Origin of the sequence: Streptomyces sp. BA2 (assembly GCF_009769735.1) — a bacterium.
In the GTDB taxonomy this organism is placed as follows: domain Bacteria; phylum Actinomycetota; class Actinomycetes; order Streptomycetales; family Streptomycetaceae; genus Streptomyces.
Genome location: NZ_WSRO01000002.1, coordinates 5,726,996 through 5,842,040, shown reverse-complemented (window position 1 = coordinate 5,842,040; position 115,045 = coordinate 5,726,996). Strand labels below are relative to the sequence as shown.

Here is a 115,045-nt window from a genome sequence, read left to right as displayed (position 1 = left end):
GGGGGGTCAGTTCGTAGGTGACCGTGGGGGGCCAGCCGGGTGTCCTGGTACGCAGGACGACACCCGCGGCGACCAGCTGGGCGAGCCGCTCTGTGAGCACCTTGTCCGACAACTCCGGCAGCGTGGCGGCCAGTTCGCTGTACGCGTAGGAGTCGACCCGAAGGAGTTCGCGGACGATCAAGGTGGTCCAGCGGCCGCGCAGGGCGGCGAGGGCGATCTCCACGGGGCAGCCGGGCGCGGGTGCGGTGACGCGGGCCCTGGGGTCGTCCGGAAGCCCCTGGCTTACCGTTCGGTGAGTCACGAAGCCGCCTCCTAGTGTTGCCGACAGGACCACCCCAGGAGGGTTACACATGGCGACGACAGCTCTTCCCACTCGTGCCGAGGACGTCCCTGCGGCCTTCGCCGAGCGGTTCAACAGCGGCGATCCGCAGGCGGTGCACGAGCTGTACGAGGAACGTGCCGCCTTCGTGCCGGAGTCGGGGGACGCGGTGCACGGGCTCGCGGAGATCGCGAAGGAGAACGGCCCGTTCCTCGCGATAGGCCTGCCCATCTCCGTACGCCCCCGCCATGTGCACGTCTCCGGGGAGATCGCCCTGCTCGTCGTCGACTGGGAGATCGAGGGCGTCGTCCGGTCCACGGCCACGGACGTGGCACGCCGCGGCGCCGACGGGTACTGGCGATACGTGATCGACAGCCCTTTCGGCGCCGCGGCGGCTGCCTAGACAGCGCGTGGTGCGGCTAACTCACTTGCCGTAGAACGCGTTGTAGATCGACAGCGTCGACTTGTTCCCCTTCTTGTCCGTGATCTTGGCGTGGAAGGAGACCCCCTTGCCCGCGGCCGGGTTCTTGACCTTGATCTTGCCGCCGCTGACGGTGGCCTTCTTCCAGGTCTGGCCGTAGTCGTACGACACGTACGCGGCAAGGGACTTGAGGTTCGCGCCCGCGGCCGCGCCCTGCACCGTCACCGGCACGGACTGGGTCTCGCCGGCCTTGGCCCTGCTGCTCAGGTCGACCGCAGCGGCGAACCGCGCCGTGGAGACCGGCAGCTTCGCGTTGTCGGCCTTCTTGGAGCGGAACGTCCAGCTCGCGTCGATGCGCGTGGAGGCGGACGCCACCTTGACGCTGCGCTTCACGGACGTGGAGAGCTTGTACTCGGCCTCCGCCGCGGGGACCTTGAACGTCGCGCCGCCGGCCAGCGGGTCCTCGTTCTCACCGATCTTCGTGTCGCCCTTGTGGAGGGTCGTCTTCACCGAGGAGTAGAGCGAGGAGCCCACGTGCGTCTTGCCGTCGGCGAACAGCGGCAGGGAGCCGCTGATCTCGTTGCCCCGGCGTGAGACGCCGAACTCGCCGCCGACGCGCGGCCCGAAGACGGCCGTGTTGAACGTCTTCTCGTAGCTCTTGCCCGGCGCGAACTTCTGCGCCGCGCCCAGCGAGTAGGCCGCGTCGAGGATCGGCCAGCCGTCCGGGTCGACCCCGGCCTGCTGCTCGAAGTCCATGCTCCACTTCACGTCGTCGGCCGTGGACAGATACACCGTCCGGGTGCCGGGAAGAGGCTGCGGGACGCTGATCGAGGAGCCGCCCGAGCTGCCGGGCAGGTAGCCCAGGGCGCTGATCGTGCCCTTCTTGCCCTTGGCCGAGGCGCCCATTCCCACCTTCACGGTGGCCAGTTCGGAGGCCTTGAAGTGCTTGGTGTAGCCGGTCGCGACCTGCTTCACCTTGCCTCCGAGCACGGTGTCGTACTCGGCGTCGTCACCCTTGGTCCAGTGCCCGTCCCACTGCTGGTGCAGCGAGCCGTCGGTGACCTGCGGGCCCAGGTGCGAGGTCCGGAAGTCGGTGTACGAGTCGAGCCACCAGCCGAAGGAGTAGCTGCCGCGGGCCGTGTCGACCGTGTAGTCGGGCGACGCGAAGAACGACTTGGCGTCCGCCGACGGGACCGTGATGTCGACCGGCTTGCCCTTGCGGGCGTCCAGCGTCACCGTCGTGTCCTTGGTGACGCTCAGCTTCGGCTGGGCGATCCAGTCGGCGCCCTTGGTGAAGTCCCTCGGGTCGGCGTACATGCCGGTGTTCAGCAGGTAACCGCCCTTGGGGACACGGATCTTGACCGTGCCGGAGGCGTCGAACGGGTTGTAGGACTTGTCGGTGGCGAGCCCGGAGACACCCTCCAGGTCGCTGTCGTAGTACTTCGGGGCCTGTCCGTCGCGCCCGACGTGCTTCAGCGTCAGCTCGTACGACTCGACCTCGCGCTCGACCGCGGCGGCCGTGCGCACGGACTGCCCGCCGCCGCTCGCCACGACGTACGCGGAGTACGCGCCGTCGACCGTTCCGCCGAGCTTCGTGTCGATGGTCAGATCGACCGCCGCGGTACCGCCCGCGGGGACCTTCACCGTCTTCGCGCCGAGCTTGAAGAAGCCCGCGGGAGCCGGGGCGCCCTTGGGGTTCGTGCCCGTCACCGTCAGGTCGAGGGTGACGTCCTCCTTGCCGAGGTTCTTGTACGTCACCTTCTTCGTGGCCGGTTTGTCGTCGGTGTGCGGCCACTGCTGCGTTTCGAAGGAGAGGGACACCGGCTCGGCGATCACCGACTGCTTGATGGCCTTGTCGACGGCGATACGGCCCGAACCCTGCTGGAACGGCGTGTACTTGCCGCCCTTGGTGGACGCGGTAAGGGCGCCCTTGAGCTCGGCGTACTTCCACTCCGGGTGCTGCTGCTTCAGCAGAGCGGCGGCGCCCGCCACGTGCGGGGTCGCCATCGACGTGCCGGAGATCGTCAGATAGCCCTCGGGCTCCTGTCCGACCTCCTGGTCGATGACGCTGCCGTCGGCCGCGGCCGCGGTGATGTCCACGCCGGGGGCCGTCACGTCGGGCTTGATGGCGCCGTCGCCGACGCGCGGGCCCTGGCTGGAGAAGTCGGCGAGCTTGTCGTTGTCGTCGACCGCGCCGACCGTGAGGGCCGCGTCCGCGCTGCCCGGGGAGCCGACGCTGCCGGGCTCTCCGTCGTTGCCCGCCGCGATCGCGAAGAGGATGCCCTTGTCCGCGGAGAGCTTGTTCACCTCGGCTTCGAGCGGGTCGACCCCGGGGGTGTCGCCGCCGCCCAGGCTCAGGTTCACGATGTCGGCGCCCTGCTCGGCCGCCCACTCCATGCCCGCGATGATCCCGGAGTCGTCGCCGTAGCCGGTGTCGTCCAGGACCTTGCCGTTCAGGAGCTTGGCGCCGGGCGCCACGCCCTTGAACTTGCCGCCCGACTTCGCGCCGGTGCCGGCCGCGATGGAGGCGACGTGGGTGCCGTGGCCGTAGCGGTCCTTGGCGTCCGCCGCCTTCGTGAAGTTCTTCTCGCCGACGACCTGGTCCTTCAGGTCGGCGTGCGTGGCGTCGACGCCGGTGTCCAGGACGGCGACCTTGACGCCCTTGCCGTCGAAGCCGGCGGCCCACGCCTTGTCGGCGCCGATCTGCTTGACGCTCTTGTCGAGGCTCGCCTTGCGGACGCCGTCCAGCCATACGCGGCTGACGCCGGACGCCGTGGCGTCGCCCTTCTCCGCGATCAGCGCGGACCACAGGTCGGTGGCGTCCCGCTTCGGGGTCGTGATGGCGTCGGCGTTGAGGGACTTCAGGGTCCTGCGGACCGTGGTGTCACCCGCCGCGCGCACATCGGCCTTGGCCCCGGCGGCGGCCCCCTTGTAGCCGACGATCAGCTTGAGGCCCTTCTGCTGGGCCCTGCGGTTGTCCTTCTTGCTCAGCTCGGTGATGTCGAAGAGCCGCTGGTCGAGCTTGCCGGCGGCTATCAGGCGCTGCGCGTCGGCCGGGATCGCGAGCGTGTGGCCGCCGACGCGCTTGGTCAGTACGGGTATCCGCTCCCGTCCCTCGGCCCGCTCGAAGGCGGTGACGCGGCCCTTGGAGTCGGCGGTGACGCGGTCGCCGGTGATGAGGGTGATGCGGTGCGTGGTCTGTTCGGCGCTCTTGAGGCCCGCCGCCTGCGCGGCCGCCGGGAGTGCGTCGGGCGACTGCTTCGCGGCCGACGCCGGGCTGGTCATGCCCGCGGCGAGGGCCACGGCCGCCGCTGTGGCGATCGTGGCCCCGTAGGCTCTCTTCACTTTTCTGCGCAAGTCTCCCCCTGGAGTCAAAGGGGCTCCCGCCCCTGGACGAGGAAGTATTGCCCAGAGTCGAACATCTGCTCAATAGCGCGCCAGAAGTGACGAGTTGGGATAGCGGGTCACTGGGGTGTCCGCTCGGTGACCTTGATCTGTCCACGCTTGATCGTCGCGAGCCGCGGCGCCTTCCGTGCGATCGCGCTGTCGTGCGTGACCATCACGAACGTCAGGCCGTGCTCCTTCCAGAGCCCTTCGAGCAGCTCCATGATCTCGTCGCGCATGGACTCGTCGAGGTTGCCGGTCGGCTCATCGGCGAGCAGCACCTTCGGCCGCTTGACCAGGGCGCGGGCGATGGCCACGCGCTGCTGCTGGCCGCCGGAGAGTTCGGCGGGCAGATGGCTGCGGCGTTCGCCGAGGCCCACGGACTCCAGGGCGTCGGCGGCACGTTCGCGGCGGTCCGCGGCGCCGAGGCCCAGCGGGACGAGCGCCGTCTCGACGTTCTCCTGGGCGCTGAGCGTGGGGATCAGGTTGAAGGACTGGAAGACGAAGCCGATGGACTCGGCGCGCACCTTGGTGAGACGCGCCTCGGGCAGCGCGGCCAGGTCGACGCCGTCGAGCTCGACGCTGCCGGACGTCGGCCGGTCGAGCCCGCCGAGCATCTGCAGGAGCGTGGACTTGCCGCCGCCCGTCGGCCCCTGGATGACGAGCCGGTCGCCGTCGCCGATGGCCAGGTCGACCCCGGCCAGCGCGTCGACGGTCGCCTTGCCCCTGCGGTACTGCTTGGTGACGCCCTTGAGCTGATACATGCTGTGACTCCTGCGTTACGTAAGGGGGTTGGCGGCACGGTCAGGGTCGCTCGGGCCGCCTACTCGACGCGGCGCAGGGCGTCCGCGGGCCGCAGCCGCGAGGCACGCCAGCCGCCGAAGGCGCCCGCGATGAGACCACCGGCCACGGCGAGGCCGACGGCGAGCGCGATGGTGGTGGTGCTGACCGGCGCGGTCAGCGAGATGTCCAGGGCCTTCGACGCCGAATCGCTCAGCGCGCCACCGGGGCCCCCTCCCATGGCGCCGGGGCCGCCGCCCGACTGCCCTCCGGCCGAGCCGAGTTCCGCCGTCAGGGTGGGGCTGATCGCCGTCACCGCATACGCGCCGCCGAGGCCGACCGCGATGCCGAGCACTCCGCCCACGAGGCCGTTGACGACCGCCTCGCCGACGACCTGCCGGGTGACACGGCCGCTCTTCCAGCCGAGCGCCTTCAGGGTGCCGAACTCCCGTACGCGACGGCTGACCGCGGACGACGTCAGGAGTCCCGCGACCAGGAAGGCCGCGACGAGCACGGCGATGGACAGCCACTTGCCGACGCTGGACGCGAGGTCGGAGGCGGTGGAGAGCGAGCCCGAGACGGTGTCGGCGAGGTCGGCCGACGTGGTCACGGTCGTCCCGGAGACGTTCTTCTGGATGGCGCTCTTGACCGCGCCGATCTGCTGCGAGTCCGCGGCCTTGACGTACACCGTCGTGATCTTGTTCTTCGCGTCGGCGAGGGTCTGCGCACGCTTGAGCGGGAGGTAGAGATTGGCCGCGGCGTCCCCGCTTTCGGGCGTCGCGATGCCGACGACCTCGATCTTCGTGCCGGAGATCGTGACGGTGTCGCCGACGGAGAGCTTCTTCTCCTTGGCGTACGAGGCGTCCGCGACGGCCACCTTGGCGTCGGACTCCGACCCCGTGAACGTACGCCCCTCGCTGATCCTGGAGGACGTCAGCGGGCCCAGGTCGAGCTTGCCGACGTCCGTGCCGTAGACGCTGTAGGAGTCGACGTCGAAGTCGGCGCCGCCGCCGCGCACCTTCCCGTTCTGCTGATCGCTGCCCCCGGGCGGCTGAGCCTTGCCGTCCGTGCCCGGTGCCTTCTCGAACTCACCGCGCTCGAACTGGCCGTTGACCTTCATGACTTGCAGGCTCAGCCCGCCGACGGCGTCCGCGACGCCGCTCTGTCCGTCGACCTTCGCGACGGTGGACGAGGAGAGCGTCTGGAAGCCCTGCACCATGACGCGGTCGCTGCTCTGCTCCTTGCCGCCCTCGTCGGCGTCCTTGGCGTCGAACTTGAAGCGTGGGCGTCCGGTCGATCCGCTCCCCTCCTTGGGCGGCGTCGCCGCCTTGGTGACGGTCATGTCGGTGCCGAGCCCGTAGAGGGACTCCAGGACCTTGCCCTGCGCCTGCTTCATGCCGGACGACACGGAGCTGACGACGATGACCAGCGCGATGCCCAGCGCGAGTCCGGATGCCACGACGAGGGCCGCTTTTCTGCGGCGGCGCAGCTCGCGCCGCAGGTAGGTGAAGAACATGTGCGTGAAGCTAGGTACGCACCGTGATGAATGGATAAGGGCGGCATAAGAGATGCATGAGAAGCCTCAACGACGGCGGCCCGCACCCCTGTTGAGGGGTGCGGGCCGCTGCCTGCGTCTGTTCGGGCTGTCCTAGACGGCCGAACCGGCCTTCCACTGCGCCCAGTCCATGACCCAGCCGTTGAAGCCGTTGTCGGGCTGGACCGTCTTGTCGCCGGTGTTCCTGACGTCCACGACGTCACCGACCATCGAGTTGTCGTAGAACCAGGCACCCGGGGTGCTCTTGTCGCCCGCACCCTTGGCGTCTTCCAGGCCGACACAGCCGTGGCTGGTGTTGGCGCCGCCGAAGATGGACTTCGCGCCCCAGTAGTTGCCGTGGATGAACGTGCCCGAGTTCGACAGGCGCATGGCGTGCGGCACGTCCTTGATGTCGTACTCGCCCTTGCCGTCGTCGTCGGTGAAGCCGACGGTCGCGCCGTTCATGCGGGTCTCCTTGAACATCTCGGAGACCACCATCTGACCTTCGTACGTCTTGTTCTCCGGGGAGCCCGCGGAGATCGGGATGGTCTTGATGACCTTGCCGTCCCGCATGACCTTCATCTGCTTGGTCTTGGCGTCGACGATCGAGACCTGGTTACGGCCGATCTTGAACTGGACCGTCTTCTCCTGGACGCCGGTGACGCCGTCCGCGCCCTCGACGCCGTCCAGGGCCAGCTTCAGGGTGACCGTGGAGTTGCCCTGCCAGTACTTCTCGGGGCGGAAGTCCAGGCGGTTGTTGCCGAACCAGTGGCCGACGACTTCCTGGCCGCTGCTCGACGACACCTTGATGTGGGACTGGACGTCCTTCTTGTTCGTGATCGCCTTGTCGAAGTTGATCGACACCGGCATGCCCACGCCGACCGTGGAGCCGTCCTCGGGCGTGAAGTTCCCGATGAAGCTGTTGGCCTTCGAGACCGTCGTGAACTTCGAGTTCTCGTGCGCCTTGCGGCCGTCGGAGTCCTTGGCGGTGGCGGAGATCTTGTAAGTGGTCGCCCGCTCCAGCTGGCCGCTCGGCTTCCAGCTCTTCTTGTCCGCAGCTATCTGTCCCTCGACCGCGGTACCGGTCTCGGTCGTCATCTTGACGTCCGTGAGCGAACCCTTGCTCACCGTGACCTTGGCCGCGCTGTTGATGCTCGCGTTGTCGGAGCCGTCCTTCGGCGCGATCTTGATATCGGCGTCGGAAGACTTCTTGGCAGCCGCTTCGTCGACCTGGTTCTGTGACTCCTTGCCGCCGCCGGCACTGCTGTCGCCGTCGTCGCTGCTACAGGCCGAGAGCACCAGGACGCCGCCGACCAGGGCGGACACGGCCGCAAGACCCTTGCGCCGTCCGCGCCGCCGCCTACTGTCCGTCATCACACGCTTCTCCATCGTTGCCGAAATCCCCAACACGCCAAGAACGGCGGGAGTCCCCGTAATCCCGCATAACGTCCTGCCCGGTTCGTCCCGTTCCACTTCCGCGGAAGATGTGGGGAACACCACGTCATGCGGTGCGCCGGTGACAGCCGTGCACCACTGAGACGACGGAACCCCGGGCGGCGGTTGCCGTCCGGGGCTACGGGTTCCGTTTTTTCCGTCCGGTAGACGTAGAACCTCTCGTCTACCGTCTACAGCCCCCGGCCACCAGCGCCGTCCCGGGCCACATCCTCGTCGGCCTCGTCGTCGTCATCATCCTCGTCCGGGTCCCAGTCCGGCGAATCGGGGTCGTAGTCGATCTGCTCGCTGCTCCAGGAGGCCTGCGAGAGCTCCACTCCCGGCAACTTGCTGACCAGGTCGAACGGGTCCACCAGATAGGCGAGCGCCTCCGCGTCGTCCTCCTTGACGGCCGTCTCGGCGTGCAGCCGCTCCTCGGCGGGCATGTGCTCGTCCTCCGCGATCCGGCGCAGGGCGGACGATGCCAGCTCGCCGGAATCGTCGACCTCCACCACCAATTCGACCCGGAGGCGTACAAAACGTGATGTCTCAGATGTGCTCATGAGTCGGAGCGTACGACCCATGACCCCCGCGGCTTTCCCGCGACCCGCGCCTTTCATTACCATCGCCCCACACGGCCAATTCGCCAGCGCCACAAGGGGGATCCGATTCCGTGTCCGCACGTCGATCGCTGCTCACCGCCACTGCCGCAGGGGCCCTCCTCGGCGCCCTGTGGTTCGTTCCCTCCGCGAATGCGACGGCGACGTATCGATCCCCGGAGGCACCTGACGCCCCCCGGGTCGTCCACACCGAACAGCGCCGCGCCACGCTGAACTCGGAGAACACCGCCGCCGCCACGGACGACCGCCTCGCCGACACCGGCGCCGGCGCCGACACGACCCCGTACCTGATCGGCGGGACGGCGTTCCTGGGCCTCGGGGCGGGCTTCGTGGCGTATTCGGTACGACGCGAACGACAGGGCCCGGCTTACTGAGGGGCGCGAGGGGCGCTCACATCGATCGGGTGACCCTGGCGCGTCGGACAGCACGGCCGGGCGGGCTGACGGCTAGTCATGCCGTTATGAGATTCGAGCCCCGGCACAGCAAGAGCGGCGCCCCGCGCGCCCGCCATCTCCGTCTCGTCGGCGCCGTGTGCGCCCTCGTGGCCTCAGCGGCACTGGTGACAGGCTGCGGCGACGACAACGGCAAGTCGTCCGCCGAAGCGACCTCGAAGGCGGCGAAGTCCGTTCCGAAGGAGGCGCCGACACAGAGCCCCACGGGCAGCGCGTCCCTCACGCAGGACCAGCAGGAGCGCAAGGCGCTGCTCGCCACCACCAAGGTCACCTACGACAAGGCCGCCACCACGGCGGTGGGGAAGGTCTCGGGCGGCAAGCTGACCGACCTCGACCTGAAGGGCGTGGACGACGACAGCGACGACACCGACGCTGACGACGCGAGCGGAAGCCCGAGCCCCAGCCCGAGCCCCAGCCCGAGCGGCAGCGCGGGCGCCCCGCAGTGGGTCGCCGAGGTCGCCGAGAAGGACGGCACCGTGCACAACGTCCGCATCGACGCGGTCTCGGGCAAGGTGATCAGCTCCGCCCCCGACAACGACCAGGACGCCGACGACAAGAAGGAGACGGCCGACTGGATCTCCCGCGCCAAGCAGACGCCGGAGCAGGCGGCCAAGACCGCGACGGCCAAGAAGAAGGGCACGGTCACGTCGATCGGCCTTGACGACGACGACAACAAGGCGCTCGTCTGGTCCGTCGACGTCGTCACCGACGACTGGAACAAGACCGACTTCGAGATCGACGCGGTCAAGGGCAACATCACCCGTGAGCACGTCGACCGCGACTGACGTGTCGACCGCGACTGACGTGCCTGTCGCGGCGAGAGGGGGCGCCGTCATCCGCTGACGGCGCCCCCTTCGGCGTACGGCCGACCGCCGCGGGCTAGGCCAGCGGACCCGTCACCGGCTCGACCGCGTCGAGCAGCGCGCCGGAACGCACGAACTCGTCCGCCGCCGCCAGGTCGGGGGCGAGGAAGCGGTCGGGGCCCGGGCCCTGGACGCCCGCCTTGCGGACCGCCTCGATGACCGCCCGGGTCGCCGGGGCCGGCGTGAGGCCCTCGCGGAGTTCGACCGCGCGCGTCGCCGCGTACAGCTCGATGGCGACGATGCGGGTGAGGTTGTCGACCGCCGTGCGCAGCTTGCGGGCCGCGGACCAGCCCATCGACACGTGGTCCTCCTGCATCGCGGAGGAGGGGATGGAGTCGGCGGACGCCGGGACGGCGAGCCGCTTCATCTCACTCACCAGGGCCGCCTGCGTGTACTGGGCGATCATCAGGCCGGAGTCCACGCCCGCGTCGTCCGCGAGGAACGGCGGCAGGCCGTGCGAGCGGTTCTTGTCGAGCAGCCGGTCCGTGCGGCGCTCCGCGATCGAGCCGAGATCGGCGGCGGCGATCGCGAGGAAGTCCAGGACGTACGCGACCGGCGCCCCGTGGAAGTTGCCGTTGGACTCGACGCGGCCGTCGGGCAGCACCACGGGGTTGTCGACGGCGGCGGCCAGCTCGCGCTCGGCGACCGTGCGCGCGTGGGCGAGGGTGTCGCGCCCGGCGCCCGCGACCTGCGGGGCGCACCGCACCGAGTACGCGTCCTGCACCCGCGGCGCGTCGTCCTGGTGATGGCCGGTCAGCCCTGAACCTTCGAGAACGGCGAGCATGTTGGCGGCGGAGGCCCCCTGGCCCGGGTGCGGCCGGATGGCGTGCAGCTCGGGGGCGAGGACCTTGGCGGTGCCGAGGAGCGCCTCGAGGGTGAGGGCCGCGGTGACGTCGGCGGACTTGTAGAGGGCGTCGAGGTCGGCGAGGGCCATCACCAGCATGCCGAGCATGCCGTCGGTGCCGTTCAGGAGGGCGAGCCCCTCCTTCTCCTTCAACTCGACCGGGGTGATGCCGTGCGCGGCGAGCAGCTCGCCCGCCGGCTTCAGCTCACCGTCCGGGCCCTCCGCGTCCCCCTCGCCCATGAGCGTGAGCGCGCAGTGGCTGAGCGGCGCGAGGTCGCCGGAGCAGCCGAGCGAGCCGTACTCGTGGACGACCGGCGTGATCCCCGCGTTGAGCACGTCGGCCATGGTCTGCGCGACCTCGGGCCGTACGCCGGTACGCCCCGAGCAGACCGTCTTCAGCCGCAGGAACATCAGCGCGCGCACGACCTCGCGCTCGACGCGCGGGCCCATCCCCGCCGCGTGCGAGCGGACGATGTTGCGCTGCAACTGGGCGCGGAGGTCCGGGCCGATGTGCCGGGTGGCGAGGGCGCCGAAGCCGGTCGATACGCCGTAGACGGGATCGGGCTTGGCGGCGAGGGCGTCGACGATCTCACGCGAGGCGGCGAGGGCGGCCACGGCTTCGGCCGAAAGATCGATGCGGGCATTGCCACGCGCAACGGCGACGACATCCGCAGCGGTTGTCCCGGACGTCCCCAGGACCACGGTGTGCATATCCATATTCAGCAGCGTACGGATTGAATCGCCAGGTGTCACGGGTGGATACACCCTGAGCCTCTTACCGGGCGCCGGGGGCCGACGTGCCAAGCCCCGTAAGGGGCGCGAGGAACGACGCGCCAAGCCCCGTAAGGGGCGCGGGGAACGACGCGCCAAGCCCCGTAAGGGGCGCGGGGAACTGCGCGACAAGCCCCCACCGGCCCGCAGGTGAACGACAAGCCCAGCCCCCGCCCCTCTCCCCACCCCGCAGTTCAACCCCGGGGCGGCCACCTGTCGCCCTCCGCAGGAGCCCCGCGCCCGCGGAACCGCCGCCGCTCCCCCGCAGGCTGCCGCGCCCCCTCCGAGTCCGCGAGCCGCACCACGGGGTCATCCGCCCCCTCGCGCCCCGCAACCACCGGCTTCGGCGCGCGCGCAGCCTTCGCGCGGTACTGAGCCGCGTCCGCGAGGCGGAACAGGCGGCGGGCCGAGCGGACCTCGCCGATCGGGTCCTCCGTGGAGGCGACCCCGCACGCGACCCCGTCCCCCACATCCAACTCGGCAGCGCGCACGCAGAGTTCGTCCGCGACCCGCACCACCTCGTCGGCGGAGGGACCCACCGAGAGCAGGCAGAACTCATCCCCGCCGAGCCGCGCGGCCAGGGTCCCCGGCAGCATCGCCCCGCACAGGGAGAGCACCGAGCCGAAGCGTTCGAGGAGGCGGTCACCGACCGCGTGACCCTGGGTGTCGTTGACCCATTTCAAACCGTTCACGTCGCACACGACCAGACTCACCACCGTCCCCTCCGCACGGTGCCGCTCCACCGCCTCCTCAAGGCGGAGGTCGACCGCGCGCCGGTTGGCCAGGCCCGTCAGCGCGTCGGTGAAGGCGAGGCGGCGCGCCTCCTCCAGGCGTTCGGTCTGCGCGATGCCCGCCGCGACGACCGAGGCGAGCACCGTCGCGAAGTCCGCGTCCGCGCGCCCGAAGGGCGGCGCCCCCACCGGCCGCGCCACGTACAGCTCGCCCCACGCCCGCCCGTGCAGCACGATCGGCGCGACCACGCAGCAACCGCGGCCACGCCTGCGCAGGGCCGCGACGCGCTGATGGCAGTAACCGGGAGCCGTGGCCTCCGCGGGCCCCCGCGCCGTCTCGACCCACGCGTGCGGCTCACCGCCGCCCGCCCAGCGCTCGTGCAGGAACTCGGTGATCTCCGGGAACTCGTTCACCGGATACGCCTCGCGCTCCGGGAACTCTTCCTCCCCCTCGGCCCGTTCGCCCACGTTCACGAGCACCCTCAGCCGCCCGAGGTCACGCTCCCAGACGGACAGGGCCGCGAAACTCCCGGACAGCGCGCGGCAAGCGCCGCGGGCAGCCGCCCTCCAGGACTCACGCGGAGTGTGCGCGGCGGCCATCCCCTGCGCCAGCACGACCACGGCCCGCAGCCGGACATCCTCTCCCATCTCCCTAGGCTAGGAGATTTACGACAATTTGGGCGTTTGGAACATTACGCAGCGTGTGGGCCGAGAGCTGGGCCGAGAGCTCCAGGAGACCCGCTCACTCCCCGGGCCACTGCGGCTTCCGCTTCTCGTTGAACGCCGCGACACCCTCCGCCCGGTCACCCGAGAAGGCCACCGAACGCCAGGCGGCATCCTCGACCTCAAGACCGGCACGCAGGTCGAGCCCGTGCCCGAGCCGCAGGGCACGCTTGGCGGCGCGCAGCCCGACGGGCGAGTTGGCGGCGATCCGCGCGGCGAGCGCCAGCGCCTCCGTACGGTCCTCACCCTCGCCCACCAGCTGGTCGACGAGCCCCAACTCCCGCGCCTCGCCCGCCTCAAGACGACGCGCGGTGAAGATCAGCTCGGCGGCCCGCGCCGCCCCCACCCGGCGCGGAAGCAGCTGCGTACCGCCGCCGCCCGGGATCACGCCGACCGACACTTCGGGGAGTCCGACCACGGCGGTCGGGTCGGCGACGATGAGATCGCAGGCGAGCGCGAGCTCGAACCCGCCGCCGAGCGCGAAGCCGTGCAGGGCCGCGACGGTCGGCATGGGCAGTTCGAGTACGCCGGTGTAGGCGGCCCGCGCGGTGGGCCGCTGCCGCACCAACTCGGCGTCGGAGAGCGAATTGCGCTCCTTCAGGTCGGCGCCGACGCAGAAGGCCCGCTCATGGGTGGAGGTGAGGACCACGACGCGGGCGTCACGGTCCTGAGCGAGGGCCTGGCAGGCGGAGCCGATGGAGCGGGCCATGTCCGTGGACACGGCGTTCATGGCCTTGGGCCGGTCGAGGACGAGCTCGGCGACGTAGTCGTGCCGCCTGACGCTGACGAATTCCCCGAACCGCTGCTCGCCACCCATGGCTTTCCTCCACGTCTGGTTAACGCCCGTTACCGCACTGTACGAGGATCATGTCACCGCTACGGAGTGCCGGGTGGGCGGGCGGGAAAATTCCGCCGCGAAGCGGCGGTTCAAGGGGCAGGCTCAGCTACGCCGGGCCAGCAGCCAGGGCTCGACGACGCCGAGGCCTCGCACAGGCCGCTGCCACATCGGCTGCAGCGCAAAGCGGTAGGAGGGCGGCTCCGAGCCCTCCTTCTCCGCGACCTCGGCGGCCTCAGCCGCCTCGGTCTCGGAGGCGGGCGCGTCCCCCGTCCGCGTCAGCTCCTCGGCGAGCGCGCCGTCCACCAGGACGGCGTCCCGAGGCGCTATCGACGTGAGGCGGCTCGCGAGGTTCACCGTCGTACCGAAGACGTCGCCCATCCGCGTCGTGACCGTGCCGAAGGCGATGCCGACGCGCAGCTCGGGCATCGTCTCGTCGTTGGCCATGGTCTCGATGAGCCGCAGGGCGATCTCCGCGGCCACGCCCGCGTCGTCGGCGGCGTACAGCACTTCGTCGCCGAGCGTCTTGATGAGCCGCCCGCCATGTGCGGCCACCAGGTCGGCGGCCGTGGTCTCGAAGGCCTCGACGAGTTCGCCGAGTTCCTCTTCCTCCATGCGCCGGGTGAGGCGCGTAAAGCCGACGAGGTCGGCGAACCCGACGGCGAGGCGCCGGTCGACCATCTCCTCGTCGTCCGCGGCCTGCACGACCCGTCCGGTGGCGGCGGCGAGCTGGCGCCGCCACACGTAGACGAGGAATTCCTCGAGCTCGGGAAGGAGAAGCTCTATCAGCGGATACGTGACTTCGGTCCGCGTCATGCCCGGCTCGGGCGGCTCCGTCAGACCCTCCAGGAAGGAGTCGATCTGCCATTCGGCCAGGCGGGCGGTGGTCTGCCCGGTCGACCTGGCCACCTGCACCGCCATCGCCTCGCTGAGCAGCCCCGCCTCGACGAGGCCCGCGAGGCGGCGCAGCGCGAGGACGTCGGCCTCGGTCAGGGCCTTGGCCTGGCCGATGTCGGGAAAGCCCATGGCCCGCCAGAAGCGGGAGGCCAGCTCCATGGATACGCCGGCGCTGCGGGCCGCCTGGAACGGGGTGTAACGGCGGTCCGCGCCGAGGATCAGCCCTTCGAGGCGCAGGGCGAGGGGGTCCTTCTCCGGATCTCCCGGCTTCTCGTCCCCGGAGTCCATCGAGTCGAACCCGTCCGTGGCGGCCCCTGCGGTACGTCCGGGCTCACCGTCGGGGCCGGGGGATGCACCCGTACCGGAGCCCGTGTCGTCGACGGTCACGCCTGCTGCCCTTCCGATCTGCCGCGGTCAGGTATCGACCGGCGCCAACTTTACGGCAGGTGTGCCGCAGCTCACGCCTTTCGCTGGCGGGGGCGCCTTGGACAGTGGGTCCCCGCGGCTGCGGGGACGAACACCTCTTCCCCACCCACCCGCCCGTTTGCCCCGCAGCTACGCCCCCCGCAAATGCACCACATCCCCCGCCCCCACCGGCTCCTGCACCCCATCCCCCGTGGCCAGCACCAAGCGGCCGTCCCCGTCCAGGGCCACCGCCTCCCCCGTGATCGACCGGTCGCCCGGCAGCTCTGCCCTGACCTTGCGGCCCAGCGTCGCGCAGCCCGCCGCGTACGTCTCCTGGAGGCGGGAGGCCACCGGGTCGCCCGCTGCCGCGCGCCAGTCCCCGTACCACTGCTCCAGGGAACGCAGCACCGCCCGCAGCACCGTGTCCCGGTCCGTCGAAGCGGCCCCGGCCAGCGCGAGCGAACCCGCCCCCGGCACCGGCAGTTCGTCCGCCCGCAGGGTCACGTTGATGCCGATGCCGACCACCACACCCCCGCCGTCCCCGGAACCCGCGCGCTCCGCGAGGATGCCCCCGGCCTTCCGCTCCTCGCCCCCCACCGTCACCAGCAGGTCGTTCGGCCACTTGAGCGCCGTGTCCACCCCGGCCGCCCGCGAGAGGCCCGTGGCGACGGCGACCCCGGTCAGCAGCGGAAGCCATCCCCACCGCTCCACCGGCACCGCGGGCCCCGGCTTCAGGAGCACCGAGAAGAAGAGGCCCGAGCGTGCCGGTGCCGACCAGCGGCGGTCGAGGCGGCCGCGCCCCGAGCTCTGTTCCTCGGCGACGAGGACCGCCCCCTCGGGCAGCTCGTCCGCGCGGGCGGCCAGATCCGTGTTGGTCGACCCCGTCGCGGGCACCACGTCCAAAGAGGTCCAGAGCCCCCCGTCCCGCACCAGCGCGCGCCGCAGCGACGCGGCGTTCAGGGGCGGCCTTTCGAGGTCGGACCAGCGGTTGCCCTCAGGGAGGTCGGAAGGGTCGTCTGAAGCATCTCGCGGCGTCATGCAAGCCACCTTAGGTGTGGTAAACGCCGCACTGCCGAACCGTATGCGCGCCGATACCCTACGAGTCAGTAGCAAGCGAGTCACCAGCAGCCGCAAGCCGCCCGTCGCCCCTTTGAGCAGGCAGGGAGCCGCATCCGTATGTCCGAGCCGGAAGAGCCCAACGTGCCCGTGCCCAGTACCGACATCCATACGACTGCGGGAAAGCTCGCCGATCTGCAGCGCCGCATCGAGGAGGCCAAGCACGCCGGTTCGGCTCGCGCGGTCGAGAAGCAGCACGCGAAGGGCAAGTTGACGGCGCGTGAGCGCATCGAACTGCTCCTGGACGAGAACTCCTTCGTCGAGTTCGACGAGTTCGCCCAGCACCGCTCGCACGACTTCGGCCTCGACGCCAACCGCCCGTACGGCGATGGTGTCGTGACCGGTTACGGAACCGTCGACGGCCGTCCCGTGGCCGTCTTCTCCCAGGACTTCACCGTCTTCGGCGGTGCGCTCGGCGAGGTCTTCGGCCAGAAGATCGTCAAGGTCATGGACTTCGCCCTGAAGACCGGCTGTCCGGTCGTCGGCATCAACGACTCCGGCGGCGCCCGCATCCAGGAGGGCGTCATGGCCCTCGGGATGTACGGGGAGATCTTCCGCAGGAACACGCACGCGTCCGGTGTGATCCCCCAGATCAGCCTGGTCGTCGGGCCCTGCGCGGGCGGCGCCGTCTACTCCCCGGCCATCACCGACTTCACCGTCATGGTCGACCAGACGTCGCACATGTTCATCACGGGACCCGACGTCATCAAGACGGTCACCGGCGAGGACGTCGGCTTCGAGGAGCTCGGCGGCGCCCGCACCCACAACAGCACCTCCGGCGTCGCGCACCACATGGCGGGCGACGAGAAGGACGCGATCGAGTACGTCAAGTCCCTTCTCTCCTACCTGCCTTCGAACAACCTCAGCGATCCCCCCGCCTTCCCCGAGGAGGCGGACCTGGAGTTCACGGACGAGGACCGCGAGCTCGACACGCTCATCCCGGACAGCGCGAACCAGCCGTACGACATGCACACGGTGATCGAACACGTCCTGGACGACGCCGAGTTCTTCGAGACGCAGCCGCTCTTCGCGCCGAACATCGTCACCGGCTTCGGCCGGATCGAGGGCCGCCCGGTCGGCATCGTCGCCAACCAGCCGACGCAGTTCGCCGGCTGCCTGAACATCGACGCCTCCGAGAAGGGCGCGCGCTTCGTCCGCACCTGCGACGCGTTCAACGTCCCGGTCATCACCTTCGTCGACGTCCCGGGCTTCCTGCCGGGCGTGGAGCAGGAGCACACGGGCATCATCCGCCGCGGCGCCAAGCTGATCTACGCGTACGCGGAGGCGACGGTCCCGCTGATCACCGTCATCACCCGCAAGGCGTTCGGCGGCGCGTACGACGTCATGGGCTCCAAGCACCTGGGCGCCGACCTCAACCTCGCCTGGCCGACCGCGCAGATCGCGGTGATGGGCGCGCAGGGCGCGGTCAACATCCTGCACCGCAAGACCATCGCCGCGGCCGAGGCCTCGGGCGACGTGGAGGCGACCCGCGCCCGCCTGATCCAGGAGTACGAGGACCGGCTGCTCAACCCGTACACGGCCGCCGAGCGCGGCTACATCGACGCCGTGATCATGCCGTCGGAGACCCGCTCCCATCTGGTGCGTGGCCTGCGTCAGCTGCGTACGAAGCGGGAATCCCTTCCCCCGAAGAAGCACGGCAACATCCCCCTCTAGGCCGTGCCGCAGTAAGGAGACCGTTCATGATCAAGGTCGTACGGGGCAACCCCACCCCGGAGGAGCTTGCCGCCGCGCTCGCGGTGGTCCAAGCGCGCGCCGCGGCGGTCGCGAACCAGCCGTCCGGCGCGCCCGCGGTGCTCGACGCCTGGGCGGACCCCGCGCGGGTGGCCCGCCACCGGCTCCCCGCACCGGGGCCGACGTCGTGGGGCCGCACCTACTGGCCCGGGTGAGCCGGGCCGCGCGGTTCGAGAATGAGTGAGACGGGCCGGGGCGCCTGAGTACGCGTACTCAGGCGCCCCGCCGTCACCGCGCGCAGTATCGGTCTCATGCTGTGGTCCGACCCGGAGAACAACCCGCCCAAGGACATGCGGGACATGCAGGCGAAGATGCGCCGTGCGGGACTCGTCCTCGCCCTGGCCATGGTCGTGGCGATGTTCGTCCTGGGCATCCACTGAGACCCGCACGGCGGCTCGCTAACCTGACGTCATGACTGATCAGCCACGCCGTCTCGTCCTCGCCTCCAAGTCCCCCGCCCGGCTCGGCCTCCTGCGCCAGGCCGGTCTCGCCCCCGAGGTGATCGTCAGCGGGGTCGACGAGGACGCGATCTCCGCACCGACCCCCGCCGAGCTCGCCCTCGCCCTGGCCGAGGCCAAGGCGTCGGTCGTCTCCGCGCGCCCGGACGTGAAGGGCGCCCTGGTCGTCGGCTGCGACTCGGTCCTGGAACTGGACGGTGAGGCGCTCGGCAAGCCCGCCGACGCCGAGGAGGCCACGGCACGCTGGAAGTCGATGCGCGGGCGCGCGGGCGTCCTGCAGACCGGCCACTGCGTGTACGACACCGTGGCGGGCCGCCACGTGTCCGCGGTCGCGTCGACCGTCGTCCGCTTCGGCGATCCCTCGGACGAGGAGATCGCCGCGTACGTGGCCAGCGGTGAACCGCTGCACGTGGCGGGCGCGTTCACGCTCGACGGCCGATCGGCCCCCTTCGTCGACTCGATCGAGGGCGACCACGGCAACGTCATCGGCCTCTCGCTGCCGCTGCTCCGCCGCCTCCTGTCCGAATTGGGCGTCGGCATCACGGAGTTGTGGGCGAAGTAGGCTCGCGCGGCAGTCTCGGGAGGGCTCAGGCCGGCTGGAAGGGCCCTGGAGGGCTTCAGGCGGGCTGTGGGGCGCCGTTCTCCGGCGCGCTGCCGCCCGCCGCCCCGTGGCCGGCTCGCGGCTCGTCGGCGACCTCGTCGGGCTTCTTGTCGTAGGCCACCAACGTCAGGACGATCAGGCCGAGCACGACCATCATGAAGGCGAAGGCGGCCCAGCCCACCAGGCCGACGGAGAACGCCCCGAGCAGCCCGTGCACCACGGCGGCACTGATCAGGAGCAGCCGGCCGAAGCGGCCCGGCGCGCGGTCGCGGATCGCCGAGCGCGCCATGATGACGCCGCACAGCACGAGGTAGAAGCCGAAGACGCCGCCCGCGATCCACGTCGACACGGACATGGCGTGCGGATCGAGGCCCGCGAGGGACATGTCCTGCTTGTTGACCACGAGCCCGAGGAACCAGTTGAGGAGCGCGATGCCGATCGCCTCCACCAGCAGCACGATCGCGCCCACCAAGGCCACCGGTCTACGCGCCACGGCGCCCACCCACTTCCGCTGTTACCGCTAGTACGTCCGAGACATCGCGAACGCTACTAACGGGTAAACCGAGGGACAAGGCTTCTGCCGAAGGCAAAGAATCATTGGGCCATTCGTAGGGACTCCACAAAGATTGCCCCCTTGCCGCAGCACGCTCTCACAGAGACCTTGACCACATCGGGACGTTAGTCTGCCGGTAAGGGACCCTGCGTACCGTGGTGCGACAAGGGATTTCGCGGACGGGCAGGCCCCGGATCACGCTCCGTGTGGGCAAGCTCACCATTGGGGACGGGTCGAAAGGTCGTGTCGGCAGTCCCTAAACTCGGCTTGTTTCAAGGAGGGAGCCATCGTGCGCAAGGTGCTCATCGCCAACCGTGGCGAAATCGCTGTCCGCGTTGCTCGGGCATGCCGGGATGCAGGGATCGCGAGCGTAGCCGTCTACGCAGATCCTGACCGGGACGCTCTGCATGTACGTGCGGCAGATGAGGCGTTCGCGCTGGGCGGTGACACTCCGGCCACCAGCTACCTGGACATTTCCAAGGTGCTGGCAGCGGCCAAGGACGCGGGGGCGGACGCGGTCCACCCCGGCTATGGCTTCCTTTCGGAGAACGCCGACTTCGCGCAGGCCGTCCTGGACGCGGGCCTGATCTGGATCGGCCCGCCGCCGCAAGCAATCCGTGACCTCGGTGACAAGGTCGCCGCCCGGCACATCGCGCAGCGCGCGGGTGCCCCGCTGGTGGCCGGTACGCCGGACCCCGTCAGCGGTTCCGACGAGGTCGTGGCCTTCGCCGAGGAGCACGGCCTGCCGATCGCGATCAAGGCCGCCTTCGGTGGCGGCGGGCGCGGTCTGAAGGTGGCCCGGACCCTCGAAGAGGTGCCCGAGCTGTACGACTCCGCGGTGCGCGAGGCCGTCGCGGCCTTCGGCCGCGGCGAGTGCTTCGTGGAGCGCTACCTCGACAAGCCGCGGCACGTGGAGACGCAGTGCCTGGCCGACAAGCACGGCAACGTGGTCGTCGTCTCCACCCGTGACTGCTCGCTCCAGCGCCGCCACCAGAAGCTGGTGGAGGAGGCGCCCGCGCCGTTCCTGAGCGAGGCCCAGAACGCCGAGCTGTACGCGGCGTCGAAGGCGATCCTGAAGGAAGCGGGCTACGAGGGCGCCGGCACCGTCGAGTTCCTCGTCGGCACCGACGGCACGATCTCCTTCCTGGAGGTCAACACCCGTCTGCAGGTGGAGCACCCGGTCACCGAAGAGATCACCGGCATCGACCTGGTCCGCGAGATGTTCCGCATCGCCGACGGCGAGGAACTGGGCTACGGCGACCCGGAGATGCGCGGCCACTCCTTCGAGTTCCGCATCAACGGCGAGGACCCGGGCCGCGGCTTCCTGCCGGCCCCGGGCACGGTGACCGTGTTCGCCCCGCCGTCGGGTCCGGGCGTGCGCCTGGACGCGGGCGTGGAGTCCGGCAGCGTCATCGGTCCCGCCTGGGACTCGCTCCTGGCCAAGCTGATCGTGTCCGGCGCGACGCGCCAGCAGGCGCTGCAGCGTGCCGCGCGTGCCCTTGAGGAGTTCACCGTGGAGGGCATGGCCACGGCCATCCCGTTCCACCGCGCGGTCGTCAAGGACCCGGCGTTCGCCCCCGAACTGACCGGCTCCACCGACCCGTTCACGGTCCACACCCGCTGGATCGAGACCGAGTTCGTCAACGAGATCCCCGCGTTCGCCGCGGCGGCCGACACCGAGACGGACGAGGAGCCCGGCCGCGAGACGGTCGTCGTCGAGGTCGGCGGCAAGCGCCTTGAGGTCTCGCTCCCCTCCTCGCTGGGCATGACCATCGCCCGCACCGCTGCCGCGGGCGGCGCCCGCCCCAAGCGGCGCGCGGCGAAGAAGTCGGGCCCGGCGGCTTCCGGTGACACCCTGGCGTCCCCCATGCAGGGCACGATCGTCAAGATCGCTGTCGAGGAGGGCCAGGAGGTCCAGGAGGGCGACCTGGTCGTCGTCCTGGAGGCCATGAAGATGGAACAGCCCCTGAACGCACACCGCACGGGCACCATCAAGGGCCTCACGGCGGAGGTGGGCGCGAGCCTGACCTCCGGTGCGGTTATTTGCGAGATCAAGGACTGACCCGCAGAGCAATTTCGCTGGCCGGGCTGGATGCTCCAGCCCGGCCAGCGAAATATTCAGCCCGTCCGGCGATTGAGGACGAACTCGGCGAAGCCGGTGATCGACGGTGCGCAGACCGGGCGGAGCCGATCAGGCATCCTTGAAGTACACCTACGTTCAGGGAGGACTCGGCAATGAGCACCGGCACGGAACAGCAGCCCGCACGGGCCATGCGTGCCGACGCGCGCCGTAACTACCTCCGGCTCCTCGCAGAGGCCCGCGCGGCCTTCGCAGAACACGGCACAGGCGCCTCGCTAGAGGACATCGCCCGCCACGCGAACGTAGGCATCGGCACCCTCTACCGCCACTTCCCCAACCGCCACGCCCTGATGAGCGCCGTCTTCGAAGAGGCGTTGAGCGACCTCCTGGACCGCTCCCGCGCGCTCCTTGAGGACACGCAGCCCTGCTCGGCCCTGGTGACCTGGCTCCGCGCCATCATCACTCATGCGGGTGAGTACCGCGGGCTCTCCCGCGCCCTCATGTCGGCGTCGCACGACGACAGTTCGGCACTCTCCCGATGCAGCAAGCCCATGCGTGAGGCGGGCACGGCCCTGCTCGTGCGGGCGCAGCAGGCCGGCGCCGTACGCCCCGGTGTCTCGATCGGCGACCTGATGCAGCTGACCAACGCGATCGCGCTGGCCGCCGAAGAGACCCCCGACGACCCCGAGTTGGCCGACCGCCTCCTGATGCTGACCCTGCGCGGCCTGAAGCCCGAAGGATCGGCACCCGACGGGTGCGGTGCCGACCGGACGGCCGGTTCAGCGGCGGCGTAGATCCGCCACCCGCGCGGCGCGCTCCCCGGGCTGCTGCTCCCCGAGCACCGCACTGCGCAACTGCGCCCCGGGGCCTGCCCCATGACCGCCGTGGTTACGGCGCTGCCCCGGCAGTGGCACGTCCCGGCGCGGCTGTCGCGCCGGGACGGAATCCACCCCTGGTGATCCGGAGTTGGAGCCCGCGCTCCCGCCAGCGACCGCGATCTGCACACCCTGGTCCGCCAGGGCCTGCAGCTCGGTGGCCGCGCGGTCGTCGTGCGTGGGCGGTTCGTCCGTGACCAGGCGGGTGATGACGTCCGTCGGCACCGTCTGGAACATCGTGTCGGTGCCGAGCTTGGTGTGGTCGGCGAGGACCACGACCTCGGCAGCCGCCTGGACGAGGGCACGGTCCACGCTCGCCGAGAGCATGTTGGACGTGGAGAGCCCGCGTTCGGCGGTCAGACCACTGCCCGACAGGAAGGCGCGCGAGACCCGCAGGCCTTGCAGGGACTGTTCGGCCCCGCTGCCCACGAGCGCGTAGTTGGACCCGCGCAGGGTGCCGCCGGTCATGACGACCTCGACGCGGTTGGCATGGGCCAGGGCCTGTGCCACCAAGAGGGAGTTGGTGACGACGGTCAGACCGGGCACCCGCGCGAGCCGTCGGGCCAGCTCCTGCGTGGTCGTACCCGCCCCGACGACGATGGCTTCGCCTTCTTCGACGAGTCCCGCCGCGAGATCGGCGATGGCCGTCTTCTCGGCGGTCGCGAGATGTGATTTCTGCGGAAAGCCGGACTCCCGCGTGAATCCGCCCGGCAATACCGCACCGCCATGTCTGCGGTCGAGGAGTCCTTCTGCCTCCAGCGCGCGCACGTCCCGCCGTACGGTCACTTCGGAGGTCTGGACGACGCGGGCGAGCTCCCGGAGCGATACAGCTCCGTTGGCCCGCACCATTTCGAGGATCAATTGGCGACGTTCTGCAGCGAACACGAAACTGACAGTAACCCCAACGACCGTCTGCTTTCAGCAGTTTGCGCCGAATTACAGAAGTTGTTCGCACGGTTGGGTGGGAAGTGGTATACGCGCCTACCCGCCCCGCTTATGCCGGGCGAATGGGCGACAACAGTCTGTGACCTGCGCAGAGTTGATACCCCGCGCGGGCCCCGATCAGTCGGCGTTCAGGCGGCGTTCAGCCCGCCTTCAACGGACGATCGGTCCGCGATCAGGCTTCGCCCGCCGACTTCCGCGTGTGGAGTTGACGCGCGACCTCGGCGATCGAGCCCGAAAGCGATGGATACACGGTGAACGCATTCGCGATCTGCTCGACCGTCAGATTGTTGTCGACCGCGATCGAGATGGGGTGGATCAGTTCCGAAGCGCGCGGCGCGACGACCACACCGCCCACCACGATGCCCGTACCGGGACGGCAGAAGATCTTGACGAAGCCGTCGCGAATGCCCTGCATCTTCGCGCGCGGGTTGCGAAGGAGCGGCAGCTTGACGACGCGGGCGTCGATCTTCCCGCTGTCGACGTCGGACTGGCTGTAGCCGACGGTCGCGATCTCGGGGTCGGTGAAGACGTTCGACGACACGGTCTTCAGGTTCAGCGGCGTCACCGCGTCGCCCAGGAAGTGGTACATCGCGATGCGACCCTGCATGGCGGCGACGGAGGCGAGCGCGAAGATCCCGGTCACGTCACCGGCGGCGTACACGCCCGGCGCGGACGTGCGCGACACCTTGTCGGTCCAGATGTGCCCGGAGTCCTTGAGCTTGACCCCGGCCTCCTCCAGGCCCATGCCGCTGCTGTTCGGGATGGCACCCACGGCCATCAGACAGTGCGTACCGGAGATGACGCGGCCGTCGTTGAGCGTGACCTCGACCCGGTCGCCCACGCGCTTGGCGGAGGCGGCGCGGGAGCGCGACATGACGTTCATGCCGCGGCGGCGGAAGACGTCCTCCAGGACGGCGGCGGCGTCCGGGTCCTCGCCGGGCAGCACGCGGTCGCGGCTCGACACGAGCGTGACGTTCGACCCGAGCGCCTGATAGGCGCCGGCGAACTCGGCACCGGTGACACCGGATCCGACCACGATGAGCTCCTCGGGGAGCTCGTCCAGGTCGTACACCTGGGTCCAGTTGAGGATCCGCTCGCCGTCGGGCAGCGCGTCGGGGACCTCGCGCGGGTGACCACCGGTGGCGATGAGGACGGCGTCAGCGACGAGCGTCTCTTCGCTCCCGTCGGCCGCGCGCACGACGACCTTGCGCGAGCCGTCGGTGTCCTGCTGGCCCTCCAGGCGGCCACGGCCGCGCAGCACGCGGGCGCCGGCGCGCGTGACGGACGCGGTGATGTCGTGGGACTGCGCGAGCGCGAGGCGCTTCACACGGCGGTTGACCTTGCCGAGGTCGACGCCGACGACGCGCGCGGGAGTGTCGATGTGCGGAGTGTCGTCCGCGACGATGATCCCGAGCTCTTCATAGGAGGAGTCGAAGCTGGTCATCACCTCAGCCGTGGCGATCAGAGTCTTCGACGGGACGCAGTCGGTGAGCACCGACGCCCCGCCAAGACCGTCGCAGTCGACGACGGTCACCTCCGCGCCGAGCTGGGCGGCAACGAGTGCCGCCTCGTATCCGCCGGGTCCGCCGCCAATGATCACGATCCGAGTCACGTACTCCATTGTCCCGCACGCTTCAAGGTGCTTCGCCCCGGGGGCTCCATCCGGGCCGTTCTCCCTACAAGAAGGGCACTTCCGTTACGGGAGGGACGCACGCGTCGCCTGCCGTACCCTCGACCCCATGTCGCTCTACGCCGCGTACGCCGGCAATCTGGATCCGCGGCTCATGTCACGCCGCGCCCCGCACTCGCCGCTGCGCCAGACCGGCTGGCTGAACGGCTGGCGGCTGACCTTCGGCGGGGAGCACATGGGGTGGGAGGGCGCGCTCGCCACGATCGTCGAGGCACCGCGCTCGCAGGTCTTCGTGACGTTGTACGACGTCGCCCCCATGGACGAGGACTCCCTGGACCGGTGGGAGGGCGTGGGGCTCGACGTCTACCGCAGGATGCGCGTGCGCGTGCACACCCTCGACGGCGAGGAACCCGCCTGGGTGTACGTACTCAATGGCTACGAGGGCGGCCTGCCGTCGGCGCGATATCTGGGGGAGCTTGCCGACGCGGCGGAGACCGCGGGGGCGCCCCACGACTACGTGATGGAGCTGCGGAAGCGGCCTTGCTAGGGCGGGCCTGCGCTGTCGGGCATCCGCCGCCGGGGCTCCGTGGGCCCTGTGCCTGGCCCTCAGGGCCTTTGACTGACGCCGCTCGCAGCTCCGTCGGGGCTCCGTCGGGGCTCCGCCGGGCCTCCGGCAAGGCTCTCGTCGGAAACGACAAGACAACGATCCGAATCCCGTGAGCATCGTCATCTACGCGCGTAGGGCGTGAGCGGCTACTCTCGTCCGCGTGAACGCTTCAGTTATTCCGGACGACATCCAGGGCGACCCCTACGCCGCCGCCGACGCCGCCGCCGCGCGCCTGCGTGAGCTGACGGGTGCCGAGACCCACGACGTAGCCCTTGTGATGGGCTCCGGCTGGGCGCCGGCGGTGGACGCGCTCGGCGTGCCCGACGCCGAGTTCCCCGTCACCGAGCTGCCCGGCTTCCCGCCGCCGGCGGTCGAGGGGCACGGCGGCCGCATCCGCTCCTTCCAGGTCGGTAACAAGCGCGCCCTCGTCTTCCTGGGCCGCACCCACTACTACGAGGGCCGTGGCGTCGCCTCCGTCGCGCACGGCGTGCGTACGGCGGTGGCCGCGGGCTGCAAGACGATCGTGCTGACGAACGGCTGCGGCGGCCTGCGCGAGGGCATGCGCCCCGGTCAGCCGGTCCTCATCAGTGACCACCTCAACCTGACGGCCACGTCGCCGATCGTCGGCGCGAACTTCGTGGACCTGACGGACCTGTACTCCCCGCGTCTGCGCACCCTCTGCAAGGAGATCGACCCCTCCCTCGAAGAGGGCGTCTACGCGCAGTTCCCCGGCCCGCACTACGAGACTCCGGCGGAGATCCGCATGGCGCGCACGATCGGTGCGGACCTGGTGGGCATGTCGACGGTCCTCGAGGCGATCGCCGCGCGCGAGGCGGGTGCGGAGGTGCTCGGCATCTCTCTGGTGACGAACCTCGCCGCGGGTATGACGGGGGAGCCGCTGAACCACGAGGAGGTTCTTCAGGCGGGCCGTGACAGCGCCACTCGCATGGGCGAGCTGCTGGGCCAGGTCCTGGGCCGTATCTGATTTCTGCTGGCGGGGTCGCCTTGTCTGGCGGGGCGCCTTGCTTGGCGGGGGCCTTGCCCGGCGGTTGCCTTGCCCGGCGGTTGCCTTGACCGGGGTGTCTCTGCTGGGTGGGCGCCCCCGGGCTGCGCCTTGGCGGCCTGCGGCGGCTGCTGCCGCAGGGCTTTCCCACCCACCCGCCCGATTGCCCGGCAGCACGGCCCGTTGCCGAACAGGCTCTCCCGCCCACCCACCCGATTACCCCGCAGCATGGGCCCTTGCCGCACAAGCTTTCCCGCCCACCCGCCCGATTGCCCCGTAGCGGTCGGTGAGCGCACACGCACCTGTTCGCCCCGGGGTGATCGGGTGGGTGGGCGGGAAAGATCCGCCGCGAAGCGGCGGGACAAGCCCCCACCGGGCGGCACCCGGTGGCGCAGCCGGTGCTGGGCAGGGATCAACCGCCGGGCCCCGCCGGGTAGACGTAACCCCCGCGGGCAAGAACGCACCGCAGGGCCACCGCCGCCCCACCGGGTAGGCATACCCGGGGCGGACCACAAAGCCTGCCGGGCCCGGGGCCCGGGCCCCGCAATCGAACTCCGCATACGAGAGGCTGACGTCACGTGCTGGACGACTCTGAACTCATCGCGCGGGCCCAGGCCTGGCTGGCCGAGGACCCGGACCCCGAGACCCGCGAGGAACTCGCGAAGCTCATCGACGCCACGGACACCGAAGAGCTGAGCGCCCGTTTCAGCGGCACCCTCCAGTTCGGCACCGCCGGCCTCCGCGGCGAACTCGGCGCGGGCCCCATGCGCATGAACCGCACCGTGGTCATCCGCGCGGCAGCGGGCCTCGCCGCGTACCTGAAGGCCGAGGGCCAGACCGACGGCCTCGTCGTCATCGGCTACGACGCCCGCCACAAGTCCGCGGACTTCGCGCGCGACACCGCCGCCGTCATGACCGGCGCCGGACTCAGGGCGGCGGTGCTCCCCCGCCCGCTCCCCACCCCCGTACTCGCCTTCGCCATAAGGCACCTCGGCGCCGTCGCGGGCGTGGAGGTGACGGCGAGCCACAACCCCCCGCGCGACAACGGCTACAAGGTCTACCTCGGCGACGGCTCCCAGATCGTCCCGCCCGCCGACGCGGAGATCGCGGCGCAGATCGACGCGGTGGCCACCCTCCATGACGTGCCCCGCCCGGAGTCCGGCTGGGAGACCCTCGCAGACGACGTCCTCAACGCCTACCTGGCCCGCACCGACGCCGTCCTGTCCCCCGGCTCCCCCCGCACCGCCCGCACCGTCTACACGGCGATGCACGGCGTCGGCAAGGACACCCTCCTCGCGGCGTTCGAGCGGGCGGGATTCCCCGCCCCCGTACTCGTCGCGGAACAGGCGGAGCCGGACCCGGACTTCCCGACCGTCGCGTTCCCCAACCCGGAGGAGCCGGGCGCGATGGACCTCTCCTTCGCGAAGGCCCACGAGGCGGACCCGGACCTGATCATCGCCAACGACCCGGACGCGGACCGCTGCGCGGCGGCGGTCAAGGACGGTCCGGACGGCCCGGGTGGCGCCGACTGGCGCATGCTCCGGGGCGATGAGGTCGGCGCGCTCCTCGCGGCCCATCTCGTGCGCCGGGGCGCCCGCGGCACGTTCGCCGAGTCGATCGTCTCCTCGTCCCTGCTCGGCCGGATCGCGGAGAAGGCGGGTCTGCCGTACGAGGAGACCCTCACCGGCTTCAAGTGGATCGCCCGCGTGGAGGGCCTGCGCTACGGCTACGAAGAGGCCCTCGGCTACTGCGTGGACCCCGAAGGCGTACGCGACAAGGACGGCATCACGGCGGCGCTCCTGCTGACGGAGCTGGCGTCCGAGCTGAAGGAAGAGGGGCGCACCCTCCTCGACCTCCTCGACGACCTCGCCGTGGAGCACGGCCTGCATGCCACCGACCAGTTGTCGGTCCGCGTCGAGGACCTCTCCCTGATCGCGGACGCGATGCGCCGCCTGCGCGAACAGCCGCCGACCGCGCTCGCGGGCCTGCCCGTCGCCAAGGCCGAGGACCTCACACAGGGCACGGACACGCTGCCGCCCACCGACGGCCTGCGCTACACGCTCGACGGCGCCCGCGTCATCGTGCGCCCGAGCGGCACGGAGCCGAAGCTGAAGTGCTACCTGGAGGTGGTGGTCCCGGTGGCGGCGAAGGCCGGCCTGCCCGCCGCCCGCACCGAGGCGACGGACCTCCTCGCGGCGGTCAAGCGCGACCTGGCCGCGGCCGCGGGCATCTAGCCACCGTCCGGCGGGACCTCCGAGGCGGGTGGCGCAGGGCCGCCACCCGTCCGAGTGGTTCGGTCGGCGCAGTTGCCGCAGCGATCCGTGCGCTGCCGGTCCCCCAGGAAGGGTGACCGGCAGCGCACGATCACGTTCCAGGAGCTGCCGCAGTGCCGTACGGACCGACCCCCGAGACCACCTCGCCCGCATCGCCTTCCGCCGCCACGCCCCGGGTCGTCGCCCCGTCCCGCCTCCCTCGCAGCACCCCGGGCCACGCGTCGGGCCGCGCCCGCGCCCTGCGGCACGCTTCTCCCGCGCTCCTCGCGTACGCCGCCGTACGCCTCTTCGGCGCCCTGGTCTTCTCCCTCTGGGCACGCAGGGAGCAGCGGGACGTCTGGCACCTGCTGGCGGAGTCGTGGGACTGCGACTGGTACCTGAAGATCGCCGACAAGGGCTACGCGCACACCCTGGGCACCCAGATCGACGCGAACAACCTCGCCTTCTTCCCGCTGCACCCCCTGCTCATCAGGGCGGGCACCGTGATCGTCCCGGAGCCGCGCGGTGCCGTGGGGCTCGCGATCGCCGTCACCTGCTCGTTCCTCGCGGCGTGGGGGATCTTCGCGGTGGGCGACCGCCTGTACGGACGCAGAACCGGCGTCCTGCTCGCCGCCCTCTGGGGCTCGCTGCCCATCGCGCTCGTGCAGTGGATGGGCTACACGGAGTCGCTCTTCACGGCACTCACCGCGTGGGCGCTGTACGCCGTGCTCACCGGCCGCTGGATCTGGGCGGGTTCGCTGGCCGCGCTCGCGGGCCTGACCCGCCCGACGGGTGTCGCGCTCGCGGCGGCGGTGTCCCTGACGGCGCTGCTCGCGCTGTGGCGCACGCGCCGCGCAGAGGGCGGCGACAGCCGCGTACGCACGCTCCTGGGCGCCCTGCTCGCCCCGCTCGGCTGGCTTTCGTACGTCGGCTGGGTGGGGTTCCGGCTCGGCCGCTGGGACGGCTATTTCGCCGTACAGAAGCTGTGGCGCAACGAGTGGGACGGCGGGGTGGCGACCCTGCGGACGATGTACGACCTGCTCGCGGTGCAACGGCCGCAGCTGTTCCTGACGATGGTGACCGCGACGCTGCTCGCGTCGGTGGCGCTGTTCGTCCTGTCGGTGGCTGACCGGCAGCCGCTTCCGCTGCTGGTCTTCACGGGCCTGCTGCTGCTGATCGTGCTCGGCAGCAAGGGGGTCTACTTCCCCCGGGCGCGCTTCCTGCTCCCCGGCTTCCCCCTGCTGCTGCCGCTCGCGGCGGCGCTGGCCCGCGCGCGGACGCATGTCGCCGTGACGGTGACGGTGGCCGCTGCCGTGACGTCGGCGGCGTTCGGGGGCCACATGCTGCTTGCGTGGATGGGCCCGCCGTAGGCCCGGCCCCTAGGCGACGGCCAGCACCACCGCGAGCAGCACCGCACCGGCGACGGCGGGCGCGAGGATCTCGTAAGCCCAGCGCACCACGGGCTCGCCCTGCGCGGACTCCGCTCCGGCCCGCTGCTCGGAGAGTTCGCGCAGGTCGTCCATGATCTGGTCGCCGGCGGCGCGTGGGGACGACGACTGACCGGGCCTCAGCGAAGCACGGAGACCCGGGCCGCCGACGCTCGGGTCACCAGCGGCCGCCCCCTGCGAACTCCTCCTCGCGGCCTTCTTGCGGCCGCGCAGGGAGACCGGGATGGCCCAGAGCTGGTACTTGGTGCCGGACTGGGTGAGGACTTCGTTCGAGTACCCGGAGCGCAGGGTCGCGACGGCGGCCCACGGCAGGGTGATCGTCCGGAAGGGATTGCGGATGCGCAGCCGGTCGTCGTTGGAGTACACGGCGGGGCGCACGGTGAAGGCGACGACGATCGGCACCGCCAGGAGCAGCCCGGCGAGCGCGAGCCACGGTGTGCGGCCCTCCCCGCGGATCATCGCGTCGATGCCGAGCCAGCCGCCGAGGGCGAGCAGCAGGACGCCTCCGGCGATACCGCCGGACGACCGGAAGGTCCGGTCCTTGTACTCGGGGTACTCGGGCTCCGCCACGGGAGGCTGGGGGTCGGTCATACCCCTGATTCTGCCTGAGGTCCGCCGCGGGGCGGCCGCGGGGACGCCCGCCCGACGGATTCCCCTGGGGCGACCCACCTCTGTACAGCCGCTACGCGCGTAGATATGCTCCCCTCGTGACCATGCCCACTGCACCCGCAACTGCATCCGCACACGCGCTCGCGGACGCCACAGCGTCGGACCGCACGCTGCGCCGCTTCCTCCACGGGCTGCCCGGCGTCGACACGGTCGGCCTGGAGGCGCGCGCCTCAGCGCTCGGCACCCGTTCGATCAAGAGCACGGCGAAGGCGTACGCCATCGATCTCGCCATCTCGATGATCGACCTGACGACGCTGGAGGGCGCCGACACCCCGGGCAAGGTCCGGGCGCTCGGCGCGAAGGCCGTGCACCCCGATCCGACCGACCGCGGCACGCCGAAGACCGCCGCGGTCTGCGTCTATCCGGACATGGTGGCCACCGCCAAGGAGGCCGTCGGCGACAGCGGGGTCAAGGTCGCCTCCGTCGCGACCGCCTTCCCCGCGGGCCGCGCCGCCATCGGCGTGAAGCTCGGTGACGTCCGCGAGGCCGTCACCGCGGGTGCCGACGAGATCGACATGGTCATCGACCGCGGCGCCTTCCTCGCCGGTGACTACATGACGGTGTTCGAGCAGATCCGCGCCGTGAAGGAAGCCTCCGGCGAGGCCCGGCTCAAGGTCATCTTCGAGACCGGCGAGCTGTCCACGTACGACAACATCCGGCGTGCCTCCTGGATCGGCATGCTCGCGGGCGCGGACTTCATCAAGACCTCGACCGGCAAGGTCGGCGTCAACGCCACCCCCGCGAACACCCTCCTGATGCTGGAAGCCGTACGCGACTTCCGCGAGCAGACCGGGGTACAGGTCGGGGTGAAGCCCGCGGGCGGCATCCGCACCTCCAAGGACGCGATCAAGTTCCTCGTCCTGGTGAACGAGACCGCGGGCGAGGACTGGCTGGACAACCACTGGTTCCGCTTCGGCGCCTCATCGCTCCTCAACGACCTGCTGATGCAGCGCCAGAAGCTGGCCACGGGCCGCTACTCCGGCCCCGACTACGTGACGGTGGACTGACCCATGACTTCCACACCTTCGGCCTCCAAGGCTTTCGAGTACGCCCCCGCGCCGGAGTCCCGCTCCGTCGTCGACATCGCGCCGTCGTACGGCCTTTTCATCGACGGCGAGTTCGTGGAGGCGGCGGACGGCAAGGTCTTCAAGACCGTCTCGCCCTCCACCGAAGAGGTCCTCTCCGAAGTCGCGCAGGCATCCTCCGAAGACGTCGACCGCGCGGTGAAGGCCGCCCGCAAGGCGTTCGAGAAGTGGTCGGCGCTGCCGGGCGCCGAGCGCGCCAAGTACCTCTTCCGTATCGCGCGGATCATCCAGGAGCGCAGCCGCGAACTGGCCGTCCTGGAGACCCTCGACAACGGAAAGCCCATCAAGGAGACGCGCGACGCCGACCTCCCCCTGGTCGCCGCGCACTTCTTCTACTACGCGGGCTGGGCCGACAAGCTCGACCACGCCGGGTACGGCGCGGACCCGAAGCCGCTCGGTGTCGCGGGCCAGGTCATCCCCTGGAACTTCCCGCTCCTGATGCTGGCGTGGAAGATCGCCCCGGCCCTCGCGACGGGCAACACGGTCGTCCTGAAGCCCGCCGAGACCACGCCCCTGAGCGCCCTGTTCTTCGCGGACATCTGCCGCCAGGCGGGCCTGCCCAAGGGCGTCGTCAACATCCTTCCCGGGTACGGCGACGCGGGCGCGGCCCTGACCGCACACCCGGACGTGAACAAGGTCGCCTTCACCGGCTCGACCGCCGTCGGCAAGGCCATCGCACGCCAGGTCGCGGGCACGGACAAGAAGGTCACGCTCGAACTGGGCGGCAAGGGCGCGAACATCGTCTTCGACGACGCCCCGATCGACCAGGCCGTCGAGGGCATCGTCACCGGCATCTTCTTCAACCAGGGCCAGGTCTGCTGCGCGGGCTCGCGCCTCCTCGTACAGGAGTCGGTCCAGGACGAGGTGCTCGACGCCCTCAAGCGGCGCCTGACCACCCTGCGCCTGGGCGACCCGCTGGACAAGAACACCGACATCGGCGCGATCAACTCCGCCGAGCAGCTCGCCCGGATCAAGGCCCTCACCGAGACGGGCGAGGCCGAGGGCGCCGAGCGCTGGTCCGCTCCGTGCGAACTCCCCTCCGCCGGCTACTGGTTCGCGCCGACGCTCTTCACGAACGTCACGCAGGCGCACACCGTCGCGCGCGACGAGATCTTCGGCCCGGTGCTCTCGGTGCTCACGTTCCGTACGCCGGAAGAGGCCGTCGCCAAGGCCAACAACACCCAGTACGGCCTCTCCGCCGGCATCTGGACGGAGAAGGGCTCCCGCATCCTCGCGGTCGCCGATCGCCTGCGCGCGGGCGTCATCTGGGCCAACACGTTCAACAAGTTCGACCCGACCTCGCCCTTCGGCGGCTACAAGGAATCGGGTTACGGCCGCGAGGGCGGCCGCCACGGCCTGGAGGCTTACCTCGATGTCTGAGCAGCGTTTGAGCGTCTTCAAGACCTACAAGCTGTACGTAGGGGGCAAGTTCCCCCGCAGCGAGAGCGGCCGGGTGTACGAGGTGTCCGACTCGAAGAACAAGTGGCTGGCCAACGCCCCGCTGTCGTCCCGCAAGGACGCGCGTGACGCGGTCGTGGCCGCGCGCAAGGCGCAGGGCGGCTGGGCGGGCAAGACGGCCTACCTGCGCGGCCAGATCCTCTACCGCGTCGCGGAGATGCTGGAGGGCCGCAAGGACCAGTTCGTCCGCGAGGTCGCCGAGGCCGAGGGCCTGTCCAAGTCGAAGGCCGCCGCCGTCGTGGACGCCGCGATCGACCGCTGGGTCTGGTACGCGGGCTGGACCGACAAGATCGCCCAGATCGTGGGCGGCGGCAACCCTGTCGCGGGCCCCTTCTTCAACCTCTCCTCGCCCGAGCCGACGGGCGTGGTGACGGTCGTCGCCCCGCAGAAGTCGTCGTTCCTCGGCCTGGTTTCCGTCATCGCTCCGGTGATCGCGACGGGCAACACAGCTGTGGTGATCGCGAGCGAGGACTCCCCGCTCCCGGCGCTCTCGCTGGGCGAGGTGCTCGCCACCTCCGACCTGCCGGGCGGCGTCGTGAACATCCTGTCCGGCCGTACGGCGGAGATCACCCCGTCGCTCGCCGCGCACCAGGACGTGAACGCGATCGACCTCGCGGGCGTCGAGGACGACGTACTGGCGAAGGAGCTCGAGGTCGCGGCGGCGGACAACCTCAAGCGCGTCGTCCGTCCACAGGCTGTGGACTGGTCGGCGGATCCGGGCACGCACCGCCTGACGGCCTTCCTGGAGACCAAGACGGTCTGGCACCCCACGGGTTCACTGGGCGCGTCCGGCTCCTCCTACTGACCCGAGCCATCTCCCCGCGGCGAAGCCCCGGCCCTCCTCCGTCCAGGAGGGCCGGGGCTTCGCCCTTTCACCGCTGCCGTCAGATGCCGAACCGCGCCGCGATCCCGTCGAGGACGCACTCCAGGCCCGTCTCGAACGCCCAGGTCGGATCGTCCTTGCGCCTCGCCCGCAGACCGTGGCGCCGGTACGTGGGGTAGCGGCCTGTCTCCATGAGGTACGTCATCTGCGGTGCGAGGCCCTTGCGGATCTCGGCGCCGGACGACCAGCCCTCGGCCTGGGTCCACTCCTGCAGGGCCACTTCGGACGAGGCAGCGCCGTGGGCGTAGGCGCTGACGGTGCGGAACGCCACCATCATCGTGTCCTCGTCGAGGCCGAGGCCGTCGAGCGCGGCCAACTGCCGCTCGGCGATGGCCAGCCGGCCCGGGGTGAGGACGAAGGTCGCCGTGGGCAGCTGGCCCATCCACGGGTGCCGCCGCATCGTCTCCCGGGTCAGCAGGGCGAAGGCCCGCAGCACCTCGCGCCAGCCGGTCAGCTCCTCGGGGATCGCGATCTCGGCCGCGAGCCGCTCGGCCATCAGTGCCCGCAGTTCGTCCTTGCCGGAGACGTGACGGTACGCGGCCATCGGCGCGACCCCCAGCTCCGTGGCGAGCCGGCGCATGGTGACGGCGGCGAGGCCCTCCGCGTCGGCGATCTCGACCGCGACGGCCCCGATCCGCTCCAGGGTCAGTGAGGCGCGGGGCGCGGCCGGCTGTTCCAGGCGCTCCCAGAGCGACTTGTCCGGCGCCGCCTTGCCGTCCCTCTTCTGACCAGCCACAGCCGGGCTCCTCTCCGTCGAGCGCTCAGCGTACAACGTATCCATCAGTAGACGCTGTACACACTGCCGTGTACGTTGTACGCACATCGATACGCCGTACACATTCACCACGCCCAGACCAGGGGGACACCCATGCCCAGCAGCACCGACCGGCCGCTACAGATCGCCGTGGTCATCGGCAGCACCCGCGAGGGCCGCTTCGCGCCCGTCGTCACGCAGTGGCTGACGGGACACCTCGACCGGCGCGACGACATGAAGGCCGATGTGGTCGACCTCGCCGAGACCCCGCTGCCCACAGTCCTGCCCGCCTTCGGGGAGCCGCCCGCACCCGGCGTCGAGGAGGCGCTCGCCCAGGTGTCACCGCGCCTGGAGGCCGCCGACGCGTTCGTCTTCGTCACGCCGGAGTACAACCACAGCTTCCCGGCCTCCCTGAAGAACGCCATCGACTGGCACAACACGCAGTGGCACGGCAAGCCGATCGCCTTCGTCTCCTACGGCGGCCTCTCCGGCGGCCTGCGCGCGGTCGAGCAACTCCGCGTGGTCATGGCCGAGTTGAACGCGACGACCATCCGCAACACGGTCAGCTTCCACAACGCCTGGGGCCGGTTCGGCGCGGACGGGACCGTCGACGACCCGGCCGTGAACAAGGCGGCCGACGCCCTGCTCGACCAGCTGGCCTGGTGGGCTCACGCGCTGCGGGACGCCAAGTCCGTTCGTCCGTACGCCGCCTGACGGCACATCAATCTCTGCTGGGGGGACCATGAGTCAACGTACGGAAGAGACGAGCACCCCGCTGCCTCCGGAGGCCGCGCAGGCGCCCCCCGAGGGCGGCCCGTCCAAGCTCGTCCTCTTCGGGCTGCTGCTCGGCCTGATGCTCGGACTGCTCGACGGCACGATCGTGGGCACCGCCCTGCCCACCATCGTCGGCGACCTCGGCGGCCTCGACCACCTCTCCTGGGTGGTGACCGCCTATCTGCTCACCGCGTCCGTCTCCACTCCCATCTGGGGCAAGCTCGGCGACCTGTACGGGCGCAAGGGCAGCTTCATCTGGTCGATCGTGGTGTTCCTCGCGGGCTCCGTGCTCTCCGGGCTCGCCCAGGACATGGGGCAGCTCATCGCCTTCCGCGCCGTGCAGGGCCTCGGCGCGGGCGGCCTGATGGTCGGCGCCATCTCGATCATCGGCGTCATGCTGCCGCCGTCACAGGCGGGCCGCTCGCAGTCGATGGTCGGCGCGATGATGCCCGTGGCGCTGGTCGGCGGACCGCTGCTCGGCGGCTTCCTCACCGACCAACTGGACTGGCGCTGGGTCTTCTACGTCAACGTCCCCATCGGCGGACTCGCCCTGCTCATCATCGGCCTGCGGCTGCGCCTGCGCACCGAGCGGGTCAGGGCCCGCATCGACTTCGCCGGCGCCGCCCTCCTCTCCACGGGCATCCTCGCCCTGACGCTCCTCGGCAGTTGGGGCGGGACGACGTACGGCTGGTCGTCGCCGCAGATCCTCGGACTCGGCGTGATCGGCGCCGGATCCCTGGTCTGGTTCGCGCGGGTCGAGCGGCGCGCGGCCGAACCGGTCATCCCGCCCCGGCTCTTCGCCGACCGCAACTTCACCCTCGCCCAGGTCCTCACCTTCCTGGTGGGCGCTGCCATGCTCGCGGCGTCCTCGTATCTGCCGCAGTACATGCAGTTCGTACGCGGAGCCTCGTCCACGGCCAGCGGCATGCTGCTGCTCCCGCTGATGGCAGGCATGTTCGGGGCGCAACTCCTGCTCGGCCGGATCACGTCCAAGGGCGGCGGCTACCGCGCCTACACCATCATCGGCGGCGCCTTGACGGCCGTCGGCGGCCTCGCGCTCCTCGCGGTCGGCGCGGACACCCCCACCGCCGTGACCTCCGCGCTGACGTTCGCGCTCGGCACGGGCATGGGCTTCCTGATCCAGAGCACCCTGCTCATCACCATCAACAGCGCGGAGCCGCGCGACATGGGCGCCGCCACCGGCACCACCACGCTCCTGCGCACGATCGGCGGCTCACTGGGCGTCTCCGTCATGGGCGCCGTCTATGCGAACCGCCTGACAGCGGGCGGTATGCCGGAGGGCGGCACCGCATGGACCCCCGAGGCGGTCGGGAAGATGCCGGCGGGAGTGCGGGAAACGGTGCGCACAGCTGTCACCGGCGGCATGCACGGCGTGGCCCTCGGCGCCGCGATTCTTGGCGCGGCGGCCTTCGCGGTGGCATGGCTGGTGCGGGAAGTCCCCCTGCGGCAGGGGTGACGGGGGGGGCGCCGCGTCAGCAGCCCTTAGCCGGGCAGCACACTCGTGGCCGGGCCGATCAGTGGCAGGTCCTCCAGCGCCGCGCCCTGAGTCAGCGGGGCCGTCACCGGCGCCGTCGAGATCGGCTTGAAGTCCGCGATCTGGGTGCCCAGGGCGTTGTCCAGCGGGTCGGCCCCCGTACCCGCGAGCGGGTTGAGCTTCAGCGCCTTGGCGGGCCCGAGCCCTCCGGCGGTGACCTCCTCCACCGCCCGGAGCATCCCCGCCCCGGCGGCCGGCAGATTCTCGGACGCCGGAGGCGTGGGGGCCGGGGCGGCGTTGGCCGTCGCCGCGCCGCCGATGCCGAGCGCCGTGCCCGCGACGCTGACCGTCAGACCCGCCCGCAGCAGGACGCGGGAGAGGTGCTTGGAGGCTGTTGCGTGCCGTGCCATGGGTTCCGCCCTTATCCGCTTGAGTAATCAGATGCGCACACAGCGTAGTTGAGGGGTGATGCGGGCACCAAAGCCCTACCCTTCGGGTCGCCTGGGCGGCTCAATGCAGCACACTGGTCTCTCGTGAGTTCCCATCCCCCGATACCCACCCGAGTCGTGCTGCTCGCCGGTCCCTCGGGCTCAGGCAAGTCGTCGTTCGCCGCCCGCTCCGGGCTGCCCGTCCTGTGCCTCGACGACTTCTACAAGGAGGGTCACGACCCGACACTGCCGCAGGTCCCCGGCAGCACGGACATCGACTGGGACTCTCCCGCATCCTGGGACGCGGATGTCGCCGTCGCCGCCATCGAGCAGCTGTGCCGCACGGGACGTACGCGCGTCCCCGTCTACGACATCGCCACCAGCTCGCGTACGGGCGAGTCCGCGATGGACATCGAGCGCACGCCCCTCTTCATCGCGGAGGGGATCTTCGCGGCGGACATCGTGGAGCGGTGCCGGGAGATCGGCGTGCTCGCCGACGCGCTCTGTCTCCGGGGGCGGCCGTCCACCACTTTCCGGCGGCGGCTCCTGCGGGATCTGCGCGAGGGGCGCAAGTCCGTGGCGTTCCTGCTGCGGCGCGGGTGGCGGCTGATGCGGGCCGAGCGCGCGATCGTCGCCCGGCAGACCGCGCTCGGCGCTCACCCCTGCGGGAAGGACGAGGCCCTGGGGCGGCTCGCGGCCGCTGCCGCGGGCCGGTGCGCCAAGGCTCGCGCCGAGGCCGCGTAACTCCGCGCGCCTACAAGCACCCGTACACACCCGTACACAGCAGAAGGACCGGAAAGACCCCCCGGCCTTCCGGTCCCGCTACTTGTTTCCCCCGTGGATCCCCCGTGATCCCCGTTTTCCCCCGTGTCCCCCCTGCTACCGCCGCCTCCCCCCGGGAGCGGCGGCCCCCCATGATCCCTAGGCGACCAACTCGCCGAAGGACTCCTCCTGGTCACGGCCGAAGCTGAGGACCTCGTCCTCGCGCAGCCGGCGCAGGGAGCGCCAGATGCTGGACTTCACCGTGCCCACGCTGATGTCGAGGATGTCCGCGATCTCGGGGTCCGTGCGGCCCTCGTAGTAACGCAGGACCAGCATCGTCCGCTGCAGTTCGGGGAGGCGGGCCAGGGCCTGCCAGAGAACCGCGCGGAGTTCGGTGCCACGCATCGCGTCCGTGTCGCCCGCCGTCTCCGGCAGCTCCTCGGTCGGGTATTCGTTGAGCTTGCGGCGCCGCCAGGCGCTGATGTGCAGGTTGGTCATGGTGCGGCGGAGGTATCCGCCGACCGCGGCCTTGTCGCTGATCCTGTCCCAGGCCCGGTACGTCGAGAAGAGGGCGCTCTGGAGCAGGTCCTCCGCCTCGAAACGGTCACCGGTCAGGTGGTAGGCGGTTGCGTACAGGGAGGCACGACGCTCCTGGACGTAGGCGGTGAACTCCGCCTCCGACGCTGTGGTGCGCTCCCCCGTGTCCTCCCTGTACGCGGCTCCCCCGTGAGCCCCCCCATCGTCTCCGCGGGTTTCCCCCCGGAACGCGTCAACCACCGTCATGTACGCGGTGTGCTGACGCCCGGTGCCGCGAGCGCACCCCCGCCCGCTCACGGCACCGGACTTCTCGTGCCTCTCGGCAGGCCGGATCACGTCGTGGAGACGCGTGATTACTGCGCTTGAGCTGGTGCTGTGCAGTGTGTTCATCTCGCGCCCCCCGTCGGTGGAGTCCGGCTTTTTCCGTGTGACCAGAACTCTGCCGGACCCACTTCATGACGGTGTCCGTCGACTGTCACAGGCCTGCAACAGCGCATCTACTTGTAGGGGGAGCGTGTGGATGGGGGTCCCTCCCAGCTCTTTAAGAGCCTGGGGGAGCTCCAACAGTCGAACTGTGCCCGCGCCATGGGACAGAATGACGTCCGTGCCTTCCCTGTTGCTGATCGAGGACGACGACGCCATCCGTACGGCCCTTGAGCTTTCGCTCACCCGCCAAGGGCATCGGGTGGCTACTGCTGCCACCGGCGAGGACGGCCTGAAGCTGCTCAGTGAGCAGCGGCCGGACCTGATCGTGCTGGATGTGATGCTGCCGGGCATCGACGGATTCGAGGTGTGCCGTCGCATCCGGCGCACCGACCAGTTGCCGATCATCCTGCTGACCGCGCGCAGCGATGACATCGACGTGGTCGTCGGGCTCGAGTCCGGTGCCGACGACTATGTCGTGAAACCCGTGCAGGGACGGGTGCTCGACGCCCGTATCCGTGCGGTCCTCCGCCGCGGTGAGAGGGAGGCCAATGACGCGGCGACGTTCGGTTCGCTCGTCATCGACCGCGCCGCGATGACCGTCACGAAGAACGGCGAGGACCTGCAGCTCACGCCGACCGAGCTGCGGCTGCTCCTCGAACTGAGCCGCAGGCCCGGACAGGCGCTGTCGCGGCAGCAGTTGCTGCGTCTGGTGTGGGAGCACGACTACCTCGGTGACTCCCGGCTCGTCGACGCGTGTGTGCAGCGCCTGCGCGCGAAGGTGGAGGACGTCCCGTCCTCGCCGACACTGATCCGTACGGTGCGTGGGGTCGGCTACCGGCTGGACACTCCTCAGTGACCAAACCGCAGGACAAGCTCCGCGGTTGGGCCGCGGCGCGCAAGGCGATACTGGCGGGGCTTCGCTTCACGAGCCTCAGGCTCCGGCTTGTCGTGGTGTTCGGTCTGGTGGCGCTCACCGCCGCCGTGACGGCTTCCGGAATCGCGTACTGGCTGAACCGTGAGGCGGTCCTGACGCGCGCGCAGGACGCGGCCCTGAAGGACTTCCAGCAGGAGATGCAGACCCGCGCCGGGGCGCTGCCGCCCAATCCGACCCAGGACGAACTGCAGCAGGCCGCCGGGACGATGGCCAACAGCAGCCAGCGCTACAGCGTGCTCCTGATCGGGAAGGACGCCGACGGTGACACGATCGTCGGCTACTCCGACCTGGACGCCTTCACGCTCGCCGACGTGCCCAAGTCGCTGCGCAAGACGGTGAACAAGGAGCAGCCGCTCACCTCCAGCAACAAGAGCCCGTATCACCTGTACTGGCAGCGGACCGTCGACGGCGGCACCCCGTATCTCGTGGGCGGTGCCAAGGTCATCGGCGGCGGGCCGACCGGTTACATGCTCAAGTCCCTTGAGCCGGAGGCGAAGGACCTGAGTTCCCTCGGCTGGTCGCTCGCGATCGCCACGGGGCTCGCACTCATCGGTTCCGCGTTGCTCGCGCAGGCCGCGGCGACGACCGTGCTCAAACCGGTCCACCGGCTCGGCGTTGCCGCGCGGCGGCTCGGCGAGGGCAAGCTGGATACGCGCCTTCGCGTGTCGGGTACGGACGAACTGGCCGATCTGTCACGGACGTTCAACCGGACCGCGGAGAGCCTGGAGAAGAAGGTCGACGACATGAGCGCCCGTGACGAGGCGTCGCGGCGCTTCGTCGCCGACATGTCGCACGAGCTGCGTACGCCGCTGACCGCGATCACCGCGGTGACGGAGGTCCTGGAGGAGGAGCTCGACGCGGAGACCGGCAGCGTCGATCCGATGATCGAGCCCGCCGTACGTCTGGTGGTCAGCGAGACCCGCCGGCTCAACGACCTGGTGGAGAACCTGATGGAGGTCACCCGCTTCGACGCGGGTACGGCGAGGCTCGTCCTGGACCACGTGGACATCGCCGACCAGATCACGTCCTGCATCGACGCCCGTGCCTGGCTCGACGCGGTCGAGCTGGACGCGGAGCGCGGCATCATGGTGCGGCTCGACCCGCGCCGCCTCGACGTCATCCTGGCGAACCTGATCGGCAACGCGCTCAAGCACGGCGGCTCCCCGGTGGAGGTCTCGGTGCGGCTCGCGGGCGAGAAGCTCGTCATCGCGGTGCGTGACGGAGGCCCCGGCATCCCCGAGGACGTACTGCCGCACGTCTTCGACCGGTTCTACAAGGCGAGCGCGTCCCGGCCGCGTTCGGAGGGCAGCGGGCTCGGGCTCTCCATCGCCCTGGAGAACGCCCACATCCACGGCGGGGAGATCACCGCCGCGAACTCGCCCAAGGGCGGCGCGGTGTTCACGCTGTGGCTGCCGCGCGATCCGTCGGCGCTGCTGCCCGCGGACGAGTCGGAGCAGGACACCGACGGCGACACCGCCGTCGAGGGAGAGAAGCGATGAACCGCCGACGGCTGCGCGCCGCGCTGCTCGCCACCGCACTGACCGCGACCCTCGCGGGCTGCGGGATCCGCTCGACGGAGGTGCCGACGGACTTCGGCCCAGGGCCCTCACGCGTGCCCTGCGTGATGTCCGGGTCGAGCATCGCCTCGCAGTCCACGAGCGGGGTCCCGGTGCAGGTCTTCCTGGTGTGCGCGGCGCAGCTCGTGACCGTCGACCGGTCGGTGCGCATCCCCACGGACAAGGCGACGACGGACCGGGTCCGTATCGCGCAGGCGCTCCTCGACGAGCTGTCGCACGCGCCGTCGGCCCCGGAGAAGCAGGCGGGCTTCGCCACGGACGTACGCGGCGGCACGGTCGTCAGCGGCCCCGGGAAGGGTGACCCCGAGGACGCGCTGCGGTTCAGCACGTCCCCGGAGGACCTGTCGGCGTTCGCACTCGCCCAGGTCGTTTGCACGTTCGCGGACAGCGCGGCGGCGGGCGACGACCGCGAGGTGATCATGGGCGGTCCCGGAGACGCCCCGCTGCGCCGCTACGAATGCACCCAGGCGGTCCGCCAGCGCCCCGGGACGGTGGCTCCGCCCACGGAGACGGTGAAGTAGCCGAGCGGCGAAGTAGCCGAGCGGTGAAGCAGCCGATCAAGACAGTCACGGTGTGCGATCAGGACAGTGCCGCGTACCGGGAGTAGATGCGCGGAACCGATCCTGCCGCTAGTCGCGTCTTGGGGGGCGTGCGTCAAGGCTCGGGCGGCCACGGGGCCGCCATCCGCTTCCGTGCGACAGGGGGATTCCTCCTCGTCGCGCATCTTCTGCTCGTCGGATGGTTCACGCTGCGTCCACTGGACGTGCCCTGGGTCAGCGCGGCGAATCTTCAGCCGTTCGCCGGCATCAAGGCGGATCTGGCGCTCGGCCCTGTCCAGGCGGCGCGGCAGATAGGCGGCAGTCTGCTGCTCCTGGCCCCGCTCGGCGTGCTGCTTCCGCTCGCCGGGGGGCGGGTCCATGTGTCACCGCTGGGTTCGCTGGTGCGGACGGTCGCGGCGGGCGCGCTGATCTCGCTCGGCATCGAACTGCTGCAGACCGGAGTCCCCGGGCAGGTCGTCGACATCGACTCGCTGTTCCTGAACGCCGTGGGCGTGGCCCTCGCGCATCTCGCCGTGGTGCCCGCGGCCAGGGCCAGGCTCCGCCGCCGTACTGATGTGGAGCATCGCGCGGCCCTCCTGCGGGAGGACGCTTCTCAGGGGTCGACCCCGACGATTCCCAGGGTCGGTATCGCACCCTAGAGCGACGCTTTGCCCGCTTCGTGAACGTAGCTTTGAGTCATCGGGAAAACGCCCCCGGACCTCATACCGACGGTTCACGAAGGAGCCACCATGACCGCCCTTGCCCGCCCCACCCACGGCCGGATGATCGGCGGAGTGTGCGCCGCCCTCGCCAAGCGTTTCGGCACGTCGGCGACCACGATGCGCGTGATCTTCGTGCTCTCGTGTCTGCTTCCCGGCCCGCAGTTCCTGCTCTACATAGCGCTCTGGGTCCTGTTGCCCTCGGAGGGCAAGGCCAGGCAGGCAGCCTGGTGAACCGGCGGCCCTCGCCGCCACCGCACGCGTACGCCGATGGGGCGCACCCTCGCAGGAGGGCGCGCCCCATCGGCGTGTGCGGAGACCGCGAGGATCAGCCGAGCGGCAGACCGTTCAAGGCCAGACCCTCGGCGGGCAGGCCCTGGAGGGGCAGACCCTGGAGGGGCAGACCGTCCAGGGGCAGGGCCTTGGCGACCGGCAGGCCACCGAGCAGACCGGAGAGCGGGTCGGCCGCGGCGGGCTTGCCCCTGTCGTCGGCGTCCTTCATGCTCTCGCCGAGCTTGTCGACGGTCGGCGCGGAGGCCTGCAGGGTGCTGCCGAGCACGTTCTGGCCGGCGGCGATCGCCTCGGGGCCACCGGCGGGCAGCTTCTCGCCGACCTGCTCCATGGGCAGCATGGTGGTGGCGGAACCCAGTGCGCCCGTGGCGTCGGGCAGGGCCGGCGCGGCGTTGGCGGCACCCGCGCCCGCGGCGGCGAAGGCGGCGCCGAGAGCGGCGACACCGAGGGTCTTGGCGGCAGACTGCTTCATCTTCAATGCGTCCTTGATGACGGGGACTTTCGAGCGGCCCATGACCGTAAACATGTGAAGGGGCAGTCCGCAAACAGCGAAACAGCAAAAACGCGGCCGGGAATTAGTGTTCCCGGCCGCGTCCACATTGCCTCAATTTCTGTTACACATCGACAGAAGCCCTGGTGGAGGCGGTCTGACGGAACAGCCATTCGGACTTCAGCTCGGCATATCCGGGCTTGATCACGTCATTGATCATGGCAAGGCGTTCATCGAAAGGAATGAACGCTGATTTCATCGCATTGACTGTGAACCACTGCATGTCGTCGAGCGTGTAACCGAAAGTGCCGACCAGGTGCTCGAATTCGAGGCTCATGCTGGTGCCGGACATCAGCCGGTTGTCGGTGTTCACCGTGGCCCGGAAGTGCAGCTTGCGCAGCAGGCCGATGGGGTGCTCGGCATACGAGCTCGCCGCGCCCGTCTGCAGGTTGGAGCTGGGGCACATCTCCAGGGGGATGCGCTTGTCGCGTACGTAGCTGGCGAGGCGGCCGAGCTTCACGGTGCCGTCCTCGGCGACCTGGATGTCGTCGATGATCCGCACGCCGTGGCCGAGGCGGTCGGCGCCGCACCACTGCAGGGCCTGCCAGATGGACGGCAGACCGAAGGCCTCACCCGCGTGGATGGTGAAGTGGTTGTTCTCGCGCTTGAGGTACTCGAACGCGTCGAGGTGGCGGGTGGGCGGGAAGCCCGCCTCCGCGCCCGCGATGTCGAAGCCGACGACGCCCAGGTCGCGGTAGCGGTTGGCGAGTTCGGCGATCTCCAGGGCGCGGGCCGCGTGCCGCATGGCGGTGAGCAGCGCACCCACGCGGATGCGGTGGCCGTTGGCCTTGGCGCGCCGCTCGCCCTCCCGGAAGCCTTCGTTGACGGCCTCGACGACCTCTTCGAGGGTGAGGCCCTGCTCCAGGTGCTGCTCGGGGGCGTACCGGATCTCGGCGTACACGACGCCGTCCTCGGCGAGGTCCTCGGCGCACTCGGCCGCCACGCGCTTGAGGGCGTCCTTCGTCTGCATGACAGCGCAGGTGTGGGCGAAGGTCTCCAGATAGCGCGGCAGCGAACCGGAGTCGGCGGCTTCCCTGAACCAGATCCCCAGCTTGTCGGGGTCGGTCTCGGGCAGGCCCTCGTACCCCGAATCGCGGGCGAGGTCGACGATCGTGCCGGGGCGCAGGCCGCCGTCGAGGTGGTCGTGCAGGAGCACCTTCGGGGCGCGGCGGATCTGTTCGGCGCTGGGCGTTTCGCGGTCCGTCTGACCGGCTTTGGTGGTCTGGCTCGTCATTTCGGCACTCTAGCGCCTACGCGCGTAGATCGCCCGGGGGATCTCACGGGTCGATACGTAACAGTGACCCCGCGGACGGGTCGCGTACACCATCGCTTCTGACACTGTTCTGTCATGGCACAGCAAGCGACGCCCGATTCCGCGCGCGCGGCCAGGCTCGGGCGCGTGATCGGCACCCGTCCTTCGGCGGTCAGCGGCGCGGTGCTGCTGCTCCCCGGCGGCCACGAGACCTCCGCCCGCAAGCCGTCCCCGTTCGCCGCGAACGCGGTGCGCGCGCTCGGCCGCAGGCTCGCCCACGACGGCAGGGGCGAAGGCCTGGCGGCGCACGTCGTGCACTACCGCTACCGCGGGTGGAACGGGGCGCAGGCGCAGCTCGCGCGGGACGCGGAGTGGGCGGCGGACGAGATCGTCCGCCTCTACGGCGACGTCTCCATCTGCCTCGTCGGCAGGGACATGGGCGGCCGGGCCGCGCTGCGGGTCGCCGGGCACGACGCGGTCAACTCCGTTCTCGCACTGGCCCCCTGGCTGCCCGAGGACGATGTGGCCGCCTCGCCCGAACCGGTGAAGCAGCTCGCGGGGCGGCGGGTCCTGATCGTGCACGGCACGAATGACGAGCGGACCGATCCGGAGCTTTCGTTCCGGCTCGCGGAGCGGGCGAAGAAGGCGAACCGGGAAGTGTGCCGGTTCGAAGTCCACTCCGACGGCCACCGGTTGCAGCAGCACCATGCCGAAGTCCAGGCGCTGGCTTCGGACTTCGTCCTGGGATCGCTGTTCGGGCACGCGTATTCGCGCCCCTTGGAGGACGCACTGGCGGCTCCGCCGCCGCTGGGTCTCCGGATGCCGCTCGCCGCGGGCTTCGGGGAGTCGATGCGGCACTGAGCGCGGCCGAAACTGGGGCTCCGCCCCAGACCCCGCTCCTCAAACGCCGGAGGGGCTAATCTTCCCGCCCACCCACCCGATTGCCCCGCAGCTGAATTTTTTTCAGCCCGTCCGGCGTTTGAGGACGAACTCGGCGAAGCCGGTGATCAAGGGTGCGCAAGGCCCCCGCGCCATGACTATTCCGGCAGCAACCGCCCCCTCCTCCCCAGCAAGAACCTCTTGAACGCCGCCACCGGCGGAGTATCCGGATGCCCGTCCAGCCAGGCCACGCCGATCTCGCGGACCGCCCGCTGCCCCGTCACCGTCAGTTCCACGACTCCCGGGCGCGGGACGGCCGGTGGTGGCAGGAGGGCCACCCCGAGGCCCGCCGCCACCAGGCCCCGCAGTGTTTCCGCCTCCTCCCCCTCGAACGCGATCCGCGGCTTGAAACCGGCCTCCTGGCAGAGGTCGTCCGTGATGCGCCGCAGGCCGTAGCCGGGTTCGAGGGTCACGAAGGCCTCGTCCGCCGCCTCCGCGAGGCGGACCCGCTTCCGGGAAGCGAGACGGTGGTCGTCCGGCACGACGAGACGCAGACGTTGCTCGTCCAGCCGGCGGGCGACGAGATCGGGAGCGTCCGGCACGGGCGAGGTGAGGCAGAGATCCAGCTCGCCCGCACGCAGCCGCTCGATCATCGCCTCCCCGTAGTTCTGTACGAGGCTGAAGCGGACCCTCGGATGGTCCGCGCGGAAGGCGCGGATCAGGCCGGGCACCGTCTCCGAGCCCATCGTGTGCAGGAAACCGAAGGCCACCTTGCCCGACGCCGGATCCGCGTCCGCCCGTACGGACTCCGCGGCCCGCTCCACCTCACCGAGCGCCCGCTCGACGGAGGCGAGGAAGGTCCGCCCCGCCGGGGTGAGCGACACCGTACGGCCGTGGCGCGCGAACAGGTCGACCCCCAGGTCCTGTTCGAGGCGCACCAGCGCTCGCGACAGCGTCGACTGCGGCACCTGCATCTCCTGCGCGGCCCGCGTCACGTGTTCGGTACGGGCCACTCCCGCGAAGTAGGCGAGACGGGGAGAGAGCAGGGCCGACCAGGAACCGGGGGTCAGCTCGGCGGGCACCGAAGCGCCGCCGCCGATGTCTCCTACGTAACTGCTCTGCGACAGACGCCGCTCTGAACTGCGCTCATGCACCATGGGAACGATTATGGCCAGTCCATGCATTGGACGGATGAGTCACGTGTGCCTACGTTCGACACATGCCTCCTGCCAGTAGCGGGGCGTCCGCCACCCACGCGGCCGCCCTTCCTCCGTCGTCCACCGATGCCTTTCCCGAAGCCGACTCCCGGCTGACCCCCGGCGGCCCCGGCTACCGCCGGATGAGCTTCGCCCTCTTCCTCGCCGGTGTCGCCACCTTCGCCCTCCTCTACTCCACGCAGGCGCTGCTCCCCCTCGTCTCCGCCGACTTCGGCGTCAGCGCGAGCTCCGCGAGCTGGACGGTGTCGGCCGCCACGGGCGCGCTGGCCCTCTTCGTACTGCCCCTGAGCGCGCTCAGCGAGCGGTTCGGGCGCCGGACGCTGATGACGGTTTCGCTGACGGTCGCGGTGGTCGTGGGTCTCCTCGTCCCCTTCGCGCCCTCCATCGGCGCCCTCATCGCGCTGCGTGCCGTGCAGGGTGCGGCGCTCGCCGGGCTTCCGGCGTCCGCGATGGCCTTCCTCGCGGAAGAGGTCAGGCCCAAGGCGCTGGTCGCCGCGATCGGCATGTTCGTGGCGGGGAACTCCATCGGCGGCATGAGCGGGCGCATCATCACCGGCTGGGTCGCGCAGGCATGGGGCTGGCGCGTGGCCTTGGGCGTGGTGGGTGTCGTGGCCGTCCTGTGCGCCCTCGCCTTCCGCGCGCTGCTCCCCTCGCCGCGGCACTTCACGGCGGGCTCGCTCAACCCCAAGGCCCTTGGCCGCACGATCCGTTCACACCTCTCCAACCCGCTGCTGTGCCGCCTGTACGCGATCGGCGCGCTGTTCATGACCGTGTTCGGCGCGGTCTACACGGTGATCGGCTACCGCCTCACCGAGGCGCCCTTCTCGCTCCCGCAGGGCATCATCGGCTCGATCTTCCTGGTCTATCTCGTCGGTACGGTCTCGTCGGCCGCCGCCGGGAAGCTGGTGGCTCGGCTCGGCCGGCGCGGGGCGCTGTACCTGGCGGTGAGCACGACGGCGGGCGGGCTGTTGCTCTCGCTCTCCGAGTCCCTGGTCATGGTGCTGCTCGGGCTCGTCCTGATCACCGCCGGCTTCTTCGCCGGTCACGCGGTCGCCTCGTCGTCCGTGAGCCGTACGGCCACCACGGGGCGTGCGCAGGCTTCGGCGCTCTACCAGTCCGCGTACTACCTGGGCTCAAGCGCGGGCGGCACGCTCGGCGCGGTCGCCTTCCACGCGGGGGGCTGGGCGGGGACGGTGGGCCTGGGTCTCCTCGCGGTGCTCGGCGTCGTGTCGCTCACCGTGTGGGGGTCGCACGTGGCTCGCGTCCAGGAGCGGCGGGCTCGGCGGGGGCTTGTGGCCGCGCACTAGCCGTCCCGGGCGCGCACTAGCCGTCCCGGGCGCGCACCAGCTGCCCCGGGCGACCCTCCTCCCGCCTGCGGGTTTTCCCACTCCGGGGGCCGTTGTCAGTGGGCTGCGGTAGCTTCCAAAGTGCTGGGACTTTCGTGGCAGCCGCAGGGGTGGGTTGGGATGACTGACATCGCAGGGACGACGTCGGAACTGGACGTCACGCTGGAGAAGCACCGGGTCGAGCTGACCGGGTACTGCTATCGCATGCTGGGCTCGGCCTTCGAGGCCGAGGACGCGGTGCAGGACACGATGGTGCGCGCCTGGCGGAGCTACGAGAAGTTCGAGGGCCGCTCCAGCCTGAGGTCGTGGCTGTACAGGATCGCGACGAACGTCTGCCTGGACATGCTGAACGCCGGCAACCGCCGCGCCCGCCCCATGGACCTGACCGCGGCGGCGCCGCTCGCGCAGGCCGCGCTCACTCCCCGCCCGGACAATGTGTGGCTGGAGCCGATGCCGGACGCGCGCGTGCTGCCCTCCGTCAGCGACCCCGCGGAGGCGGCCGTGGCCAAGGAATCGGTGCGGCTCGCCTTCGTCGCCGCGCTCCAGCAACTGCCGCCCAAGCAGCGGGCCGTGCTGATCCTGCGCGAGGTCCTCGCCTGGAAGGCCAGCGAGGCCGCCGAGCTCCTCGACACCTCGGTGGCCTCCGTCAACAGCGCGTTGCAGCGGGCGCGGGCGACGCTGGCCGAGGGACCGGGCGACGACACGGCCGTGTCCGATCCCCTGGACGACGAACAGCAGAAGCTGCTCGAGCGGTATGTCGCGGCCTTCGAGGGTTACGACATGGCGGCGCTGACGGCGCTGCTGCACGAAGACGCCATCATGACGATGCCCCCGTTCGACCTGTGGCTGCGCGGCACGTCCGACATCACCGGCTTCATGTCGACCATCGGCGCCTCCTGCGCCGACAGCAAGCTGTTCCCGGTGGAGGTCAACGGCACTCCGGGCTTCGCCCACTACAAGCCCGACCCGGAGAAGGGCGGGTTCGCGCCGTGGGCGGTTCAGGTCATCGAGATCTCAGAGGGGCGGATCGCGGGCTTCCACTGCTTCCTGGACACGCCGCGGTGGTTCCCGCTGTTCGGCCTGCCGGCCCATCTCGATCTCAATGGGGAGCCCGACGAGGTGCAGTAGTTCGCGCAGGTGCGGGGCCGGGTTGCGGAGGCGGATCCGGCCGCCGGTGCGGCGGGCGGTGAGTTGTAGGCGGGCGAGGGCGTCTATCGCCGCCAGGACTGGCGGGCCTACGCCTGCGACGTCGCATACGAGGACGTCCGCGTCGCTGGCTTGCAGCGTGGCGCGGGCCTCCTCGCAGAGGCGGTGCGTGGCCTCTCGGTCGAGGGTGCCGGTGAGGGTCAGGTCTGGCGGGGTTATGGCTTCCACGTTGAGGGAGACCGTGCGGGGGCCTGGAACTCATCGGTAGGCCGCGCCTCGCGCCTGCGGCGGGCTTTTCCCCAACCCCGCCCCTTCCCGAAAACCGTGCCTGCGCCCCGGACCTACCTGGGGCTCCGCCCCAGACCCCGCTCCTCAAACGCCGGAGGGGCTAATTTTCAGCCGTCCGGCGTTTGAGGACGCCCCCGCGCAGCGGGTTTTCGGGAAGGGGCGGGGTTGGGGAAAAGAAACCCCTACGCGATGCGGTCCAACACAATCGGCGTCGCCGCGAAGCCCGTGCCCTCCGGGGCGATGTCGAAGGAACCCGCCACCGCCTGCAAGGCGTACTCGAACCGCTCGGGGGTGTCCGTGTGCAGGGTCATCAGGGGCTGGCCAGCGGCCACGGACGCGCCCGGCTTCGCGTGCAGCTCCACGCCCGCACCCGCCTGCACCACGTCCTCCTTACGCGCACGCCCCGCCCCAAGACGCCACGCGGCGACGCCGACGTCGTACGCGTCGAGGCGGGTGAGGACGCCGGACGACGGCGCCGTCACGACGTGCGTCTCCCGGGCCACCGGGAGAGTCGCGTCCGGGTCGCCGCCCTGGGCGGAGATCATCCGGCGCCACACGTCCATCGCCGAGCCATCGGCCAGCGCCTTCGCCGGATCCACATCACGCAGCCCCGCCGCATCCAGCATCTCCCGCGCCAGCGCGAGGGTCAGCTCGACCACGTCCGACGGGCCGCCGCCCGCGAGGACCTCCACCGACTCGCGGACCTCAAGCGCGTTGCCCGCCGTCAGGCCAAGCGGCGTGGACATGTCCGTGAGCAGGGCCACCGTGCGTACGCCGTGGTCCGTGCCAAGGCCCACCATCGTGGACGCCAGTTCCCTCGCGTCCTCCAGCGTCTTCATGAACGCGCCCGTGCCGACCTTCACGTCCAGAACCAGCGAGCCCGTGCCCTCGGCGATCTTCTTCGACATGATCGAGGAAGCAATGAGCGGGATCGCCTCCACCGTTCCCGTCACGTCCCGCAGCGCGTACAGCTTCTTGTCGGCCGGGGCGAGGCCGTCGCCCGCCGCGCAGATCACCGAGCCCACGCCGTCCAGGACCGACAGCATCTCCTCATTGGACAGCAGCGCGCGCCAGCCCGGGATCGCCTCCAGCTTGTCCAGCGTGCCGCCGGTGTGGCCGAGGCCCCGGCCCGAAAGCTGCGGCACCGCCGCGCCGCACGCGGCGACCAGCGGGGCGAGCGGCAGCGTGATCTTGTCGCCGACGCCGCCCGTGGAGTGCTTGTCGGCCGTCGGGCGGGACAGGGACGAGAAGTCCATGCGCTCGCCGCTCGCGATCATGGCGGCCGTCCAGCGGGCGATCTCGCCACGGTTCATGCCGTTCAGCAGGATCGCCATGGCCAGGGCCGACATCTGCTCGTCGGCCACCGCGCCGCGCGTATAGGCGTCGATGACCCAGTCGATCTGCTCGCCGCTCAGCTCGCCGCGGTCCCGCTTCGTACGGATGACGGAGATGACGTCCATGGCATAACCCCTCTTTGCGCGTAAAACGGTGATCGCGACTCTACGCGCATAGAGCCGCGAGATGAAGGCGGCCCCCGCCCGAAGATCCACAACGGGCAGGGGCCGTACGTCAGTTGAGGTGCTGCGGGCCGAACGGGTCCGGCAGCATCTCTCCCAGGGTCCGGATGCCCGCCGCCGTCTCCAGGAGGAGCGTCGCGCCGCCGAACTCGTAGAGCAGCTGGCGGCAGCGGCCGCACGGCATCAGGATCTCGCCCTTGGCGTCGACGCAGGTGAAGTGCGTCAGACGGCCGCCCCCGGTGAGCTGGAGCTGTGAGACCAGGCCGCACTCGGCGCACAGGCCAAGGCCGTACGACGCGTTCTCGACGTTGCAGCCCGACACCGTGCGGCCGTCGTCCACGAGGGCCGCGGCACCGACCGGGAAGCCTGAGTAGGGCGCGTACGCACGGGACATGGCCTCGCGCGCAGCGTCCCGCAGCGCGTCCCAGTCGGGCGCTTCCCAGTCGGTCTCGGTCACGTTCCTTGTCCCTTTCGGTAGGGCTGGCCGTCCGCCTTCGGCATCCGAAGGCGCTGGGCGGAGAGCGAGAGCACCAGCAGCGTGACGACGTACGGCGTCGCGGTGACGACCTGGTTGGGCACCTCGTCGGTCAAGCCGTACCACGCGAACATCAGCGCCGAGACGGCCGCGGTGATCGCCGCGGGCACGTAACGCTTGCGCCAGATGAGGTAGGCCGCGCCGATGACCAGCAGAATCGCGAGCAGCAGGAGCAGCGCGTGCACGTTCGTGCCGCCGCCCCGGAGCTTCAGGCTGTCGGTGTAACCGAACAGGCCGGCACCGAGCGCGAGTCCGCCCGGCATCCAGTTGCCGAAGATCATGGCGGCGAGGCCGATGTAGCCGCGCCCGCCGGTCTGGCCCTCCAGGTAGATGTTGGAGGCGACCAGCGACAGGAACGCGCCGCCCAGGCCCGCCAGACCACCGGAGATGATCACCGCGAGGTACTTGTACTTGTAGACGTTGACGCCGAGGGACTCGGCAGCGACCGGGTTCTCGCCGCAGGAGCGCAGGCGCAGACCGAACGACGTGCGCCACAGGACCCACCAGCTCAGCGGCACCATCGCGATGGCGATGACGGTGAGCGGCGACAGGTTGGTGAACAGGCCGCCGAGCAGGCCCGCGAGGTCCGAGACGAGGAACCAGTGCTTCTCGTTGAGGTCCTGCAGCCAGTTGGAGAGACCCGGCACGGAGAACTCCCCGAGCGAGTCCACCGGCGGCGACTGCTTCGACGTACCGCCCTCCTTGCCCTCGAAGGCGAAGGTGGAGAGGTAGCGCGTGACGCCCAGGGCGAGGATGTTCAAGGCCACACCGGAGACGATGTGGTTGACGTTGAAGGTGACCGTGACGATCGCGTGCAGCAGACCGCCGAGCGCGCCGCCGAGGATGCCGAAGAGGATGCCGACCCACGGGCCCCACTGGTAACCGGCGAACGCGCCGAACCAGGTGCCGAGGATGAGCATGCCCTCAAGGCCGATGTTGACCACGCCCGCGCGCTCGGCCCACAGACCGCCGAGGCCCGCGAGCCCGATCGGCACGGCGAGCCGCAGCGCGGTCGACATCTGGCCGGTGGAGGTGATGCCGTTCGCGTCGGTGATCAGCCGGACCACGGAGGTCAGGACGAGGACGCCCGCGATCACCAGGAGGAGGACGGGGAGCGATATGCGGCGGCGGCCCGGCGCGGGCTGCTTGGCCGGGGGCTTGGCTACGGTTGCCGAGCTCATCGGGCAGCCACCTCCTTCACGGTGTCGTTGTTGCCGTTCTTGCCGTTGTCGCGGGCGGCGGCGGCCAGTTCCTCACCAACGCGGCGCTGCTGGCGCTTGAGGCCCCAACGGCGTACGGCCTCGTAGGAGACGACGACCGCGATCACGATGAGGCCCTGCATGATCACCGCGATCTCCTTGTCGTACGCGACCGGGGTCGCGTAGTCGAGAGCGGGCGATGCCTTGTCGAGGAAGGCCCAGAGCAGCGAGGCGAAGGCGATACCGACCGGGTTGTTGCGGCCGAGCAGCGCGATGCCGATGCCGGTGAAGCCGAGGCCTGCGGGGAAGCTGAGGCTGTAGGTGTGGGTGTCGCCGAGCAGGATCGGCATGCCCGCGAGGCCCGCGACCGCGCCGGAGATCAGCATCGCGCTGAGGACCATGCGCTTGGCGTTCACGCCGGAGGCCGCGGCGGCCGACGGGGAGGCGCCGGTGGCGCGCAGGTCGAAGCCGAAGCGGGTGCGGTTGAGGACCAGCCAGTACAGGACGCCCGCGAGCGCGGCGATGATCACGAAGCCGTAGATCTCGCCGGACTCGCCCATGCTGATGCCGGGGAACCAGCCGGACTCGTGCATCTCACCGGTGGTCTGGTTGTTGCCGACCGGGACACCGAAGTTGTCGGTGAGGGTCATGTAGCCGATGACGCTCGTCGCGATGGCGTTGAGCATGATCGTCGCGACGACCTCGCTGACCCCGCGGGTGGTCTTGAGGATGCCCGCGATGCCCGCCCAGAAGGCGCCGGTGAGCATGGCGACCAGCATCAGGAGCGGGATCTGGAGCGGCGCCGGAAGGGCGACGTGCGCGCCGACCACCGCGGTGGTCACCGCGGCGAGGCGGTACTGCCCGTCCACACCGATGTTGAACAGGTTCATGCGGAAGCCGATGGCCACCGCGAGCGCGGCCAGGTAGTACATCCCGGCCTGATTGATGGTCAGGACCTGGACGTCGGAGTAGCTGATCTGCTCCAGCATCAGGGTGTACGGCTCGATCGGGTTCTTGCCCGACGCGAGCAGCACGACCGAGGTCAGCGCCACGGCCACGACGAGCGCGATGACCGGTCCGGCCACCGCGAGGAGCACGCGCTCCTTGTCGAACTTCTTCATCGGGCCTCGTCCTCCGAAGTGCCGGCAGAGCCCTCTTCGGGGTCTTCTTCTACGTCTTCTTCTACGTGTTCGAGGTGGCCCGAGGCCGCACCGGTCATGGCCGAGCCGAGCTCCTCCGGCGTGATGGTGGCCGGATCGGCGTCGGCGACGAGCCGTCCGCGGTAGATCACGCGGAGGGTGTCGGAGAGGCCGATCAGCTCGTCCAGGTCCGCGGAGATGAGGAGGACGGCGAGTCCCTCGCGCCGTGCCTCGCGGATCTGGTCCCAGATCTGGGCCTGTGCGCCGACGTCCACACCGCGGGTGGGGTGGGCGGCGATCAGGAAGCGGGGCTTGTGGCTCATCTCGCGGCCGACGATCAGCTTCTGCTGGTTGCCGCCGGAGAGGGACGCTGCCGTGACGTCGATGCCGGGGGTACGGACGTCGTACTGCTCGACGATGCGCCGGGTGTCGGCCTGCGCGCCCTTCGGGTCGAGCCAGAAGCCGCCCTTGCCACGGGAGTTGGGCTTCTCGGTGACGTGCCCGAGGATGCGGTTCTCCCAGAGCGGCGACTCCAGGAGGAGGCCGTGGCGGTGGCGGTCCTCGGGGATGTAGCCGACGCCCTGCTCGCGGCGGTGGCGCGTGGCCATCGCGGTGATGTCCTGGCCCGCCATGCGGATGACGCCGGAGTCGGCGTGCTTGAGGCCGATGAGCGCGTCGATCAGCTCGGTCTGGCCGTTGCCTTCCACACCCGCGAGGCCGAGGACCTCACCCTCGTGGATGGTGAAGGAGATGTCGTCGAGGAGGGCACGGCCCGACTCGCCGTCGGCGAGGAGCTTGAGCTCGCTGACCTCGATCATCGCGCGGTCGGTGACCGTCGACTCGGCGGTCTCCGGGGTGGGCAGCTCGCTGCCGACCATCAGCTCGGCGAGCTGGCGGGGCGTCGTCTCGGACGGGATCGCCGTGCCGACGGTCGTGCCGCGCCGGATGACGGTGATGTCGTCGGCGACGGACAGGACTTCGCCCAGCTTGTGGGAGATGAAGATGACGGACAGGCCCTCGGACTTCAGCTCGCGCAGGTTGTCGAAGAGCGCGTCGACCTCCTGCGGCACGAGCACGGCCGTGGGCTCGTCGAGGATCAGCGTGGTGGCGCCGCGGTAGAGGACCTTGAGGATCTCCACGCGCTGCCGGTCGGCCACGCCGAGGTCCTCGACCATGGCGTCGGGGCGCACCCCGAGGCCGTAACGGTCGGATATCTCCGCGATCTTGCGGCGGGCCGCGCCGCCGATGCCGTGCAGCTTCTCGCTCCCGAGAACGATGTTCTCCAGGACCGTGAGCTGGTCGGCGAGCATGAAGTGCTGGTGGACCATGCCGATGCCGCGCGCGATGGCGTCGGCGGGGCTGGAGAAGGTCACCTGGGTGCCGTCGACGGAGATGGTGCCCTCGTCCGGCTTCTGCATGCCGTAGAGGATCTTCATCAGGGTCGACTTGCCCGCGCCGTTCTCGCCGACGAGGGCATGCACGGTGCCCTTGCGGACGGTCAGGCGGATGTCGTGGTTGGCCACAACGCCCGGGAAGCGCTTGGTGATGCCGGTGAGTTCAACGGCAACGGCCTTGGCGGTGGGCGGAGGGCTGGTGGACGCGTCGATGGCGCACTCTCCTCGGGAATCCTCAGGAAAGGGGCCACCTACGCGCGTAGCGCCCCTGGTTCGACGGGAGTTGAGCAGTGGGCCGCGCGAACGGGGCGCGGGGGAAACCATCGTCCCCCACACCCCGTTCCGCGACCATCACGCTGTTGTTACGGCTGCGGCGACCGCCGTGGAGGCGGTCACCGCGGCCGTCACGACGGTCGTTACGGCAGTCGTTACGGCGTCGCCTTGACCTTGATCTTGCCGCTGGTGATGCCCTCTTCGGCCTTCTTCAGGGCGGCCTGGAGATCGGCCATCTTCTTGAACTCGGGGTTCGAGTCGGCGAGCGCGACGCCACCGGACTTCAGGTCGGCGCGGACGACGCCGCCCTCGGCGTTGTCCTCGGCGACGGACTTCGCCAGGTTGTACACCGAACCGGCGACATCCTTCGTCGCGGAGGTCAGGATGTACTTCTTGTACTTGGCGAGCGCGTCCTGCTTGTACTGGTCGGAGTCGACGCCGATCGCCCAGACCTTCTTGGCGGCAGCGGCCTCGATGACGCCCTGACCGGAGAGACCGGCGGCGTGGTAGACCACGTCGGCGCCGTCCTCGATCTGGCCCTGCGCGGCGGTCTTGCCCTTGTCGGGGCTGGTGAAGCCGCCGTCCTCGGCCTTCTCCGTCAGGTACTGCTTGACGACCTTGACCTTGGGGTTCGTGTCCTTGACGCCCTGGACGTAGCCCGCCTCGAACTTGTGGATCAGCGGTACGTCCACGCCGCCGACGAAGCCGACGGTCTTGCTCTTGGTCGTCTTGGCGGCGGTGACGCCCGCGAGGTACGAGGCCTCCTGCTCGCTGAAGACCAGGTCGGCCACGTTCTTGGCCTTGACCGTCTCGTCGTCGACGATGCCGAAGGTGACCTTCGGGTACTTGGCGGAGACTTCCTTGACCGCGGGGGCGTAGGCGTAACCGACGCCGATCACCGGGTTGTAGCCCTGCTTGACCAGCTCGGTCAGGCGCTGCGTCTTGTCGGCGTCGGACTCCCCGTCGCTCGGCTCGACGGCCTTCTTGCCGATCTTCAGGTCCTTGGCGGCCTTGTCCATGCCGGCGGTCGCGGCGTCGTTGAAGGACTGGTCGCCCTTGCCGCCGACGTCGTACGCGATGGCGACGCCCTTGCTCTTGCCGCCGCTCTTGGAGCCTGCGGCGTCGCTGGACGTACCGCCGCAGGCGGTGGCGGAAACGGCGAGTGCGGCGGCGGCTGCGCCCGCTGCGGCAATTCGGGAAACCCGGCGCATAGAGAGGAACTCCTTATGTACAAGCAAGCACAAGCACGTACGAGCGCCTCACCTGGCGCTGATTTCGCCGCAGCGTAACGCGCGTAGACCTGACATAAGAACCCTTCTGTCCCGTCCGTTATCGAGCTGTGGCCGCGAGGTTGCGGGAGCATGTACGCACTGTGGGGCGCCCCGTACTTCGCGGGGCGCCCCACTCCTCGCTCGCTGGGCTACGGCGTGGTCTTGACGGTGATCTTGCCGTCGACGATGTCCTTCTCGGCCTTCTCCACGGCGGCGACCACGTCCTTCATCGCCGTGTACTTCGGGTTCGAGTCGGCGAACCCGACGCGGCCCGACTTGAGGTCGTAGCGCTGCTCGCCCGTGATCGGCTTGCCCTCGACGACGGACTTCGTCAGGTCGTACACAGCCCCGCCGACGTCCTTGAGGGCCGAGCCGAGGATGTAGTCCTTGTACTTGGCGAGGGCCTTCTGCTTGTACTGGTCGGAGTCGACGCCGATCGCCCACACCTTCTGGGAGCCGGCCTCCTGGATCACGCCCTGCCCGGAGAGGCCCGCCGCGTGGTAGAGCACGTCGGCGCCCGACTCGATCTGCCCGCTGGCCGCGTTCTGCCCCTTGTCGGGGCTGCTGAAGCCGCCGTCCTCGGGCTTCTCGGTCAGGTACTGCTTCTCGACCTTGACCTTGGGGTTCGTGTCCTTGACGCCCTGCACGAAGCCGGCCTCGAACTTGTGGATGAGCGGGATGTCCACGCCGCCGATGAACCCGACGTGATCGGCCTTGGTGGCCTTCGCGGCGGCGACGCCCGCCAGATAGGACCCCTGCTCCTCATGGAACACGAGATCGGAGACGTTGTCGGCCTTGACGGTGTTGTCGTCGATGATCCCGAAGGTGGTCTTCGGGAACTTCGCCGCGGCCTCCTTGATGGCGGGGGCGTAGATGTAGCCGACACCGACGACCGGGTTGTAGCCCTGCTTGGCCAGCTGCTCGATCCGCTGCACCTTGTCGGCACTGGACTCGCCGTCGCCCGGCTCCATGTCGACGCCGCCGATCTTGAAGTCCTTGCGGGCCTTCGCGTATCCGGCGTAGGCGGCGTCGTTGAACGACTGGTCGCCCTGGCCGCCGATGTCGTAGGCGAGACCGATGCCTTTGGCCTTGTACTTCGAGGAGTTCCCGGACTTGCCGTCCTTGCCCTCGTCCTCCGATGACGCCTCGCTGCTGGTCTTGCCGCACGCTGAGGCCGCGAGGGCGAGGGACGCCACCACGACGGCCACTTGGGAGGCCCTCGATCCTCGGCTTCCACGGCTTCCACGGGTTCCACGGGTTCCACAAGATCCTCGACGAAGACGCATAGGACGCACCCCTCACGTTCCCCAAAGCACCCTTGATGGGCCTGATTTCGGCGCACAGTAACGCGCGTAGAAAGGGAGGGGAACGGGGTTTCGCACTGCCGTTACCTATTCGTGCCGAGGGCCGGTTACGTCCGGGTGAACGGGTCCGCCGTAACCGGCCGATAGCGGTGGTTACCTACCGCGCCCCGTCGAGCAGCGCGGCGGCGGTGAACATCTCGACGCCCACGGTGATCGCCGACTCGTCCGCGTCGAAGTCGCCCTGGTGCAGATCGCGGACGGTGCGCTCGCCGGGCGTACGGACACCGAGGCGGGCCATGGCGCCGGGAACGTGCTCGAGATACCAGGAAAAATCCTCTCCCCCGAGGCTCTGTTCGGTGTCCTCGACGGAGTGCGGGCCGAGGCGCAGGCGCATGGCCTCGCTCAACAGATCGGTCACGTCCGGGTCGTTCACGACGGGAGGGACGCCCCGGATGTAGTTCACCTCGGACTTGGCGCGGTACAGGTCGGCGATCTCCTGGATGGCTCCGTGCACCAGGTCGGGCGCCTTCCGCCAGGCGGTGAGGTCGAGGCAGCGGACGGTGCCGGAGAGTTCGGCGTGCTGCGGGATGACGTTGCAGGCGTGCCCGGACTCGATGCGGCCCCAGGTCACCGCGAGCCCCGAGCGGGCGTCGATACGCCGGGCGACCAGGGCGGGGACCTCGGTGACGACCTTGGCGGCGGCGGTGACGAGGTCGGTGGTGAGGTGGGGCCGGGCGGTGTGTCCGCCGGCGCCGTCCAGCGACACCTCCAGCCGGTCGCAGGCGGAGGTGATGGGTCCGTGCCGCAGGCCGATCTTCCCGGCGTCGACGCGGGGATCACAGTGCACGCCGATGATGCGGCCGACTCCTTCGAGCACACCCGACTCGATGGCGTCTGGCGCACCGCCGGGCAGGACTTCCTCGGCGGGCTGGAAGATCAGCCGTACGGGCTGCGGCAGTTGCCCGTGCTTCGCGAGCTCGGCGAGGACGAGCCCCGCCCCGAGCACGACGGTGGTGTGCACGTCGTGCCCACAGGCGTGGGCGCGGTCGGGCACGGTGGAGCGGTACGGGGCGCCGAGCTTGGTGTCCGGGATGGGCAGCGCGTCGATGTCGGCGCGCAGGGCGAGCATGGGGCGCGCTCGGCCCTCTTGTTCACCCGTGCCGATGTCACAGATGAGCCCCGTACCGATGTCCAGTACGCGGGGTTCGAGCCCCGCGCGTTCGAGCCGGGCCTTGAGGGCCGCGGTGGTGCGGAACTCCTGGTTTCCGAGCTCGGGGTGCATGTGCAAGTCGCGGCGGAATGCGATGAGTTCGGCGCGCAAGGCTTCTGGGAGCGCACCGGGGAGTACTGCTTCCCCGGGGGCGTCCCCCGCTGCTTCCCCGGGCAGATCGGCCCCGGACCCTCGCTCGGACTCTTGTGACATCAGTTGGTTCACCCTCTGAAGGGTAGGGCGGCGTGCGGGTCAACTGACCCACGATCAACAAAAGTTCAGCCCGATAGGGTAAGAAAAAGTGGCCGCGTAGCGCATGGGCGCTGGTTGAGGTGGGTACACTCCCTGCCCTTCCGGGGGATAAGGGCTGGTCATACGCGCTTGCTCGCCCCGCCCCCGCCGTACGCAATCCAGCGGGCGCCGTTCCCCGAACCAGTGGCAGGGGGTCCGGCGGCACCAGAGGACAGCTGCCGCCGGTCCTCGCCGGGACTCGCCGGGACTCGCCGGGACTCGCCGGGACTCGCCGGGACTCGCCGGGACTCGCCGGGCCCTCCACGGGTACCACGGAGGGACAGGAGCATGCGCGTACGTTCATCCATCGGCCCGGCGCTCGCGGCGCCGGCCCTCGTCGCATTCCGTATTCCTGCCGGGTGCGGACTGGCTCGTCGGGGGAGGGCGCCAGGTGGCAGGGGTGCGCGGTCGCTCTGGGGGTGGGCACCGGTCTCGTCAAGCGGCCGTCGACCGGGCCTTCCGGCCCGGAACCGTCAACCTCAGGACAACCGGGCGGCCCCGGTAACCGATTCAGCCCCCGGTGCAGCGAAGCCCCCTTGGCGCCGCGTAGCGGCACTCGACCCACAGCACCTTTCCCCTCTGGCCGAACAAGTCATCGCCCAGGGGGAAGCCGCCCCACGCCGTCGCCCACTCCGCCACCAGGCGCAGCCCCCGGCCGCCCTCCGCTTCCTCGGCTAGGGGCGGCAGCCCCGTCGGTGTCCTGCTGAATGGGGGTGGGATGTGCGGGTCCGTGTCCCAGACGCCGACCCGTACCCCCCGACCACCACCCAGGCCCCGCAGCCGCAGCGCGGCCGGGCCTCGCGTGTGCCGGTAGGCGTTGGTGACCAGTTCCGAGGTCAGCAGTTCGGCGGCGTCTGTCAGCTCCCCGAGGCCGTACCCGGAAAGCACCGCCCGCAGCGTCTGCCGCGCGATGCGCGGGGCGCGTGGATCGTGGGGCAAGTGGAGGGCGTACGACCAGACTTCGGGCGCGGGCCAGTTGGGGATCGTGGGCGGAGATACCGTGACGGTGACCATGGACGCCTCCAGTGCGGCTGAGGTCGATACGCCCTTCGGAACCGTGCCGGGCGGTGGCATGTCGCGCATGACCACGCGGTGCACTTCCGGCTTACTGGCAAGGCCAGTTGGGCGGCTTGGTCAAACCGTAGACTGCGGCACCTGAAGGTTTTGCAGAACTCTGCAAAACCTTCAGCTATTGCCCTCGTGTGAGTGACGACCACACCAGGAGTACGAAACGGAGCGAGGACATGGCACTCAGGACCGCCCCCTCAGCCCGACGCCTACGCATCGGCGTCGAGCTGCGCCGGCTGCGCGAGCGGGCGGGGATGACCGCCGTCGAGGCTGCCCGCGCGCTGGGCACCACCCAGGCCCAAGTCAGCAATATCGAGGCCAACCGGTTCGGCGTCAGCGCCGACCGCGTGCACACACTCGCCCAGATCTACGACTGCGCCGACCAGCCCCTTGTCGACTCGCTCGCCGAGATGGCCGCCGACCGCACGCGCGGCTGGTGGGAGGAGTACCGGAACACGCTCCCCGCCCGTCTCCTGGACCTCTCGGAGATGGAGCAGCACGCCACCGCGCTGCGTGTGGCACAGGTGATCAACATCCCCGGGCTGCTCCAGACCCCCGAGCACGCCCGCGCACTCTTCCGCGAAGTCGTCCCCGCCTTGCGGCCGCACGAGATCGAGTACCGCATCTCTCACCGCATCAAGCGACAGGCCGTGCTGCACCGGGAGACGCCGCTCCCGTACACCGCGATCGTCCACGAGGCCGCGCTGCGCATGCAGTTCGGCGGCCGGGATGTGGCGCGGAGCCAGCTCGACCACCTCACCGAGGTCAGCCACCGGCCCGCTCTGACGCTTCGCGTCATTCCCTTCGGGGGCACGTCGTTTCCCACCACCGGACACGGTGTCGACTACGCCTACGGCCCCGTCACCACACTCGACACCGTCCAGCTCGATACCGCACACGGGAGCGAACTCATCGACGCGGTCGCACAGTTGGAGAAGTACCGACTCGTACTGGATCGCATGGAGAAGGTCTCCCTGGAGCCCGCCGCGTCCCGCGAGCTCATCCACCGCATCGCCCAGGCCCTGTGAAAGGCACGCCCATGACCGAACCGAGCCCGAAGCCGAACTGGCAGAAGTCCACCTACAGCGAGGAAGGTTCCTCCTGCCTCTACATAGCCCCCGGCCCCTCCCACACCATCCACCTCCGAGAAAGCGACACCCCGGAGGAGATCCTCACCACCGCCCGCCCCCAGCTCGCCGCCCTCATCGCGGTGATCAAGGCCAAGGCGGACGTCACGCCGTAGCCACGACCCCCTGTGCCGGGGAAGCCACCGACGCCAGGCGGTGTACGTCCCGGGCCGTTCCCGTTACGCCTGACAAGAAGCCCTGCGCCCTCGGCGAGGCGTTTTCCGTCAGCCACGCCGGGTCGATGTCGCAGACCGCGACTCGGACCTCCGTGCCCGCCAGGGCCAGGGGCAAGGTGTGGACCACCGTCGACGGGAAGCTCAGGATCGTTCGGCCGATCGGGCCCCGTCGGGCGATCAGTTCCAGCGGCAGGTCCGGGCGTACCACCTGCAAGCCCGTCTCCACCGCCAGGCGGTGGAGTTTCTCGGAGCTCTCGCGGCGGTGTGCGAAATAGCGCGTCGCGCCGTGGGCCCGGGACAAGGAGCGGACCGCCTCCACGTAGCGGTCCAGGTCCACCACGCCCGTCTCCACCAGCGAGGTGCCCACCAGGTCCGCCCCCTTGGACACCCGCGGCGGGCCGAACCGTTCCCGCGTCCACGCGAAGGTGTTGGCCGTCACGGCCACGCCCTCCGGAGCCTTCTCGATCGGCATGGACGAGAAGACCTCCACCTTGCGCTTGCCGCCCGGCGTCAGGCGGCGCCGGGCGGAGGCCGAGATCGGGGCGAAGGCGATGTCGCGTGCGCCCGGGCGGCCGCCCCTGCGGTGCCAGCGCACCAGCCGTTCCCCGGCTGCCAGCTGCGCCACGAATTCCATCGTGGCCGTTCCGTCGTCCACGACCACCAGCGAGCGGGCCCGCGTGATGGTCAGGAGCAGCTGTACGTAGCGTGAGAACGGGTCGCCGATCACGATCCTGTCCGCCGCCCGCAGCGAGCCCGTCAGGCCGCCGATGGTCTGGAAGGGAGCAGCCGCGCCGCCGCGCGCCTCCTCCCAGCGGACGTTCAGGCCCTCGTCACGGGCCAGCTGGGCCATGCGGCGCAACTGGCCCCGGGTCATGGGGTCGTTCGGGGAGAGGACGACGACGGTGAGACCCCCGGCCGGGCCGGTCGCCCCTGCCGAATGCGCCCACTCAAGGACGTTGAGGAGCTGCACAGGGCTCTCTACGAACGCCAGGGTGGTGGGCGCCGCAGCTGTGGGGGCCGTCGGCCCGGGTCGGGGGCTCATCGTCGTATGACCGTGTCCTGTCCTTGTGGGGGTCCCGGGGGCCACAGGACTCCCGGTGAAAGGTCCCGTTAAGAGCGCTTGCGCGCTCAGACCGCGACCGGCTCGTGCTCGGCCGCCTCGGCCGCGTCGGCCTCCGCGACGACGCCCGCGACGCGGCGCAGCTTCTTCATCGGGCCCAGCTCCGACTCGTAGACCTTCTTGACGCCGTCACCGAGGGAGGCCTCGATGGTGCGGATGTCGCGCACGAGGCGCGTGAGGCCCTGGGGCTCCACCGACGCCGCCTGGTCCGAGCCCCACATGGCGCGGTCGAGGGTGATGTGGCGCTCGACGAACGTGGCGCCGAGGGCGACCGCCGCGAGGGTGGTCTGCAGGCCCGTCTCGTGACCGGAGTAGCCGATCGGGACGTTCGGGTACTCGGCCTGGAGGGTGTTGATGACGCGGAGGTTGAGCTCCTCCGCCTGCGCCGGGTACGTCGACGTGGCGTGGCACATCAGGATGTTGTCGGAGCCCAACACCTCTACCGCGTGGCGGATCTGCTTCGGGGTCGACATGCCCGTGGAGAGGATGACCGTGCGGCCCGTGGCGCGCAGGGCGCGCAGCAGCTCGTCGTCCGTGAGGGAGGCGGAGGCGACCTTGTGGGCGGGCAGGTCGAACTTCTCCAGGAAGGCGACAGCCTCGGTGTCCCACGGGGACGCGAACCAGTCGATGCCGCGCTTCTTGCAGTGCTCGGTGATGGCCTGGTACTCGGACTCGCCGAACTCCACGCGGTGGCGGTAGTCGATGTACGTCATCCGGCCCCAGGGGGTGTCGCGCTCGATGTCCCACTGGTCGCGCGGGGTGCAGATCTCCGGGGTGCGCTTCTGGAACTTGACCGCGTCGCAGCCGGCGTCGGCGGCCACGTCGATCAGCGCGAGCGCGTTGTCGAGCTCGCCGTTGTGGTTGATGCCGATCTCGCCGGTGATGTAGACGGGCTGACCGGGTCCGGCCGTCTTCGAACCGAAGGTGCGCAGACGGGAGTTGGAGATCGTAGAGCTCATGGCAGGAACTTTCCTTACTTGTTGAGGGAGGGGCCGAGGATCCATGCGGCGATCTCTCGGATCGCGCCGTCACCACCGGGGAGAGCGGTGACCGCGCGTGCGGCGCCGCGTACGACGTCGTGGGCGCTCGCGACCGCCACCGGCCAGCCGACGAGGCCGAAGCACGGGAGGTCGTTGACGTCGTTTCCGACGTAGAGCACGCGCTCGGGAGCGATGCCCTGCTCCTCGCACCACTGCTTGAGTGCGAGGTCCTTGCGGTCGATGCCGTGCAGGACGGGAAGCTTCAGCTTCCGGGCCCGCGCGGCGACGACCGGGTTCTGTTCCGTGGACAGGATCAGCAGCGGGATGCCTGCGTCACGCAGGGCCGCGATGCCGAGGCCGTCCCCGCGGTGCACGGAGACGAACTCCCGTCCTTCGGAGTCGATCAGCACCCTGTCGTCCGTCTGGGTGCCGTCGAAGTCGAGTACGACCGCGTCGATGTCGTCGCGGGTCGGAAGGGCGTCGGCCCGGCCGGAGTCGAAGAGGGGCGCGAGCGCCCGGGCTCGGGCGAGGTCGTGCGGGTCGTCGATCTCCAGGACGCGCGCGGGGTCCGTGCGGACCAGCTCCGTGCGGCCGAAGAAGCGGTGCTTGTGCTCACGGAAGCCGGACACGTCCATCGCGTAGACCGCGCCGGTCTCCAGGAGGTCCTGGGGGCGGTCCTGGCGGCGCGGGCGGAAGGACTTGTCGTGGTTGACGCCGTAACCGCCGTCGGTGGCAGTGGAGTTGGCGACCTTCGTGGTGCCGCCCACCTCACCGGTGCGCCGCGCGTCGAGGGCCGCGGGCTCGTCGTCGGCGTCCCGCCACACGAAGCCGTGGAAGGGCGCGACGGTCAGCGCCGTGTCGGCGCCGCCGTCGATGATCGAGCCGACCACTCCGTCGACGTCCTCGCGGACGATGAAGGGGCTGGTGCACTGCACGAGCAGGACCACGTCCACCGCGACGGAGTGCAGCGCCTCGTACGCGTCCATCGCGTGCAGGACGGCCGCCTCGCTGGTCGCGGTGTCCCCCGCGATCGCCGCGGGCCGCAGGACCACCTCGGCGCCGGCCGAGCGCGCGGCCTCGGCGATCACGTGGTCGTCCGTCGAGACGACGACGTCCGTGACGAGCCGCGCGGCCAGGCACTCGCGGATGGCGCGCGCCACCAGGGGCACGCCGCCGACCGGGGCGAGGTTCTTGGCGGGCACGCCCTTGGAGCCGCCGCGGGCCGGGATGACGGCGAGGACACGGCGCGCTGGCGCGCTCCCTGGGGCGGGGTGGGACATGGGGGCTCCTTGAGAGGGGTGGGGGATCACGGCTCGCCCGCGGTTCACAGCTCGCCCGCGGTTCACAGCTCGCCCATCCGCCGGATGACGGGGGCCACGCGCTGCACCCCGTGCCGGTAGGCGCCGCGCGCCGCGCTGCGGACGGCCTGGCGCACGGGGCCGGGCTCACGGTCCGCCGCGGGGGCGCCGGGAAGCGGGGCACCGTCCGGGCCGAGGTGGTGGCGGGCCAGGATGCCGGGGAGGTAGCCGGGGGCGGTGGTGAGGCTGTAGTACGGGGCGATGGGCGGCAGTGCGGGCTGCGCCAGAAGCTCCGCGACGCGCTCACGTGCCGCGTCGAACGCCTTCGCGTACGTCCCGTCGGGCGCGACGCCCTGCCGTGCGACCCACTCCGGAGCGGCCTCGGGGCTGTACCCCGCGTCGATCTCGTCCCAGGACGCCAGGCATCCGGAGCCGATGAAGTGGTGGTTGCCGAGCGCCTCGCGCACCCCGAGGTCGGTGAGGACAGCGGTGGGAATGCGGCGGTGCAGGGATTCGAGCGCGGCGGTGGAGCTGACCGTGACGAGCAGGTCGGTGCGGTCGAGGACCTCACCCATGTTCCCGTACACGAGGCGGCAGTTGGGCGGCAGGTCCTCGCCCTTGGCGAGCTTCTGGTAGGGCAGTTCCTCGATGTGCGTGGTGTGTTCGCCGGGCTTGCTGCGCAGCTTGATCAGGACCTCGCGGTCCGGGTGGAGCCGAGCGTGCTCGACCATGCGGCGCAGCAGGTACGTCCGGTGCGCGCGGCTGTCGGGCACGGAGGGCTGCGCGGCGAAGACGACCGTGTACGGGTCGGCCGTTTCCGGGTCGTGCTTCTGGTCCTTTTCGAGATAGGCAGCGCCGCCGAGGAACGGCAGCGCGCTCTCCACGACACCCGACGCGTCGGCGCCCACTCCCTCGTACACGGCGCGGAAACGCTCCGCGTCCTGACGGGAGTTGGCGAGGACGACGTCCGCGCCGTGCCGAAGCAGCAGGCCGTCGGCGAGCTTCTCGTAGACGACGCCGACATAGCCGGTGACGACGACAGGGCGCCTGCTGCCGACGGACCCCTCCGCTATACGGGCGAGCCCGTGCAGCACCGCCTGGACCGCGCCGCCCACGAGGGCGAGCACGATCACGTCGGGCGCGTCGCGCTCCACCTCGCGCAGGAACTCGACGGCGGTGACCTCGCGGAGCGAGTCCGCGCGCACCCCGACCTCTTCGAGCTGCCGGACGGTGGGCGTGGCCCTGCCGCGGAGGAGGCGTCCGTCGAGGCGCGTGTCCGCTCCCTCACCCGTGAGGCGGCTCGCGGTGAGCGCACCCCATTTCCACCGGGTGTCGGAGTCGGCGAGCACGGTGATCCGTGTCGTCCCGCTGTTGCTTACTGGCACAGGAAGGACGCTAGGAAGGCATTGAGATTGGCGGCCCAACTCAGGTGCAACAAACGGTTAACAGCACGCCGACGAATGGCGAATCAGCCCGGGAAACCACCGGTAAGCAGGCGGGTTAACCATTCCGCCATGCGTCGTTCACCTGACATCTCACCTTCGGCCAAGACGAATGCCGGGCCGACACCTAACGTCACCCACGTGGTTAAGCTCTCCGTCATCGTGCCGTTCTACAACGTGCAGCAATACGCGCCCGACACCTTGAGGAGTCTGCGAGCGAACGCACGTGAAGACTTCGAATTCATTCTCGTCGACGACTGTTCGAAGGATGAGACTCCAGAGATCCTGGAGCGTGCCGCGCGCGAGCTGCCCGGCGCCGTCCATCTCAGACATGAGACGAACGGCGGTCTGGCGACCGCCCGCAACACGGGCCTTGACGCGGCGCGCGGCGAGTACCTCACCTTCCTGGACGGTGACGACTGGCTCGCCCCCGGTTACTACGCCCAACTCGTCGCGGCCATCGAGCAGTTGGGCTGCGACTTCGTGCGTACCGACCATGTGCAGTGCACCGCCCGGGCCCGCAGCATCCACCGTGTCCCGCACGGCAGGCGCGGTGTCGTCATGCCGCCGCGGGACGTCATCCTGCCCGCCGACCGCTCGACGTCCGTCGACTACGCGTACGCCTGGGCGGGCATCTACCACCGGCGCCTGGCCGACCGGGGCCTGCTTCACTTCACGGACGGCCTGCGCACCGCGGAGGACCGGCCCTGGATCTGGCGGCTGCACCGCGAGGCGGAATCCTTCGCCGCGGTGGGCCTTCTCGGCGTGTTCTACCGGCGCGGGGTCGCCTCGTCACTGACGCAGATCGGCGACGTACGACAGCTCGATTTCATCCGGGCATTCGACCAGGTGATCCGCGAAACAGCCGAGGACCGGGAAGCGGACAAACTCCTGCCGAAGGCAGTCCGTACTTACTGCGCGATCATTTCCCACCATCTGGGATCCATCGAAAGGTTCGAGCCACAAGTGGCGCGGAAATTGAAGTCACTGAGCGCGGCCGCCCTGAAGCGGATGCCGCAGGGCGTTCTCGACGACGCCCTCGACTCCATGGACATACAGCGGGCGACCCGCCTTCGCCGGCTGCGCCGGCGCCCGGTGTCGGCGGAGGTGGCCGCGTAATGGCGACGACGCAGATCTTCCTCGCGTCCACGCTGTACGGCACCGCGACGCTGGCCGCCGCGATCGACGCGGACCGCTTCGGTCCCGCCGACCGGCGGCTGCTGCTCGTCAGCAACAACGCGGCGACGCCGGAGACGACGGTCGCCGTGGACGAGATGCCGGGTTTCGCGCAGCTGCGTGACCGCTTCGACGACGTACGTTCGTGGAACGAGGCCATCTCCCCTTTTCATCCGGGCGGTTGGGCCCCCCGGTCGGACGACATCCCGATGTGGGAGCGGTACATCCGGCTCCTGTGGGACCTCGGTGACGACGACATCGAGCTGGCCGTCGAGTCGATCCAGGTCAACCCGGCCCTGGCCCTCACGCAGATCTTCACGGGCGCGCCCGTGGACGTCTACGCGGACGGCCTGATGAGCTACGGCCCGACCCGCAACAAGATCGACCCGCTGGTCGGCACGCGGGTGCGGCGCCTGCTTCACCTGGACCTGGTGCCCGGCCTGACCCCGCTGCTCCTGACCGAGTTCGGCGTGGAGCCGGAGATCGTGCCGACCGACGCGTTCGTGAAGGTGCTCGACCGCCTCGCGGAGGCCGATGCCGCGGACATCCCCGACATCGCCGAACCCGCCCTGCTCCTCGGCCAGTACCTCTCCGCCCTCTCCATCCTGACCGCCGAGGAAGAGGAGGAGCTGCATGTGCGCATGGTGCGCGGCGCCGCCGAACTCGGCCATACGCGCGTGGTGTTCAAGCCGCACCCGACGGCACCGGCCCGCTGGTCGCGCATGCTGGAGAAGGAGGCGGAGGCGATCGGCGTGGAGCTGACCGTCCTCGACTCGCCGGTCCTCGCCGAGGTCCTGTACCAGCGGATGCGGCCCGCGCTCGTCATCGGCTGCTTCTCGACCGCGCTGCTCACCGCCTCCGCGCTGTACGGCCTGCCGGTCGCCCGCACCGGCACGGAGACCCTCCTGGAGCGGCTCGCGCCCTACCAGAACAGCAACCGCGTCCCCGTCACCATCGTGGACGCCCTGATCCCCGACCTCGCCGACAAGGGCGCGGTCACCGGGCGCCAGCCGGGCATGCCGGTCGCCGACCTGGGTGAGCTGCTCGTCGCCGTCGGCTTCGCCATGCAGCCGCAGATCTACCCGCGCCGGCGCGAGGAGGCCGAGAGCTACCTCTCGACACACCTCACCCCGCACACCTGGCGCTACTTCAAGCGGCGCCGCCTCACGGCCCTCGCCCTGCCCGGAGCGCTGCCCACGCAGCTCTCGTTCATCCCGCGCAACGCGGCCGTACGCAGGGTCGCGCGCCGCGCCCGTTCGGTCCAGCGCTCCATCAAGCGGACCGCACTCGGATGACCTCTCCCGGAACCACGCTCCCGAAGAAGTCTTCGGGGGCGGACAGTCTCGCGCTCACGATCACGACCCCTACCGTCCGGCGTGCGCGGCCCCGTCTCAGAGCCCTGGACGGGCTGCGGCTCATCGCGGCCCTGATGGTCGCGGCCTACCACTACGGAGGCCGCGACGGCGAGATCTCCGAGGCCTGGGGCAGCTCGCCGCAGCTCCAGTTCCCCACGGCGCACAACTGGTTCGCGTACGGCTGCCTCGGCGTGCAGATCTTCTTCGTGATCAGCGGCTTCGTGATCTGCATGAGCGGCTGGGGCAGGCCGCTGCGGGCGTTCTTCGCCTCGCGCGCGTCACGGCTGCTCCCCTCCTACTGGGCGGCGATCATCCTGGTGACGGCGGTCTTCGCGCTGCCCGTCGTGGCGTACAAGGCGGTCTCGCCGAGCGACGCCCTGGTGAACCTGACGATGCTCCAGCAACCGCTCGGCGTGGACCGGGTGTTGGGGGTCTGCTGGACTCTCTGGGCCGAGCTGCGCTTCTACGCGCTGTTCGCGCTCTGCGTCGTCATGCCGGGCGCGAACCGGGCCCGCGTGATCCTCTTCTGCGCGGTGTGGACCCTCGCCGCGGTCGTCGCGGAGGGTGCGAACGAGCCGCTGCTCGACCTCGTCCTCATGCCCGAGTACGCGCCCTTCTTCATCGGCGGCATCGGCATCTACCTCGTCCACCGCGACCGCAAGGACCTCACGGCCTGGGGCATCGTGGGCGTGAGCTGGCTGATCGGCCAGCACTACGCGGTCTCCCGCCTCTGGCACGCGCCGAACCCCGAATTCTTCTCCTATCGCACGTCCTTCGGCATCATCGCGGTCGTGACGGCGGGCTTCGCCGCGGTGCTCCTGATCGCGCTCGGCGCGCTGCACCGGGTCGACTGGAAGTGGCTGACGGTGGCGGGCGCCCTGACGTACCCGTTCTACCTGGTGCACGAGCACCTGGGGTGGGTGACCGTGGGCGCGCTGCACCGGGGGCTCGGGCTTCCCGCGTACGCGACCCTCGGCCTGACGATCGCGGCGATGCTGCTGCTCGCGTGGCTCCTGAACCGTTTCGTGGAGGAGCGGCTGACGCCGCTGATCCGGAACGGGCTCATGATTCGGAAGTAACGCTCCCGATATCGGTGTCGGTGTCGGCGGCGGTGTCGGCGGCGTCGTCCGCCGCCACCCCGCGGGCCACGTCCATGGCCTCGCCCATGACGACCTCGGCCTCCCCCATGGCGTCCACCAGCTCCTGGACCAGCCGTTCCAACGTCTCGCCTTCGTTCATGGGGGCAAGACTACGTTTCTGCTTCAGGCCCACCCACCAAGGCAGTTGACCTCAATCAAGCTTGAGGTTCTACGTTCTGGGCATGGACACTTTCACGTACTCCCACAGCGACGAAGGCCTCATCGACCAGCCCATCGGCTACTGGGCATCGGCCGCGGGCGAAGCCGTCGTCCACCACATCCGCACCATGCTCGCCGAGTTCGGACTCACCCAGCCCGAGTGGTGGATCCTGAACCAGATCATGGCCGAGGACGGCCGCGACAAGGCGGCCGTGGTGGCCACCCTGCGCGGCTATCTGAACGTGGGCGACGGGGCCCTGCACCACGACATCGAAGCTCTGCACGACCGCGCCCTGCTCACCGAGGACGCCGGGGGCCGCCTCCGCCTCACCGACGAGGGACGCAAGCTCCGGGACGACGCCGCCGCACGTCAGCAGAAGACCCGCGCGGAGATCCACGAAGGCATCCCGGACGAGGAGTACGTCCGCACCCTCAAGGTGCTCCAGCGCATGATCCACAACGTGGGAGGCACGGCCTGGCACCACTGAGCCCCTCTGCCGTCACTCACCGTCCCTCACCCACTGGCGAGCGACAGCTTCGCCGCGAACCCGAGGAACAGCGCCCCCGCCGCCGAAGTGGCTCCCGCCGAGAGCCGCTTGCGGCGGCGGAACGCGGCCGACAGCTTCGTGCCGCTGAATATCAGGGCGGTGAGGTAAAGGACGCTCGCCACCTGGGCGAAGGTCCCGAGCACGAGGAAGGAGAGCGCGGGATAGGCGTACCCCGGATCGACGAACTGCACGAAGAAGGCGATGAAGAAGAGAATGGCCTTCGGATTGAGCAGGCTGATCACCAGGGCCCTGCGGAACGGCCGCTCCCCGGCACCTTCCTGCGCCTGCGCACCGGTCTCGGCCACCGGCTGCCGCCGCTCCCGCCACATCCCCCAGGCCGCCCGCAGCATCCCGACCGCGAGCCAGGTCAGATATCCGGCACCGGCGTACTTCACGATCCCGAACAGCAGCGCGTTGGCCTGCAGCAGGGTGGCCACACCGGCAGCGGACAGCGTCATCAGGACGGCGTCCCCGCACCAGACGCCCGCGGCGGCGGTATAGCCGGTGCGTACGCCGCGGCGCGCGGCGACGGAGAGCACGTACAGCGAGTTCGGGCCCGGCAGCAGAATGATCAGGGCGAGGCCCGCGAGATACGTCGGAAGATCGGTAACACCCAGCATGGGGCGGAGTGTCGCACGCGCGTACTACAGGAGGGACGGGGAGTCCGCCCAGCGGACACTCGCCCGCGTCCGGTCCCGTCAGAAGACATCCGAGGGCTCGTACGCCCCCCACACCTCCCGCAGCGCGTCGCACACCTCGCCCACCGTCGCCCGCGCCCGCAGCGCGTCCTTCATCGGGTAGAGGACGTTGGCCTCCCCCTTCGCCGCCTCCTGGAGCGACGAGAGCGCCGCGTCCACCGCCCGCTGGTCGCGCTCCGCCCGCAGCTTCGCGAGGCGGGCCGCCTGCTGGGCCTCGATGGCGGGGTCGACGCGCAGGGGTTCGTAGGGCTCCTCGGCGTCCAGCTGGAAGCGGTTGACGCCGACCACGACACGTTCGCCGGAGTCGGTCTCCTGGGCGATGCGGTAGGCGGCGCGCTCGATCTCGTTCTTCTGGAAGCCGTTCTCGATGGCGGCCACCGCGCCGCCCAAGTCCTCGACGCGCTCCATGAGCCCGAGCGTCGCGGCCTCGATGTCGTCGGTCATCTTCTCGACCACGTACGAACCGGCGAACGGGTCGACCGTGGCGGTCACGTCCGTCTCGTACGCCAGGACCTGCTGTGTGCGCAGGGCCAGGCGCGCGCTCTTGTCGGTCGGCAGCGCGATCGCCTCGTCGAAGGAGTTCGTGTGCAGGGACTGGGTGCCGCCGAGCACCGCGCCCAGGCCCTGGACCGCGACCCGGACGAGGTTCACCTCGGGCTGCTGGGCGGTGAGCTGGACCCCGGCCGTCTGCGTGTGGAAGCGCAGCATCAGGGATTTCGGGTTCTTCGCGCCGAACTCGTCGCGCATCACGCGGGCCCAGATCCTGCGCGCCGCACGGAACTTGGCGACCTCCTCCAAGAGCGTCGTACGCGCCACGAAGAAGAAGGAGAGGCGGGGCGCGAAGTCGTCCACGTCCATGCCGGCGGCGACCGCCGTGCGGACGTACTCGATGCCGTCGGCGAGGGTGAAGGCGATCTCCTGCGCGGGCGTCGCGCCCGCCTCGGCCATGTGATAGCCGGAGATGGAGATGGTGTTCCACTTCGGGATCTCGGCCCGGCAGTACTTGAAGATGTCCGCGATCAGGCGCAGCGACGGCTTGGGCGGGAAGATGTACGTGCCGCGCGCGATGTACTCCTTCAGGACGTCGTTCTGGATCGTGCCCGTCAGCTCGCCCGGGTCAACTCCCTGTTCCTCGGCGACCAGTTGGTACATCAGGAGCAGCAGGGCGGCGGGGGCGTTGATCGTCATCGACGTCGACACCTTGTCCAGCGGGATGCCGCCGAACAGGATCCGCATGTCGTCGACCGAGTCGATCGCGACGCCCACCTTGCCGACCTCGCCGGACGCGATCGGGGCGTCCGAGTCGTGGCCCATCTGCGTGGGCAGGTCGAAAGCGACCGAGAGGCCCGCCGTGCCGTTCGCGATCAGCTGCTTGTAGCGGGCGTTGGACTCGACGGCCGTGCCGAAGCCCGCGTACTGGCGCATCGTCCAGGGGCGGCCGGTGTACATGGAGGGATACACGCCACGCGTGAAGGGATAGTCACCCGGCGCGCCCAGTTTCGTAGCGGGATCCCATCCTTCGAGGGCCTCCGGGCCGTACACGGGCTCGAACGGCAGTCCGGACTCCGACTCACGCGCCATCGTTCTGTGCCTCCTGCCAGAGATCCTTCGTGCCTTTGGAGATCCTTCGTTACTTCTCCGGTATAGCGGTGCTCCTCCAGCATGCGGCAACGTTCAGGGGTGGTCACTCGCGGGGAACACTCTCGGCGAGTCTGTCGAGCGGTCGAGCGATGACGGGGGTCGTTGTGCGCAGAGGTGCGATAGCCGTGGGGGCCGTGGTCACGGTCGCCCTGGTGGGCGGATGCAAGGCGCAGGCCGTCGACTCGGACGGGAAGGCGCAGCCGGTCCGGATATCCCCCACGAAGACGAAGCCGGCCGGGCCCGATGAGCCGTCCGGGACGCCCGCGCGGAAGCCGGAACCGAAGCCGGCCCCCAAGACCCTGCTCGCCCCGGGACAGCGCGGCGACCAGGTGCGTGAGCTGCAAGCCCGGCTCCGGCAGATCGCCTGGTTCTTCGACAACCCCTCGGGCACGTACGGCTCCTCCACGACGGCCGCGGTCAAGGGATTCCAGGGCAAGCGCGGGCTGCCCCGCACGGGCACGACGGACACGGTCACCTGGCAGAAGCTGGTCGACATGACCCGCAAGCCCACGAAGTACGAGCTCTACTCCGGGGGCGGCATCCCGGCGTCGAAGCCCGACAAGCGCTGCCTGACCGGCCGCGTCCTGTGCATCAGCAAGGCCAGCCGCACGCTGACCTGGATGATCGACGGCAAGGTCGTCTCGACGATGGACGTGCGCTTCGGCTCGCAGTACACGCCGACGCGCGACGGCGCGTTCACCGTCTACTGGAAGTCCCGCCACCACGTCTCGACGCTCTACGACACCGCCATGCCGTACGCGATGTTCTTCAGCGGCGGTCAGGCCGTGCACTACTCGTCGGACTTCGCGGCGACCGGCTACAACGGCGCTTCGCACGGCTGTGTGAACGTACGGGACGAGAAGAAGATCGCGAGCCTGTTCGCGCAGGTCGAGAACGGCGACAAGGTCGTCGTCTACAAGTGAGGCGCGGGGCTTGAGCGGGGGGGGCCGGATTAATCAGCGTGGGCGGGATCGGGGGAACGTCTCCCGCCCACGCTGGTGGCACTGAGCCAAAGGTACGGGGGGAACCCCTGGCTCGTGCGCGGGCCGATGACCAGTCGGCTCACTTCTTACTGCGTCACTGCTTCAAAAAACGTCACACCCGCTGCGAGCGGGGCTTTTGAGCAGGTCAGGAGCCCGACGGCACGGGCTGCGCGCTGTACGAGGCGGTGGGAGCGGGGGCAGGCCGCGAGGCCGTGGGCGTCACGACAGGAGGGACCGGGCCGCTGCCGCCGTTGCCCCAGTGGTCGTTGCCGCCGCCGGATGATCCGTCGCCGTCGCTGTCGCCGTTGCCTTTGTCGCTGTCGCCGCCCTTGTCGCCGTCGCCGTCACTGCCACCGCTGCCACTGCCGCCGTTGTTGTGCTCGCGGTCGCTGCCCGATCCGTCCAGGACGCGACCGCAGAACTCGGTCACCCGCCGGGATCCCTTGGCTGCCTCCTCCAGGCGGCGCCTCTTCTCGCCCTGGAGTTCTCCGCTGCGGTAGTCGCGGCAGGCGGAGACGACCCTGCGGTGCCAGTCCTTCGCCTCGTCGTCGCGCTGCGGGTCGCCGGAGCCGGGCTGCGTGTTGCCCGGGGTGCCCTTGGACACGCCGTCGGGGGCCGCGGACTCCTGCGGCGGCGCGCTGCTGCCGGGCTCGCGGGAGGGGTCTTCCGGGGTGGTGGTCACATCGTCGGGCTTCACGTCCGGGGTGCCGCTCTCACCCTCCGACGGGGACGCGAGCGGCTCGGGCGACGCTACGGACGACGCGGAAGCCGCGGGGCCCGGCTGGTCCCGGTCACCGAAGGGCGAGGGCAGCACGCCCGTACCGGCCGCGACGGCGACCCCGCCGACCATGCAGCCCGCGAGCACCGCGGCGAGTCCGTAGCGCAGGGGGCGGGCCCAGCGCGCGGGGCGCGGAGGCCCGGCCGAGCGCCCGATACGTACGGTTTCGCCCGCTCCCACGCGCGTAGAAGCCGCCCGGGCCTTGGTGCCACGGGCCTCCCGGAACGCCGCGAGCGCGGCGGCCTCACCAGGGAGTTCGGAGGAAACGTCGGCGGGTACGACGGAGCCGGCACGTTCATCGGCCGCCAGCGCGGCCAGGGCCTTGGCCAACTGCGCGGCCTGTTCCCGTGCGTGATCGTCGGCGCCGTCGATGGACTCACCGCTCAGCAAACGCTCCGCCGCGTCGCGGTCCAGCCACCTGTAATCCTCGTCGGCCATCACATGTCCTTCTGCGCCCGCGAACGAGAATGCGTCACACCGGCGGACGTCACCGCACGCCCGCGCCGCTCCCTCTGGGGCGGTACGGCGTCCAGCGCGCCCTCACTCGGCGGGCCGTCGGCGCCGAGGAGTTCCGCGAGCCGCTTCAGGCCGCGATGTGCGGCGGTGCGGACCGCGCCGGGGCGCTTGCCGAGGGTCTGGGCCGCGCTCTTGGCGTCGAGGCCGACGACGACCCGGAGCACGACCGCTTCCGCCTGGTCCTGCGGGAGCTGGGCTATCAGGGCGAGGGCGTCGCCGGTGGCGAGCGACTCCATCGCCTCGTCCGCGGTGTCCGCGTCGCCCGGCTTTCCGGTGAGCTCGGTCTCGTCGCCGCCTATCGCCGGGCGGCGGCCTCGCATGCGTATGTGGTCGAGCGCGCGGTTGCGCGCTATGCGCGCGGCCCAGCCGCGGAACCGGTCCGCGTCGCCGCTGAACCGGTCGAGGTCACGGGCTATCTGCAGCCAGGCCTCGGACGCGACGTCCTCCGCGTCCGGGTCTCCGACCAGTGTCCGTACGTAGCCGAGCAGCCGCGGGTGCACGGAGCGGTACACAGTCCGGAACGCGGTCTCGTCCCCGTCCTGCGCCGCAAGCACCGCGGCGGTCAGTTCCGCGTCGTCCCCCAGCACAACTTCTCCCTATGCGCCTACACCGGTTGCGGTCCTGACCCCGCCGCCTGGCGCGAAGCAGCACGCTACGGGCTGAAGTGGGCTCACGTCCATGTTTGGTACAACGTGCAACTAGCGCGTGACAGTACGCGGTGTGACAGAAAACGCACGCGCGGCGCTGAAGGGAGTACGGGCCGCGTGCGGTCCGTCCGCGTGACGGCCGGGGTCTCTCCTGTGGGGGGTGGCGACCCCGGCCGCTCACCTTGGCGGGGCCTGACGGGAAGTCGCCCCCGCGGCTTGGCCCCCTCCGGAGCTTCGATCCTTGCCCCCTGGCCTTTCACGCCGCCCGCCATTCGTCCGCGGGTCTTTCGTGGCTGGTCGCGCAGTTCCCCGCGCCCCTGACGGGGCACGACCCCGGCGAGGATCGCCCCGAAGGGGCGCGGGGAACTGCGCGACCAGCCACGACGCACGTGCAGACAAAAAACAACGGGACGCCCCCGTCAGGGGCGCGGGGAACTGCGCGACCAGCCCCCACGCACGTGCAGACGAGAGACGACGGGGCGCGCCCGGTAGGGGCGCGGGGAACTGCGCGGCCAACCCCCACCCACCTGCAGCCGAGGTGCGACGCGAGCCCCCCCTCCCCCCCCAGCCCCCTCAGCCGCGCCAATCATCGTCGGGGCGGGTCGGCGGGGGAGACTCGGCGGCCTCGCGGGCCGAGCGGAACGCTGCGACAGCCCGGCGCTGAGCCTCCGCGTCAACCCGCTCGGCACGAATCGCCTCCGCCAGGACCCTGGCGAGGACCCCGGCAGTCGCAGCCACCCCCGGCCCCCTCACCCCGCACCCCCCAACTGCCGGGCAAGCCGCCGAAGCCCCCGGTACGCGGCAGTCCGTACCGCCCCGGGCCGCTTGCCAAGCACCCGCGCGGCCGCCGCCGCGTCCAGGCCCACGACCACCCGCAGCAACACCGCCTCCGCCTGATCGCGAGGCAGCCCGGCGATCAGCGCGATGGCCTCCCCCGTGGAGATCGACTCCAGCGCCTGGTCCGACGTGCTGTGCGGCCCGGGAAGATCGAGCATGTCCTGTTCGAGGGCGGACGGCCGCGGCCTGACCTTCTGGCGCCGCAGATGGTCCAGGGCCCGGTGGCGCGCGATGGTCGCCGTCCAGCCGCGGAAGCCCGCGCCGTCCCCACGGAACCGCCCCAGATCGCGGGCGATCTCCAGCCAGGCCTCGGCCGCGATGTCCTCCGCGGTCTCACCGTCGTAGCCGACCAGGCCCCGCAGATAGCCCACGAGACCCGGCTGCACCAGTCGGTACGCGACCGCGAAGGCCGCCTCGTCGCCCTCCTGTGCCCGCGCGACCGCGGCGCCCAGCTCCTCGTCCCGCACCTGTGCGCGACGGGGCTCCCCTCCTCGACCCACGCTTTCCCATCCGTACCGACGCGACACAGCTCACCGTGTCCGTGCCCCCACGCTGAGCTGCGCCAGGGCCCACGGAAATGTCACAGGTCCGGACCGGCCTCAGACCTCGAACAGCGAGCCGGCACCGGCGCCCATGCCGAGCGCATCGATGTCGAGGACCAGGGACGGGTCGGGGGCGTGCACGGCGACCGGCTTGTCGAAGTCCGACATCCGCATCTCCATCTGCTCGTCGCCCCGCGTCTGCGTCATGCCCACGATGTACGGCTTGTCGCCCGTCGCCAGGTAGACCGTCATGTCGTGCCCGTCGTCCGTCGCGGCGAGCGGAGTGACCTTCTCTCCATGCCACCGCCTGTCCGGGAGGGCGCGGGCGCCGCTCATGTCGGTGTCCGCCCCCGGGCCGCCCAGCTGGCCGAACACCTTGTCGAGGTCGCACATCTTCGTCGGCGACCCCGCACCAGAACTCCCGCTCCCCTTCGGCAACTTCATGTACTTGCCGCGAGCGAGCGCCGTCCGCTCCTTGGCCGTGGCCGCGATCTGCGGGCCGCGTGCCACGGCGGCGTCGCGGATCGCATCGAGCGATTCGTCCGAGAAGCGTATGTAGGCCTCCCCTCCACCGCCCTCCCCGCCACCGGCCTCCCCGCCATCGACTCCCTCGCCACCGACCATCACCAGCTCGCCCTTCTGCATGGGCCCCGAGTCGAAGGTGCCCGTGCAGTTGCTCCGGCGGTCCATGTGCAAGGAGACCTCTTTGTGCCCCTTGGGCGTGTTCATCTCGACCCCGATGCGCACGGAGTCGGTGGTCTTGAGCAGCCCCATGGCCTCCCCCGCGAGCCGCTCGCCCCGCACCTCGGCGGCGGGCTTCGACGGCTCCGCCGGCGTCCGCTCGACAAGGCCCTCGTAGACCTTCCCCTGCGCACCGCCGCAGGACGCGAGCGCCCCCATCGCGAGGCAACAGGCGATCCCCCGCACCCACAGGCGTCTCTTCCTCACCACAGAAATCACGGTCCCCACCCACGCTCCTCGTTCACACCTGTCAGGTGACCCAGCGCAATGCTCTGTCCAGATGTCACACCCCAGCAGTGCGGGATACGTCACGTCACATTTCGCCCACCCTCGTACAACCGTTTGACCTTTCGGCCGGTCGTACGCACTCGCTTTGGTCAATCGGATCAACCGGGTCAACCGGCGATTCCGTCGGCAATTCCGCTAAGGGGTGGGGCATTTGAGCCCGCGCAAACCGCGCGAAGCAGCGCGAAGCACGCACGCGTACAGACCACTGAGTCTCAAGCGCAGGGCGTGGCTGACGATCGGGGCCGTCGTGCTTGGCGGCGCGGGGGCCGTCACGTACGCGATGGCGGAGTCCTCGGACGGGAATCAGCCGGGTGACGTCTCACGCGGCAAGCGCCCGGTGAGCGTGCACGACATCGCGCTCAAGGCCGACGGCGCCAAGGAGAGGGAGCTGCCGCGCACGTCGACCGAGCAGTTCTCGCTGCTCGGCGTCTCGTGGACCGGCGTGACGAAGGAGCTGGAGGGCACGGCCCAGGTCCGCACCCGCTCCATCGAGAGCGACAAGTGGACCGGCTGGCAGAACCTGGACCTGGAGCTGCACCTGCCCGAGAAGGCGGAGGCGGGCATGCGGGCCGCGTCCGAGCCGCTGTGGGTCGGCCCGTCGGACGGCGTCGAGGTCCGCGTGGTAGCGGCGGACGGCACATCAACCGCCGCCCTGCCGAAGGGGCTTGAGGTCAACCTCGTAGACCCCGGTGTGACGTCCAAGGAGGCGAAGAACCCGGCGCTCGACGGTTCGGCGATGGCACCGGTGGCGTTCGCGGCCGACGAGACGGTGCCGCCGACACCCGAGCCCGAGCCGGAGCCGAGCGCCCCCGTGTCGCCCGAGCCGACGGAGGCACCTACGGAGGCGCCTACGGATGCCCCCACCTCGCCGGAGCCGACCGCACCGGACCCGACCACACCGGACCCCACCCCCACGGGCTCCCCCTCCGCCGACCCGGAGCCCACGGTTCCGCCGGTTCCGACAGCTCCGCCGTCCACCGTGACCAAGCCGCCCATGATCAGCAGGGCAGGGTGGGGCGCGGACGAGTCCCAGGTCGAGGACCCGCCGGAGTACATAGAGAAGGTCAAGGCGGTCTTCGTCCACCACACGGCCGGCACGAACGACTACAGCTGTGCCCAGTCGCCGGCCCTGGTCCGCGGCCTCATGGCGTACCACGTGGAGACCGAGGGCTGGAACGACCTCGGCTACAACTTCCTCGTGGACAAGTGCGGCCAGATCTTCGAGGGCCGCGGCGGCGGCACCGATCTGCCGGTGCGCGGTGCGCACACGTACGGCTTCAACGGCGAGTCGGCGGGCGTCGCGGTCCTCGGCGATTTCGAGGGCAACGAGAACCCGAAGCCCGGCGAGACGTACAAGAAGGCGGGCAAGCCGACCCGCGCCGCGCTGGAGTCCGCCTCCCGCGTCGCGGCCTGGAAGCTCGGCCAGTACGGGGGCGACCCGCAGGGTAAGGTCACGCTGACGGCGGCCGACGACACGGGCGTATGGAAGAAGGGCGACACCCCTTCCCTCAACACGATCTCGGGCCACCGCGACGGCTTCGCGACGGCGTGCCCCGGCAAGAACCTCTACCCCAAGCTCACCGAGATCCGCCGCTACGCGACGAGCGCGGCCCGCAACTCGGCGATCCCCACCTCCGACTTCAACCGTGACGGCATCACGGACCTGGTGGCGGGCACGCCCAAGGCATCGGGCGGCGTAGGCACGCTGACGCTGATCCCCGGCGGCCTGGACGGCCCGGTGGCCGGCTCCAAGAAGACCCTCACCCAGTCCAGCCCCGGCGTCCCCGGCGCCTCCGAGGCGGGCGACAACTGGGCCGCGGCCACGGCGTGGGGCGACATCAACGGCGACGGACACGCCGACCTGGCGATCGGCGCCCCCGGCGAGGACGACACCACGAACAAGGACCGCGGCGCGGTCACGATGCTCTACGGTCCGGACTTCACCACCGGCACGGACATGCAACTGGCGGACGACTTCCACTACCCGGGCGCCAAGTTCGGCTCGGCGGTGGCGGTCGGTGACTTCAACGCGGACGGCAAGGCGGACGTCTTCGCGGCGTCCACCGGCACGGGCGGCACCTGGGCGGCACGCTTCAAGGCGGGCAGCGAGGTGGGCGGCACGCTCACATCGGGCGACACCGCGATCGCGTACGCCGACGCCGCGTCGGGCGACTTCAACCGCGACGGCTACGCGGACGTGGCCCTGAACTACCGCGACCAGTCGGGGGTCGGCCGCGTCCAGTGGTTCAAGGGCACGAAGTCAGGCCTGAGCAGAGTCGGTTCGCTGACGGTCAAGGGCGGCCGATCGCTCGCCGTGGGCGACGTGAACGGCAACGGCTACGACGACCTGGTCATAGGCCAGCCGTACACGGCGGAGTCTGGCGCCTTCGCGGGCGGTCAGGTGACGGTCGTCCCCGGCACGTCCACAGGCTTCACGACAACAGGCCTCAAGACAATCCACCAGGACACGTCCGGAGTCCCGGGAGCGGCGGAGTCGGGCGACGCGATGGGCTGGTCGGTCTCGGCGGGCGACTTCAACCTGGACGGCTACGCGGACGTCCTGACGGGCGCCCCGAACGAGGACATCACGCGCTCCGGTGCGGCGAAGAAGGACGCGGGCACGTCGCTCTTGCTGAAGGGCAGCTCCACCGGCCTGACGGGCACGGGCGCCCAGGCGTTCTCCCAGGACACGGAGGGCATCACAGGCTCCACGGAGTCGGCGGACCGCCTCGGCTCGTCGGTGCTCCTGACGGACCTGTCGGGCTACGGCCGCGCGGACCTGGCGATCGGCGCGGACGGCGAGGACGAGGGCAACGGCACGATCCTCCAACTGGACAGCGGCTCATCGGGCGTCTCGACGTCGACAGGGATCTACTACGGCCGTACGCAGCTGGGCACTCCGGCGGCGGCGCACTTGGGGCAACTGCTGACGCCGTAACGGCGGGCGATTCCTGAAGCGGTTCTGAAGCAGTACCTACGCGCCGTGCTGCTCCCCGGAGTTGGGGGGCGGCACGGCGCTGGGCCGACGTGGTGGACGGGACTGATGTGGCTCTCCGGGACGGTATGGGCTTCAACACACCGCACGTCTCTCCCGACGCATGGCGTACCCGCTGCCCACGGACCGCCGCCTGGGAAAGGAGGCAGGCTCCGCCTCGCAGGCCAACTGCCGTGCCAGACCGCGCAGTCCGCGATACGTGGCCGCCCGCACCGCCCCCGGCCGCTTGCCGAGGACCTGCGCGGCTGCCGGGCCATCGAGCCCCACCACGACACGCAACAGCACCGCCTCACCCTGGTCCGGCGGAAGTCCGGCCACAAGTCCCAGGACGCGCGCGGTGGTCATCGACTCTAGGACCTCACCGGCCGTGTCATCGGCGGCCGGCAGTGCGAACGCGTCCCACTCCAGGAGGGAGGCGCGCGGCCTGCTCTTCTGGCGGCGGAGGTGGTCAATGGCTCGGTGACGGGCGACGGTTGCGGTCCATCGGCGGAAGTCGGCCCCGCCTCCGCGAAACCGCCCCAGGTCGCGGACGATCTGCAACCACGCCTCGGAAGCCACGTCCTCGGCGTCCTCGCGAACGAGCCCACGCAAGTACCCGAGAAGTCCGGGCTGGACGCACCGATAGACGACAGCGAAAGCCGCCTCGTCCCCCTCCCTGGCACCCCCCAGCGCCCGCGTCAACTCCTCGTCGCTGGCCGCCGTACGGCGATGTTCCCCACCCTGCCCCACGCTCTCCTCTTAACACCGTTGACACTGATCACCGTGCCCGTGCCCCCAAAGCGTCAAGAATCATGCCGCATTTCGTGCACGACCGGGAAGGGTTAGATAAAAAGTCTGGAGGGACTTCTCAGGAGAATCCGGGGTGGCTTCAAAGCAATTGGCCACTTTACCCAGTGGATTCCATACCCGGCCGTCCGGCATGCGTACACCCACAGATTGTCCGAAGTAGGCGTGCTGGGATTTGTCGAAATCGATCCAGACGGCGCCGGCGCGACGCACGAGCACTTCCCCGACGTAGGCGCCGAGTCCGAAGAGCGCTCCGGCGACCTCATCGCGCCCACGGCCGCCCTTGCGCAGCCCTGCGATGAGGAAGTCGACCACACGTAGGCTCGCGACAGAGAAATCGAGCGGCAACCGATTCCGCACGGTCACACGCGCCACGAACTCCCGAGCCTGCCCCCGCATCTCCCCGGCTCTCGGCGCCTGTCTTCCCTCGCCGTCCATAACTCCCACCCCTCCGTCTCAGCGGCTGAGAGAGCGCAGGACGCGCCCTCCCCCTACCAAGCGGAAGTCCCCGCTCTTCCGTGACGGCTCCCAGCGTGCCCCTTCTCACAGGGTCAACCGCCTTGCTCCGTACAACCATTGGCCCCACTCACGCGTCTCGCGACCGGGTGGACGCCATTCCTGGTAAGACGGGCCGTCCTCGATTCTGATGACATCCCGTCACCCGGCCGCTCGTCCCATACCTCAGGCCCCTTGAATTTCGCTGGCATCCCGATGAGTGAAACGGACGTCCGGAAACGCGACATGCGGCCTGGGGGCCCCTACTGGAAGCACCTTCGCCAGGGATCTGAACACCGCATCCATTACTTCATCGGAATAGCCGAACAGTGTTTCCGATGCCTGGAGAACGACGCCTCCGGATGAGAGTGGAATCACGCGAAAGAAGGCTCCACCACTCTCAAGTGATTGGACCCCGCCAAGGCGCTTCACCAACTCCTCGGGACAGATAGTCACCCACCCATAACCGCGGAGCAGACTCCGGCTCGTCGGTAGGAACTCCCTGGGCTTCCGGCGAAGGGCCACGTCGAGATTTGCTCGGTCCGAATAGAATCCGTACTCCACACGTCCGAAGGCCGGGTTGGATCCGTCAGCTGCCACGGACAGATTCTCGACCAGCCGTGAGCAGAATTCCGGGTCTCGCATCCCAGAATCATCACACTTCAGGAACGCAGAAACCGAACGGTGCCCGTCTACGGCATTCGCAGCGGAGGTTCTGATCCAGGCAAGTTGCTGATCGCCCTCATGGAATCCCAGCTGCGCCCAGTAGGGCGGCATGACCAGCTGATTCATGAATGCGAGCTCCCTGTCGGCGGGACCCTCGAATCGCTCCGCCGGAGAGTTCTCCATTTTGGTCAGCGAGGCCAGCCACGCCCCGTCGGATGCAGTGAGGTCCCGGAAAAGCCGCTGTCGACACTCAAGAAACCAGCGAGAGACCACCTCCCCATGATCCGAGCTCTCACGATCGAGACAGACCTCGAAGTACATGTCCATCCAATACTCCCTAGAACTACCTGGTCGCGGCCGACCTGTCGGCCGCGACCAGGTAATGTCCTCTAGCTCAGCACGCGCCACCCAGCATGCATGCCGGCCCACCGGAGAAGGCGCTGCCAAGCGCCCGGGCCGTCCAACTGGTCATTGCGGCCAGTCCGAACCCTGACCCTGCCGCACCCTCTGGAGCGTAGCCACGGGCACCAGGACGGGGGGTGCCGTACATGCCGGTTGCCGACGGCGATGGCTCCGCAGACGGCATCGAACGAGGCTTGGCGATATCTGTGGGCCCCGGACGCGGGTTCGGAGTTGGGCTCGGAGTGGGTCGCTTCTTGTCCATTCCGTAGTACCTCATACCAGCCTCGCCACCAGACCACACCCGACCGGCCCCTTGCCTTGAGGTGAACTGCTTCGCAGGTACGGCAGGCCCCGCCAGCACATCTCGATCATCACCAACGGCCTCGAAGTGTCTGTTCAGGTTGGCCAGGTAGCGATCGAGGTCCTTCGGTCCGTCATTCTTCCCATAAGCGTTGTTGGGCTTCACTTCCCAGACATACACCTCGTCACTCCCCCAGAACATCACGTCCGCATATCCCGTGTTGACAGCATTGTTCCCGCTGGCTCCAGGAATGGCGTTGGCGGACCTTCCACTTGAACCGATGTCGACCGTCGCGTAGCCGCTGACATTGTTGGCCTTCGCCCACTCCTGCACTGCGTCGCCACTCCTGCAGACAGCAGCATCGTGAGCGCTCATTTTCGCGGTCGCCGCCGTGCCACACTCACTCGACACGTTTGAAGTGCCAGCGTTGCGGGTGACTTTCGCCGACTTGGCTTTGGGGGACGCGGATGCTTTCCAACCCTCACTCGAAAGCTTGCACGTAACGCCAGCCTCGATGCATTCGATTGGCTTATGACCATCAAGCTCCGCGAAGCCGACGGGATTGCCACCCGCAAATGCATATCGATTCGAAGTGAGCGGGTCCACACCGAGCCCCATATCCGCAAGAGCCCCGTTGTACATATCCCGAGTCGTAAACCGATTGAGTCCCGGACTGTAATCCCGGAACCCCATGTCATACGTGGCCGAAGCCGCGTCCCACCGCTTTGAGTTGAAGCGGTACGGGTTGTACGCGTCCTTCGTCGGGTCGCCCGCGTCCGGCTTGTCGATGCCGGTGAAGTCGGCCTTGTCATCCGACCCGTACGCCGAATACCCGTACGTTGCCTTCGTGTTGCCGTCTTTGTCGGTCAGAGTCTCGACGTCCGAGTGGCTGTTGTAGCCGTAGAACGTGGACTCCCCCGCCGAGCCGTCCGCGGCGTGCTTGACCTGGGACAGGCGCTCGCCCCACGGGCCGTACTGGTACGACTTCGTCAGCTTGCCGGTGACCTCCTCGCCCAGGACCTCGCCCGACATGCCGAGGTAGGTGTAGTCCGTCGACTTGCCTGCCGCGTCCGTCCGCGACGACGTGCGGTCCAGCGGGTCGTACGCGTACTTCGTCGTCTTCAAGGCACCCGTCGACGCGTCCGCCTTCTCGTGCTGCTTCACGCGGTCGAAGCCGTCGTACGCGTTGCGTTCGATGACCTTGCCGCCCGCTGTCACCGACTCCTGGCGGCCGAAGGCGTCGTATATGTGTGACGCCGACGCGCCGCCCGTCGTCGTCTTCAACAACCGGTTGCGGTCATAGCCGAACGTCGTCGTCTTGCCCTTGACCGTCTGCGAGATGACGTTCGCGTTGTCGTCGTGGACGTATGTCTCCGTGCCCGCGCCGTCCCCGGTACGGGCAGACTTCGCGAGGCGGTCCGCCGGGTCGTACGTGTAGTCCGTCGTCGACGACACGTACTTCGCGTGGTCGTCGGCGTTCATCTTCTTCGCCACGTCCTGCGCCTTGTTGCCGTTCGCGTCATAGGCGTAGTTGTGGGAGGAGACGAGGGTCGTGCCGTCGGGCTTCCTCTCCGTCTGGGACTTGAGCGCGCCGTCCAGGTAGTAGGCGTAGTCGACCTTGTTCTTGTTGGCCTTGGTCTCCGTCTTCCGCTCGCCCCGGTACGTGTAGTCGTACGACGTGACCTTCGGCGAGGCGTCCGACGCCGACTTGCCCACCGTGGCTGTCTTGACCAACTCGCGCAGGTCGTAGGTGTACTTCGCGTACTGATCCGGGTGGCTCAGCGTCTCCGGCTGACCGTTCGCGTCGTACGTGTAGGAGGTGGCCTTCTTCTCCTGACCCGCCAGCGCCTCCGTCACCTTCTCGACCTGGTTCAGGCCGGTGTACGACATCGTGTACGCGTCGACCTTCGTGCCGGTCGAGGTGTCGTCGATCGACGTGAGGTTGCCGTTGACGTCGTACGCGTACGCGAAGCGCTTGCGCTCCGTGTCCGCGGCCTTCTCCGCCGAGTTGTCGCGGACCAGCTTCACCGTGTCCGCGGCCGCCTTCAGGTCGGCGTTCTCGCCCTTCTTGTAGGTGGCTGTGCCGAGCTTCTTCCAGGCCCCTTGCTTCCCGGACTGCTCGTACGCCGTGTACTTGCCCGCCTTCGCGATGTTCAGCTTCCAGGTGTGCGGGGACGACTCCGTCCCCTTGCCCGCGCGAGCCTGGGACTCGTACGCGACCAGCTCCGCGCTGCCCAGCGGAATGCCGTCGTCGTCACGCGACTTGAGCTTGCCGTCGGGGTAGTGGCCCCACCGCATGGTCCGGCTCGTCGAGCCGCCCGCCGACGTCAGTTGGCGCGCGGTCTGCTGGCCCAGGGCGTTGTAGTCGTACGTCGTGCGGATGTCCCACACGTCCCGCGACGTCTTCACCCAGCCGTTGTCGTAGTAGCCGTACGTGGTGTCGTTCCGGGTCGTCTCGCCCTCCGAGGGCGGCATCGACGTCTTCTCCACCCGGCCCACGGCGTCGTACGTCGTCTCCGACCAGACCTTCCTGTTGTAGCGCGGGTCCTTCGGGTCGTACGGCTGGATCTGGCGGGAGGGGCGGTTCAGAGGGTCGTACGTCGTCTCGGCGACGAAATCGTCGGGCTGGTCCTCCGTCGCCACGCCTCTCGGCGTGAAGACCTTGATCTGGTTGCCCACCTCGTCGTAGCCGAACTTCGTCGTACGGACCGTCGTGCCCTCGTGCGGGGCCTCCACCACCGCGAGCTTGCCGCGCTCGTCGTAGTGGTTGACGGTCGTGTTGTTCTCCGCGTCCGTCGTCGTGACGGTCAGGGAGTCCTTGTCGTACGACTGCTTGACCGTGCGGCCCGCGGCGTCCCCGACCGCCACGACACGGTGGTTCATGTCGTAGTCGGTCTTGGTCGTGTAGTCGTCAGGAGAAGGGGTCGCGTTCTTCTTCGGGTCTATGACGCGGACCGGGTTGCCGACCCCGTCGTAGACATAACTGACCTTGTCCTTCTTGGCGTTGACCACCGATTCGAGCTGGTAGATCTCGTCGTAGTTGTTCGTCGTGACGAAGTCGTCGGGGTTCGACGGTGTCGCCGTCCCCTTCGGCTCCGTCGTCGTCTTGAGGTTGCCGACGCTGTCGTACGTGTACGCCGTCTTCCGCTCGCCAGACGTGTCCGTGTCCTTTGGCGCCGTGGCCGATACCACCTGGTCCGCGTCGTCGTAACTCGCGGTGGAAACGGCACCGTTGGGCGCCGTCGATTTGGTGACGTTGTCATTGGCGTCGTACTCGGGCGCCGGTGTCGTGATGTACACGCCGGCCGTCTGGTCCTTCGGCACCTTCGACACCAGCGGGCGACCGAACGCGTCGTACGTCTGGGTCGTCTTCTTGCCCAGGGCGTCGACGACCTCCGTCACCTGGCCGCGTGCGTCGTACTCCGTCGTCGTGAACTTTGCGAGGGCGTCTGTCGTGGTGCGCGGATAGCCCGCCGCGACGAAGTCCTTGTACGCCGTCGGATTGCCGTTGGCGTCGATCGCCCGCGTCAACTGGCCGTAGGCGTCGTACTCGTACGACGTCGTGTAGTCGCCCTCCTCGGACGAGGCGGCACCCTTCGGGTCCGTAACCGTCTTCAGGTTGCCCTTCGCGTCATGGCCGAACTGCCAGACACGGCCTTCCGCCGAGGTCTTCTTGACCAGGTCGGCCGAGTAGCCGTCCGCGCGGGTCTTGTACTCGTAGCGGACCGAGTGGGTCGGTGATTTGCCCGGTGCGCACTCCGCCTCCGAAGGGACGCCGTCCTTGTTCTCCTCCGCCGACCGCTCCCAGAGCGGGTAGCCGGTCTTCTCGTCGTAGCAGTACGCCGTCTTCGCGCCGTTGTTCTCCTCCAGGAGCGTGACGTTGTGGTCGGCGTCCCACGTCATCTTCGTCTGCTCGGACTTGGCGTTGGTGACCTTGACGGGGCGGTCCTGGGCGTCCGTCGCGTACGTCGTCGTGTGCTTCTCGGCATCGGTGACCTTGGCCTCGGTGCCGCCGTCCGTCCCGGACGTGTACGTGAAGCCCGTCGTGGAGCGCAGCCGGTCCGTGATCGTCTTGGTCGACGCCATCGAGTCGGGGCCTTCGGCGTACTCGACACCCGTCGCGTGACCGCGCGGGTCGGTGACCTTGGTCAGCTTGGTGTTCTTGTTCCCCTGCGCGGTGTCGTAGGAGAAGGAGAAGACCTTCGGCTGCGCCGCGCCGTCGCCGTCCGTGAGGCGGCCGAGGTGGCCCTTCTCCGTGTAGAGGAAGGAGAGCTTGCGGCCCGAGATGTCCGTCATGGACTTCAGGTGGTCGTAGATCCTCGGGTTCCACAGGTCGGTCCCCGTGGCCTTCTCGCCCTTGTCGTCGATGTAGTCGAACGTCGCGTCGCCGGCCCCGTAGTAGTCGAGCTTCAGTGAGCTGCGGCCCGCCGGGTCCTTGATCTCCTTGAGGAACTTCACCCAGCGGTTGCCTGAGTCGCGCACCTCGTAGACGTACGTCTGGGTGTTGCCGTTCTTGTCGATGACCGCGGTGAGGTAGCCGTCGCAGCCGATCACGAATCGGGTGCCGTCCGGACGCGTCAGGGTCCAGGCGTCCGGGACCTCGGGACTGCTGCCGGTCTGGCACACCTTCGCGACGTCCGGCTTGGCGGTGAGCCGGTAGTGGTAGCCGGCCGACGGCTTCCAGCTGCCGTCACCCTGCTTGCGGAACAGGTGCTGCGTGCCGTCGCCGTCGATGACGTACGCCTCGCCCGGGTCCGCGTCCGGGTGGAAGTCGAGCATCGAGCCGAGCCGCAGGGGCCCTGCCGCCTGCGCCGACCAGCCGTGGCCGAGCTGGCTGTCGGAGGTGTCCTGCGCGTTGTAGGTGAAGCGCGCGAAGGTGTTGATCCCGCGGCCGGGGTTGGTGAAGGCGTTGTACGACCATGTCGCGTTGCCCGAGCCGAGGTTGCTCATCAGGGTCGAGCCCGCGCCGGTGTTCTTGCCCGTGTACGCGTGGTGCTTCTCCGTGCCGACGCGGTCCGCGGTCGGGTCCTCGACGGCGGTGGTCTGCTCCAGACCGCCGATGCCCGGCTTCTGGGAGAGCCAGCTGCCGTCGGTCTTGTTGCGGATGTCCCAGGTGAGCGTGTAGCCGGAGCGGCGGTTGCCGTCGGCCGTGTACGGGGACTTGACCGTCGCCTTGACGGTGTCGGTGGCGCCGGGGGCGAGGGCCGGGACGTCGGCCTTCAGCTGGTTGTCCGCCGTGGTGGCGTCCGTGCCGTCCGGCAGGGACCACTTGTACGACAGCTCACGCTCGCCTGCCGGCCAGGCGGTCGTCGTGGTGTTGGTGATCGTGACGTCCACCGGGTAGGTGTTGTTCTCGGACATGCGGGTGGGCGTGTCCGGCGCGTAGTACGTGTCCCAGGGGGTGGGTTCGGCGGTGATGACGCTGAGTCGGGGGCGCTGCGCCACTTCGGGCGCCTCGCTCGACGGGAAGCGGGTGGGCTCCTGACCCGCGGCGCTCAGGAGCACGCCCTTGTTGGTGCTCGGGCGCTTCGCCCACTGCCGGGCGAGCGAGGTGACGTCCCAGGTGTACGCGCCGCTCCGGCCGGTGGTGTCAGCGATGGCCGCCGATGCGTCGCCGCCGTCCGCGCTCCACGGGGTCTTGGCTCCCGCTTTCTCCCACGTGGCGGACTTCTCGGTGAACTCGCGCTTCAGCGGGCTGAGTTCGATGAGCGCGCCCTTGGCCGTCTTCCCTGCCGCCCGGAGACGCAGCTCGGCCTGGAGAACGGTCGCCTTCTTGGGGATGCCGGAGGTCGGGAACCTCAGGGCCGCGCGGGTGGTGCCGTACCTGCCGTCGCCCGCTCCGACGCTCAGCCACTTCTCGTCCAGGTTCGCACCCGGCTCGGCGGAGGAGAGCGTGGTGTCCGTGTGGCCGGCCCGCAGGATCCGTAAGGTGTGCCCGGCCTTGGGCACACCCACGCGGCGCACCGGCGACGCGAGCAGGCGGCCGTCCCTGGTCTGGGCCAGGAGGCGGTACGAGTAGCGGCGCGCGGTCTCCGTCGCGCTGTCCGCGCGGGTCGGCTCGGTGGTCGTGTCCCTGTAGGAGGTCATGCCCTTGCCGAGCGGGGTCACGAGCGTGGCGCCGGTCGCCTTGAAGTCGGGGCGGGTGGAGCGGTGCAGCTGATAGCCGACCAGGTCGTCGCCCGCGCCCTTGCCGGAGGTGTACTTCGGCCAGGACAGCTCGGGACCGTTGCCGTGCACCACGGTGGGGGCGTCGAGGGTGGTTCCGCCCTTGCCGTAAGTGACCTTGGGGTCCGGGGAGTTGGTGGGGTACTTCCGGGGCGGGGTGCGCGGAATCCTGGGCCCCTTCGGTGGGCCCTCGCCTTCGTCCGCAGCCGACGCGCGCACGGGCGCCGGTCTCTCCTCCGCCTCCGCGAAGGCGGCTTGGGGCAGCACAGTGCCCACCACCGCCGATGCGACGAGGCCGACCAGCAGCCTTCGATAACTATTTCTCACCGTGTCGACTACCCTTCCGGAGCCTTCTTTCATAAATTCGCTCAGCTCGTTCGCGCGAACAGAAAGAGGGCAGGATCGAGTTACCGCTCGAGGAATTCCGAGAGCGGCGCAGAAGCATGGATCAAGTAGCAGGCGAGAGTTCTACGCAGTCGTTCGACGCCACGTCAACCGCCCTGACATTGCGGACAATCGGTGATCCATCGCAAGGAGTCGAGCAATTCGAAAGACGATAAGTCCGGTATCTTCCTACCCTGGCGAACGCCCGCGACGGTGTTGTATAACCGACCGAATTCGAAGGGCTTCGCTTCTACCGGCGGGGAAACTCATGGGGTGGGAAAATGAACGGTGAGATCGAGACCGACGGCCAGAGCACCGTCGAGACAAAAGCGGTCGGTGAGATCTCGAACCGGCGCGTGGTGGCTGTGGTCATGGTCCTCCTGGCCGTCTTCTGCGCAGCGTTCGCCGGGTACTCCTCCCTCGGCGGCGACGAGCCGGAACGGGAAGCCGTCCCCACGGCGGCAGTGACCTACCGCATCACCGGTACGGGCCACGCCGACGTCTCGTACCTGGCGCGGAGCGCGGGCGGCGGCGCCACCGTCGAGTCGCGTGTCGAGCTGCCGTGGAGGAAGACGGTGCACGTGCCGCTCGGCAAGGACCCGGCCGTCAGCATCCAGCTCGGGAAGGACGGCGGGGAGGCGAGCTGCGCCCTGGCGGTCCGGGGCGAACACAAGCAGCGCGCCACCGCGTTCGGCTCGTACGGGCGGGCCATCTGCACCGCCGGTATCCCCGAGTAATTCCCCGCCCGATATCTCCGCGCGCAATGTCCTCGAGGACATTTCAACTGAACCATGGATAAGGAATTCCGAGTTGTAATTCCCATACCCAAAAGGAAGGATCACCAACCGGAACCAATTTCCCATGCGCACAAGGAGATTCACATGTCACGCAAGGCGGCAGCCCTCGGCTCGTTACTCGCGGCCGCGCTCCTGCTCAGCGGCTGCGGCGAGAGCGACGACGGCGGTTCGGGCAGAGGCGGGAGCGGGGCCGATGGCGGGTCCGAATCGTCCGCTGTCGAGGCGAAGTTGCTGGGTCAGGTGCCGATGGCGAAGGTCGGTGAGATGTCGGGCGCCATGGGAATGTGGACGACCGACAAGAACTTCGTCAAGGCCGACCTGAAGAAGATAGTGGGGTACTCCCTCGACGGCGCAAAGGCCGAGTGGCAGATACCCCTGGCCGGTGAGATCTGCTGGTCGTCGCCGGAGCCCACCGAGGCTGGCCTCGTGGCCGTCCTCTTCCAGGACAGCCGCAAGGACCCCTCCGTCTGTACCGAGGTCGGCCTCGTCGACCTGAACAAGGGCAAGTTGCTCTGGCAGAAGCAGGCCGTCGACGAGTACGGCTCCCCGCAGATGTTCGACGAGGTGACCATCGGCGGCGGCACGGTCGCCGCCGCGGGCACCAGCGCCGACGCGGGCTGGAAGGTGAGCGGCGAGCCCCTGTGGAAGCCCTCGGACGACAAGTGCCCCGTCGAGGGCTACGCGGGCAGCGACGAGAAGCTCATCGCGCTCCGCGACTGCGGCGAGGTCGAAACTCCCCAGCTCACGCTCCAGACCATCGCCCCCGCCACGCGCGCGGTGAAGTCGGCGTACGAACTCCCGGCAGGCACCGAGTACGCCCACGTCGTCTCGACGGACCCGCTGGTCGTCGCGGCGGACGGCGGTGACTCCAAGAAGGGCTCCTCCGGGGCCTCGGAGTTCCTGACGGTCGACGACAGCGGGGCGCGGGGCAAGCTGCTGAGCACGATCAGCACCGTGGGCGGCAAGTACGGGAAGTACAGACTCGACTGCCCCGCCACCGAGGTCTCGGGCTGCCGGCAGATCGCCGTCACCAACGACACGCTCTTCCTGGGCACTTCGGAGCCCGGCAGCCCCTCGTCCGAGGCCGAGAACGACCTGGTCGCCCTCGATCTGAGGACCGGCAAGCCGTCGGGCAGGGCCGAGGGGGTCGAGGGCGGCCCGCTGACCCCGATCGGCGTCGCGGACGACGGCAAGGTCATCGCGTACCAGGAGGCCGACGTGGTCGACGAGGCGGGCGGCGCCGTCTGGGCTCTGGACCCCAAGACGTACAAGAAGACGAAGCTCCAGCAGAACCCGTCCTCGACGTACGAGATGGAGGCGAGGTTCACGACGGAGCGCCGCATGCTCTTCGCGGGCGACCGCCTGTACATCGGCGGTGAACACGTCACGGCGCCGTCCACGGTCTTCAAGAAGAAGCAGCCGCTGGCGGCGGTCTTCGGGGCGAAGTAGGCCGGGGCCGCCGCGCCAACTCGGCTGACGCACCGAGGAGAAGACTGCAGGAAAGTCCCGCGGACACGCCGATTTCCCCGGGACTTTTCTGCAGACCAAGCCCGCCCGCTCCCGCAGAGCAGCCCCCACCCGCTCCCGCAGAGCAGACCCCACCCGCCGCCGTCAGCTAGACCCGGCTGCCGCGCTCCCTGCGGGAGACCACAGCCCGCAGGACCCGCCGCCCCTCGATCGACACCTCCAGCGCCTGCCGCAACGCCCCCGCGCCCGCGCCCTGATTGGCGAGCAGTTCCAGGATCCGCACCTGTCGCCTCAGCTCGGCGGCGACCAGCGGGGTCATGCCGTCCGTGCCGGCCGCGCGCCGCGCGCTCAGGGCCGACGTACGGGCGCCTCCGTCCGGCGCGGTGTCGAGCAGCCGGTGGACCTGAAGCGCGGCGACGGAGCAGGCGTCGGCCCATTCCCGGAGCTCGGCGGCGGAGCGCCGGGAGGGCACGGCGCCGAGCATGCGGTAGGCGAGAGTGCTCGCCTCGTCCGCGGAGGGGTCCTCCAGGACGTCCGCGCCGCCGAGCGCCACCCGGGCCTCGGCGAGCGCCACGTCCCAGGGCCCGCCCTCCGCGAGACTCCCCCACAGCGGGCGCAGCACCTCGTCACCACCGCCCAGGAGCGGCACACACCGGTCGAGGCAGGCGAGCCCGCTCGCCGCCAGACCTCTCTCGTCGGCCTCGGCAATCAGCTCGACCAGACTCGCGCCGCCCATGTCGTACGCCTCCCGTTGCGGAACATGCACGTCCCCTACTGCGTGCGGGCGCGCGGGAACGTCACTGCGGCACTACGCCGAGGCGGTCGAGGAAGCGGAAGAAGAGCTCCTCAGCCGACGGTTCCGCGGCGGCGTTCAGCACGTCGAGCAGCGGCGCGGGGCCCACCGTCCTGCCCGACTCCGCCGCCCACGTCACCGCCCGGTCCGCCGCGTCGCGCGGCTCCAGGAAGTAGTCGTCGAGGCTCAGGCCGTCGTCGCCGATGTACCCGGCCATCGCCTCGCGGGCCAGGCACGTCGTCCATACGCCGCTCTCCGGGGCCGCGGCCTCGACGACCACGCAGTCGCTGTCCATGACGTATCCGAAGAGGGCGGGCGAACCCGTCTCCAGGGCCAGGGTGTTCATGTTGCCGACGTCGCGCGTGCCGTCGCCGCCCGGCACCTCCCACACCTGCCAGCCGTCGTCCCGCTGCACGAGGAGGCTGAGCTCGTCCCGCACTCCCGCCACCGCCGAGAGCTCCACAAGTGGCCGCTCACTCCTGCCCACGACGTAATAACCCCAGTAGCCCATGCTCGCGTCCCCCCGTGTACTCGACTCTGCTCACCTGCGCTCGACGGCTGCGATGGCGATCGGCTTTGGGCCGAATACACCACAGATGTAAGCAAGTTCGCCACCAGAAAGCCGAAAACGGATCTCGTGGACCTCTCGGCCGAGTGGGCCTCTCAGGCCGCGTGGATCTCTCAGGCCGAAGGCTGCGGAAGCGTCAGCTCGCCCGTCCTCGCCTTCGTGTCCTGCATCCGCGTCAGGCGGAGTACGAACAGGATCGCCATCACCGCGGCCGCGATGTCCAGGACGTCCGCGAGCATCAGCCTGGAGATCGCCGCGTCGATCTCGTCGGCCTCCTCCGCGCCCCAGTACGCCGTCGACGCCCACCGCCCGACGAGGAGGCTCGCCACCCACAGCGTCCACCAGCCGTTGATCAGCGGGTGCGTGGCGCGGGCCGAGGAGTCGCCGAGGGTCATCGTCCGGTCCAGGGCCACCGAGCGGTCACCGCTCGCGTCCCAGATGTCCAGCGCGATCCGCCGCGGGAACCACAGGTTCACCACCGGCACGAACCAGCCGCCCACCGTCCAGCCGCGCGTCTTGGTGTGGATGTACGGCTCGAACACCTCGGCGTTCACGCGGACGCGGTGGAACCAGCAGAGGAAGACCACGCAGGTGGCGACCAGCGCGGCCATCTGCAGCCAGCCGGAGACGGCGTACAGCGTGTCGGCCCGTTCGGCCTCCCGCACAAGGTCCGCCCCGTAGCCCACCCCGAACTCAGCGCTCCGCAGGTCCTCCATCACGTCCTGGACGACCGTGCCCGCCCACAGCGAGTACAGGTCGGCGGCGATGACGACGCCAAGGAGTGCGCCGGTCGCCCGCGCGAGCCCGACCGGCGAGCGGAGATAGGCGGGACGCCCGTTCGACGTGTACCCGGGCCGAGGCGCCGACTGCGCGTACGCGGCCGCCGTGACGCAGATGTCACAGAGGCCGTCCGACGTCGTCGCCGTATTGAACTGACATTCCGTGCACAGCATGGCTGAGCGACCCCCCACGGGTTCATCCAGGACGACAGAGGCCGCCCGCGTCCCTCCCCAGGGCGCCGACGGCCTCCGGAACCTATCCCACCTGGTCGGCCAGCTTCACGAATTCCTCCCAGGGCATGGCCGGTTTCCGAGCGTCCCACAGCTTCTGGACCGTCGCCCGCAGCGGCATCCGGATGCCCTGCGCCACCTGCTCCTGCGTCTGCGAGCCGGCCAGGTCGCACCAGACGGCGAAGGAACCGCCGAGGATCTGGTCGTCGTAACGGGCGTCCACCGGCTTCGTCCCGCGGATCACCAGCGGGGTCCACTGCTCGTAGATCCGCTGCCCGGTGGGGTAGCGGAAGGCGTTGGGCTGGCCGAGGACGTAGTAGAGGTACTCGTCGTTGTAGTTGATGACGTTCCGGCCGTCCTTCAGGTACTCGGCCGGCTCCCTCGCTCCGATCTCCTTGCCCGTCCAGTACGCGACGTCGATATCGTCGTCGGCCTTCTCGACCCCGCCGCGGAAGAACCCGTCGTTCCAGGCCCTCAGTCCGCGCTCGTAGGGGCGCATGGTCTCGGCACGGTCGTTGAGCCAGCCGGTCGCGAGATCCTGGACGCGGGCGTCGGGCCCGTACTTCTCGCGGGCCGCGGACGCCAGTTGCGGGTAGCTGGCCTCGGGGTTGCCGACCGTGAGGGCCTGGTACTCGTCGGCGCCGAGATGCCAGTAGCGCCCCGGGAAGAGGTCCGCGTACTCCTCCAGGAGATCGTCGACGATCTCCGCGGCCAGCGGTTTGGAGATGTCGACGGCGCCGCGCGCGGCGACGCCACGGGTGTCGCGGAGCTGGAGCGAGGGGTGCGCGGCGATGACCGCGCCGAGGTGGCCCGGTGAGTCGATCTCGGGCACGACGGTGATGTGACGACTGGCCGCGAGCTTGAGGATGCGGCGGACCTGCGCCTTGGTGAGGTGGTCGCGCGAGACGATCTCGGGGTGCGATTCCGACTCGATGCGGAAGGCCTGGTCGTCGGAGAAGTGCAGGCCGAGCTGGTTGTACTTGAGGTCGCCGAGCTCCCGGATACGGTCCTCGATCCACTTCGCGTCGAAGTGCTTGCGCGCGATGTCGATCATGAAGCCGCGCTGTGGCTTGGCGGGGCGGTCGCGCACGACGCCTTCGGGCGCGGCCCGGCCGTCGCGCACCTCCTGCTTCAGGGTGCGCGTCCCGTAGAAGACGCCCACGTCCTCGGGGGCGGTGATCTTCACCCGCTGCCCCTTCACGGAGAGGGTGTACGACTCGTCGCGCTCCTCGGAGTTGTCTTCGGTGAGCGCGAGCTCCACGTCGCCCTTGCGGGGGCCTGCGTCACCGGCGTACTTGAGCTTCAGCTCACCGGCGAGCAGCTTGCCCTCGTCCGCGAGCTCGTCGTCACCGACGACCACGCGCCCGCCGCCCTGCGGCTTCCACCCCGGCCCGCGCGCCGCGCTGTGCTCGCGTACGGCGGGGATGGTGGCCGGAGCCTCGGAGAGGGGGTACGACTTCGTGGGCGAGGGGGTCGGGGCCGCGGCAGACTTGTTGTCGGAGGGCGGCGACGCACTGGCCGGGGGCGCCCCGTCCCCAGCGTCGGGCCACACGGCAACGGTCAGGGCGACAGCTCCGGCGGCAACGGCAGCGGCGGCTGCGGCGAGGGCTGCGCGGCGAGGAATCATCCGATACCGCCCCCTACGGGGCAATATGCTGCGGGGCATACGGGTGGGTGGGAGGGAGAGATCCGCCGCGAAGCGGCGGCACAGCAAACCCCCCACCGAGAGGCACGGGCAGCGGCAGTCATCCGCCCACGGTAAAGCGGGCCCCGGGGCCACCTCGTCCACCACGCGAAGCGAAACTCTCCCATCCGAGTGATATTTCACGTATCCGTCCGACACACTTCACCACCCCTCGCTAGCGTTACGACAAAACCCCCACAGCCCCCAGTCGATGCCCCCTGCCCAGGAGCCCCCGCTGTCCCCGCACCGTTCACCGAGTCCCCCGGCGGAGCCGACACGCGCCCCGGAGCAACTGAACACCGCAGAGCCCGGCGTCGCCGAAGCCGCGCTGCTCACCTGCTGCGGCAGCCACCTCTGGGCCCGGCGCCTCGTCGCCCACCGGCCGTACCCCGACCTGGAGGCCCTGCTCGCCGCGTCCGACGAAGCGGCGTACGACCTGCCGCCCGCGGACCTCGCCGAGGCCCTGGCCTGCGAACCTCTGTGGCCGGCCGTCCCCCGGCAGGGGACCTACACCGCCGCCCACACAGCCCTGCGGGCCGCGCACGCCGCGTACGAGAGCCGGTTCGGTCACGTCTTCGTGATCTGCCTGGACGACGTCCCGCCGACCCAGGCCCTCGACCATCTGCTCGCCGGAATCCGCGCCCGCCTCGCCAACGACCCGGAGGAGGAGCGGGTCCTGGCGGCCGAGGAGATGCGGAAACTCGCCCGCGGGCGACTCACCCGGCTCGTGCACGACCTGAATAGCCCGTACGTGCCTGTTTGATTGCCTGTTTGATCACACCTGGCTACCCCGCGCGAGCGAACCGACAACTCGTCGATACGATGACGAGCGGCCGGTGGACCGTACCCGGCCGGGCCCGTCCGACCACCCAAGCCGGCTGGCCCCAATCCCCGCTCCCGGAGGGTTCTGCCGTGCCGGCTGGAACGCTGTACCGCGGCCGGGAAGGAATGTGGTCCTGGGTGGCTCACCGAGTCACCGGCGTCCTCATCTTCTTCTTCCTGTTCGTGCATGTGCTGGACACCGCTCTCGTCCGCGTCTCCCCGGAGGCGTACGACGATGTCGTCAGCACCTACAAGACACCCCTCGTCGCACTCCTTGAGTACGGCCTGGTCGCCGCCATCCTCTTCCACGCGCTGAACGGCCTGCGTGTCATCGCCGTCGACTTCTGGTCGAAGGGCCCGCGCTTCCAGAAGCAGATGCTCTGGACCGTCATGGGTATCTGGATCGTCCTGATGGTGGGGGCGCTCTACCCGGTCCTCGGCCACGCCGTCCGCGAAGTCTTCGGGAGCTGACGCCAGACATGTCCGACACCACGCTCGAGAAGTCCTCAGTGTCCGGAGTGGGTCCCGTCGAAGGCGCCTCGCTCTACGACGCCGACAACCCGGCCCCCCTCATCGAGGCGCCGCGCAAGCGCACCTCCAAGACCCCGCGCTCGACCCGCGGCAACTTCGAGATGGCCGCATGGCTCTTCATGCGCCTGTCCGGCGTCGTCCTTGTCGTCCTGGTCCTCGGCCACCTGCTGATCCAGCTGGTGCTCGACGGCGGCGTGAGCAAGATCGGCTTCGCTTTCGTCGCCGGTCGCTGGGCCTCGCCGTTCTGGCAGGTCTGGGACCTGCTGATGCTGTGGCTCGCGATGCTGCACGGGGCCAACGGCCTGCGCACGGTCATCAACGACTACGCGGAGCGCGCCAACACGCGCCTGTGGCTCAAGGGCCTGCTGTACACCGCCACGGTGTTCACCATCCTTCTGGGCACGCTGGTGATCTTCACCTTCGACCCGAACATCCGCTAAAGCCGAGGCGAACCCAGTGAAGATTCACAAGTACGACACTGTCATCGTCGGCGCCGGCGGCGCGGGCATGCGCGCGGCCATCGAGGCGACGAAGCGCAGCCGCACCGCGGTCCTGACGAAGCTCTACCCGACCCGCTCCCACACGGGCGCGGCGCAGGGCGGCATGGCCGCCGCGCTCGCCAACGTGGAGGAGGACAACTGGGAGTGGCACACCTTCGACACCGTCAAGGGCGGTGACTACCTGGTCGACCAGGACGCCGCCGAGATCCTGGCGAAGGAAGCCATCGACGCGGTCCTCGACCTGGAGAAGATGGGCCTGCCGTTCAACCGCACCCCGGACGGCACCATCGACCAGCGCCGCTTCGGCGGCCACTCCCGCAACCACGGTGAGGCCCCGGTCCGCCGGTCCTGCTACGCCGCGGACCGCACGGGCCACATGATCCTCCAGACCCTCTACCAGAACTGCGTCAAGGAGGGTGTGGAGTTCTTCAACGAGTTCTACGTCCTCGACCAGCTCATCGTCGAGATCGACGGGGTCAAGAAGAGCGCGGGCGTAGTCGCCTACGAGCTGGCGACCGGCGAGATCCACATCTTCCAGGCGAAGGCCGTGGTCTACGCGTCGGGCGGCACCGGCAAGTTCTTCAAGGTGACGTCGAACGCGCACACGCTGACGGGTGACGGCCAGGCGGCCTGCTACCGCCGCGGCCTGCCGCTGGAGGACATGGAGTTCTTCCAGTTCCACCCGACCGGCATCTGGCGCATGGGCATCCTTCTTACGGAAGGCGCCCGTGGTGAGGGCGGCATTCTCCGTAACAAGGACGGCGAGCGCTTCATGGAGAAGTACGCGCCGGTGATGAAGGACTTGGCGTCCCGAGACGTGGTCTCGCGCTCCATCTACACGGAGATCCGAGAGGGCCGCGGCTGCGGCCCCGAGGGCGACCACGTGTACCTGGACCTGACGCACCTCCCGCCGGAGCAGCTGGACGCGAAGCTTCCCGACATCACGGAGTTCGCGCGCACCTACCTCGGCATCGAGCCCTACACGGACCCGATCCCGATCCAGCCGACCGCGCACTACGCCATGGGCGGCATCCCGACGAACGTGGAGGGTGAGGTCCTGGCGGACAACACCACGGTCGTCCCGGGTCTGTACGCGGCGGGCGAGGTGGCCTGCGTGTCGGTGCACGGCGCCAACCGCCTCGGCACGAACTCGCTCCTGGACATCAACGTCTTCGGCAAGCGCGCGGGCATCGCCGCCGCGGAGTACTCGGCGAAGAACGACTTCGTGGAGCTCCCGGAGAACCCCGAGGAGCTGGTCGCCGCCCAGGTGGAGCGCCTGCGCGACGCCACGGGCACCGAGCGGGTCGCCGAGCTCCGCAAGGAGCTGCAGGAGACCATGGACGCCAACGTCATGGTGTTCCGCACGGAGCAGACGATCAAGACGGCGGTGGAGAAGATCGCGGAGCTCCGCGAGCGCTACCTCAACGTCTCGATCCAGGACAAGGGCAAGCGTTTCAACACCGACCTCCTGGAGGCCATCGAGCTGGGCAACCTGCTCGACCTGGCCGAGGTCATGGCGCAGTCGGCCCTGGCCCGCAAGGAGTCGCGCGGCGGTCACTACCGCGAGGACTTCCCCAACCGCGACGACGTCAACTTCATGCGCCACACCATGGCGTACCGCGAGGTCGGCGACGACGGTGCCGAGTCGATCCGCCTCGACTACAAGCCTGTCGTCCAGACCCGCTACCAGCCGATGGAGCGTAAGTACTGATGGCAACCCCGACCCTCGACAAGGAAGACGCCAAGCCCGAGGCCGGCTTCGCCGACTCCCCGTACATCACGGTCACCTTCCGCATCCGCCGCTTCAACCCGGAGATCTCGGCGGACGCGACCTGGGAAGACTTCCAGCTGGAGATCGACCCCAAGGAGCGTGTCCTCGACGCCCTCCACAAGATCAAGTGGGACATGGACGGGTCGCTGACCTTCCGTCGCTCCTGCGCCCACGGCATCTGCGGCTCCGACGCGATGCGCATCAACGGCCGCAACCGCCTGGCCTGCAAGACCCTGATCAAGGACATCAACCCGTCCAAGCCGATCACGGTCGAGGCCATCAAGGGTCTGACGGTCCTGAAGGACCTGGTCGTCGACATGGACCCGTTCTTCCAGGCGTACCGCGACGTCATGCCGTTCCTGGTCACGACCGGCAACGAACCGACGCGCGAACGCCTCCAGTCGGCAGAGGACCGCGAGCGCTTCGACGACACGACGAAGTGCATCCTCTGCGCGGCCTGCACCTCATCGTGCCCGGTCTTCTGGAACGACGGCCAGTACTTCGGCCCGGCAGCGATCGTGAACGCGCACCGCTTCATCTTCGACAGCCGTGACGAGGCGGGCGAGCAGCGCCTGGAGATCCTGAACGACAAGGACGGCGTGTGGCGTTGCCGCACGACGTTCAACTGCACGGACGCGTGCCCGCGTGGCATCGAGGTCACGAAGGCGATCCAGGAAGTGAAGCGGGCGCTGATCACGCGTCGCTTCTGATTTCCTTCTTGGTCCGTACGTTTTCCGTACGTTGACGTGGGCCCCGCTCCTTTCGAGGAGCGGGGCCCATGTGCGTCCGGCACGCGGGCCAGTTGCCCCTACCCGCAGACGGAAACCCGTTTGGTATCCCCACGAGCCCCAGAGATAGCGTTAGTTCGCTTGCGTTACCCCCCACCTCGAACGGGAGTCCAGAGTGAACCGCCCCATCCGTCTCGTGTCGACCGCGCTAGCCGCATCAGCGGCACTGATCCTGACCGCATGCGGTTCGGGCGGCAGCGACGACGACGCTTCCGACAACATCAAGGGAGCGGGTGACGGGGACAAGAAGGCCTCGGCCTCCGCCGACGCACCGTCACCAGCAGACAGGGCCAAGCGGCCGGAGATCAAGCTGCCCAAGTCCCTGCAGGTCGACTTCGCAAGCTGGACGAACAGCGATCCGAAGCTGCAGGCCATCATGGATGACGGCAAGGAGCGCCTCCTCGCGTCCTACGCCGCGATCATCAACCAAGACCCGCAGGACGACGCCTTCACCTTCTACAACACCAGTGACGCCCTTCGTACCGGAAAGACGTGGATCAAGGGCTTCACGGACGAGAACCTGACCCTGATCGGCAAGGCCCGCGTCTTCCAGCCGCAGCCCCGCATCAGCCCGGACGGTTCCGGAACGCTGTTCTACTGCGTGGACGAAGGCAAGGGGTCCACCAAGGACACGAAGACCGGCAAGGTCACCGCCACTCCCGCCGACGATGCCTTGGTGCTGTACCGGACCAAGCTGCGCAAGACCGACGACGGCGTCTGGAAGACGACGATGGTCCAGACGGAGAACGGGGCCTGCAAGTGATAAAGCCCTCCCGCTCCACGGCGCTGGCTACGGCGGCCCTGTCAATCACGCTGCTGACCCCGTCGATCGCCTTCGCCTGGGGAGAAGGCCCCGGAGAGAACGCCAATCCGCCCGGCGACCACGCCGAAGGCTCCGCCAGCGGCTCGGAGTTGGGCGCAGCGGTCTCCCGCTCCCGCATCGTGGTCAAGCAGACCGGCGGCGGCACGGCCAAGCCTTCCTCCGGCGCGCTCGCCGCCATCGACCCGAACTGGAAGCCCCCGGCCTGCTGGTACGAACCGCTCGCGACTCCTCAGCAGCTCAAGGGCGCGACGGAGAAGATGAAGAAGGGCGACCTCTTCTCCGTCAACTTCGGTCGCCGCTGGGGCAAGAGCCTGCTCGTTGACGCCTTCGACAAGGGCGAGCCGACCTTCACCGACACACCGACCAAGAACTACAACGTCGGCAAGAAGGGGATGTTCTGGCGAGCGGTGGCCCGCGAGGACCGCGCGGATGATCCCGAGATCCTGGACTGCTCGGAGAACCTGTTCTGGCAGGACGCCGGCACCCTGCCGGACGACCCGAACGCCCCCACGCCGGAGACCCTCGCCGAGTACGCCTACAACAAGATCCGCGTCCCGGAGACCGAGATCGAGCTGAAGCCGCAGGCCAAGTCGACGGTGAACATGCCCACTTGGGCGTGGCTGGACAAGGCCGTCTTCAAGGACGTCACCGTGCGCGCCGACCTGCCGAACACGCCGCTGTACGCGGTGACAACGGCGAAGCCGGTGGCCCTGCACCTGGAACCCGGCACCCCGGACGCCAAGACTTTCCCCGCCTCGGGCGACTGCCCGGTCAACGAGGACGGCTCCATCGGGGCGCCTTACACCAAGGGCTCCTCCAAACAGGATCCTCCGTGCGGCATTGCCTACCTCCGCGCCACGAACGGCAAGCCGTACCAGCTGAAGGCCTCCGTCACCTGGGAGATCTCCTGGCAGGGCACAGGCGGCGCCAAGGGCGACCTGCCGGACGGAAAGTTCGAGACGACCCAGGACATGAACGTCCAGGAAATCCAGTCCATTAACCGCTAGACGACGACAAGAGCGGGACGGGGGTTGCGGGATGGCGGGGAATCGTCCGGCGGATTGGCATGTCCTGGACTTGGACAAGGATCCGACGCCGGGTGATCCGGACCGGGTGCGGAACCTGGCGAAGAATCTGCACGACTTCGCCGACGACGTGTCGAAGGTCCTCCGCGATATCAAGGGGATGGCGGGCGAGGAGGCGATCCTCACCTGGGCGGGTAAGACGGCCGAGTCGTTCACGTCGGAGTTCGAGGACGCGCCGGGCAAGCTGAAGAAGCTCAAGAAGAGCTACGAGATGGCCGGCGACGCCCTGTCGACGTACTGGCCGGAGCTGGAGCGAGCCCAGGCCCTCGCCGACAAGGCCCTGGTCAAGGGCCGTGAAGCGCAAGGGGACTTGAGCAGCGCCCAGACCCGCCTGACCTCAGCCGACTCCTGGGTGGACAAGGCGGGCAAGGAAGCCGACAAGTACAAGGACGACAAGGACTCCGGCAAGGACGTCCCCAAGCCCGACCCGGACAAGGTCAAGGCCGCCACCCGCAACGCCACCGCCGCCGAAAAGGCCCAGACGACCGCCAAGTCGGACGTCTCCGCCGCGAAGAGCAACCTCGACGCCGCGAAGAAGATGGCGGAAGACGCCCGCAAGATGCGCGAGAACGCGGCCGGGACTGCGAAGAAGAAACTCGAAGAGGCCTCCGACGCCGGTATTCAGAACCGCAAGTGGTGGGAGGAAGTCGGCGACTGGGTCACCGACAACTGGGACACCATCGTCGCCGTCTGCAAGGTCGTCGTCGCCGTCCTCGGCGTCATCGCCATGATCATCGGCGGCCCGATCCTCGGCGCGATCGTCCTCATCGCCGCCCTCGTCGTACTCGCCGACACTCTCCATAAATACGCCAACGGAGAAGCAGGCCTACTCGACGTCGCCTTCGCCGCCCTGGACTGCATCCCCGGCATGAAGGGCCTCACCAGCCTCCGCGGCCTCGCCAAGGGCATGAAGGGCCTCAAGGCCGGGCTCAAGGGCATGGCCAAGGGACTGGGCAAAGGCGGGCTGCGCAAGGGCGCCGATGACGCGGCAGCCAAGAGCAAGCAGGCTGCTGGACGCGCCAAGAAGGGCGACCCGATCGACATGGTCTCCGGCGAGATGCTCATGGAGGAGACCGATGTCGATCTCCCCGGGTTGCTTCCGCTGGTCCTGAGGCGTACGCATCTCTCGACGTATCGTTGGGGCCGCTGTTTCGGCCCGTCCTGGGCGTCCACGCTCGACGAGCGTCTCGAACTGGACAACAACGGGGCTGCCTTCGCCACCGAGGACGGCATGATCCTCCTCTACCCGGTGCCTGAGCGCGGTAGCTCAGTCATGCCGCTGGAGGGCCCGCGCTGGCCGCTGGACTGGGACGGCGCACCCGGTACTCCCCTTCGTATCACCGACCCGGCCACAGGCGTCACTCGTCACTTCGCCCCGGGCGCCCCCGCCCCCACCGATGAGGCGTTCACACTCCACCTGGCAGCCATCACCGACCGCAACGGCCTGCGCGTCGACTTCGACCGTGACGAGCATGGCGCCCCTACAGCCGTGCGCGACTCCAGCGGTCGTCACCTTCACGTGGACACAGACGGCGTCCGTGTCACCCGACTCCGCCTGAGCAATCCAGAGGACGGCCAGGAGGGAACGACCCTGCGGCGCTATGGCTACAGCGCCGGCGGCAACCTCACCGAGATCTACAATTCGAGCGGCCAGCCCCTTACTCTCACTTACGACAGCCGCTCCCGCATCACCTCCTGGACCGACCGCAACGGCAGTTGGTACCGCTTCACTTACGACGACCAAGACCGGTGCATACAAGGTCAAGGCATCGATGGGTACTTGTCCTGCACCATCGCCTACGACACCGAAAACCGCGAGACGCGGTACACGGACGCGTTGGGTCACACCACCACCTACCGACACAATGACCTCTATCAACTCGTCGCCGAGACCGACCCGCTGGGCCACACCACGTCTTCCGAGTGGGACAGGTACAACCGCCTGCTCTCCCGCACCGACCCGCTCGGCCAGACGACCCGCTATGTCTACGACGAGAACGGCTTCCCTACGTCCGTCATCCGGCCGGACGGCAATCGGGAGACTGCGGAGAACGGTGCGTACGGTCAGCCAGTAGCCGTGACACAGGCTGACGGTCACGTCTGGCACATGGAGTACGACGCGCGTGGCAACCTGACCGCCGAGACCGACCCGACCGGCGCCTCAGTCTCCTACGAGTACAACGACACGGGCTCGCTCACCGCGATCACGGATGCCGCAGGGCGAACGGCATTCCTTGCACCCGACATGACAGGCCAGGCCCTCGCCACCACCGACGCAGAGGGCTCCACAACCCGGTACGAGCGTGACGCGTTCGGGAGGCTCGTTACGCAGACCAACCCCGACGGGTCCGTCACGCGGTTCAACTGGACGCCGGAGGGTCATCTCAGCCAGCTCACTCTGCCTGATGGGGCCACTGAGAAACGGGTCTACGACGGTGAGGGCAACCTTGTCGAGCACACGAACACGACTGGCCAAGTAACACGCTTCGAGTACAACGGGTTCGACCTGCCATCGGCCAGAATCGACCCGGACGGCTCACGCCTGGAGTTCGCCTACGACGGCGAGCTGCGCGTCACGTCGGTCACCAACCAGCTCGGCGCCACGTGGTGCTACTTCTACGATGCGGTGGGCCGCCTGGTTCGTGAGCAGGACTTCGTCGGCCGCACGCAAACCTACCGGTTCGACGCGGCCGGCCGTCTCGTCGGGCGGACCAACGGTGCGGGCGAGTCGACCGAGTACGTGCGCGACTGGCTCGGCAAGGTTGTGGAACAGCGGACCCCAGAAGGGCTGACGACCTACACGTACGACCCCATAGGCAACGTCCTTCGTGTGGTGAACGGTCACGCCGACCTGACCTACGAACGGGACCCCCGCGGCCGGGTCCTCGCCGAAACGTGCAACGGCTCCACGGTCCGCTCGGCCTACGACGTACTGGGCAGGCGCACCCGCCGCGTGACTCCCTCGGGGGCGGAAAGTGTCTGGGAGTACGACGGCCGAGACCGACCGGCACTGCTGCGGACGGCGGGCCGAACCGTGACGTTCGGCTACGACACGTCTGGGCGGGAGGTCGAGCGCCGGGCCGGGGCCACCGTGCTCAGCCAGGCATGGGACGCAGACGGCAAGCTCAGCTCGCAGACTCTGACGGCGACCGGTGGGCCGTCCGGCTCGCTCGAACCGCGGCGCGTCCAGCACCGTGCGTACCGCTACCGCCCGGACGGGACGGTCGCCGCCATCAGCGATCTGCTGGGCGGCGAACGAGAGGTCGATGTCGACGGCACAGGCCGGGTCACCGGGGTGCGAGCGGCGACGTGGTCAGAACGCTACGCGTACGACGCGGCGGGCAACCTCACCCAAGGCGAGTGGCAGGAGGAGCCCTTCTGGCCCGGTGCCGGGCAGTTGGATCGGCCGACCGGCGACCGGGCATCCCGAGGCTCCGGAGACATCCGCTACGAGTATGACGCCCAGGGCAGGGTGGTCCAGCGCCGGAAGAAGCGGCTGTCGAAGAAGGCAGACGTCTGGCACTACACCTGGGACAGCCAGGACCACCTGGTCGGGGTGATCACTCCGGACGGCACCAAGTGGACCTACGAGTACGACCCGTTCGGGCGTCGCATCGCCAAACGGCGGTACGCCCCCGACGGCGCGACCGTGGTGGAAGAGGTGGTCTTCGCCTGGGACAGCTTCGTCCTCGCGGAGCAGGTCAAGAAGTCGGGGGACAAGGCCCCCACATGCACGGTGTGGGACTGGGAACGGGACAGGTTCAGCCCTGTCACACAGATCGACAAGGTTGCTGCTCCCGCGGACCTCCCACAGGAGTGGGTGGACGATCAGTTCTACTCGATCGTGACGGACCTGGTCGGGACACCCACCGAACTGATCGACGAAGACGGTGGGTTGGCATGGCGGGCGCAGACAACGGTATGGGGCGCGCCCCTCAGCGCCTCCGATCCCGACGGCGTGCACTGCCCGTTGCGCTTCCCGGGCCAGTACCACGACCCCGAGACCGCACTCAACTACAACTATCACCGCCACTACGACCCGGAGACGGGCCAATACGCGTCCCTGGACCCGCTCGGCCTTGGCCCCGGCCCCAACCCGCGGGCTTACGTGCCGAACCCGTTCACGGCCGTGGACCCGTTCGGGCTTTCACCTGCCTGTCCACAGGCGGCCAGGGACGCCGCGGAGAGGCGTGCGGACGTTGAGCAGTCGAGGCCGGGCGCAAGCAAGAAGACCAGACCGACGAGTACGGCGGGACTCTCGGTGCCGGGGCATCAGGGGACATTCGATGGGGCGAGCATCAAGGGAGGCGGGAGTCATAACCTGCATCCAGAAGTTCAGGCTGCCTACGACAACGTGTCGGCAGAGGCCAGAGCCAAGGTGGGCGGTGCGCATTCGAAGTGTGGTGAGGCCGAAGCGCTGTCGAACGCCCTACACGCAGGCGTCGATCCACGAGGTGGTGTGTCGGCCGCGGTCAATGTACGCGCGCCGGGCAACCCCGCTCACAACGAAATCAAACCCCCCTGTGACTCATGTGCGGAAGTTCTAGAAATGTTCAATATCACGGCGGTGACATAGAGATGAGCAGTCAAATCCAGCCCCGTTGGTCGGCGCTGACCGACAGTGTGTTGCGGAAGGACAAATGGCTCCCCGGCCGCTCGGTGCCCACCGATACGTGGGAACACATCCTGCGTGAGCACGGCGGTTTCGAAATGCATGACGCGGCGCGGCAGTTCCTCACCGAGTTCGGTGGGTTGGTGAACGACGGGTGGCCATCAGGTCCGGTCACTGCCCGGACGCCGTTCCGCCTGGATCCTCTGACCGCCGAGTGGGACCACGGCACCTTTGCCCAGCTCAGTGCAAGGGCGGGGACCTATCTGTATCCCGTCGGCCAGGCCAACCGCCGCACCAGCTATCTGGGCATGGACCCGAATGGTGCGATCTACATTGGCAAGGACAGCATCCATCTGGTGGCCGACACCGCGGACGAGGCGCTGGAGAAGCTCGTCGAGACACGGTGCACCGACATCCCTCTGCCGCTCACGCCAACGGATCCCGTGCCTGCTCGCTCCCCCGAAAGCCACCAGGAGCCGGATGCCGACGCGCGGCAACGGTGGTCGCCACAGGCCGCCCGCGTGCTGTGCGAAGCCGGCTGGCGCAGCGGCCGTTCGGTGCCCACCGCGACGTGGGAGTACATCCTGCGGGAGGAAGGCGGCTTTGAGATCCATGAGGCTGCGCGGCTGTTCCTCGCCGAGTTCGGCGGATTGGCGGTCGACCGGGAGTCGGACCGGACCACAGGCTGGAGGGACTTCCGACTGAACCCTCTCCTGGCCAGGTGGGATCTTGAGATCTTCGAAGAGCTCAGCGAGGAGGCCGGAACCTACCTCTACCCTCTCGGCATGGCCGACCGCCGCAATTTCTACCTTGGCATGGCCGAGGACGGCACGGTCTATGTGGGGATGGACTACCTCAACCTGCTGGCGGACACCGGTGACAAGGCGCTGGAGAAGCTCATCGAAGGGTGAACGGGCAGAGCCTCGGCGATCCACCGAGACGGAACGGACCCCGAGAACGTGGCACGTGCGGGGGGGGCTCGACACGACCCGGCCCGAACGGATCTGCCTCGGCCGTTCGGGCGGCGATCGGTCCGAGCGCCCCGCCGACCATCCACGGTGCAGCCGAATTGCCGCCTTTCGACCTACTCTGACGAAATGTCAGACAACCAGTCGGTCGGCCTGTCAGCTGACCAGCCTTCGGTGGACGAGAACTCGTCCGAACTGCTCGGCTTCGACAACGTCGTGTTCCCCATCGGCGACCTCGGCGAAGCCGTCGACTTCTACGAGCGCGCCGGGTTCCCCGTGACCCACCGGATCGACGAGATCGGGCTCGCGATCCTGAAGGTGGGCAAGGAGACGCCCGGGATCCTGCTGCGGGTGGAGGAGGGGGTCGAGCATCGGCCTACCGCCTGGGCCACTCCCCGGGTGTGGCTGGAGGTGCGTGACGCGCGGGCCACCGGGCGGGCCCTCGCTGCCGCCGGGGTCGAGGCGCTCGCGCCTCCCTTCTCCGTGGCCACCGGGTGGACCGTGGAGGTCGCCGATCCGTGGGGGAACGTCGTGGGGTTCACCGACTACCGCAAGCGGCCTGAGCTGGCGCGGAGTTAGCGAGTCGGCGAGTTAGCGAGTGGGGTCGGACCCTCAGCCCGCCCCCGGCGACACCGGCCTCTCGAAGAACGTTTCCAGTGACACCGTCGCCTGAGTCCCGCTCACCCCTTCGATCGCGTACAGCCGCCGCAGCACGTCCTGGAGTTGCTCCGTCGTCGGCGTGCGGACCTTCACCAGGACGCTTGCCGCGCCCGCGATGACATGCGCCTCCTGGATCTCGGGGATCGCCGCGAAGTCCGCCGCCCGGTCCCCCATCCACGCCGTCGAGTCGACCATGACGAAGGCCAGCACGCCCTGGCCCACGGCCGCCGGGTCCACGTCGATCGTCGTGCGGCGGATCACTCCACGCTCGCGCAGTTTCCGTACGCGCTCGTGCGCCGCACCCGCCGAGAGTCCCACCGCCTTGCCCAGGGTCGCGTAGGGCTGGGCGGCGTCCTCTTGCAGGAGCCTCAGCAGTTCTCGATCGGTGTCGTCCATCGGCCTCGCTCCCGCCCTCCGTTCAGCCATCCTTGACGTGCACCATATCTCGTACTGCATTATCTCCATGGTGCCGAACGTAGTTCGCTCACTCACACGTCAGACAGGGGTCGTTATGCCTAACCAAAAGTTCCCTACGTCGTACGAGATCCTGGACGAGCGGTTCCGCACGGGACGGTGCGCCAACGGGGACACCAAGCTGGAAGTGCTGTACGACGACTGCCGGTGGGCCGAAGGGCCGCTCTATCTGCCCGCCTGGCGGCAGCTCATCTGGAGCGACATACCCAACGACCGGCTGCTGCGCTGGGACGAGGTGACCGGCCGTGTCGGGGTCTTCCGGTCGAACGCCGGGCACGTCAACGGCAACACCCTCGACCGGGAGGGGCGGTTGATCTGCTGTGAACAGGGGAATCGACGCGTCACCCGCACCGAGCACGACGGCCGCGTCACCGTCCTCGCCGACCGCTTCGAAGGCAAGCGGTTCAACAGCCCGAACGACGCCGTGGTCCGCTCCGACGGGTCAGTTTGGTTTTCCGACCCTGACTTCGGGATCACCAATGACTACGAGGGGTTCCGGGCGCCCGCCGAGATCGGCGGCTGTCACGTCTATCGGATCGACCCCGTGACCGGTGACGTGCGGATCGTCGCCGACGGCTTCGAAGGGCCGAACGGGCTCGTCTTCTCGCCCGACGAGCGGCAGTTGTACGTGTCCGACTCCCGCGCGGCCCAGATCCGCGCCTTCGATGTGCGCGATGACGGCACCCTCTCGGACGGTGCCGTCTTCGCCGAGTCGAAGGAGTCCGGTTTCGACAACATCCGCTTCGACGACGAAGGGCGGCTGTGGGCGGCCGCGCTTCACGACGGGGTGCACTGCTACGACCCCGACGGCACCCTCATCGGGCGCATCACGGTCCCTGAGGACGTCGCCAACATCGCCTTCGGCGGCCCGAAGAACAACCGGGTCTTCATCACGGCGACGACCTCGCTCTACTCGCTGGTGATGTCCGTCACGGGGCTGCCGAGGGTCCGGGGCAATTGAACGACCGGGACCGACCCACTGGCTAGTTCACCGCGTCCATCTCGCCCAGCGCCAGCTCCACGTCGTACACCAGCGGTTCGTCCGCGACCATGAGGTGCCGCGCGCGGGACGCGTATCCGGGGGCCGTGACGGCCAGCAGGTACGCGCCCGCCGACGGGGCCGCGACGATGTACGAGCCGTCCGCCAGGGAGGTCACGCGGTCCATCTGACCGCCCGCCTTGGAGAGGAGGGTCAGGGTCGCGCCCTCCACCGGTTCGCCCTCCGCGGTGCGGATGAAACCGTGCACTACGGAGGCGCCGCCGGGCTCATGCGATTCGGCCACGCGCGTGTGGGGCATCGATACCGCCTCCGCCCGCTCTTCCCGCGGCCCCACCGGCTCTCCTCCCGGATCCACCGGCTCCACCGGCTCCACCAGCTCTTCCCGCGGCTCCACCGCCAAATGCGGGAGGCGCTTCTCCAGGCCCGCGGGAAGCCACCAGTTGGAGCGGCCGAGCAGATGCATGGCGGCCGGGACGAGGGCCGTGCGCAGGATGAACGCGTCCAGGGCCACCGCCGCGGCCAGGCCGATGCCTGCCATCGCACCCTCCATGTCGCCGCTCAGGACGAACGCGGAGAAGACACAGATCATGATCAGGGCCGCGCAGTTGATGACCCTGCTCGTCTCGGACAGGCCGACGCGAACCGCTCGCGCGTTGTCCTTCGTGTGCACCCACTCCTCGTGCATGCGGCTCACCAGGAACACCTGGTAGTCCATCGAGAGCCCGAAGAGCAGCGACAGCATGATGACGGGCAGGAAGGCGGTGATCGGGCCCTCCTTGCCGATGCCGAGGATCTCCGTGCCCCAGCCCCACTGGAAGACCGCCACCAGTACGCCGAAGGACGCCGCCGCCGCGATCAGGTTCATCAGGGCCGCCGTCAGCGGCACCACGAGGGAGCGGAACGCGACAAGCAGCAAGAGGAAGCCGAGCGTGATGATCGCTCCTACGAAGTAGGGCAGTCGATCGCCGGTCACCGCGGCGAAGTCCTTGAAGACGGCGGTGACGCCGCCTACATGGGCGTCGACTCCGGCCTCCGGAATCACGTCCCTCCGTAGACGGTCGATGAGCTGGTCCGTCTCCTCCGACTGGGGGGATGTCGTCGGGACCACGTTGATGACCGAAATGCCGTCCGACGGCGGTGCGGCCGCCGCCCTCGCGACGCCTTCCGTCTCGCGGATGGTCGCCACCAGGCCCCCGGTGTCGGCCTCTTCGGCCACTACTTGGAGTGGGCCGTTGAATCCCGGACCGAATCCCTCGGCCAGCATGTCGTACGCCTGCCGGGTGGTCGTCGACTCCTGGTGGTTGCCCTGGTCGGTCGCGCCGAGCCGCAGGGACAGGAGCGGCAGGGCCAGGAAGGCCATCACCACGAAGGCGAGCGCCGCGATCGAGCGCGGGCGCTTTTGGACGTACGAGGACCAGCGCGCCGCCAGGCCGCTCGCCTCGGCAGGCTCCGGTCCCTCGGCGGCGAGGCGGCGCCGCTGCCTGCGGCTGAGCACCCGGGGGCCGAGCACCCCGAGGAGCGAGGGCAGCAGGGTGATGGCCGCGAGGACGCTCAGGACCACCGTCAGGGAGGCCGCGATGACCACGCCGTCCAGGAAGCGCATGTTCATCACCAGCATCCCGGCGAGCGCGATGCACACCGTGCCGCCCGCGAAGAGCACCGCGCGGCCCGACGTGTTCAGGGCCTGCGCCGCGGACTCCTCGGGCTCCATGCCGCGCAGGATGCCGCGCCGGTGCCGGGTGACGATGAAGAGCGCGTAGTCGATGCCGACGCCCAGGCCGATCAACGAGCCGAGCAGCGGGGCCACTTCGGGGATGTCCGTGACGTGGCTGAGCAGCATCGTCGAGAGCATGCCGAGGCCCACTCCGAAGACGGCGATGACGATCGGCAGGACCATCGCGAAGAGCGAACCGAAGGCCAGGAAGAGGACGACGGCAGCGGCGGCGATGCCGACCATCTCGGCGATGCCCGTGGGCGGCTCCTGGGTGCGAGTGATCGCCTGGCCGCCCAGCTCGACCTGCAGACCGGCGCGTTCGGCGTTCTGAGCCGTGTCCACGACGTCCTGGACGAGGTCCTTGGGTACCGAGTTCGCCTCCTCGGCGAAGGTCACCTGGGCGTAGGCGATGCGCCCGTCCTGGCTGATCTGGGCCGCGCCCGCCTCCTTGGACGCGTACGGGCTCGTGACCTCGCCGACGCCCTTCATGCCGGCGATCTCCTTGAGCGCGGGCTCGATCCGGGAACGTACGTCCTCGTCGCGGGCCGAGGATCCCTCGTCGACGCGCCAGACGACCGTGTCGGTGTCTCCGGCGCTCTCCGGGAAGGCCTTCGTCATCAGGTCGTACGCGCGCTTGGAGTCGGTGTCCGGCAGGGAGAACACGTTCGCGTAGTCGGTGCCCGCGGAGGTCCCCGCGGCCCCCAGTCCGAACAGGGCTCCCACCCACAGCACAAGGACCACCAGACGGTGCCGATAGCACCATCGCGCCAATGCCGCCACGATCCACTCCTCCTCCGCGTCGCCAGGTCCCCCGGGTCCGAGCCTTCAGGAGCCTCAGCATCGGCGGCACCACGCTCAAGCGGCGTGACGCGGCCATGATTCTCAAGTAACTCCAAGGCACGGACCGGGTCTTCGTACAACGCCCGCGCCGATACTGAGGGCATGAGCCACGCCGAAGGCCAGCAGGGAACAGATGTCGGAGTGCCAACCCGTCCGGGCGGGACGGGCGCTACTGGTGCTACGGGCGGCTCTACGGGCGGCGGCACGGGTGGT

100 protein-coding genes (1 of these 100 only partly in view) are annotated in these 115,045 nt (G+C 69.6%); 48 read left to right on the top strand and 52 right to left on the bottom strand.

The window, feature by feature from the left end; all coding sequences use genetic code 11:
* Positions 1-301 carry the 5' portion of a winged helix-turn-helix transcriptional regulator gene (locus E5671_RS46460; RefSeq protein ID WP_336605877.1) on the bottom strand. Its footprint begins 95 nt before the window's first position, so 301 of the gene's 396 nt are visible here — the first part of the coding sequence; the start codon lies at positions 299-301; the stop codon falls past the left edge of the window.
* Positions 302-350: 49 nt separating this feature from the next.
* On the opposite strand from E5671_RS46460, the gene E5671_RS29190 reads away from it, so the two are divergent.
* Positions 351-722, top strand: a complete 372-nt coding sequence (locus E5671_RS29190) for a YybH family protein (RefSeq protein WP_160506869.1) — start codon at positions 351-353, stop codon at positions 720-722.
* A gap of 21 nt (positions 723-743) precedes the next feature.
* Here E5671_RS29190 and E5671_RS29185 read toward each other — a convergent pair whose 3' ends face one another.
* The 5 genes from E5671_RS29185 to E5671_RS29165 form a co-directional block, all read right to left on the bottom strand.
* Complete coding sequence (locus E5671_RS29185) at positions 744-4,085, bottom strand: S8 family serine peptidase (protein WP_160506868.1); 3,342 nt, start codon at positions 4,083-4,085, stop codon at positions 744-746.
* Positions 4,086-4,204: 119 nt separating this feature from the next.
* Positions 4,205-4,888, bottom strand: a complete 684-nt coding sequence (locus E5671_RS29180; RefSeq protein WP_160506867.1) for an ABC transporter ATP-binding protein — start codon at positions 4,886-4,888, stop codon at positions 4,205-4,207.
* Positions 4,889-4,947: 59 nt separating this feature from the next.
* On the bottom strand, positions 4,948-6,420 hold the full coding sequence (locus E5671_RS29175) for an ABC transporter permease (RefSeq protein WP_160506866.1): 1,473 nt from the start codon (positions 6,418-6,420) through the stop codon (positions 4,948-4,950).
* Between the two features lie 132 nt (positions 6,421-6,552).
* Positions 6,553-7,827: a L,D-transpeptidase gene (locus tag E5671_RS29170; RefSeq protein WP_202121294.1), complete on the bottom strand. Its 1,275-nt coding sequence runs from the start codon at positions 7,825-7,827 to the stop codon at positions 6,553-6,555.
* A gap of 236 nt (positions 7,828-8,063) precedes the next feature.
* Positions 8,064-8,432: a hypothetical protein gene (locus E5671_RS29165; RefSeq protein WP_160506864.1), complete on the bottom strand. Its 369-nt coding sequence runs from the start codon at positions 8,430-8,432 to the stop codon at positions 8,064-8,066.
* A gap of 110 nt (positions 8,433-8,542) precedes the next feature.
* Here E5671_RS29165 and E5671_RS29160 point away from each other — a divergent pair, with 110 nt between their 5' ends.
* Together E5671_RS29160 and E5671_RS29155 are read left to right on the top strand one after the other, a co-directional pair.
* Entirely contained in the window at positions 8,543-8,863 is a 321-nt protein-coding gene (locus tag E5671_RS29160) for an LPXTG cell wall anchor domain-containing protein (RefSeq protein ID WP_336605876.1), read from the top strand.
* A gap of 86 nt (positions 8,864-8,949) precedes the next feature.
* Positions 8,950-9,726 (top strand): PepSY domain-containing protein, encoded by a 777-nt coding sequence (locus E5671_RS29155; RefSeq protein ID WP_160506863.1) that lies wholly within the window; start codon positions 8,950-8,952, stop codon positions 9,724-9,726.
* Positions 9,727-9,820: 94 nt separating this feature from the next.
* Here E5671_RS29155 and hutH read toward each other — a convergent pair whose 3' ends face one another.
* From hutH to E5671_RS29130, 5 genes are all read right to left on the bottom strand, one after another.
* Entirely contained in the window at positions 9,821-11,359 is a 1,539-nt protein-coding gene (gene hutH, locus E5671_RS29150) for a histidine ammonia-lyase (RefSeq protein ID WP_160510479.1), read from the bottom strand.
* Positions 11,360-11,613: 254 nt separating this feature from the next.
* A complete protein-coding gene (locus E5671_RS29145; RefSeq protein WP_160506862.1) occupies positions 11,614-12,798 on the bottom strand; it encodes a GGDEF domain-containing protein in 1,185 nt (394 codons plus the stop codon).
* Positions 12,799-12,892: 94 nt separating this feature from the next.
* Positions 12,893-13,690, bottom strand: a complete 798-nt coding sequence (locus E5671_RS29140) for an enoyl-CoA hydratase/isomerase family protein (RefSeq protein WP_160506861.1) — start codon at positions 13,688-13,690, stop codon at positions 12,893-12,895.
* Positions 13,691-13,813: 123 nt separating this feature from the next.
* The gene (locus E5671_RS29135) at positions 13,814-14,992 is read right to left on the bottom strand and encodes an adenylate/guanylate cyclase domain-containing protein (protein WP_160506860.1); all 1,179 of its coding nucleotides are present in this window, start codon (positions 14,990-14,992) and stop codon (positions 13,814-13,816) included.
* A 168-nt stretch (positions 14,993-15,160) separates the two neighbouring features.
* Positions 15,161-16,048 carry a biotin--[acetyl-CoA-carboxylase] ligase gene (locus E5671_RS29130; protein WP_160506859.1) on the bottom strand — a complete coding sequence of 296 codons (888 nt, stop codon included), beginning with the start codon at positions 16,046-16,048 and terminating at the stop codon, positions 15,161-15,163.
* Positions 16,049-16,186: 138 nt separating this feature from the next.
* Between E5671_RS29130 and E5671_RS29125 the strand changes: the two genes are divergently transcribed.
* The 4 genes from E5671_RS29125 to E5671_RS29115 all read left to right on the top strand — a co-directional run bounded on the left by E5671_RS29125 (position 16,187) and on the right by E5671_RS29115 (position 18,898).
* Positions 16,187-17,800 carry an acyl-CoA carboxylase subunit beta gene (locus E5671_RS29125; protein WP_160506858.1) on the top strand — a complete coding sequence of 538 codons (1,614 nt, stop codon included), beginning with the start codon at positions 16,187-16,189 and terminating at the stop codon, positions 17,798-17,800.
* 26 nt (positions 17,801-17,826) lie between these two features.
* On the top strand, positions 17,827-18,033 hold the full coding sequence (locus tag E5671_RS29120) for an acyl-CoA carboxylase subunit epsilon (protein ID WP_160506857.1): 207 nt from the start codon (positions 17,827-17,829) through the stop codon (positions 18,031-18,033).
* 96 nt (positions 18,034-18,129) lie between these two features.
* The gene (mmpB, locus tag E5671_RS47095) at positions 18,130-18,258 is read left to right on the top strand and encodes a morphogenic membrane protein MmpB (RefSeq protein WP_272902837.1); all 129 of its coding nucleotides are present in this window, start codon (positions 18,130-18,132) and stop codon (positions 18,256-18,258) included.
* Between the two features lie 31 nt (positions 18,259-18,289).
* Positions 18,290-18,898 (top strand): nucleoside triphosphate pyrophosphatase, encoded by a 609-nt coding sequence (locus E5671_RS29115; RefSeq protein ID WP_160506856.1) that lies wholly within the window; start codon positions 18,290-18,292, stop codon positions 18,896-18,898.
* Positions 18,899-18,953: 55 nt separating this feature from the next.
* Here the strand turns inward: E5671_RS29115 and E5671_RS29110 are convergent, their stop codons facing one another.
* Positions 18,954-19,439, bottom strand: a complete 486-nt coding sequence (locus E5671_RS29110; RefSeq protein WP_160506855.1) for a hypothetical protein — start codon at positions 19,437-19,439, stop codon at positions 18,954-18,956.
* 340 nt (positions 19,440-19,779) lie between these two features.
* Here E5671_RS29110 and E5671_RS29105 point away from each other — a divergent pair, with 340 nt between their 5' ends.
* Both E5671_RS29105 and E5671_RS29100 read left to right on the top strand, forming a co-directional pair.
* Entirely contained in the window at positions 19,780-21,552 is a 1,773-nt protein-coding gene (locus E5671_RS29105) for an ATP-binding protein (protein WP_160506854.1), read from the top strand.
* A 173-nt stretch (positions 21,553-21,725) separates the two neighbouring features.
* On the top strand, positions 21,726-22,364 hold the full coding sequence (locus E5671_RS29100) for a TetR/AcrR family transcriptional regulator (RefSeq protein WP_443032712.1): 639 nt from the start codon (positions 21,726-21,728) through the stop codon (positions 22,362-22,364).
* Here the strand turns inward: E5671_RS29100 and E5671_RS29095 are convergent.
* Entirely contained in the window at positions 22,350-23,330 is a 981-nt protein-coding gene (locus tag E5671_RS29095) for a DeoR family transcriptional regulator (RefSeq protein WP_160506853.1), read from the bottom strand. The two genes, E5671_RS29100 and E5671_RS29095, sit on opposite strands and share 15 nt — an antisense overlap.
* A 232-nt stretch (positions 23,331-23,562) precedes the next feature.
* On the bottom strand, positions 23,563-25,011 hold the full coding sequence (locus tag E5671_RS29090) for an NAD(P)H-quinone dehydrogenase (protein WP_160506852.1): 1,449 nt from the start codon (positions 25,009-25,011) through the stop codon (positions 23,563-23,565).
* A 118-nt stretch (positions 25,012-25,129) separates the two neighbouring features.
* On the opposite strand from E5671_RS29090, the gene E5671_RS29085 reads away from it, so the two are divergent.
* The 4 genes from E5671_RS29085 (at position 25,130) to E5671_RS29070 (ending at position 30,252) form a co-directional block, all read left to right on the top strand.
* Positions 25,130-25,567: a gamma-glutamylcyclotransferase gene (locus E5671_RS29085; protein ID WP_160506851.1), complete on the top strand. Its 438-nt coding sequence runs from the start codon at positions 25,130-25,132 to the stop codon at positions 25,565-25,567.
* Positions 25,568-25,787: 220 nt separating this feature from the next.
* On the top strand, positions 25,788-26,612 hold the full coding sequence (locus E5671_RS29080; protein ID WP_160506850.1) for a purine-nucleoside phosphorylase: 825 nt from the start codon (positions 25,788-25,790) through the stop codon (positions 26,610-26,612).
* Positions 26,613-27,211: 599 nt separating this feature from the next.
* The gene (locus tag E5671_RS29075) at positions 27,212-28,864 is read left to right on the top strand and encodes a phospho-sugar mutase (protein ID WP_160510477.1); all 1,653 of its coding nucleotides are present in this window, start codon (positions 27,212-27,214) and stop codon (positions 28,862-28,864) included.
* A gap of 152 nt (positions 28,865-29,016) precedes the next feature.
* Positions 29,017-30,252, top strand: a complete 1,236-nt coding sequence (locus E5671_RS29070) for a hypothetical protein (protein ID WP_443032711.1) — start codon at positions 29,017-29,019, stop codon at positions 30,250-30,252.
* 9 nt (positions 30,253-30,261) lie between these two features.
* Here E5671_RS29070 and E5671_RS29065 read toward each other — a convergent pair whose 3' ends face one another.
* On the bottom strand, positions 30,262-30,921 hold the full coding sequence (locus E5671_RS29065; RefSeq protein WP_160506849.1) for a PH domain-containing protein: 660 nt from the start codon (positions 30,919-30,921) through the stop codon (positions 30,262-30,264).
* Between the two features lie 122 nt (positions 30,922-31,043).
* Between E5671_RS29065 and deoC the strand changes: the two genes are divergently transcribed.
* From deoC to E5671_RS29050, 3 genes are read left to right on the top strand one after another with little or no spacing between them, the layout of a single operon-like run.
* Positions 31,044-32,006, top strand: coding sequence for a deoxyribose-phosphate aldolase (gene deoC / locus E5671_RS29060; RefSeq protein WP_202122381.1), 963 nt, complete (start codon positions 31,044-31,046; stop codon positions 32,004-32,006).
* 3 nt (positions 32,007-32,009) lie between these two features.
* Positions 32,010-33,464, top strand: coding sequence for an aldehyde dehydrogenase family protein (locus tag E5671_RS29055; RefSeq protein WP_160506847.1), 1,455 nt, complete (start codon positions 32,010-32,012; stop codon positions 33,462-33,464).
* Complete coding sequence (locus E5671_RS29050) at positions 33,457-34,347, top strand: aldehyde dehydrogenase family protein (protein ID WP_160506846.1); 891 nt, start codon at positions 33,457-33,459, stop codon at positions 34,345-34,347. Before E5671_RS29055 ends, E5671_RS29050 begins: the two co-directional genes overlap by 8 nt.
* Before the next feature lie 79 nt (positions 34,348-34,426).
* Here E5671_RS29050 and E5671_RS29045 read toward each other — a convergent pair whose 3' ends face one another.
* Positions 34,427-35,161, bottom strand: a complete 735-nt coding sequence (locus tag E5671_RS29045; protein WP_336605874.1) for a TetR/AcrR family transcriptional regulator — start codon at positions 35,159-35,161, stop codon at positions 34,427-34,429.
* Between the two features lie 132 nt (positions 35,162-35,293).
* Here E5671_RS29045 and E5671_RS29040 point away from each other — a divergent pair, with 132 nt between their 5' ends.
* Together E5671_RS29040 and E5671_RS29035 are read left to right on the top strand one after the other, a co-directional pair.
* Positions 35,294-35,893 (top strand): NADPH-dependent FMN reductase, encoded by a 600-nt coding sequence (locus tag E5671_RS29040; RefSeq protein ID WP_160506844.1) that lies wholly within the window; start codon positions 35,294-35,296, stop codon positions 35,891-35,893.
* 28 nt (positions 35,894-35,921) lie between these two features.
* Positions 35,922-37,430 (top strand): MDR family MFS transporter, encoded by a 1,509-nt coding sequence (locus tag E5671_RS29035; RefSeq protein WP_160506843.1) that lies wholly within the window; start codon positions 35,922-35,924, stop codon positions 37,428-37,430.
* A 26-nt stretch (positions 37,431-37,456) separates the two neighbouring features.
* Here E5671_RS29035 and E5671_RS29030 read toward each other — a convergent pair whose 3' ends face one another.
* Positions 37,457-37,858 carry a hypothetical protein gene (locus E5671_RS29030; protein WP_160506842.1) on the bottom strand — a complete coding sequence of 134 codons (402 nt, stop codon included), beginning with the start codon at positions 37,856-37,858 and terminating at the stop codon, positions 37,457-37,459.
* Positions 37,859-37,981: 123 nt separating this feature from the next.
* Between E5671_RS29030 and E5671_RS29025 the strand changes: the two genes are divergently transcribed.
* Positions 37,982-38,620, top strand: a complete 639-nt coding sequence (locus E5671_RS29025) for a uridine kinase family protein (RefSeq protein ID WP_336605873.1) — start codon at positions 37,982-37,984, stop codon at positions 38,618-38,620.
* 177 nt (positions 38,621-38,797) lie between these two features.
* On the opposite strand, the gene E5671_RS29020 is transcribed toward E5671_RS29025, so the two are convergent.
* Positions 38,798-39,565, bottom strand: a complete 768-nt coding sequence (locus E5671_RS29020; RefSeq protein WP_160506840.1) for a SigE family RNA polymerase sigma factor — start codon at positions 39,563-39,565, stop codon at positions 38,798-38,800.
* Between the two features lie 214 nt (positions 39,566-39,779).
* On the opposite strand from E5671_RS29020, the gene afsQ1 reads away from it, so the two are divergent.
* The 5 genes from afsQ1 to E5671_RS28995 all read left to right on the top strand — a co-directional run bounded on the left by afsQ1 (position 39,780) and on the right by E5671_RS28995 (position 43,604).
* Positions 39,780-40,457, top strand: a complete 678-nt coding sequence (gene afsQ1, locus E5671_RS29015; protein WP_030562528.1) for a two-component system response regulator AfsQ1 — start codon at positions 39,780-39,782, stop codon at positions 40,455-40,457.
* A complete protein-coding gene (locus E5671_RS29010) occupies positions 40,454-42,034 on the top strand; it encodes an ATP-binding protein (RefSeq protein ID WP_160506839.1) in 1,581 nt (526 codons plus the stop codon). Before afsQ1 ends, E5671_RS29010 begins: the two co-directional genes overlap by 4 nt.
* Positions 42,031-42,633: a hypothetical protein gene (locus tag E5671_RS29005; protein ID WP_160506838.1), complete on the top strand. Its 603-nt coding sequence runs from the start codon at positions 42,031-42,033 to the stop codon at positions 42,631-42,633. The genes E5671_RS29010 and E5671_RS29005 overlap by 4 nt, the downstream gene beginning before the upstream one ends.
* Positions 42,634-42,719: 86 nt before the next feature.
* The gene (locus tag E5671_RS29000) at positions 42,720-43,310 is read left to right on the top strand and encodes a VanZ family protein (RefSeq protein WP_160506837.1); all 591 of its coding nucleotides are present in this window, start codon (positions 42,720-42,722) and stop codon (positions 43,308-43,310) included.
* A gap of 90 nt (positions 43,311-43,400) precedes the next feature.
* Complete coding sequence (locus tag E5671_RS28995) at positions 43,401-43,604, top strand: PspC domain-containing protein (protein WP_160506836.1); 204 nt, start codon at positions 43,401-43,403, stop codon at positions 43,602-43,604.
* Between the two features lie 94 nt (positions 43,605-43,698).
* Here the strand turns inward: E5671_RS28995 and E5671_RS28990 are convergent, their stop codons facing one another.
* On the bottom strand, positions 43,699-44,133 hold the full coding sequence (locus E5671_RS28990) for an ATP-binding protein (RefSeq protein ID WP_160510475.1): 435 nt from the start codon (positions 44,131-44,133) through the stop codon (positions 43,699-43,701).
* 142 nt (positions 44,134-44,275) lie between these two features.
* Positions 44,276-45,445 (bottom strand): adenosine deaminase, encoded by a 1,170-nt coding sequence (locus E5671_RS28985; protein ID WP_160506835.1) that lies wholly within the window; start codon positions 45,443-45,445, stop codon positions 44,276-44,278.
* 114 nt (positions 45,446-45,559) lie between these two features.
* Here E5671_RS28985 and E5671_RS28980 point away from each other — a divergent pair, with 114 nt between their 5' ends.
* Entirely contained in the window at positions 45,560-46,324 is a 765-nt protein-coding gene (locus E5671_RS28980) for an alpha/beta hydrolase (RefSeq protein WP_160506834.1), read from the top strand.
* A 176-nt stretch (positions 46,325-46,500) separates the two neighbouring features.
* On the opposite strand, the gene E5671_RS28975 is transcribed toward E5671_RS28980, so the two are convergent.
* Entirely contained in the window at positions 46,501-47,499 is a 999-nt protein-coding gene (locus E5671_RS28975; RefSeq protein WP_160506833.1) for a LysR family transcriptional regulator, read from the bottom strand.
* A 62-nt stretch (positions 47,500-47,561) separates the two neighbouring features.
* Here E5671_RS28975 and E5671_RS28970 point away from each other — a divergent pair, with 62 nt between their 5' ends.
* Entirely contained in the window at positions 47,562-48,866 is a 1,305-nt protein-coding gene (locus tag E5671_RS28970; RefSeq protein ID WP_160506832.1) for an MFS transporter, read from the top strand.
* Between the two features lie 159 nt (positions 48,867-49,025).
* The gene (locus E5671_RS28965) at positions 49,026-50,033 is read left to right on the top strand and encodes a sigma-70 family RNA polymerase sigma factor (protein ID WP_160506831.1); all 1,008 of its coding nucleotides are present in this window, start codon (positions 49,026-49,028) and stop codon (positions 50,031-50,033) included.
* Here the strand turns inward: E5671_RS28965 and E5671_RS28960 are convergent.
* The 10 genes from E5671_RS28960 to E5671_RS28915 all read right to left on the bottom strand — a co-directional run bounded on the left by E5671_RS28960 (position 49,920) and on the right by E5671_RS28915 (position 61,486).
* Positions 49,920-50,279: an STAS domain-containing protein gene (locus tag E5671_RS28960; protein WP_160506830.1), complete on the bottom strand. Its 360-nt coding sequence runs from the start codon at positions 50,277-50,279 to the stop codon at positions 49,920-49,922. The genes E5671_RS28965 and E5671_RS28960 overlap by 114 nt on opposite strands.
* A 242-nt stretch (positions 50,280-50,521) precedes the next feature.
* On the bottom strand, positions 50,522-51,799 hold the full coding sequence (locus E5671_RS28955) for a thymidine phosphorylase (RefSeq protein WP_160506829.1): 1,278 nt from the start codon (positions 51,797-51,799) through the stop codon (positions 50,522-50,524).
* 109 nt (positions 51,800-51,908) lie between these two features.
* A complete protein-coding gene (locus E5671_RS46455; protein ID WP_336605872.1) occupies positions 51,909-52,313 on the bottom strand; it encodes a cytidine deaminase in 405 nt (134 codons plus the stop codon).
* A complete protein-coding gene (locus E5671_RS46450; protein WP_160506827.1) occupies positions 52,310-53,572 on the bottom strand; it encodes an ABC transporter permease in 1,263 nt (420 codons plus the stop codon). The genes E5671_RS46455 and E5671_RS46450 overlap by 4 nt, the downstream gene beginning before the upstream one ends.
* A complete protein-coding gene (locus E5671_RS28940; RefSeq protein ID WP_160506826.1) occupies positions 53,569-54,711 on the bottom strand; it encodes an ABC transporter permease in 1,143 nt (380 codons plus the stop codon). The genes E5671_RS46450 and E5671_RS28940 overlap by 4 nt, the downstream gene beginning before the upstream one ends.
* Positions 54,708-56,336: an ATP-binding cassette domain-containing protein gene (locus E5671_RS28935; RefSeq protein ID WP_160510474.1), complete on the bottom strand. Its 1,629-nt coding sequence runs from the start codon at positions 56,334-56,336 to the stop codon at positions 54,708-54,710. The genes E5671_RS28940 and E5671_RS28935 overlap by 4 nt, the downstream gene beginning before the upstream one ends.
* A 215-nt stretch (positions 56,337-56,551) precedes the next feature.
* Positions 56,552-57,607, bottom strand: a complete 1,056-nt coding sequence (locus tag E5671_RS28930; protein WP_160506825.1) for a BMP family lipoprotein — start codon at positions 57,605-57,607, stop codon at positions 56,552-56,554.
* A 209-nt stretch (positions 57,608-57,816) separates the two neighbouring features.
* Positions 57,817-58,953: a BMP family lipoprotein gene (locus E5671_RS28925; RefSeq protein WP_160506824.1), complete on the bottom strand. Its 1,137-nt coding sequence runs from the start codon at positions 58,951-58,953 to the stop codon at positions 57,817-57,819.
* A gap of 175 nt (positions 58,954-59,128) precedes the next feature.
* The gene (locus E5671_RS28920; RefSeq protein ID WP_160506823.1) at positions 59,129-60,394 is read right to left on the bottom strand and encodes a M20 family metallopeptidase; all 1,266 of its coding nucleotides are present in this window, start codon (positions 60,392-60,394) and stop codon (positions 59,129-59,131) included.
* Between the two features lie 588 nt (positions 60,395-60,982).
* Entirely contained in the window at positions 60,983-61,486 is a 504-nt protein-coding gene (locus E5671_RS28915; RefSeq protein WP_160510473.1) for an ATP-binding protein, read from the bottom strand.
* Between the two features lie 230 nt (positions 61,487-61,716).
* On the opposite strand from E5671_RS28915, the gene E5671_RS28910 reads away from it, so the two are divergent.
* Positions 61,717-62,568, top strand: a complete 852-nt coding sequence (locus tag E5671_RS28910) for a helix-turn-helix domain-containing protein (RefSeq protein WP_160506822.1) — start codon at positions 61,717-61,719, stop codon at positions 62,566-62,568.
* 11 nt (positions 62,569-62,579) lie between these two features.
* Positions 62,580-62,783, top strand: coding sequence for a DUF397 domain-containing protein (locus E5671_RS28905; protein ID WP_160506821.1), 204 nt, complete (start codon positions 62,580-62,582; stop codon positions 62,781-62,783).
* On the opposite strand, the gene E5671_RS28900 is transcribed toward E5671_RS28905, so the two are convergent.
* The 4 genes from E5671_RS28900 to E5671_RS28885 form a co-directional block, all read right to left on the bottom strand.
* Positions 62,773-63,885 carry a hypothetical protein gene (locus E5671_RS28900; protein WP_160506820.1) on the bottom strand — a complete coding sequence of 371 codons (1,113 nt, stop codon included), beginning with the start codon at positions 63,883-63,885 and terminating at the stop codon, positions 62,773-62,775. The two genes, E5671_RS28905 and E5671_RS28900, sit on opposite strands and share 11 nt — an antisense overlap.
* An 86-nt stretch (positions 63,886-63,971) precedes the next feature.
* Positions 63,972-64,910, bottom strand: coding sequence for an N-acetylneuraminate synthase family protein (locus tag E5671_RS28895; protein WP_443032802.1), 939 nt, complete (start codon positions 64,908-64,910; stop codon positions 63,972-63,974).
* 26 nt (positions 64,911-64,936) lie between these two features.
* A complete protein-coding gene (locus tag E5671_RS28890) occupies positions 64,937-66,223 on the bottom strand; it encodes an acylneuraminate cytidylyltransferase (RefSeq protein WP_160506818.1) in 1,287 nt (428 codons plus the stop codon).
* Between the two features lie 62 nt (positions 66,224-66,285).
* Positions 66,286-67,626: a DUF6716 putative glycosyltransferase gene (locus tag E5671_RS28885; protein WP_160506817.1), complete on the bottom strand. Its 1,341-nt coding sequence runs from the start codon at positions 67,624-67,626 to the stop codon at positions 66,286-66,288.
* A 198-nt stretch (positions 67,627-67,824) separates the two neighbouring features.
* On the opposite strand from E5671_RS28885, the gene E5671_RS28880 reads away from it, so the two are divergent.
* From E5671_RS28880 to E5671_RS28870, 3 genes are read left to right on the top strand one after another with little or no spacing between them, the layout of a single operon-like run.
* Complete coding sequence (locus E5671_RS28880; RefSeq protein ID WP_160506816.1) at positions 67,825-68,802, top strand: glycosyltransferase; 978 nt, start codon at positions 67,825-67,827, stop codon at positions 68,800-68,802.
* A complete protein-coding gene (locus E5671_RS28875) occupies positions 68,802-70,154 on the top strand; it encodes an alpha-2,8-polysialyltransferase family protein (protein ID WP_160506815.1) in 1,353 nt (450 codons plus the stop codon). The genes E5671_RS28880 and E5671_RS28875 overlap by 1 nt, the downstream gene beginning before the upstream one ends.
* Positions 70,151-71,293 carry an acyltransferase family protein gene (locus E5671_RS28870; RefSeq protein WP_160506814.1) on the top strand — a complete coding sequence of 381 codons (1,143 nt, stop codon included), beginning with the start codon at positions 70,151-70,153 and terminating at the stop codon, positions 71,291-71,293. The genes E5671_RS28875 and E5671_RS28870 overlap by 4 nt, the downstream gene beginning before the upstream one ends.
* On the opposite strand, the gene E5671_RS28865 is transcribed toward E5671_RS28870, so the two are convergent.
* Positions 71,277-71,453, bottom strand: a complete 177-nt coding sequence (locus E5671_RS28865; RefSeq protein WP_160506813.1) for a hypothetical protein — start codon at positions 71,451-71,453, stop codon at positions 71,277-71,279. The two genes, E5671_RS28870 and E5671_RS28865, sit on opposite strands and share 17 nt — an antisense overlap.
* Positions 71,454-71,535: 82 nt before the next feature.
* On the opposite strand from E5671_RS28865, the gene E5671_RS28860 reads away from it, so the two are divergent.
* Positions 71,536-72,000: a MarR family winged helix-turn-helix transcriptional regulator gene (locus E5671_RS28860; RefSeq protein WP_160506812.1), complete on the top strand. Its 465-nt coding sequence runs from the start codon at positions 71,536-71,538 to the stop codon at positions 71,998-72,000.
* A 26-nt stretch (positions 72,001-72,026) separates the two neighbouring features.
* Here the strand turns inward: E5671_RS28860 and leuE are convergent, their stop codons facing one another.
* Together leuE and E5671_RS28850 are read right to left on the bottom strand one after the other, a co-directional pair.
* Positions 72,027-72,680 (bottom strand): leucine efflux protein LeuE, encoded by a 654-nt coding sequence (leuE, locus tag E5671_RS28855; RefSeq protein ID WP_160506811.1) that lies wholly within the window; start codon positions 72,678-72,680, stop codon positions 72,027-72,029.
* A gap of 78 nt (positions 72,681-72,758) precedes the next feature.
* Positions 72,759-74,339, bottom strand: a complete 1,581-nt coding sequence (locus E5671_RS28850; RefSeq protein WP_160506810.1) for an acyl-CoA mutase large subunit family protein — start codon at positions 74,337-74,339, stop codon at positions 72,759-72,761.
* Positions 74,340-74,488: 149 nt separating this feature from the next.
* Here E5671_RS28850 and E5671_RS28845 point away from each other — a divergent pair, with 149 nt between their 5' ends.
* Positions 74,489-75,322 carry a L,D-transpeptidase family protein gene (locus E5671_RS28845; RefSeq protein WP_160506809.1) on the top strand — a complete coding sequence of 278 codons (834 nt, stop codon included), beginning with the start codon at positions 74,489-74,491 and terminating at the stop codon, positions 75,320-75,322.
* A gap of 205 nt (positions 75,323-75,527) precedes the next feature.
* Here E5671_RS28845 and E5671_RS28840 read toward each other — a convergent pair whose 3' ends face one another.
* From E5671_RS28840 to E5671_RS28825, 4 genes are all read right to left on the bottom strand, one after another.
* Positions 75,528-76,598, bottom strand: coding sequence for a hypothetical protein (locus E5671_RS28840; RefSeq protein ID WP_160506808.1), 1,071 nt, complete (start codon positions 76,596-76,598; stop codon positions 75,528-75,530).
* Positions 76,598-77,263 (bottom strand): sigma-70 family RNA polymerase sigma factor, encoded by a 666-nt coding sequence (locus tag E5671_RS28835; protein ID WP_160506807.1) that lies wholly within the window; start codon positions 77,261-77,263, stop codon positions 76,598-76,600. The genes E5671_RS28840 and E5671_RS28835 overlap by 1 nt, the downstream gene beginning before the upstream one ends.
* Positions 77,264-78,072: 809 nt before the next feature.
* Positions 78,073-78,660, bottom strand: a complete 588-nt coding sequence (locus E5671_RS28830; protein WP_160506806.1) for a sigma-70 family RNA polymerase sigma factor — start codon at positions 78,658-78,660, stop codon at positions 78,073-78,075.
* Between the two features lie 99 nt (positions 78,661-78,759).
* The gene (locus tag E5671_RS28825) at positions 78,760-79,653 is read right to left on the bottom strand and encodes a hypothetical protein (RefSeq protein ID WP_237330260.1); all 894 of its coding nucleotides are present in this window, start codon (positions 79,651-79,653) and stop codon (positions 78,760-78,762) included.
* A gap of 220 nt (positions 79,654-79,873) precedes the next feature.
* On the opposite strand from E5671_RS28825, the gene E5671_RS28820 reads away from it, so the two are divergent.
* Positions 79,874-82,669 (top strand): FG-GAP-like repeat-containing protein, encoded by a 2,796-nt coding sequence (locus E5671_RS28820; protein WP_443032709.1) that lies wholly within the window; start codon positions 79,874-79,876, stop codon positions 82,667-82,669.
* Between the two features lie 132 nt (positions 82,670-82,801).
* Here the strand turns inward: E5671_RS28820 and E5671_RS28815 are convergent, their stop codons facing one another.
* From E5671_RS28815 to E5671_RS28800, 4 genes are all read right to left on the bottom strand, one after another.
* Complete coding sequence (locus tag E5671_RS28815; RefSeq protein WP_160506804.1) at positions 82,802-83,455, bottom strand: sigma-70 family RNA polymerase sigma factor; 654 nt, start codon at positions 83,453-83,455, stop codon at positions 82,802-82,804.
* 60 nt (positions 83,456-83,515) lie between these two features.
* Positions 83,516-83,911: a hypothetical protein gene (locus E5671_RS28810; protein WP_160510471.1), complete on the bottom strand. Its 396-nt coding sequence runs from the start codon at positions 83,909-83,911 to the stop codon at positions 83,516-83,518.
* 282 nt (positions 83,912-84,193) lie between these two features.
* Positions 84,194-85,000 (bottom strand): DUF3396 domain-containing protein, encoded by an 807-nt coding sequence (locus E5671_RS28805; RefSeq protein ID WP_160506803.1) that lies wholly within the window; start codon positions 84,998-85,000, stop codon positions 84,194-84,196.
* Between the two features lie 67 nt (positions 85,001-85,067).
* Entirely contained in the window at positions 85,068-91,868 is a 6,801-nt protein-coding gene (locus tag E5671_RS28800; protein WP_336605870.1) for a DNRLRE domain-containing protein, read from the bottom strand.
* Positions 91,869-92,206: 338 nt separating this feature from the next.
* Here E5671_RS28800 and E5671_RS46445 point away from each other — a divergent pair, with 338 nt between their 5' ends.
* Together E5671_RS46445 and E5671_RS28790 are read left to right on the top strand one after the other, a co-directional pair.
* A complete protein-coding gene (locus E5671_RS46445; protein WP_237330259.1) occupies positions 92,207-92,662 on the top strand; it encodes a hypothetical protein in 456 nt (151 codons plus the stop codon).
* A gap of 144 nt (positions 92,663-92,806) precedes the next feature.
* On the top strand, positions 92,807-94,171 hold the full coding sequence (locus E5671_RS28790; RefSeq protein WP_160506801.1) for a hypothetical protein: 1,365 nt from the start codon (positions 92,807-92,809) through the stop codon (positions 94,169-94,171).
* Between the two features lie 166 nt (positions 94,172-94,337).
* Here the strand turns inward: E5671_RS28790 and E5671_RS28785 are convergent, their stop codons facing one another.
* From E5671_RS28785 to E5671_RS28770, 4 genes are all read right to left on the bottom strand, one after another.
* On the bottom strand, positions 94,338-94,925 hold the full coding sequence (locus E5671_RS28785) for a hypothetical protein (protein WP_160510469.1): 588 nt from the start codon (positions 94,923-94,925) through the stop codon (positions 94,338-94,340).
* A 61-nt stretch (positions 94,926-94,986) separates the two neighbouring features.
* Positions 94,987-95,493, bottom strand: a complete 507-nt coding sequence (locus tag E5671_RS28780; protein WP_160506800.1) for a hypothetical protein — start codon at positions 95,491-95,493, stop codon at positions 94,987-94,989.
* A gap of 170 nt (positions 95,494-95,663) precedes the next feature.
* Positions 95,664-96,503, bottom strand: coding sequence for a DUF4328 domain-containing protein (locus tag E5671_RS28775; protein WP_160506799.1), 840 nt, complete (start codon positions 96,501-96,503; stop codon positions 95,664-95,666).
* Between the two features lie 82 nt (positions 96,504-96,585).
* The gene (locus tag E5671_RS28770) at positions 96,586-98,187 is read right to left on the bottom strand and encodes a beta-N-acetylhexosaminidase (RefSeq protein ID WP_160506798.1); all 1,602 of its coding nucleotides are present in this window, start codon (positions 98,185-98,187) and stop codon (positions 96,586-96,588) included.
* A 268-nt stretch (positions 98,188-98,455) separates the two neighbouring features.
* On the opposite strand from E5671_RS28770, the gene E5671_RS28765 reads away from it, so the two are divergent.
* The 10 genes from E5671_RS28765 to E5671_RS28720 all read left to right on the top strand — a co-directional run bounded on the left by E5671_RS28765 (position 98,456) and on the right by E5671_RS28720 (position 110,723).
* Positions 98,456-99,007 (top strand): 2-oxo-4-hydroxy-4-carboxy-5-ureidoimidazoline decarboxylase, encoded by a 552-nt coding sequence (locus tag E5671_RS28765; RefSeq protein ID WP_160506797.1) that lies wholly within the window; start codon positions 98,456-98,458, stop codon positions 99,005-99,007.
* A gap of 149 nt (positions 99,008-99,156) precedes the next feature.
* Positions 99,157-99,537 (top strand): succinate dehydrogenase, cytochrome b556 subunit, encoded by a 381-nt coding sequence (gene sdhC / locus E5671_RS28760; RefSeq protein WP_160506796.1) that lies wholly within the window; start codon positions 99,157-99,159, stop codon positions 99,535-99,537.
* Between the two features lie 8 nt (positions 99,538-99,545).
* Positions 99,546-100,037 (top strand): succinate dehydrogenase hydrophobic membrane anchor subunit, encoded by a 492-nt coding sequence (locus E5671_RS28755; RefSeq protein WP_160506795.1) that lies wholly within the window; start codon positions 99,546-99,548, stop codon positions 100,035-100,037.
* A gap of 16 nt (positions 100,038-100,053) precedes the next feature.
* A complete protein-coding gene (gene sdhA / locus E5671_RS28750) occupies positions 100,054-101,808 on the top strand; it encodes a succinate dehydrogenase flavoprotein subunit (protein ID WP_160506794.1) in 1,755 nt (584 codons plus the stop codon).
* Complete coding sequence (locus E5671_RS28745) at positions 101,808-102,578, top strand: succinate dehydrogenase iron-sulfur subunit (RefSeq protein WP_160506793.1); 771 nt, start codon at positions 101,808-101,810, stop codon at positions 102,576-102,578. Before sdhA ends, E5671_RS28745 begins: the two co-directional genes overlap by 1 nt.
* A 193-nt stretch (positions 102,579-102,771) precedes the next feature.
* Positions 102,772-103,419 (top strand): hypothetical protein, encoded by a 648-nt coding sequence (locus E5671_RS28740; protein WP_160506792.1) that lies wholly within the window; start codon positions 102,772-102,774, stop codon positions 103,417-103,419.
* A complete protein-coding gene (locus E5671_RS28735; RefSeq protein WP_160510468.1) occupies positions 103,419-104,486 on the top strand; it encodes a hypothetical protein in 1,068 nt (355 codons plus the stop codon). The genes E5671_RS28740 and E5671_RS28735 overlap by 1 nt, the downstream gene beginning before the upstream one ends.
* Positions 104,487-104,556: 70 nt before the next feature.
* Positions 104,557-109,140, top strand: a complete 4,584-nt coding sequence (locus tag E5671_RS28730; protein WP_160506791.1) for a DUF6531 domain-containing protein — start codon at positions 104,557-104,559, stop codon at positions 109,138-109,140.
* A 2-nt stretch (positions 109,141-109,142) separates the two neighbouring features.
* Positions 109,143-110,087: an SUKH-3 domain-containing protein gene (locus E5671_RS28725; protein WP_160506790.1), complete on the top strand. Its 945-nt coding sequence runs from the start codon at positions 109,143-109,145 to the stop codon at positions 110,085-110,087.
* 186 nt (positions 110,088-110,273) lie between these two features.
* Positions 110,274-110,723 (top strand): VOC family protein, encoded by a 450-nt coding sequence (locus tag E5671_RS28720; protein ID WP_160506789.1) that lies wholly within the window; start codon positions 110,274-110,276, stop codon positions 110,721-110,723.
* Between the two features lie 33 nt (positions 110,724-110,756).
* On the opposite strand, the gene E5671_RS28715 is transcribed toward E5671_RS28720, so the two are convergent.
* Positions 110,757-111,200, bottom strand: a complete 444-nt coding sequence (locus E5671_RS28715) for an Lrp/AsnC family transcriptional regulator (protein WP_160506788.1) — start codon at positions 111,198-111,200, stop codon at positions 110,757-110,759.
* A 115-nt stretch (positions 111,201-111,315) separates the two neighbouring features.
* On the opposite strand from E5671_RS28715, the gene E5671_RS28710 reads away from it, so the two are divergent.
* On the top strand, positions 111,316-112,239 hold the full coding sequence (locus E5671_RS28710; protein ID WP_160506787.1) for an SMP-30/gluconolactonase/LRE family protein: 924 nt from the start codon (positions 111,316-111,318) through the stop codon (positions 112,237-112,239).
* 22 nt (positions 112,240-112,261) lie between these two features.
* Here the strand turns inward: E5671_RS28710 and E5671_RS28705 are convergent, their stop codons facing one another.
* Positions 112,262-114,763, bottom strand: a complete 2,502-nt coding sequence (locus E5671_RS28705; RefSeq protein WP_160510467.1) for an MMPL family transporter — start codon at positions 114,761-114,763, stop codon at positions 112,262-112,264.
* Positions 114,764-115,045 lie beyond the last annotated feature (282 nt).

Excerpts from the sequence above, each read along its gene's own strand:
- E5671_RS29190 (WP_160506869.1), top strand. The coding sequence starts at position 351 with ATGGCGACGACAGCTCTTCCCACTCGTGCCGAGGACGTCCCTGCGGCC.
- E5671_RS29180 (WP_160506867.1), bottom strand. The coding sequence starts at position 4,888 with ATGTATCAGCTCAAGGGCGTCACCAAGCAGTACCGCAGGGGCAAGGCG.
- E5671_RS29175 (WP_160506866.1), bottom strand. The coding sequence starts at position 6,420 with ATGTTCTTCACCTACCTGCGGCGCGAGCTGCGCCGCCGCAGAAAAGCG.
- E5671_RS29170 (WP_202121294.1), bottom strand. The coding sequence starts at position 7,827 with ATGGAGAAGCGTGTGATGACGGACAGTAGGCGGCGGCGCGGACGGCGC.
- E5671_RS29165 (WP_160506864.1), bottom strand. The coding sequence starts at position 8,432 with ATGAGCACATCTGAGACATCACGTTTTGTACGCCTCCGGGTCGAATTG.
- E5671_RS29155 (WP_160506863.1), top strand. The coding sequence starts at position 8,950 with ATGAGATTCGAGCCCCGGCACAGCAAGAGCGGCGCCCCGCGCGCCCGC.
- hutH (WP_160510479.1), bottom strand. The coding sequence starts at position 11,359 with ATGCACACCGTGGTCCTGGGGACGTCCGGGACAACCGCTGCGGATGTC.
- E5671_RS29145 (WP_160506862.1), bottom strand. The coding sequence starts at position 12,798 with ATGGGAGAGGATGTCCGGCTGCGGGCCGTGGTCGTGCTGGCGCAGGGG.
- E5671_RS29140 (WP_160506861.1), bottom strand. The coding sequence starts at position 13,690 with ATGGGTGGCGAGCAGCGGTTCGGGGAATTCGTCAGCGTCAGGCGGCAC.
- E5671_RS29130 (WP_160506859.1), bottom strand. The coding sequence starts at position 16,048 with ATGACGCCGCGAGATGCTTCAGACGACCCTTCCGACCTCCCTGAGGGC.
- E5671_RS29125 (WP_160506858.1), top strand. The coding sequence starts at position 16,187 with ATGTCCGAGCCGGAAGAGCCCAACGTGCCCGTGCCCAGTACCGACATC.
- E5671_RS29120 (WP_160506857.1), top strand. The coding sequence starts at position 17,827 with ATGATCAAGGTCGTACGGGGCAACCCCACCCCGGAGGAGCTTGCCGCC.
- mmpB (WP_272902837.1), top strand. The coding sequence starts at position 18,130 with ATGCTGTGGTCCGACCCGGAGAACAACCCGCCCAAGGACATGCGGGAC.
- E5671_RS29115 (WP_160506856.1), top strand. The coding sequence starts at position 18,290 with ATGACTGATCAGCCACGCCGTCTCGTCCTCGCCTCCAAGTCCCCCGCC.
- E5671_RS29100 (WP_443032712.1), top strand. The coding sequence starts at position 21,726 with ATGAGCACCGGCACGGAACAGCAGCCCGCACGGGCCATGCGTGCCGAC.
- E5671_RS29090 (WP_160506852.1), bottom strand. The coding sequence starts at position 25,011 with ATGGAGTACGTGACTCGGATCGTGATCATTGGCGGCGGACCCGGCGGA.
- E5671_RS29085 (WP_160506851.1), top strand. The coding sequence starts at position 25,130 with ATGTCGCTCTACGCCGCGTACGCCGGCAATCTGGATCCGCGGCTCATG.
- E5671_RS29065 (WP_160506849.1), bottom strand. The coding sequence starts at position 30,921 with ATGACCGACCCCCAGCCTCCCGTGGCGGAGCCCGAGTACCCCGAGTAC.
- deoC (WP_202122381.1), top strand. The coding sequence starts at position 31,044 with ATGCCCACTGCACCCGCAACTGCATCCGCACACGCGCTCGCGGACGCC.
- E5671_RS29055 (WP_160506847.1), top strand. The coding sequence starts at position 32,010 with ATGACTTCCACACCTTCGGCCTCCAAGGCTTTCGAGTACGCCCCCGCG.
- E5671_RS29050 (WP_160506846.1), top strand. The coding sequence starts at position 33,457 with ATGTCTGAGCAGCGTTTGAGCGTCTTCAAGACCTACAAGCTGTACGTA.
- E5671_RS29040 (WP_160506844.1), top strand. The coding sequence starts at position 35,294 with ATGCCCAGCAGCACCGACCGGCCGCTACAGATCGCCGTGGTCATCGGC.
- E5671_RS29035 (WP_160506843.1), top strand. The coding sequence starts at position 35,922 with ATGAGTCAACGTACGGAAGAGACGAGCACCCCGCTGCCTCCGGAGGCC.
- E5671_RS29030 (WP_160506842.1), bottom strand. The coding sequence starts at position 37,858 with ATGGCACGGCACGCAACAGCCTCCAAGCACCTCTCCCGCGTCCTGCTG.
- E5671_RS29020 (WP_160506840.1), bottom strand. The coding sequence starts at position 39,565 with ATGAACACACTGCACAGCACCAGCTCAAGCGCAGTAATCACGCGTCTC.
- E5671_RS29005 (WP_160506838.1), top strand. The coding sequence starts at position 42,031 with ATGAACCGCCGACGGCTGCGCGCCGCGCTGCTCGCCACCGCACTGACC.
- E5671_RS29000 (WP_160506837.1), top strand. The coding sequence starts at position 42,720 with ATGCGCGGAACCGATCCTGCCGCTAGTCGCGTCTTGGGGGGCGTGCGT.
- E5671_RS28995 (WP_160506836.1), top strand. The coding sequence starts at position 43,401 with ATGACCGCCCTTGCCCGCCCCACCCACGGCCGGATGATCGGCGGAGTG.
- E5671_RS28990 (WP_160510475.1), bottom strand. The coding sequence starts at position 44,133 with ATGAAGCAGTCTGCCGCCAAGACCCTCGGTGTCGCCGCTCTCGGCGCC.
- E5671_RS28985 (WP_160506835.1), bottom strand. The coding sequence starts at position 45,445 with ATGACGAGCCAGACCACCAAAGCCGGTCAGACGGACCGCGAAACGCCC.
- E5671_RS28980 (WP_160506834.1), top strand. The coding sequence starts at position 45,560 with ATGGCACAGCAAGCGACGCCCGATTCCGCGCGCGCGGCCAGGCTCGGG.
- E5671_RS28975 (WP_160506833.1), bottom strand. The coding sequence starts at position 47,499 with ATGGTGCATGAGCGCAGTTCAGAGCGGCGTCTGTCGCAGAGCAGTTAC.
- E5671_RS28970 (WP_160506832.1), top strand. The coding sequence starts at position 47,562 with ATGCCTCCTGCCAGTAGCGGGGCGTCCGCCACCCACGCGGCCGCCCTT.
- E5671_RS28965 (WP_160506831.1), top strand. The coding sequence starts at position 49,026 with ATGACTGACATCGCAGGGACGACGTCGGAACTGGACGTCACGCTGGAG.
- E5671_RS28955 (WP_160506829.1), bottom strand. The coding sequence starts at position 51,799 with ATGGACGTCATCTCCGTCATCCGTACGAAGCGGGACCGCGGCGAGCTG.
- E5671_RS46450 (WP_160506827.1), bottom strand. The coding sequence starts at position 53,572 with ATGAGCTCGGCAACCGTAGCCAAGCCCCCGGCCAAGCAGCCCGCGCCG.
- E5671_RS28940 (WP_160506826.1), bottom strand. The coding sequence starts at position 54,711 with ATGAAGAAGTTCGACAAGGAGCGCGTGCTCCTCGCGGTGGCCGGACCG.
- E5671_RS28930 (WP_160506825.1), bottom strand. The coding sequence starts at position 57,607 with ATGCGCCGGGTTTCCCGAATTGCCGCAGCGGGCGCAGCCGCCGCCGCA.
- E5671_RS28925 (WP_160506824.1), bottom strand. The coding sequence starts at position 58,953 with ATGCGTCTTCGTCGAGGATCTTGTGGAACCCGTGGAACCCGTGGAAGC.
- E5671_RS28920 (WP_160506823.1), bottom strand. The coding sequence starts at position 60,394 with ATGTCACAAGAGTCCGAGCGAGGGTCCGGGGCCGATCTGCCCGGGGAA.
- E5671_RS28915 (WP_160510473.1), bottom strand. The coding sequence starts at position 61,486 with ATGGTCACCGTCACGGTATCTCCGCCCACGATCCCCAACTGGCCCGCG.
- E5671_RS28910 (WP_160506822.1), top strand. The coding sequence starts at position 61,717 with ATGGCACTCAGGACCGCCCCCTCAGCCCGACGCCTACGCATCGGCGTC.
- E5671_RS28905 (WP_160506821.1), top strand. The coding sequence starts at position 62,580 with ATGACCGAACCGAGCCCGAAGCCGAACTGGCAGAAGTCCACCTACAGC.
- E5671_RS28900 (WP_160506820.1), bottom strand. The coding sequence starts at position 63,885 with ATGAGCCCCCGACCCGGGCCGACGGCCCCCACAGCTGCGGCGCCCACC.
- E5671_RS28890 (WP_160506818.1), bottom strand. The coding sequence starts at position 66,223 with ATGTCCCACCCCGCCCCAGGGAGCGCGCCAGCGCGCCGTGTCCTCGCC.
- E5671_RS28875 (WP_160506815.1), top strand. The coding sequence starts at position 68,802 with ATGGCGACGACGCAGATCTTCCTCGCGTCCACGCTGTACGGCACCGCG.
- E5671_RS28870 (WP_160506814.1), top strand. The coding sequence starts at position 70,151 with ATGACCTCTCCCGGAACCACGCTCCCGAAGAAGTCTTCGGGGGCGGAC.
- E5671_RS28865 (WP_160506813.1), bottom strand. The coding sequence starts at position 71,453 with ATGAACGAAGGCGAGACGTTGGAACGGCTGGTCCAGGAGCTGGTGGAC.
- E5671_RS28860 (WP_160506812.1), top strand. The coding sequence starts at position 71,536 with ATGGACACTTTCACGTACTCCCACAGCGACGAAGGCCTCATCGACCAG.
- leuE (WP_160506811.1), bottom strand. The coding sequence starts at position 72,680 with ATGCTGGGTGTTACCGATCTTCCGACGTATCTCGCGGGCCTCGCCCTG.
- E5671_RS28850 (WP_160506810.1), bottom strand. The coding sequence starts at position 74,339 with ATGGCGCGTGAGTCGGAGTCCGGACTGCCGTTCGAGCCCGTGTACGGC.
- E5671_RS28845 (WP_160506809.1), top strand. The coding sequence starts at position 74,489 with ATGACGGGGGTCGTTGTGCGCAGAGGTGCGATAGCCGTGGGGGCCGTG.
- E5671_RS28840 (WP_160506808.1), bottom strand. The coding sequence starts at position 76,598 with ATGGCCGACGAGGATTACAGGTGGCTGGACCGCGACGCGGCGGAGCGT.
- E5671_RS28810 (WP_160510471.1), bottom strand. The coding sequence starts at position 83,911 with ATGCGGGGGCAGGCTCGGGAGTTCGTGGCGCGTGTGACCGTGCGGAAT.
- E5671_RS28805 (WP_160506803.1), bottom strand. The coding sequence starts at position 85,000 with ATGGACATGTACTTCGAGGTCTGTCTCGATCGTGAGAGCTCGGATCAT.
- E5671_RS46445 (WP_237330259.1), top strand. The coding sequence starts at position 92,207 with ATGAACGGTGAGATCGAGACCGACGGCCAGAGCACCGTCGAGACAAAA.
- E5671_RS28790 (WP_160506801.1), top strand. The coding sequence starts at position 92,807 with ATGTCACGCAAGGCGGCAGCCCTCGGCTCGTTACTCGCGGCCGCGCTC.
- E5671_RS28785 (WP_160510469.1), bottom strand. The coding sequence starts at position 94,925 with ATGGGCGGCGCGAGTCTGGTCGAGCTGATTGCCGAGGCCGACGAGAGA.
- E5671_RS28780 (WP_160506800.1), bottom strand. The coding sequence starts at position 95,493 with ATGGGCTACTGGGGTTATTACGTCGTGGGCAGGAGTGAGCGGCCACTT.
- E5671_RS28775 (WP_160506799.1), bottom strand. The coding sequence starts at position 96,503 with ATGCTGTGCACGGAATGTCAGTTCAATACGGCGACGACGTCGGACGGC.
- E5671_RS28770 (WP_160506798.1), bottom strand. The coding sequence starts at position 98,187 with ATGATTCCTCGCCGCGCAGCCCTCGCCGCAGCCGCCGCTGCCGTTGCC.
- E5671_RS28765 (WP_160506797.1), top strand. The coding sequence starts at position 98,456 with ATGCCCCCTGCCCAGGAGCCCCCGCTGTCCCCGCACCGTTCACCGAGT.
- E5671_RS28755 (WP_160506795.1), top strand. The coding sequence starts at position 99,546 with ATGTCCGACACCACGCTCGAGAAGTCCTCAGTGTCCGGAGTGGGTCCC.
- E5671_RS28745 (WP_160506793.1), top strand. The coding sequence starts at position 101,808 with ATGGCAACCCCGACCCTCGACAAGGAAGACGCCAAGCCCGAGGCCGGC.
- E5671_RS28725 (WP_160506790.1), top strand. The coding sequence starts at position 109,143 with ATGAGCAGTCAAATCCAGCCCCGTTGGTCGGCGCTGACCGACAGTGTG.
- E5671_RS28720 (WP_160506789.1), top strand. The coding sequence starts at position 110,274 with ATGTCAGACAACCAGTCGGTCGGCCTGTCAGCTGACCAGCCTTCGGTG.
- E5671_RS28715 (WP_160506788.1), bottom strand. The coding sequence starts at position 111,200 with ATGGACGACACCGATCGAGAACTGCTGAGGCTCCTGCAAGAGGACGCC.
- E5671_RS28710 (WP_160506787.1), top strand. The coding sequence starts at position 111,316 with ATGCCTAACCAAAAGTTCCCTACGTCGTACGAGATCCTGGACGAGCGG.